This is a genomic window from Bacillus sp. 01N45, assembly GCF_056399205.1.
This window is the reverse complement of sequence record NZ_JBFTQW010000011.1, coordinates 1-112,899: the sequence shown is the minus strand read 5'-3', so window position 1 is coordinate 112,899 and position 112,899 is coordinate 1. Positions and strand designations below refer to the sequence as shown.

The window sequence follows — 112,899 nt, the reverse complement described above, 5'->3', positions numbered from 1 at the left end:
AACGAAAGTAGATGTAGCGGATGGGAATACGAAACTGCCAAATGCAGAGTTTACAATCTACAACGAACAAGGGAAAGAAGTAGTAAAAGGGAAAACGGATGAAAAAGGTGTAGCGAAATTTAAACTACTATACGGAAAGTACACGTATAAAGAAACAATAGCACCGAATGGATATGTAATAAATGAAGAGACATTTGCATTTGAAATAAAAGAGAATGGAGAAATTATTAAACATATTGTGAAAAATAAGAAAGAAGAAAAGGCATCACTTCCTTCTAAGCCAAATAAGCCAACACCGAGTGGAGAAGTGAAACCTTCCGCTGATGTGAAGCCGATGCAACAACATAATACTCATAATGAAGTGCGTTTACCAGCTACTGGCGGCGTCGGCAATGAATTTACGGCTTTATTCGTTTTAGGAATTGGTTTTATTATTGCTGGTGCTTATGTGTTAAGGATGAAAAATAGAAAAGAAATGTAGAAAAAAACGCCTTGTAATAGAGGCGTTTTTTTAGTATCTTAACTTCCTCAACAAACTCTTAATTTCCTCATCTTGCATGAAGAGATCCAGATGCTTTTCTGTAATTTTTGCAAGTGCAACGTCGTGATAGAAAAATTCTGTAAAGAACTTTACGAAAGGTTGCGACATTGTTTTCATCGCTTGCCATGACTCTTGCTCTACACCAGCAAATAAAATTTCGCGGTCGTCAACGATGAGTAGCAAGTAGCGTTCTAATGCGTTAGGTTCTTCAGTTGGGATTAGAAAATGCATGTTTTCTAAGTCTGTTTCTACTTTTCCAACTATAAGGGACTCGAGTTTGACGCCTTGTTTTGCTTTTTCTTCTAGTGAAGGAAGGTATTCTGAAAGAGTGTCATTCCAAGCTGAAATGCGAATTGATTCTTTTGCACTTTCGATGAGTTCTTTACTTTGAACTCGAATAGAAGATTGCATTTTTAAGCTCCACACACGGTCATCTGTAAATGATTTTTTTGATATATTCGTTTCTAATTCTTTAATGTTTGATTGAAATTCTGTCGTTAATTTTTCAATTGCGAGCTTTAGTGGTAATGCTGTATACAATTTTTTCTTTTCTGAAACAGAATCCATTACCATTCCTTTATCAATCAGGCGTGCTAGCACTTCATATATTTTTGCTTTTGGAACACCAGAATGCTTCACAATTGTTGTAGCATCTAATGGTTCATTGCTTGATACGACAACTTCATAAGCTTGGCTTTCATATTGTGAGAAACCGAATTTTTGTAACATAGTTCCCTCCGAACGAATGAGATGATATAGCTTAAGGATAATGAACTATTTGTTTTTGCACAAGTGGTAGTAGGTTTTCTACTCAGATTGAGATGAGAATTAATTTCAATTTTTTAATTTTATCCATTATACTTAATATAGTGATTAATATGATTACAATACAACGAGAAGGGGATGCTTGGGGGAAGATGTTGAGAAGTTTACGTTTAAAAATTGCGGTAGTATTTTCGGTGCTTATTTCTATGATGTTTGTAATATTAGGTACAGCTATGTATCAATTACAGAAAGAGAAGGAAGTGCGCTCCTTAGACCAGTATTCTCAAAATACGATGGATCTTGTGACAGAGCAACTTACGACATTTGTTCAAAGAACGGATGAAGATATGGGATATTATGCGAACAGTGAGATGGTTCGTAATATACTTCAAGACGGAGTTACTCCAGAAGAAGAAGCATTTTTGACGAAAGAGTTTTCAGAGTACAAAAAGAATCATCCTGGTATTTTAGACTTATATATTGGTACGAAAGATAAAAAAACATTAAGTGCCAATCTTGCTGAAGGTGGACAAGTGCCAGAAGGATATGATCCAACGACAAGACAATGGTATAAAGAATCAGAAGCTGATGTGAAAAAGGTTCACTGGGGACAACCTATGTATGAAATTGCAACAGGTAAGTTAAGTGTGGGAGTTTCTAAAGCAATTACAGCTCAAGATGGATCTGTGTTAGGTGTTGTTGCGATGGATGTATCGCTCGGAACAATTCAGAAGTTACTTCATAATATTCAATACAATAATGGCGGAGAAATGTTTATTATAAATGATAAAAGTATGGCTCTTGTTTACCCAGAGAAAATAGGGAAAGATGTTTCGAAAGAGCCACTTGTGAAGAGTTTAAATAAAGAGGTAACAAAATATGCTGTCACTACATTAAAAGGTGAAGATGTAGTTGTTTATAGCCAGTCATTTGATTTGATGAAATGGAAAATAGGAATTTTTTATCCGAAAGAAACGATTGATGGGCTATTAAATAGTATGAGAAATACAGTCCTTATAATGGCATGTATTAGTTTATTAGTTGGAATCGCAGCTTCATACTTGTTCTCAAGAAGATTAGCAAGACCATTGCAACTATTAACAAATCACGTTCAAAAAGTAGCAGAAGGTGACTTAACGTTGCAAATGAAAGTGACAAGTAAGGATGAAGTTGGAGAGCTGACGAATCATTTTAATCATATGGTTGAGCAAATGAATGAAATGGTAAGTAAAATTAAAAATAGTGTATCAACAGTGCAACAATCAACGAATAATCTACATTATTTAACGAATGAAACTGTAGCAGCTAGTAGAGAAGTATCAGGTGCAATGGATGATGTGAGCGGAGGAGCTTCTACTCTTGCTAATAGTGTAGATGAAGTTTCAGAGCAACTCGAGAATATGGCGCAGTCAGTGGAACAAATGAATAATTCGGTTGGTGAAATAAAAGGTGTGGCTGGCAAAGCTGAAGAGGCATCTAAGCAAGGATTAAATACGATGCGTAATTTAGTTCGTACAAGGGGCCAATCATCTTCGATTGTTGTTCATACAGAGGAAGCATCCGGAAAGTTAGAGCAAAGAGTTGGATCGATTCAAAATGTTGTAGAGCTTATAAAAGGTATTTCGGATCAAACGAATTTACTTGCTTTAAATGCTTCGATTGAGGCGGCGCGTGCAGGGGAACAAGGTAAAGGCTTTGCTGTTGTTGCCGAAGAAGTTCGAAAGTTAGCGGAACAATCGAAAGAGGCGACAGGAGAAATCGCAACGATGATTGGCGATGTACAAGTAGAGGTAAAACGAGTTGTAGAGGTTATAAGTAAATTAAAAGATATTGCAGATATACAAAATAAAGTTACGACAGAGGCAGAAACGGAATTCCGCACAATTATGTCAGTTGTAAATACAATTAGTACTTCAGTCGAACAAATTGTAGAAGAGGTACATAACATCGGTTACGAGCAAGGAGAAATTACAACGGTAATGCATACAATTGCTAGTACAAGTCAAGAAAGCGCAGCTGTTTCGGAAGAAGTAAATGCTGCAACTGAATCTCAAGTGAGTCATCTAGAAAAGGTAGCTCATACGATGGAAAGTTTGACGGAGCATATGAGAGAGTTAGAAAGATTGGTTGAGCAGTTTAAAATAGAGGAATAACAAATTAGTAAAATGATGAGTATTTCGGTAAAATAGACAATGGATATATAAGAAGCAATTATAGGAGGAAGACTACTATGGCAATTGTTGACGTATCGATTATTCCAGTAGGAACTGGTAATCCAAGTGTTAGTGAATATGTAGCAGAAGTACAAAAGGTGCTAGAGAAAAATGCAGATCGCGTGAAGTATCAATTAACACCAATGAATACAGTAATTGAAGGAGATCTTCCTGTCATTCTAGAAGTAATTCAACAAATGCATGAAGTTCCATATACGAAAGGTGCACAGCGCGTTGCAACAACAATTCGTATCGATGATCGTCGTGATAAAGTAAGCACGATGGAAAAGAAATTAAACTCTGTTCGATCAAAATTATAAGGAAAAGCAGCGATCTTCGCTGCTTTTTTCATATAGGAGGTAGATAAGATGAGTGAAAAGTTTAACGAACAATTTGACGGGTTACTAGAAAAATACACGGAACTATTACTTGGAGAGAGCAATGCAGAGAGAAAAGAACAGGTGCAGAAGTGGGCACTGTATTCTTACATAGCGAAGACGATGCCGGCTTTAGTGAAGCATTGGAATGAGACATATCCTGATGCGAAAGAAGAGATGGTACAGTTAATTACAGATATTAAAAAGTTGAATGAAGAGAAGAGAAATGAGCAATAAAAAACTTGAGGTAAATATAATCTCAAGTTTTCTGTATTAATATCCTTATATAATTTACATGGAATATAAAGGGTTTTATAAGCATGTCGAATATTTTCGACATGCTTATTTTGTGCCTAGTAAAGTCGTTTTTTCTAAATGTCGAAAAATATTCCCTGCATATTTATAAGCGAGAATATAGGTTTTTAAATGTTTTTATAGTATTTTATAAATTATCTAAATAATTATTTGTATCCAATAATTTTAAACAATGATATAATTTTGAAGAGGGGTAAAAAACAGATAAATTACAGTCATAGGGGTGAATTACATGGAACAATTAATGCGAAATTCGTTTCTTTTCTTGTCAAAAAATAAAGCGCTAACAAAACTGGCTAAAAAGTACGGTTTACGCTTTGGTGCAGGTCGCTTTGTCGCAGGGGAGACAATTGAATTAGCGACAGCAGCTATTAAACAATTGAACAAGCAAGGACTTTGTGTAACAATCGATTATTTAGGGGAATTCGTTGATAATGAAGCGGAAGCAAATGAAATGGCTAACCAATCGATTGAAGCAATCCGTGCAATTGGAAGAGAAGGTCTTGATTCGCAGCTTTCTTTAAAAATGACTTCTATGGGATTAGATATCTCTGATGAAATCGTAATGAACAACATGCGCCGTATTTTAGAAGCTGCAAAAGAAAATGGTGTGTTTGTTACCATTGATATGGAAGACTATACACGCTGCGGAAAGACAATTGATATCTTTAAACAGTTAAAATCTGAGTACGATAATATTGGTACAGTTATTCAAGCTTACTTATATCGTACAGAAAAAGATATGGAAGAATTAAATGCTTATAGTCCTAATTTACGTCTTGTAAAAGGAGCTTATAAAGAACCTGAAGAGGTAGCGTTCCCGGAGAAGAAAGATGTAGATGATAACTATAAAAAAATTATTAAAATGCACTTATTAAATGGAAATTATACTGCGATTGCTTCACATGACGAAGCGATTATTGAATATACAAAAAAACTTGCCGAAGAACACAACATTCCAAGAGACCAATTTGAATTCCAGATGTTATATGGTATTCGTAATGAGCGTCAACTTGAGCTAGTAAAAGAAGGTTACAAAATGCGTGTTTATGTGCCTTATGGAAATGACTGGTATGGCTACTTCATGCGTCGTCTAGCAGAGCGTCCAGCAAACGTTGCGTTCGTGTTAAAAGGTATGGTTAAAAAATAACCAAGGAGAAAATACTCCTTGGTTATTTTAATTGCTGAAATGCGTAATGTGCCATTTTCTTCGTATCAGGATATAGCTGCGTGCGAGTAGAAGATAAAACAACATTAATGACGCGTTTACCGTCTTTTTCATCCACTGTTACGACCGTATATTTTCCGAGTGCTGATAGACCGCTTTTACTTCCAATTGCATATGGATCGTCATATAGTTCTTCTCGTCCATAGTTTGCGATGTTTGGAGAGCGTTCTGAAGTATGTAGAGTTGTACGTGTTGAATTCATATATTCTAAAACAACTGGGTACTTTAATGCTTCTTTCGTAATCATAGCAATGTCATATGGCGATACTTTATTTCCAAGTGCATCAGCACCACTTGCGTTTTTGAAAGTCGCATGCTTTGTACCAAGTTCCTTCGCTCTTGCATTCATCATTTTTACAAATTCATTTTTTGATCCTGCGATATGTTCTGCGATGGATTCAGCTATCGGGTCTGCACTAATGATAAGCATAAGCTTTAATGCCTCATCCCGCTTTAACTTTTCCCCGGCACGAAGTTTAATTTTCTTACTTTGACTTTCTGTTTTAATTGCGTTCTCTGTAACTGTAATTTCTTCATTTTCTTTTACATTCTCTAGTAAGAGTAAGGTAGTCATCATTTTCCCTATACTAGCCGGATAAGAGCGTTCATCTTCCCGTTTCCCATACAAAATTTCACCTGTGTCTGCATCGATTGTAATGCCATATTGCCCAGTAATGTTAGGTTGATCCGCTCTTACAGCTTGTTGCCTTTGTGCATAAGAGAAGAAAATCATCCCTGTAAATAGTGTAGCAATCATTACAATCATAACTATTGTTCGTTTCATCATCGTTCCCTCTTTTGTTTTCCATATGTACAAATAAATTGGGCAGAAAAAGCAGCCATTACCCATTATGCCACGTTTTCTGCCCAAAAATATACCGTTATTTTTCGCCCATATTATGCTTCTTATATTGTTGGTTATTACCTTGACGGCCCTTTTCCACACCGTGATTATGAGGACCTGCATTTCCAGTTACGCTTGCTGCGCTAATTCCAGCCTTTGAAGGGTTCTTCTTAAGTTTTGCCATATATATTCCTCCAGTTTCGTCAGATTATAAAAAGGAAAAGTGCATTTTAATGAAGAAAATACACATGTATAGCATAGCCAAATGAAAGAAATATATTTATTTCAGAAAATTTTATCAATAAATATATTGCGAAAATTCAAACTGTATCATATATTTATTAGTAGAGGCTCACTCATTGATTGCGACTTATGTCGAAAAATTGAATGAGCATTCATTCAAGAATAGGGGGAGAAATGGATGTTCCAAATTAAAAAGGCTGCTGTTCTAGGTTCAGGCGTAATGGGTTCAGGGATTGCGGCACACTTAGCTAATATTGGTATTCCGACATTATTGCTTGATATTGTACCACCTGCGCTAACAAAAGAAGAGGAAGCGAAGGGACTTACATTAGAACATAAAAGTGTGAGAAATCGTTTTAGTAATACGGCTGTGCAAAAACTATTAAAGCAAAAACCAGCTCCTCTGACAGTGAAAGGAAATCTAGCACTGATTGAAGCAGGTAACTTAGAAGATGATCTTGAGCGTCTAGCTGATGTAGATTGGATTATTGAAGTAGTAGTTGAAAACTTAGATATTAAAAAGAAACTATTTGAAAAAGTAGATGCTGTTCGTAAACCGGGTTCTATTGTAAGCTCGAATACGTCAGGCATTTCAGTAGAAAAAATGGCAGAAGGTCGTTCAGACGACTTCCAGAAGCACTTCTTAGGCACACACTTTTTTAACCCACCACGATATTTAAAACTTCTAGAGGTAATACCGACGAAAGAAACAGATCCACAAGTATTAAGCTTCATGAAACTATTTGGCGAAGATGTTCTTGGAAAAGGCGTTGTTATCGCAAAAGACACACCAAACTTTATTGGAAACCGCATCGGTACGTATGGTTTATTAGTAACTCTTCAAGAGATGATAAAACGCGGCTATAGCATTGGGGAAGTTGATTCTGTAACAGGCCCACTTATTGGTCGTCCGAAGAGTGCAACGTTCCGTACATTAGATGTTGTCGGTTTAGATACATTCGTACACGTTGCAAATAACGTATATGAAAACGTACAAGAAGAAGAGCGTGATGTATTTAAAGTACCAGCTTTCATGCATGACATGCTTGATAAAAAATGGCTTGGAAGCAAAACAGGTCAAGGCTTCTTCTTAAAACAAGGAAAAGAAATTTTAGAACTAAATCCTGAAACGATGGAATACGAAGCCCGCAAAAAATTAAAAGCGGCATCTATCGAGTTAAGTAAACAAGAAAAAGGTTTATCGAATAAATTGAAAGCGCTTGTATACGCGAAAGACCGCGCAGGAGAGTTATTATGGAACATCATCACACCAACTCTTTTATACTCTGCAAAACTTCATAAAGAAATTGCTGACGATATCGTTGCAATTGACCAAGCGATGAAGTGGGGCTTCGGCTGGGAGCAAGGACCGTTTGAAGTTTGGGATGCAATCGGCGTTGAAAAGTCCGTTCAAAAGATGGAAGAAAACGGCGTAGTTGTTCCGACTTGGGTGAAAGAAATGTTAGAGAAAGGTTTCACTACTTTCTACAAACATGATAACGGAGATAGCTACTATTACGATAATGGCGAATATAAGCTAATCGAACGTAATAAAAAGGCAATTTCTCTTAAGCAATTAAAAGCGAAAAATGGCGTATTAAAGAAAAATAGCGGAGCAAGCTTAATTGATTTAGGTGACGGCATCCTTTGCTTAGAATTCCATTCGAAGAGCAATGCAATCGGTATGGATATTACGCAAATGATTAACTACGCTGTTGATGAAGTAGAAAAGAATTATAAAGGTCTTGTTATCGGTAACCAATCGAAGAACTTCTGCGTTGGTGCGAACTTAGCAATGATCTTAATGGAAGCGCAAGATGACAACTACTTTGAAATTGAGTTGGTTGTGAAGAACTTCCAAGATGCAATGACGAAAATTAAATACTCTTCTAAGCCAGTTGTAGCAGCACCATACGGTATGACGCTTGGTGGAGGTACAGAAGTTTGTTTACCAGCAGCGAGCATTCAAGCTTCTAGTGAAACGTATATGGGCTTAGTAGAAGTTGGTGTTGGCTTAATCCCTGGCGGAGGCGGTAATAAAGAGCTATACATTAAACACTTAAATAAAATGCCAAACGGTGTAGAGTTTGATCTGCAAAAAGTTGCGAATAAAGTATTCGAATCTGTAGCGATGGCGAAAGTTTCTACATCAGCACAAGAAGCTGTATCGAACAACTTCTTAGGCGATAAAGACGGTATTAGTGTGAATGGTGATCACTTACTATATGATGCGAAACAAAAAGCACTTTCTTTATATGAAGCTGGCTATAAAGCGCCGATTCGTAAAAAGATACCAGTTGTTGGTGAAACAGGATATGCAACTCTTGTACTTGGTGCAGAAGCAATGCACTTATCAGGTTACATTTCTGAACATGATCTTCACATTGCGAAGAAACTTGCATATGTCATCGCGGGCGGAAAAGTGCCGTACGGAACAGAAGTTGATGAGCAGTATTTATTAGATGTAGAACGTGAAGCATTTATTAGCTTAGTAAGTGAGATGAAATCACAAGCAAGAATGCAGCACATGCTTGTAAAAGGAAAGCCATTACGTAACTAATAACGAGGGGAGATATCGTTCATGAGAGAAGCTGTCATTGTTGCGGGAGCAAGAACACCAATTGGAAAAGCAAAGAGGGGTTCATTAAAAACAGTTCGTCCTGACGATCTAGGGGCGTTAGTAGTAAAGGAAACATTAAAGCGTGCGAATTATGAAGGACCAATCGATGATTTAATTTTCGGTTGTGCGATGCCAGAAGCAGAGCAAGGGTTAAATATGGCTCGTAATATCGGCGGACTAGCAGGACTTTCTTACGATGTTCCAGCTATTACAATTAACCGTTACTGTTCTTCAGGGTTACAAAGTATTGCTTACGGAGCGGAGCGTATTATGCTTGGTCACTCGGAAGCTGTATTATCAGGCGGAGCGGAATCAATGAGTTTAGTTCCGATGATGGGACACGTTGTTCGTCCAAATAGTCGCCTTGTTGAAGCAGCTCCAGAATATTATATGGGTATGGGACATACAGCAGAGCAAGTTGCTGTGAAATATGGAATTTCTCGTGAAGAACAAGATGCATTTGCAGTAAGAAGTCATCAACGTGCTGCGAAAGCATTAGCTGCAGGGAACTTTGCTGATGAAACAGTATCTGTAGATGTAACGTTACGTACGGTTGGATCAAACAATAAACTGCAAGAAGAAACAATCATTTTCGCACAAGACGAAGGTGTAAGAGCAGAAACGTCGCTAGACATTTTAGGTAAATTACGTCCAGCATTTAACGTTCGCGGTTCTGTAACAGCTGGTAACTCTTCACAAATGAGTGACGGTGCAGCATCTGTACTATTAATGGATCGTGAAAAAGCAGTGAGTGATGGCATGAAACCACTTGCGAAATTCCGTTCATTTGCAGTAGCTGGCGTACCACCAGAAGTAATGGGAATTGGCCCAATCGCTGCAATTCCAAAGGCATTAAAATTAGCTGGTTTAGAGCTATCTGATATTGGCCTATTCGAACTAAATGAAGCATTCGCTTCTCAATCGATCCAAGTTATTCGTGAGCTTGGTTTAGATGAAGAAAAAGTAAACGTAAATGGCGGTGCAATAGCACTTGGACATCCACTTGGCTGTACAGGAGCAAAACTAACACTATCTCTTATTCACGAAATGAAACGCCGCAACCAACAATTCGGTATCGTAACAATGTGTATCGGCGGCGGAATGGGAGCAGCAGGAGTGTTTGAATTACTATAAAAAAAGTGGAAGTGGCTTGCTCAGAACGAGACGCCGCCAATACAAAGAATGGAAGCAACAAAGGTTTATAAAAAATAAAATTGAGAGCCAGCTTCTTTCAAAAAGAAAGAAGCGGCTTATGAAAATATGAAGGAGGAAATTTTCATGGAAAAAACAGTAGGAAATGCGGTTAAAGGCGGTAGCTTTTTAGTTGATGAGATTACGATTGATCAAGTGTTTACGCCAGAGGATTTTTCATCTGAGCATAAAATGATTGCAAAAACGACAGAGGACTTTATCGTAAATGAAGTTCTTCCAGAGCTTGAATATTTAGAGCAACACGAGTTTGATCGTTCTGTTCGTCTTTTAAAAGAAGCTGGTGAACTTGGTTTATTAGGCGCTGACGTACCAGAAGAGTACGGCGGAATTGGCCTTGATAAAGTAAGCTCAGCGTTAATCGCAGAGAAATTCTCTCGCGCTGGTGGTTTTGCAATTACTCACGGTGCTCACGTAGGTATCGGATCATTACCAATCGTGTTATTCGGTAATGAAGAGCAAAAGAAAAAGTATTTACCATTACTTGCAACTGGTGAAAAATTAGCGGCATACGCATTAACAGAGCCAGGTTCAGGGTCTGATGCATTAGGTGCGAAAACAACTGCACGTTTAAATGCAGAAGGTACACATTACGTATTAAATGGTGAAAAGCAATGGATTACAAACTCTGCATTCGCTGACGTATTTATCGTATACGCAAAAATTGATGGAGAGCACTTCTCAGCATTTATCGTAGAGAAAGAATATGCTGGCGTATCTACAAGCCCAGAAGAAAAGAAAATGGGTATTAAATGTTCTTCAACTCGTACGTTAATTTTAGAAGATGCATTAGTACCGAAAGAAAACTTACTTGGTGAAATCGGTAAAGGTCATATTATCGCGTTCAACATTTTAAATATCGGCCGTTATAAATTAGGTGTTGGTACAGTCGGATCTGCGAAACGTGCAGTAGAAATTTCAGCACAATATGCAAACCAACGTCAACAGTTCAAACAACCAATCGCTCGCTTCCCATTAATTCAAGAGAAACTTGCGAATATGGCAGCGAAAACATATGCAGCTGAAAGCTCTGTATACCGTACAGTAGGTTTATTCGAAAGCCGCATGAGCACATTATCTGAAGAGGAAGTAAAGGACGGTAAAGCAGTAGCAGCTTCTATCGCTGAATATGCAATCGAGTGTTCTTTAAATAAAGTATTCGGTTCTGAAGTACTAGATTATACAGTTGATGAAGGTGTTCAAATTCACGGTGGTTACGGATTTATGGCAGAGTATGAGATTGAAAGAATGTACCGCGATTCTCGTATTAACCGTATTTTCGAAGGAACGAACGAAATTAACCGCCTAATCGTACCAGGTACGTTCTTACGTAAAGCGATGAAAGGTGAATTACCACTTCTTCAAAAAGCACAAAAATTACAAGAAGAGTTAATGATGATGATGCCAGAAGAAGTAGGCGATGAGCCATTAGCACTTCAAAAATATTTAGTAACTAACGCGAAGAAAATCGGCTTAATGGTAGCTGGATTAGCTGCTCAAAAATACGGTAAAGCATTAGATAAAGAGCAAGAAATTCTTGTGAATATCGCTGACATCGTAAGCAACCTTTACGCAATGGAGTCAGCTGTTCTTCGTACAGAGAAAGCAATTAAAACAACTGGTCTTGAAAAGAATAAACAAAAAGTGTTATACACTGAAGTATTCTGTCAAGAAGCATTCAACGAAATCGAAGCAGATGCGAAAGAAACACTTATCGCAGTTGAAAACGGCGACATGCTGCGCATGATGTTATCATCATTACGTAAATTAACTCGCCACACACCACTTAACGTAATTCCGAAGAAACGTGAAATCGCTGCGAAAATTTTAGAAGATGAGCGTTACACAGTTTAATAGCTGTAAAGAAAAGTAGTCGTATAAACGGCTACTTTTCTTTTTTTTTTTTGCAAAAATGAAAATTTTAGTGACAAAAAACTAATACCATTAGTATAATGAAACTAATGGTATTAGTTTTCGTGAAAAGGGAGCTGGAAATATGAGAGTGATACATGAAAAAACGGTATATCAATTGTCATTTTTGCCAAGAGTGTTTCCTGTAAATTGTTACTTTGTCGAGGAAGAAGATGGTTTAACTTTAATTGATGCGGCTTTGCCATATAGCGCAAAAGGAATTTTACAGGCGGCTGAGAAAATAGGGAAACCAATTACTAAGATTGTATTAACACATGCGCATGATGATCACATCGGTGCATTAGACGCATTAAAGGAAGTGCTTCCTAATGTTCCAGTCTATATTTCTAAGCGGGACGCAAAGCTTTTAGAAGGAGATACGACGTTACAAAAGGATGAACCGAATATACCGATAAAAGGCGGTGTACCTAAAAAGGTAAAAACGGTACCTGATGTTTTATTGGAAGATGGCGACCAAGTTGGATCGCTTCTTGCGATTATGACACCGGGACATACGCCAGGCTCCATGTCGCTTCTTGATGTACGAAATAAAGCTCTTATTGTCGGGGATGCCTTCCAAACAAGAGGAGGTATGGCTGTTTCGGGACAAATGAAATTTTGGTTTCCGTTTCCTGCGATGGCAACGTGGAGCAAAGAAATATCATTACAAAGTGCAGAGAAGCTAAGCGAATATGAGCCTTCCTTACTTGCGGCAGGACATGGAAAAATGATAAAGAATCCAGGCACTGTCATAAAACTTGCTATTAAGGAAGCTAAGCGGAATATAGAAAGTAGAAAAGAGGGCTAATTTATGTCACCGAGAATCGGACTTACATTACAGAAAATTGTAGAAACAGCAGCAGAAATTGCAGATACAAATGGAATACAAGAAGTAACGTTAGCTTCATTAGCGCAAACATTAGGGGTACGTTCACCCTCGCTATACAATCATGTGAAAGGTTTACAAGATGTACGGAAAAATCTTGGCATTTACGGAATCAAACAGCTGTATAACAGACTGGAAGAAGCGGCCGAGGGTAAACGGATGGATGAAGCAATTCATGCTTTGGGAGAAGCGTATGTAGCATTCGTACGCAAACATCCTGGACTGTATGAAGCAACTTTTTTACGAGATGAAGAAGTAAGAAAAGCAGGTGACGGAATTGTAAAGCTTTGTCTTCATGTTTTACAACAATACGGCTTAGAAGGAGAGAATGCACTTCATGCGACACGTGGATTCAGAAGTATTTGTCACGGGTTTGCGTCGATTGAACAGCAAGGTGGATTTGGTCTGCCATTAGATTTAGATACAAGTTTACATGTATTATTGGAAACGTTTATTAAAGGATTGCATGTAATAAAAGATTGAATAAGAAGCGAGACAGTCAGCAACCTTAGGAGAAATTCTAAGGTTTTTTAGTGTATATGATTTCAAAAGAACAGAATACTAAAGGAGAATGTATGAAGAAAGGTAGGAGTATTCTATGCAAAATTTAACAGAGCTTGAAGTAGAAAACTTACGCCATTTAATTGGTGGACATGCAACAATTATTAACAAGTTGGAGCAGTATGCACAGACGTGTACAGATCCACAACTGAAACAAATGTTACAAAAGGATGCGCAAGATGCACGAAATACGAAACAGCAATTAATGACTTTTCTAGGATAGGAGGAAGCGGAAAATGAATGAAAAAGATATGGTAAATGATTATTTAGCAGGATTAAATGCAAGTTTAACAAGTTATGCAAATTATATTGCTCAGTCTGATAATGAACAGTTACATCAAACGTTAATCCAAATTCGTAATCAAGATGAGATGCGTCAACGTAATATGTATGAGTACGCAAAGCAAAAGAGTTATTATAAGCCAGCTGCACCTGCTAACCCAATGATTGTACAGCAGTTAAAAGGTCAATTAAGTGCGGAATAATGGGATGAAAAAACGAGCGAATGAAGTCGCTCGTTTTTTTATTTTTGGCATGTCAATAAATATATAATAAATATTTTTTCAGTTGTAACAAATATGAAGAAAATGGAATATAACAATTCACAAAAAGGACAAAATTTTGCTCAATATTTCACAAAGTATCCATGGTTTCTATCGTGGGAATCTATATAATTAGGGGTGTAAAGAACAAAAGAGATAGATTATATGATCAATTAGGAGAGATTGCCATGAAACGAAATACAAGAAAAATTGCAATTATCGGTACTGGATTAGTTGGATCAAGTTGTGCATATTCCATTGTAAATCAAGGCATTTGCGAAGAACTATTATTAATTGATATAAATCATGAACGTGCAGTTGGGGAAGCAATGGATTTATCACACTGCATTAACTTTACAAATACAAGAACAAAAGTATATGCAGGAAGCTATGAAGACTGCAAAGATATGGACATCGTTATTATTACAGCAGGACCAGCACCAAAACCTGGACAAAGTCGCTTAGATACTTTAGGAGCGAGTGCAAAGATTATGGAAAGCGTTGTTGGCGGCGTAATGGAAAGTGGATTTGATGGTATTTTCTTAATCGCATCGAACCCAGTTGATATTATTACATATGAAGTGTGGAAATTATCTGGATTACCTAGAAATCGTGTGATCGGTACTGGTACATCACTAGATTCTTCTCGCTTAAGAACAATTTTATCTGAAATGTTACATGTAGATCCTCGTAGTATTCATGGGTATTCTCTAGGAGAACATGGTGATTCTCAAATGGTTGCTTGGTCACATGTAACTGTTGGAGGAAAACCAATTCTACAAATTTTAGAAGAGAAAAAAGAACAATTTGGTGAAATAGATTTAGATGAAATTGTTGAGAAGACTGCAAAGGCTGGATGGGAAATTTATAAACGAAAAGGTACTACTTATTACGGAATCGGAAACTCTTTAGCGTATATTGCGAGTTCAATCTTTAACGATGATCACCGTGTAATTGCTGTATCAGCCATTTTAGATGGGGAGTACGGTGAATATGATATTTGTACAGGAGTGCCAGCTATTATTACTAGAGATGGTATGAAAGAAGTTGTAGAACTAAACTTAACAGAGGATGAAGAATCTCGATTCGCAAAATCAAACGATATTTTACGTGATTATATGAAAACAATTGGTTACTAACTTATAGGAGAAGGTGAAACAAATGAAGGAATATATAATGTCTCGTGTATTTAAAGCATCTGCTGGAATCGCACAAGGTATTTTCGTATCCCTTGGAATTGGTTTACTAATCGAAAATATAGGAAGAATTGTTGATATTCCATTGCTTATTACAATCGGAGTTGTTGCAAAATCGCTTATGGCACCAGCCATTGGTGCCGGAATTGCCTTTATGCTCGGTGCAAATGGTCTTGTAATCTTCTCGGCTATGGTAGCTGGAGCGATTGGTGCTGGATCCATTTCAATTACTGAAGCAGGTCTAATTATTAAAACAGGTGAGCCAATCGGTGCATTATTAACAGCGACTTTAGCTGTATATATTGGTAAACGTTTAAGCGGAAAAACTGCGTTAGATATGATGCTCGTTCCATTTGCAGCAATATTAGGTTCTGGTTTAGTTGGTATTTGGTTATCTCATAATATTACTCCTGTGTTAAATACAATTGGAGCATTCATTAAAGATAGCTCAGCTGGTAGCCCGTTCATCGCTTCTATTGTTATTGCAGTCGTTTGGGGACTATTACTTATCTCTCCAGCTTCATCAGCTGCGTTAGCGATCGCACTTAGCTTAGACGGTGTTGCAGGTGGTGCTGCTCTTGCAGGCTGCGTTGCTCAGTTTATCGGATTCTCTGTAATCTCAGCGAAAGAAAATAATTTAGGCGGCATATTAGCTCAAGCGCTTTGTACTCCGAAAGTACAGTTGCCAAATATCACTAAAAATCCAATGATTCTCGTCCCAACTGTCGTCGCCAGTGCTATAGTTGGTCCAGTATCCGCATTAATTTTCCAACTAGAAGCAGGAAAAGAAATTGCAGGTCTTGGATTAAGTTCTCTTATCGCACCAATTAATTTAATTTCTAGCGAAGGATGGGAAGTTGTCCCAGCGATGGTAATCACTTATATCATCATTCCAGTAGCTGTTTCTTATATACTTTACATTGCTCTTAAAAAAGCAGGTCGTATTCACTCTGGTGATATGACTGTACCGCAATCTTAAATTGAAAATCTCCTTTTATATAGAGAAAAGCAGACTGGAACCCACAGTCTGCTTTTTACATTTTGTGATTTTGTTTTACTGGAACACGTACAGTTTCTTTTGCTAATAAAAGCTGAACGCCGAAGTAAAGTATGCTTGCAAGCGTCATTCCAGAAATGGCGTCTACAAATGCGTGTTGCTTCGTAAATAGCGTTGATAAAATAATAAGCGTACCGAAGAAGGTAAGAATATAATATTCAAAAGCATGTTGTTCTCTACGTTTAAAGGCAGCTAGCATAATCACAAAGGTAGTAAGAACGTGAATGCTAGGGAAACAGTTTACCGGTTGGTCGATACTATAAATATAGCGGACTAGTTCGGAAAATACGTCGGATCCAACGACTGTTGGACGTGGTACAGTTGTCTGCCAAAAATAATAAATAGAAAAACAAGCAAGTTTTCCAAGAATTATACTACTTAAAGTGACATAATATTGTTTTCGATTCGCAAAGCAATAATAAATAAGTGCGCCGTATAAGTAAGGAAACCAAAGTAAATAAGGAATAATAAATGCTTTCACAAATGGAATCCAATCATCTACTACAGTTGTGACATCTACTGCGTGTACAGTAGATTTATTTAATACATCGTAAAGGGGACTTACGAGTACGAGTAGAAGTATATAACTTAACGGAAGAAAAGATGAAAGTTTAAATTTCTTCATGATAATCTCCTATGTTTAGTAATGTAAATAAATTCAATTGATTATAATATAGAAACGTCATTTGAGCTATCGATTTTACTTACATTTTCTTGAATTCACCTTACGTTTTTGTCACTTGACTTAAAAGAAGGGGAGGGTGCTAAATGAAGCGTTTATCGTATTTCTTATTTTTTATATTGATATGCCTAGTCAGTGCGGGGTGTGCAAAGGATAAAGAAGGAGAGAAATTAGAATATAACGGAAGAGCACTCGTAATTGGAGTTATTGGAGAAAAGCCGAAAGATACGTTTAGGAATATAAAGTTTGAGGAAATGAAGTTAGAGGAACTGGAAAAGAAATCTAAGGAAGTGGATGGTTTTTTAATAATGAAAGATCACTTTCAAGAAGCCTCAACAGAGCAGTATAAAAATGTATTTTCATCGCTAAAGAAACCAGTATTTTTTATCGGTTTGCAAGATAAATCATATTCAACGTTTATTACAAAGGGGATAGAGTATAACAGTGCACGAAAAGATGTAAATGCTATGTATACGCAAGGCTTTGCAAATATCGGAAGTGGTGAAGGACAACAATGGGCAGTCGGTTTGTCCAATGGTGGAAATACTGAAGAAAGTATTCATAATATGTATATCGTCGTATTTCAAACAATTGCAGATTATTTGAATAGATGATGAAGGAGCCTGTAAACGAGGCTTCTTATTTTTTTATGTAGAAGCATATAACAATGTGATTGAGAAGCTCACGAAAGCTTTACAATGTATGCCAGATGCATTCGCTGCTGTAATGATACCGATTTATAATTTTATATCAGCTATTGCAGATTTAATTATAAAGTTTTAATGAAGCGCATCCAGTATTAGCTCGTTTTATCAAGGGGTAATAATGTTAGTTCCACATCTCCCTTTGCGATTGGTATTGGTTTGTGGGCATGCAAGCAGTTTTAGCTTCAGTATGGCCAATAATCGTTCCTGTTGAGACTGGACTTGCGGTTATGAGTGGCTACGGTATGGTTAGTGATGTCTGCTTGAGCAGGAATTGCAGTAGGATATTCATAGGCATATAAACATGTTTATTTATATAATCGTTTACTCTTTCTATATCTCACTACATCATAACGACTATGCCATAGTTATGTAATGGGTTTCTGTTAAAAATTAGTATTAAATATCTTAATTGAAGTGCACTGCATTTCTACCCATTCATTTGCTATATCTTGCTCGATTCCTTCTACATCAATTAGTATTATACTATCGTAGATATTTAGTGTTGCTAAGCTATCCTCACTGTTATAATCTAGCTTAGCAATTACTTTAAAGCCTTTACTATTCTGAATTATTGCATTTGCATTTTTATCTGAAAAGGTTATATTTGTATTCCATATAAATTCATTATCTATATGTATTTCTACATTATAGTTTTTGTGTTTTTCTGGCTTATCGCCATCCCACTCAGCGATAAATTGATTGCTATCTACTTGAACTAAAACTTTATATCCATCTAATAATTTGTCTGATATATCCACTATTTTAATATTCATTGCTTATTACTCCTTTTTATTTTTTATATGATACTCTAACAAGGGGATTGTCAACATTCATCATGTTATTTACTGGGTCATAGGTCCATTTTTCTTTATGAAAGAAAAAATGTAAATAAGAGGATATTTATTGTGAGGATAAGGGGGAATGATGTTGAAAACTATTAAAAACACACTATTATTTGTTCTATGTTTGGTGGTTCTTAGTGGTTGTTTTACAAGAGAGGGAACGATTGTTGGTGGTAAAGTTTATGGAGGTTCAAATAGTATAGATGGGAAGTATAAAAAATTCACTGGTTTTGCAACTCAAGATATGAATGTAAAAAAAGGTGAAAGTTGGGCATTCTCTTTTGATGATAAAACTAAGCAAGGAACCATAAAGGCTTATGTTTTAGATTCAAATGATAATACAATACTGGAAGTTACTAGTGGAAACAGTAAAAATAATATTAAAGTATCTAAAGATGATACATATAAAGTTAAAATTATAACAGAAGAACATGGTGGAGAATTTGAAATATCATGGAAAAAAGAAAAGTAGTTAAGTTAATAAGTAGAGGAATAGTATTATGTTCTTAGGATTTGAATGGCTTCCAAAGAGATGGGGGAAAAGAAAAGTTTCAGCAAGCAAAATTTGCTGATGAAGGAAAAGGGAGTTTGATTATTACTTATGCTATAGATTTATATGTAATATCTATTCCTTTAAAAGTAAAGAAATATAATTCACTTTAATTTGTATTGAATATAGAAGTGATTATGCTATGAAAGTCATGTGTATACATGGCTTTTTCTTTGCAGTAATTTCTTACCTGTTGGTTCTATCGCATCCGCTGTAGCGTTATGCGGCGGGCTATTCATTATGGTAGGTAGCCAGGAACAGGGATTTCCCCTTATTTCAAGGGCTGGGATTGTCTATATAGTGGTTCAAATGATTTCGTTATTTATGCGATTATTTGTTGGGATTGCTAAAGCTATTTTGCCCTACACTAGTAGGACTTTTTTATTAACAGTAATTCCTCAATATGCAAGAAATATGCAAATATGCATATTGTATTTATTTGGATATTTTGTTAGATGCCCCTGAAAGTATATTGGTTATTTTAGGCGCAATTGCTTTATATGATTTCACAAAAGAAACATCACCAAAAGACGCATCCATTTAAATGCGTCTTTTTTATTTGCAGTAATTTCTTCAACATCATGGCATACTCTCACTATTACGGTCAAAATCGTTAGTTCCTTTTATCTGTACATCTTTGTCATGTAAAGTGTTTCCAGATTTTGTGACTATAGGATGAAATGGTTAAATAAATGTTTGTTTGAGATGTATGTTCGGTAGGAAGAAACCGATGCAGCCCAAGGGTTAGAAAAGAAAAATAGGGAGCTAATCAAACGTTTGTTTAAGATGTATGTTCGGTAGGAAGAAACCGATGCAATTCAAGGGTTAACAAAGAAAAATGTGGAATTAATCAAACGTTTGTTTAAGATGTATGTTCGGTAGGAAGAAACCGATGTAGCCCAAGAGTTAGCAAAGAAAAATAGGGAGTTAATCAAACGTTTGTTTAAGATATATGTTCGGCGAGTGATGAGAGAAGAATCTAAAAAAATATATATTTATTTTTTCTTAACAAATGGCGGGAAAATAAGGAAAATTCGCAGGATTATTAAAATTTATCACGAAATAAGTAAAAGTTTAGCGAATAATCGTTTGAAATAATAAAACGTTTTCTATATGATAAAGGTAAAGGTTAGTAAAAAAGTAGGTGAATTTATGACAGTAACATTTTATTCATATCCAAAGTGTGGCACATGTCAAAAAGCAAAGAAATGGTTTGAGGCAAACGATGTAGCATATGAGATGATTCATATTGTTGAAAATCCACCATCAAAAGAAGATTTACGTAATTTACATGAAAAAAGTGAATTACCATTAAAAAAATTCTTTAATACAAGTGGAATGCGTTACCGCGAACTTGGTCTGAAAGATAAGTTAAAGGATGCAAGTGAAGATGAAATGTACGAACTTTTAGCATCTGATGGCATGTTGATTAAACGTCCAATCGTAACAAATGGAACGAATGTAACACTTGGTTTTAACGAAGAGCAGTTTGAAAGTGTGTGGAAAAAGTACCAATAAGGTATTTTTACATAATTAATACATTCACTGGAGGTACAGTCATGAGCATTCCAAATAATTTACGTTACTCTGAAGAACACGAATGGGTAAAAACTGAAGGTAATGAAGTTGTTATCGGTATTACTCACTTTGCACAAGGTGAGCTAGGCGATATCGTATTCGTTGAACTTCCTGAAGTAGGTGCAACAATCGAAGCTGACGAGCCATTCGGAAGCGTAGAATCTGTTAAAACAGTTTCTGAGTTATACGCACCTGTAAGTGGTAAAGTTGTAGCAGTAAACGAAGAATTAAGTGACCAACCAGAACTTGTTAACGAATCTCCATACGAGGGTGCATGGATGGTTAAAGTTGAACTTTCTGATGCAAGCCAAGTTGAGAAGTTATTAACTGCAGAAAAATATGCAGAAATGACAAACCAAGACTAATTATAGTCGACTAAAGGACAGCCTTTGTGCTGTCCTTTTTTATTTTGTGTAAAATAATGAACGTAGAATCATATACTAATTATCGTGTAGGAGAACGTTTTTTGAAAAAACGATTTCGTTTAATTTTTTATTGTCCAGCTCCACCTCCTAGCCCTTCATGTCTAAGAACCTTCCGCACGAGAAGACAAAAAGCGTCTTCTGTGCGAAAGAACCTTAGCCAACAGGGTTAAACAGTCGGTTCCGCTTTTCTTTATTGTCCAGCTTCAGCGGCTAGATTGTTCGGTGGCTTCGCTTCTTCCTACAAGGCAAAAAGTGCCTTTACGTCAGAAGCTCCATCCCCCTCACAATCTGAACGAGCCGCTTCCGCTTTTCTTTGTGATCCAGCTTCAGCGGCTAGAACAGTCGGTCATTTCATTCCTTCACTTGAGGCAAAAAGCGCCTCTAGTTCAGGAGTTCCAATGTCCTCTTGTTCTGAGCAAGCCGCTTCCGCTTTTCTTTTGCAAAAATAAACAGGAAACAACATGAAAATAACGAATATACTATATACTAAGTTAAAGGTTGTATAGTATATGGTGATCGGGTGATGACATATGATTTATGTAGAAAAAGTCATTATTGTAGAAGGTAAATCAGATAGAAGAAAGATTGAATCTATTATTCGTGAACCGGTGGAAATTGTTTGTACAAATGGTACAATTGGTTTATCGAAAATGGATGAGCTCATTGATCAGTTTTTTGATAAGGAAGTGTATGTACTAGTGGATGCTGATGATGCTGGAGAAAAGTTAAGGAAGCAATTTCGAAAAGAATTTCCGCAAGCAGAGCATATTTACATTGATCGCTCGTACCGAGAAGTGGCAACTGCGCCATCTTCACACTTAGCAAATGTATTATGGGGAGCTGACATTGACGTTTATACAGAATATTTACGGTAAGGAATGATAGAAGTGATTGATTGGACAGGAGCCGAAGCTACAGCCCTAATAGAGAACGAAGAAAAAACAGTGTTATATGTATATACTCCAATGTGTGGAACATGCCAATTAGCAAAAAAGATGTTAACAGTTGTTGAGCTGACAATTGAAGACCTCCAAATTGGAATGTTAGATTTAAATTATGCTCCGCATTTAGCGAAAGAGTATGGAATCGAAAGTGTACCGTGTTTACTTGTTTTTGAAAATGGGACACTCATGAAGAAGATATATGCATTTCATTCGGTTGAATATTTATATACGGAATTAAAGTAGGCGGCAAAGTTTTTGCCGCCTCGACATATTTCTCGGGAAATATGTCGAGATGCAGGGTGGTTACAGTATTTGTCGAGCGAAAGTAACAGGATTGCTCTTTAGTGAGAGGGAATGGTATGTGTAATAGAAAGTGATATGAAGGATGTGATTTAGGGTGAAATTATATTCTTTGCTGCAATCATTTGTAAATTACGCTAATGGTCAATATCATTTAGAGCCGCTTTTAAGACAAGGAGAAAAAACTGTTAATTTCCGCTTTGGAGATGAAAGTTGTTCGTTACAAATTTCAAGAGATTATATAGAGCTGCTACATGAGGAAAGAGGAACGGAGCAAATCGTTTGTGTAGATGAGGAAGATGTAAAACAATTGGTGAATGGAAATGTACGATTGCAAATGCTAATGAACGATGGACGTGTACAATATTCGGGAACGTATCGAACGATGCTATTAGTTGAATCGATGTTCCATATATGTAAACCGATGTCAGTAGGCGCTTAAAATTCTGAAGTTTCATTTTTTACGAAAATTTCTGTTGACATGGTGTGTGGATATTGATACAATTCAATTCATAAAATATAGACAATTTCATAAATTACAAATCAGACGAAAATGTAATCTGATTTCTCTTATCAAGAGAGGTGGAGGGACTGTGCCCTGTGAAGCCCGGCAACCGTCAACTTATGTTGAAATGGTGCCAATTCCTGCAAAGCAAATGCTTTGAGAGATGAGAGAGAGGGATAATGTTGTTATATACGCATATAAACCTTTCTGCTTCTCTAAAGCGGAAAGGTTTTTTTATTGTTTGAATGTGGAGGACATTCAAACAATAAAAGTAGTGATAATGGTGGACTACACGCATTAAAAATAAAAAATTGCGGAGTCGACCAAAAATCTAGCTTCAGCGGCTAGAACAGTCGGTCGTTTCATCCCTTCCTATGAGGCAAAAAGCACCTCTACGTCAGGGATTCGGGCGTCCTCTTGTTCTAAACGAGCCGCTTACGCTTTTTAAACAAAAAAAGGGGTGAACATCATGATCTTGTTAGAAAATGTAAAGAAAATATATAAAGCAAAAAGCGGTGATGTCACTGCTGTAGATAATGCCAATTTAAAAATAGACAAAGGTGAAATATTTGGTGTGATCGGATATAGTGGCGCTGGGAAAAGTTCTTTAATCAGATTATTCAATCAGTTAGAGAAACCAACTTCTGGCCAAATTACAATTGCAAATCGTGTGATTTCAGCAATTACAGGGAGTGAACTTCGTAAGGCAAGGCAAGAAATCGGAATGATTTTTCAGCACTTCAACTTACTTTGGTCACGAACTGTACGCGAAAATATCGAGTTCCCACTTGAAATTGCAGGTGTTGATAAGGCGAAGAGAAGAAAACGAGTGGATGAGTTAATTCATCTTGTTGGATTAGAAGGAAGAGGGGACGCGTATCCATCTCAGCTGAGCGGAGGACAAAAGCAACGCGTTGGTATTGCAAGAGCATTAGCTAACAATCCACAAGTGCTTTTATGTGATGAAGCGACATCAGCTCTTGATCCAGAAACGACAGATCAAATTTTAGATTTATTATTAGATATTAATAAGCGTCTCGGTTTAACAATTGTACTCATTACACACGAGATGCACGTGATTCGAAAGATTTGTAATCGAGTGGCGGTAATGGAGAAAGGGAAGATTGTAGAAACGGGTCCAGTACTTGATGTATTCCGCAATCCGCAGAAAGACATTACAAAGCGATTTGTACAGCAGTTAACGGATTCTGAAGATACAAATGAAACGATTGAAAGTTTAATTGAAAAGTATCCAGATGGTAAAGTAGTTCGTTTGCAGTTTATCGGTGAAGCTGTAGAAAGACCAGTACTTCAAAGATTAATGCAACGCAGTGATATAGAAGTTAGCATTTTGCAAGGAAACATCGCCCAAACAAATAACGGCTCTTACGGTAGTTTAGTTATTCATTTAAATGGTGAGGAAACAGCGATTCAGCAAGCAATAGAGGGAATACATCAAGATCAAGTAGAGCTGGAGGTGATTGCACATGGATAAGTTACTCACAAATATTGATTGGAATCAAATGTTAGAAGCAACTGGTGAAACGTTATATATGACGGCAATCGCAGCTCTTGCCACATTTGTTTTAGGACTAATTTTAGGATTGTTACTCTTTATGACAGCGAAAGATAATTTATGGGAAAACAAATCGGTTAACACGGCAATTGGAGCGTTCGTAAACATTTTCCGCTCGATACCGTTCATCATTTTAATCATTTTATTAATCCCATTCACAAAGATTCTGCTTGGAACAATTCTTGGAGCGAGTGCAGCACTGCCAGCTTTAATTATTGGAGCGGCACCGTTTTACGCGAGAATGGTTGAAATTGCACTTCGCGAAATTGATAAAGGTGTAATTGAAGCTTCAAAAGCAATGGGAGCAAAAACAAGCACTATTATTTTGAAAGTATTAATTCCAGAATCGTTACCAGCATTAGTATCTGGTATTACGGTTACAACAATCGCTTTAGTAGGCTATACAGCAATGGCGGGGGTTGTTGGTGCTGGTGGCCTTGGAACACTTGCTTATTTAGAAGGATTCCAGCGAGGAAATAACGATGTAACAATCGTTGCGACAATTTGTGTATTACTAGTGGTATTTTTCATTCAGTGGATTGGTGATAGTGTAACGACTCGAATAGATAAACGATAATAAAAAAACAGGAGGATGTTTCAAATGAAAAAATTATTACTTACAGCACTTATTTCAACTTCTATTTTTGGGTTAGCTGCTTGTGGCGGGAAAGATAAAGATGAAAAGAAACTAGTTGTGGGGGCTTCTAACGTGCCGCACGCTGAAATTTTAGAAAAGGCAAAACCGTTACTTGAGAAAAAAGGAATTGAATTAGAAGTGAAAAAGTTCCAAGATTACGTGTTACCAAATAAATCGTTAGCGGATAAGGATTTAGATGCAAACTACTTCCAGCATATTCCGTATTTAGAAAAAGAAATGAAAGATAAAAAATATGATTTTGAAATAGCAGGGAAAATTCACTTGGAACCAATTGGTGTATATTCTCAAAAGTATAAGAGCTTAAAAGAACTTCCAGACGGGGCGACAATTATTATGAGTAATTCCGTTACTGACCATGGACGTGGTTTAGCAATTTTACAAAAAGAAGGCATTTTAAAAATTAAAGACGGAGTAGATCCAGTTAGTGCAACTCCAAAAGATATTGCAGATAATCCGAAAAACTTAAAGTTCAAAACGGATATCGAGCCTGGTTTGTTACCACAAGTGTATAACAATAAAGAAGGCGACGCTGTTTTAATTAACTCGAACTATGCAATTGATGCGAAATTAAATCCAGAAAAAGATGCAATTGCAATTGAAGGTGATGATTCTCCATACGCAAACGTATTAGTGGTTCGTAAAGGTGATAAAGATAAAAAAGGGATTAAAGAGCTTGTAGAAGTATTGCATTCTAAAGAAATCGAAGACTTTATTAATAAAGAATATAAAGGAGCGGTTGTTCCTGTAAAAGAATAATTGCTGAAAAGAGCTGGTGTATGCCAGCCTTTTTTATAACTACATAACTATAGGGGAGAAGGGGACATCATATGAAAAAGATTCTATTGTCAGTTGTTACAGCGCTGTCTGTATTTACATTAGCTGCTTGCGGAGGGAAAGAAGAGAATAAGCTTGTGGTGGGAGCTTCTAACGTGCCGCATGCTGTTATTTTAGAAAAGGCACAGCCGATACTAGAGAAAAAGGGCATTAAATTAGAGATTAAAAAGTTCCAGGATTATGTTTTGCCGAATAAAGCGTTAGCGGATAAGGAAATTGATGCGAACTACTTCCAACACATTCCTTACTTAGATAAAGAAATTCAAGAAAAGGGATATAAAATTGTAAACGCAGGAAAAATCCATTTAGAGCCAATGGGCATTTATTCTAAGAAGTATAAAAGTTTAAAAGAATTGCCAGATGGCGGAACAGTTATTATGAGTAATAACGTAGCGGAGCGTGGCCGTATGCTCGCATTGTTACAAAAAGGTGGCGTTATTAAATTAAAAGACGGTGTAGATGTTGTTAAAGCAACAGTAAAAGATGTTGTAGAAAATCCGAAAAACTTAAAGTTTAAAACAGATGTAGAACCGGGACTTTCACCGAAGTTATATGAAAATAATGAAGGTGATGCTTTATTCATTAATTCAAACTACGCAATTGATGCGAAATTAAATCCAACAAAGGATGCAATTGCGATTGAAGGATCAGACTCTCCGTATGCAAATATTATTGCAGTTCGTAAAGGTGACGAGAAGAAAAAAGAAATTAAAGAACTAGTAGAAGTACTGCATTCAAAAGAAATTCAAGATTTTATTAATAAAGAATATAAAGGTGCTGTACTTCCGGTAAGTGAATAAATATAAGGGAAGGACTGGAAAATTACCAGTCCTTTTTTCTTTATATAAATAAGAAGAAAGGTGTATCATATAAAGATGCAAGGGAAATACTTATATACATTTGTGAAAAAATTGTTACTTTTTTTCGTCGTTTGCGATATCATTTTATTTGATATAAAATTAGAATGAGAATAAAATGAGAATATGAACGTTTTAGGAATTTTTAAAATGTATATAGAGGATTAATGGAGGTATTGAGATGGCTGGTTCTACATTAACGGTTAAAGACTTACACGTATCAATCGACGGTAAAGAAATTTTAAAAGGTGTAAACCTTGAAGTAAAAGGTGGAGAAATCCACGCAATTATGGGACCTAACGGAACAGGTAAATCAACTTTATCTTCTGCAATTATGGGTCACCCAAAATATGAAGTAACAGAAGGTAGCATCATCATCGACGATGAAGATGTATTAGAAATGGAAGTAGATGAGCGCGCACAAGCAGGTCTATTTCTAGCAATGCAATATCCAAGTGAAATTAGCGGAGTAACAAACGCTGACTTCTTACGTTCTGCAATTAACGCACGTCGTGAAGAAGGCGATGAAATTTCTCTTATGAAATTTATCCGTACTTTAGATAAAAACATGGAATTCCTAGAAATGGATCCAGAAATGGCACAACGTTACTTAAACGAAGGTTTCTCTGGTGGAGAGAAAAAACGTAACGAAATTCTTCAATTAATGATGATTGAGCCAAAAATCGCAATCTTAGATGAAATCGACTCAGGTCTTGATATCGATGCATTAAAAGTTGTATCTAAAGGTATTAACCAAATGCGTGGCGAAGAGTTCGGTTGCCTAATGATTACGCATTACCAACGTTTATTAAACTACATCACTCCAGACTTCGTTCACGTTATGATGAACGGTCGTATCGTTAAATCTGGTGGCCCTGAGCTTGCACAACGTCTAGAAGCTGAAGGTTACGACTGGATTAAAAAAGAATTAGGTATTGAAGACGAAACAGCAGAGCAAGAAGCGTAAGAGAGGAGCATAAACATGACAATCGGTACATTACCTTTCGATCAAGAAACAATCCGTCAGCGCGCAAGCGAAGTAAACGAAGCTGCTTGGTTGACTGAGTTCCGCTTACAAGCTCTTGCACAAGCAACTGAACTTCCAATGCCAACGCCTGATAAAACGAAAATTGAAAAATGGGACTTTATCGGAAAAGGCGACGCTGCTAAGCAAGAGCCTGTAAGTTCTTTAACAGAGCTTCCAGAAGCAGTGAAAAACTTAATCGATGAAAATAACAGCGTATTAGTACAACGTACTGGTACAACTGCATTCGTTTCTTTAGCAGACGAAGCAAAAGAAAAAGGTGTTATTTTTACAGACATCCTAACAGCTGCAACAGAGCATGCTGAACTATTACAAAAGTATTTAATGAAAGACGGCGTGAAGGTAGACGAGCATCGTTTAACTGCACTTCATGCTGCATTAATCAACGGCGGTGCATTTGTATATGTTCCGAAAAACGTTGTTCTTGAAACTCCACTTCAAGCTGTATTCTTAGTAGACGGCGAAGAAGCTAACGTATATAACCACGTATTATTCGTAGCTGATGCGAACAGTACTGCAACTTATGTAGAAAACTACGTTGCAAATGAAAATGCTAAAGGTATTGCAAATATCGTAGCAGAAGTAATCGTGGAACAAGGCGCACAAGTGAAATTTGGTGCGGTTGATCTATTAGCAAAAGACGTAACAACTTACGTTAACCGCCGCGGTGTTGTTGGACGCGACGGCCGCATTGATTGGGCTCTAGGCCTTATGAATGACGGAAACACAATTTCAGAGAACGTTACGAATTTAATGGGCGACGGATCATATGCTGATACAAAAACAGTAACAATTGGTCGTGGTAACCAAACACAAAACTTTACAACTAAAGTTGTTCACTTCGGTAAACACTCTGAAGGTTGGATTTTAAAACACGGTGTACAAAAAGATAGTGCAACATCTATCTTTAACGGAATTGGTAAGATTGAACATGGTGCATCTAAATCAAATGCACAACAATCTTCTCGCGTTCTTATGTTAGATGAAAAAGCTCGCGGTGATGCAAACCCAATTCTTTTAATCGACGAAGATGATGTAATGGCAGGTCACGCAGCTTCAGTAGGCCGCGTAGATCCGTACCAATTATACTACTTGATGAGCCGTGGTATTCCAAAACGCGAAGCAGAACGTTTAGTCATCCATGGATTCTTAGCACCTGTAGTAAATGAGCTTCCAATTGAAGGAGTAAAGGCACAGCTTGTTGAGGTAATTGAAAGGAAAGTTCGCTAATGAATATTCATGAAATACGCAAACAGTTTCCAATTCTTGATCAAAAAGTGAACGGCAAACAACTTGTATATTTCGATAGTGCAGCAACTTCTCAAAAACCAATTCAAGTCATTGAAACGTTAGAACGTTACTATAAAGAATATAATTCTAACGTGCATCGCGGTGTTCATACGCTCGGTACGAAAGCTACCGACGCGTATGAAGGTGCACGCGAGAAAGTTCGCAAGTTTATTAACGCGAAATCAATGGAAGAGATTATTTTCACGCGCGGAACGACAACTGCATTAAATACAGTAGCGGCTAGCTATGGTCTTGAAAATGTAAAAGAAGGCGATGAAATCGTTATTTCTTACATGGAACACCATAGTAACATCATTCCGTGGCAACAAGTTGCGAAGAAAACTGGTGCAACTTTAAAATACCTTCCGCTTCAACCAGACGGTACAATTTCTTTAGAAGATGTTCGTCAAACAGTTACACCGAATACAAAAATCGTTTCTATTATGCAAGTATCAAACGTACTTGGAACGATTAACCCTGTAAAAGAAATCGGAGCAATTGCACATGAAAACGGTGCAATCATGATCGTTGATGGAGCACAAAGTGCACCTCATATGAAAGTGGATGTACAAGATTTAAACTGTGATTTCTACGCATTATCTGCTCATAAGATGTGCGGACCTACAGGTATCGGCGTATTATATGGTAAAAAAGAATTGCTGAACAATATGGAGCCAATTGAATTTGGCGGTGAAATGATTGATTTCGTAGATTTACAAGAATCTACTTGGAAAGAGCTTCCGTGGAAGTTTGAAGCAGGTACACCGATTATCGGTAATGCAATCGGACTTGGTGCGGCAATTGATTTCCTAGAAGAAATCGGTCTTCATAATATTGAAAAGCATGAACATGAATTAGCGCAATATGCTTTAGAAAGACTATCAGAAGTAGATGGCGTTACAATTTATGGTCCAAAGCATCGCGCTGGTCTTGTTACATTTAATATTGAAGACGTACATCCTCATGATGTAGCAACTGTATTAGATGTAGAAGGCATTGCGGTTCGCGCAGGACACCACTGTGCACAACCGCTTATGAAGTGGCTGAAAGCTTCTTCTACAGCACGTGCGAGCTTCTATTTATATAATACAAAAGAAGAAATTGATACATTTGTTGAATCACTAATCAAGACAAAGGAGTATTTCACAAATGTCATTTAATAATTTAGATACGTTATACCGTCAAGTTATTATGGATCATTATAAGAATCCTCGTAACAATGGCGTGTTAGAAGATAGTGTTACTGTTAACTTGAACAATCCAACTTGCGGCGATCGTATTCAACTTACGATGAAAGTAGAAGAAGGTATTGTACAAGAGGCGAAGTTTGAAGGAGAAGGGTGTTCTATCTCAATGTCTTCAGCTTCGATGATGACACAAGCAGTAAAAGGTAAGAAAATTGAAGAGGCACTTCAGCTTTCTAAAATTTTCTCTGACATGATGCTAGGAAAAGAGTACGATGACAGCATTGATTTAGGAGATATTGAAGCATTACAAGGCGTATGCAAGTTCCCTGCACGTATTAAATGTGCAACATTAGCGTGGAAAGCGTTAGAAAAGGGCTTAAACGAAGATAAGTAATGTTAAAGGTTCCTAAAAACGAGGTTATCTAAGGAGGGACACACCAACATGGCGAAGCAACTGCCAGATATCGGCGATTATAAATATGGTTTCAAAGACAAAGACGTTTCGATTTTCCGTGCTGGACGCGGTTTAACAAAAGAAATCGTTGAAGAGATTTCACGTATGAAAGAAGAACCACAGTGGATGTTAGACTTCCGTTTAAAATCACTGGATAAGTTCTATGAAATGCCAATGCCACAATGGGGCGGCGACTTAAACGACTTAGATTTCGATGAAATTACGTACTACGTAAAACCATCTGAGAAATCTGAGAAGTCTTGGGATGAAGTACCTGAGGAAATTAAAGCGACATTTGATAAATTAGGTATTCCTGAAGCTGAGCAAAAATATTTAGCTGGTGTATCTGCACAGTACGAATCTGAAGTTGTATACCACAACATGAAAGAAGACCTAGAAGCTCTAGGAATCGTCTTCAAAGATACAGATAGCGCATTAAAAGAGAACGAAGATATTTTCCGTGAGCATTTCGGAAAAGTAATCCCACCAACAGACAACAAATTCTCTGCATTAAACTCTGCAGTTTGGTCTGGTGGATCATTCATCTACGTTCCAAAAGGTATTAAAGTGGATACACCACTTCAAGCGTACTTCCGTATTAACTCTGAAAATATGGGACAATTCGAGCGTACGCTTATCATCGTAGACGAAGGCGCACACGTACACTATGTAGAAGGTTGTACAGCACCTGTTTACACGACTAACTCACTTCACAGTGCGGTAGTAGAGATCATCATTAAGAAAGATGCATATTGCCGTTATACAACAATCCAAAACTGGGCGAACAACGTATACAACCTAGTTACAAAACGTGCGGTTTGTGAAGAAAACGCAACGATGGAATGGATTGACGGTAACATCGGATCTAAATTAACGATGAAATACCCAGCGGTTATCTTAAAAGGCGAAGGCGCTCGTGGTTTAACATTATCTATCGCGATTGCTGGTAAAGGCCAACACCAAGATGCTGGTGCGAAAATGATTCACTTAGCACCAAACACGTCTTCAACAATCGTTTCTAAATCGATTGCGAAGCATGGTGGTAAAGTAACTTACCGTGGTATCGTGCAATTCGGACCAAAAGCGAAAAACTCTCGCTCTAACATCGAGTGTGACACGTTAATCATGGATAACCAATCTACATCTGATACAATTCCTTACAACGAAATCAAAAACGATTACGTTTCACTTGAACACGAAGCGAAAGTATCGAAAGTATCAGAAGAACAATTATTCTACCTAATGAGCCGCGGTATTTCTGAGCAAGAAGCTACAGAAATGATCGTAATGGGCTTCATCGAGCCATTCACTCGCGAACTTCCAATGGAATACGCAGTTGAAATGAACCGCCTGATCAAGTTTGAGATGGAAGGTTCTATTGGTTAATATATGTATGAAGAAAGCGCCCTGCACAGCAGGGCGCTTTCTTATGTTGTGCTGGGGTCGATTCAGTTTAGGTCAGTCTGGTATACCCAGGTTGGTATTCAGCTGAATATATCAGCGATTATTGCAATATATCGACTTATCGACAAAGTAAGACAAAAGTAATTCTTCATATACCCCGCAACATTTTATATGAAAAAAGAACGATTGGAAGTAAGGCAAAGATACTGACAAATCCACTGACAATCTATTGGGGAATCCAATCAAACCCCAACCAAATCCCCCGTTCAATCATCTAAAACCCTTCCACACACTAGAAAAAGTTTTCTTATCAAAAAGGACAATCTTTTGCTTTTTCTTATAATGCGAGTACAATGTAAAATAGCAAGAAAAGACGAAAAGTATTTACAGGATTATTGCGTACGTGTAGCGTAAATGGCAGTAAGGAACTGAGAGGAGGTTTTTTCTCTGAATATAAATAAAGAAACAATCATCCACCTTTATCATACAAACGATATACATAGTCATTTTGAAAATTGGCCGCAAATTTCTCGGTTTGTACAAGGGGAGAAAAAGCGAAGACAGGAAGCGGGAGAGACCGTTTTGACGGTTGATATCGGCGATCATGTGGATCGTTTTCATAGTATTTCGGAAGCGACGAATGGACTTGGCAATACGAAGCTTTTGAATGAGGCGTTATATGATTATGTAACGATCGGAAATAATGAAGGAATTACGTTAGCGAAGGAGCATTTGAATCGTCTATATGATGCTGCTGGATTTGAGGTGCTCGTCGCGAATTTATTTGAAAAAGAAGGGGTACGTCCAGCGTGGGCAAAGCCTTATAAATTACATACAACGACAGATGGAATTACGATTGCCTTTATCGGATTAACAGTAGCGTATCCAGAGTTTTATCATATGCTCGATTGGCATATTGAAGATCCGCTTATCCATTTAGAGTCTATTTTAGAAGAAGTGCGAGATGAGGCTCATATTACGGTTGTCCTTTCTCATCTTGGAAAAAGCATGGATGAGTATATGGCAGAGCATTATGATATAGATGTTATTTTAGGTGCACATACGCACCATTTATTTGAGCGTGGCATTCTTATGAATAATACTTTACTTTGTTGTTGTGAAAAGTGGGGACGTTACGTTGGGCACGTTCAGCTTACTGTGGATAAAGAGACGAAGAAGCTGTTGAAAAAGGACGGTAGAGCGATTAAGACAGAACGTTTAGGTGCTTATAGCAAACCGTTATCCACAATTGAATTGCTGCAGGAAGAAAGTAAACAGATTATGGCAGAGCCTGTCGTTCATTTAAAGGAATCTTTACCAGTCGATTGGTTTCATGAGACAGCATTTTCGCACATGTTAGCAAATGCGCTGAAAACGTGGTGCGGTGCAGAGATTGGCATGGTGAACGCTGGTGTACTTCTTGAAGGATTAGAAGAAGGTGTTGTGACGCGCGGAGATATTCACAGAATTTGTCCACATCCAATTAATCCATGTTTATTAAAAGTGCCGGGGAAAACGTTAAGAGAAGTTATTTTGAAAGCACGTCGTCCAAATATGGAGAACCTTGAGGTAAAAGGATTCGGATTTCGTGGAAAAGTGATGGGGAAAATGATTTACGCTGGTGTCGAAGTCATTCCAGATATGATTCCTGGGAATAAAATTTTACTGGAAGATGTATTGATTAACGGGGAATCGCTGGAATTAGATCGTATATATACGGTAGGAACGATTGATATGTTTACATTCGGATACTTATACCCAGAGCTATCCACACTTTCTGACAAACAATATTATATGCCAGAGTTACTCAGAGATGTGTTAACAGACGTGTTGATAACTCATACATCTTCCGTCAAACTATAGGCTAGTTAACTTGTAACACTCATTTTTCTCTTGTCATACAGATAAGAAAGAGAGGAGTGTGGACTATGGTTAATGTGGAGCCAATTATAATCGATAATTATACGTTTATTGCGGTTAGCGTCAAACTTCCAAAGACAAATTTGCTAGCTGTAATGAGCGATAAAGGATATATTATGTGCGGTGCATTAGATGTAGGTCTTTTAAATGAGAAGTTAGGTGATCGAGGAATTATTGCTGGCCGTGCGGTTGGTGTAAGAACGATTGAACAACTTCTTGAAGCGCCGCTAGAATCAGTCACGATTGAAGCCGAAGCATTAGGTATTACGGCAGGCACAATCGGAAAAGAAGCATTATTAAAAATGAGATAAGCATATATCGTCCCTCCTTCTTGCATAGAAATGATATAAGAAGGAGGTTTTTTTATGAGTATATTTCGTTCGAAAAATTCGCGGTTTCGAAGGGGACCAATTTCCTTTCGGCACATACTGCTTATGTCGTTTATTCTTTTTGTCATATTACTCGTGCAAGGATTATGGATTGTGAATAAAAGCATTCAGCCGACATTACTTAAATATGGGGAAGTAGAGACGCATAAAATGGCGACAGCGGTTATGACGAAGGCGGTAAAAGATAGAATTAATGAAGGGTTTGATGTCGATTCATTAATGAAAGTACAAAATGATAAAAACGGGAAAGTATCCACAATTAATTTAAATACAAAGCAAGTAAATGAAATCGTAACGTCAACGACCACATACATAGAAAAATATTTACAGCAAGTAGAACAAGGTGATTTGAAGGGGCTAGGTATTTCTGAAAAAAATGGAGCAACGATGGCAGTTCCTTTTGGTCGTGTAACGGATAATGCGCTTCTTGGAAATATAGGTCCCGATATTCCAATTGATTTCACGACGATTGGTCATGTGAATACGGATATTAAACAAAAAATTGAACCGCACGGGATCAATACGACAGCGATTCAAATTATTATGGAGATGGAAGTCACGTTGCAAGTGATTATTCCATTTCATACGAAAGAAATAAAGGTAAAACAAGATGTTCCGATTGCAACGCGTATTGTTCAAGGGGAAGTGCCTACTTATTATGGAAGTGGGAGTGTTGTTGTACCTGATAAAAAGAAAACGGATAGTTAGCCGAATTAAAAAAATAACCGTAGCAATATGCTACGGTTATCGTTTTGTATTCGTGCGTTCTTTTCGCTCCCAAAGACTTAAATGCATGTATGGATCGAAAGCCCATTCTGTATAACCATTGTCTTTATACATACCGAAATGTAGGTGGGGCGGGAATTTTCCAGCTGTGCCGGGAGGGCCGTAACCGGTGCTACCGACAAATCCGATTACTTTTCCTGGTTCGACAATTTGTCCAAGCTGTATTTCTTTTGAGAATCCGCCTAAATGAGCGTAATAATGGTAATTATTATGAAGGTCGCGAATACCGATGCGCCATCCGCCAAGACGGTTCCAGCCTTTTGTTTCAATAATGCCATAGCAAGTAGATCTTACTGGTACACCATAGCCTGCAAAAATATCAGTTCCTTCATGAACTCTCCTTCCCCCAAAACTTCTTCCAGCACCGAAAGTACTACGGTAGCTATGGTCACTACGAATCGGAAGAGGGAAAGCATTTCCTTCTAAATTAATACGTCCGTAATGTTTATAAATTTGGGCGTATTCGGTAATTAATTCAACTGTTTTCGCACGTCTATAATATTCCCAAAGCATAATGTGAACACGGTCTTCGGACGTTCCTTGTTTCTTTAAAATTGTCGCTGCTGTATGCAGAAGATCACGGTCGTTATTTGCGTTTGCAAATCCATCTTTGTCACCATCTAAACCCAATCCGCCAAATAGAGAAATTGTATGGGGGAGAGTGTCGTTACCATTAACGGGACCAGCCCATATTTCTGGTTTGAAATAAAGGGAGATAATGGCATCTGGTTTTTTCGGAATATCTTTTCTTACGCTCCGTATATTTCTTTCGTATTGATCCATTGCAGCTAAGTAATACCACGGAATGCCTGAAGATTGCTCGGTTTCTTTATATAGTGCCATGCGCTTTTCGTATATGCTTTGCTGATTATCTTCACCGTAAGCGATATTTTGGTGGAGAAGAAAGCAAATCGAAAGCAAAAGAGAAATTTTTCGAAGCATGAAATAGACTCCTTTCACAACATCACTCTTTTTAGTGTGGGATATACGGAGTATTTCATTATAGGGAACGATTGGAAAAAATCTTAGAATCTTCATTTGAGCAAATCGCTTTCATACGTTAGAATAGATATGTTACATTGAAAGAAGCGAACACGGTAAATTATTTCATATTGTGCGGAGTTGATAACCATGACAAAACAAACAGAATATAAGCGCAAGCCCGAATGGTTGAAAATTAAGTTAAACACGAATGAAAACTATACAGGCTTAAAGAAAATGATGCGTTCTAAGAATCTTCATACAGTTTGTGAGGAAGCAAAATGTCCGAATATTCATGAATGCTGGGCTGTAAGAAAAACAGCAACATTTATGATTTTAGGTGCGGTTTGTACACGTGCTTGTCGTTTTTGTGCGGTTAAAACAGGCTTACCAACTGAGCTTGATTTACAAGAGCCAGAACGCGTAGCAGATTCTGTAGTACAAATGGGCTTAAAGCACGTTGTTATAACAGCGGTTGCACGTGATGATTTAAAGGACGGGGGAGCAGCTGTTTTTGCTGAAACAGTACGCGCTGTACGTCGTAAAAATCCATTTACGTCAATCGAAGTATTACCATCTGATATGGGTGGAGTAGAAGAAAACTTAAAAATGTTAATGGATGCAAAACCAGATATTTTAAACCATAACATTGAAACAGTACGTCGATTATCTGACCGAGTTCGCGCTAGAGCAAAATATGATCGTTCATTAGAGTTTTTACGTCGAGCAAAAGAAATGCAGCCTGATATTCCAACTAAATCGAGCATTATGGTGGGCTTAGGTGAAACGAGAGAAGATTTAATTGAAGCGATGGATGACTTACGTGCAAACAATGTGGATATTTTAACTCTTGGACAATACCTACAGCCATCTAAGAAGCATTTACCAGTTCTTAAATATTACCCACCAGCAGAATTTGCAGAGCTTAAAGAAATTGCACTTAGCAAAGGCTTTAGCCACTGTGAAGCTGGCCCACTTGTGCGTTCTTCTTACCATGCGGACGAGCAGGTTCGTTCTGCAAAAGAAAAAACAGCAGAAGCAAAATAATGAAAAAAGAGAGCTAATCATTAGCTCTCTTTTTGTTTATATTCTAAAACAGTATTTGGGCATGTTAATAAGATTTTCTTTAATTCCTCTGTGGATAATTCAATTGTAAATTCAGGTACACCAGGTGTAATTAAAATTTTATCGTAAGCATAAATAGCACTATCCACAATAATCGTTACATTTTGTGAATAACCGAAAGGAGCTACACATCCTGGAGTACAGCCTGTTTCTTCTCTTAGCTCATCAGGAGAACAGAGAGATAAGCTTTCTCCTGTTATTTCTTTCATCTCTCCTCGGTTGAGCCTTGTACCCTCTAACGTAAAAAATACGTAATAATCTCCAGACTTTGATTTTAAAAATAAGCTTTTACTTGGAGTGCCGTGTAAGCCAAGCCTTTCACGTACGATACGATCTGTTTCATAATCGAGTACTGGTTCGTGTTCAAACTTTTCGTAAGAAGCATTTGTTTTATGTAGTAAAGCAAGTACATCTTCGTACATATGGAGTGATACCCCTTTCTATTGTTAGTACAGTTTCTTCTCGTGGCGTCAACTGAATGTGTTGGAAAGAGATATTACTTGGACGGTGCTTCCCATAATCGTTTTAGGATACATTGTTTATCGAGTGTAATTTCGTAAATATCAGGATTCGTTAAAGCTCTCCATTCAATAAAGCCGATCGTATGATCAAAGTGCTTTAAAATGAGCGTCAGTAAGTTGCCATGTGTAACAAGTAGTGTTGTAGTATGGTTTAACTTTAAAACGTCTTGGATAAGTGATATAGCACGATCCGTCGCTTGTTTTGTTGACTCTCCGCCTGAAAAGGCGATATCTATATTTGTAAAAGTAGATTCTAGTTTTTGCAACCAATCATCCATTGGAACGTCGCTTAATATGCGTTCAGCTAATCGTTCATCTTCTTGGATAGACAAGTTAGCTTGAAGCGCATAGGGCCGAATAGAATCGATAGCTCGCACAAATGGGCTTGAAATAATATGATCTATTTGTGATTGGTTTTCTAAGAGGAATGTAGCAAGAATGTTTGCTTGATTTTTTCCTGCAATCGTTAATTCGGCATCACGTTCTTGTCCAGTTGCTGAACAATGTCGTATTACAATCAATTTCTTCATAATTCATCCCCATCTTTCAAGTTGACGCTATATACTTCGACAAATGTGGGGGAAATTCCTTTTTATTGGAAATGGCATATTGATTTAAATATGTGGAAAAGTAATGTGGATAAATGAACATTTGAGGTGTAATGATGAAAAAAATGATATGTATTATATTCGGTCTTTGTTTTTTTATACACTTGTCCACAACATATGCAGAATCCAATCAAAAATTAAATTATCCAAGCAATCGAAATAAATCATTTGTGAGTGAAGATGTGTTTTACGAACAGTTAGATAAGAAAATCTATAAAGAATACAACAATGCAGCATATAGCGTTCGAAAAAAGATTTTATTTAAAGAAGTGCCGGATAAAGAATTTTCTTTCAGAAAAAAAGCAGCCGTGGGTTGTCGTAGTAGCGTGGTACTTCAAGATTTTTTTGTTCACCCTGATCGCCAAGTTTATTTTTTTGCTTCCTTTTCTCAAAATGAAGCAGAAGAGTTTCATAAGTACATTGTTATAGATGCAGAAACAAAGAGGGAGCTGCAAGAGGGCAAGAGTTATCATCATTGCGAAAATCGTGGTAAAAAATAACCCACCAGCTGGTGGATTATTTTTTATTCCGGTACACTCATTAATTTCTCTTTCATTTTACGAATAAGAATGACAGCACCAATTGTGAAGAGAAGGGTAATTCCTTCTGCAACAAAGATGTTAATTGTTTTTGTTTGATAAAGTGCCGCGAAAAAGTCTACAAATGCGTGGAATAATATAGCGTAAACAAGGAAGATATATTTCTTTTGTTTTACTGCGTATAAGACAAGCATTGTAAAGGCAATTTGCAATACAAGAGCCATAATTCTTTCCAAGCTGCCAAGGAAGTATAAATAAGCAGGTTGTTCTATTAACATATCCTTTACAAGATTTAATTGTGGTAGTTTTTCTGCCATTTGAGCGAAGCTACCATTGTTAATAGCATTAGCGAATATAAGTGTCTGCAATGCAGAGAATCCGCCAACTAAAATGGATTCAATCCCGCCGTGACCAATTCCATAAGCGAAGCCATCTTTATATTCTAGATATTTTTTTAGTAGGAAGAAGAAGGCAACGAAGCGTCCTAATTCTTCAAAAATACCAGCAGTTAGTCCGCCATAAATTGCAAAGACAAACGGATTTTCTAAAAATGGAGCGATTGCTGGATTACCACGCATAAATAGGTGGAACGGTGTTTCGAGAATTTGGGTAAATCCAATAAAGATAAGAACACCAACGCCGACCACTTTCCAATTAATATTATATTTTTTACGGAAATAAACAAACGCAATAATAGGTACCAGAATCGAAATCACAAGTTGAATTGTGATACTGGCAATTACCGTACTTGAAACCATACTTTCACCGCTTTCTAATATATGTACATATCTATTATGCATGAAATATAGTGGAGATGAAACTTTTAACAAAAAATGAATTTACTTATTGACTCTAACGTTGCGTCATACTTTATCGTATGTATTAAGGGGGAGATACACATGACAATGAAGGTAAAAGAAGTAGCTAATTTAGTTGGAATTAGTGTGCGCACACTGCATCATTACGATGAAATTGGGTTGTTAACCCCAGACGAGACGACAGAGTCTGGATATCGTCTGTATTCCAATAAAAATTTAGAGACATTGCAGCAAATTTTATTTTTTAAAGAGCTAGGCTTCCCTTTGAAGAAAATTAAAGAAATTATCATGAGTCCATCATTTGACCACGAAGAAGCACTACAGCTTCATAAGAAAATGCTTCTTGAAAAACGTGCCAGATTAGATAAGGTGATTGCGACAATTGATAAAACAATTCAGCATACAAAAGGAGAGATTGAAATGACGAATAAAGAGAAATTTGAAGGCTTCGATTTCAGCCATAATCCGTACGAAGAAGAAGCGCGTGAACGATGGGGAGACGCAGCTGTAGATAAAGCGAATGAATACGCGAAAGATATGTCAAAAGATAATCAAGAAGAGTTTAATACTATTTACAGAAATTTAGCGGCGCTTAGACACGGCGCACCAGATTCTAAAGAGGCACAGGAAGCAATCGGGGTATGGTACGATTACTTGCAAAACTTTGGAGAATATTCACTAGATGCTTTTAAAGGACTCGGTCAAATGTACGTCGCTGATGAGCGCTTCACGAAAAATATCGATAAGTTTGGTGAAGGTTTAGCACAGTTTATGTGTGATGCGATGGAGGTTTATGCGGATCGTAAGAAATAGTAAAAAAGGTGGAGGTTTTCTCCACCTTCTTTATTTTTTAATCATATCATTCAAAGTCTGATCCCCCGTATTGTTTAAATGAGGATTTTTGCTCATTTCTCGCTTTAGCATGTCGAGGCTCTGTGTATATTCTGTATCATTTAAGCTACCTGATTGAAGGCCTTGAATTTGAGAAATCAACTTTTGGTCTGTTGATACATATGCTTTATAATAGCGAGGGACGATGGACAAAGCAGCTTTATATATTTGATCTGCTACGAGTTTTGGATCCGTTGTGTTTGCACGGTATACAACAAATACTTCATCATCGGTAACGAGCGTAGCAGCGTTTGTAACGTCAGGAAGTTTGACTGTCATGCTTGTAATCATTTCAGCGACTTTCTCACGGTTAATGGCTCCTACTTGTTTGTTAGATACTTCATGTTTTTGTTTAGATGAATAACCGACTCTCGTTAATCGTGTATTTGTATTTTCCGTATGATACATGTCGTTTTTATTGGAAACAAGAACACGACTTCCTTCCTCACGTTCCATTTCGGCTTTATTCGTTGATTGACAGCCTGCGAATAAGGAAAGAGTGAGGAGAGAGAGTATAATTTGTTTTTTCACGATGTATCACCTCCTTCTCCATAGCATGCACTAATTTTCAATTTTTTGTATTTGAAATTGTTGGTTGGTATGCTTTGTGATACGATAAAAAGAAGAATGCTTAGAGAGGAAGTTAATGATGGAGCAAAAGCAAGAGCAAGAGATGCATGCTACGGTGAGCATTAATAATGTTCAGTACGAAGTAATTAAAAACTTTCGTGACGGTTTTAATGAAGAAGCATTTAAAGAGCGTTATGCAGAAATCTTAAATAAATATGATTACATCGTAGGGGATTGGGGTTATGAGCAACTTAGATTGCGCGGTTTCTTTGATGATAGTAATCAACGTTCGACATATGATACGAAAATTAGTACGTTAACGGAGTATTTATACGAGTACTGTAATTTCGGTTGTGCACACTTCGTATTACGAAAAGTGAAGAAATAAAAAAATCCTCTTACGATTGTAAGAGGATTTTTTGCATATTTTCGCTTATAAACAAATCGAGATATGATCGCCTTCAGAAAGTATTGTATTTGGTTTCATTTGTTGTCCGTTCAATTGAATATCCCCATTTTTAATTTTATCCACAATGCGTGTACGGCTCCAGTCGGAAATATATGTGGATAAGGCTTTATCCATTCGGTGGGAACCGAAAACGATATCTAATACGATCGTGATTTCGGCTATGCCGTTTTCTTTATGTTGCGTAATGGAAATGGTAGTAGTTGTTTCTATTTGATCTTGCTGCGTCATGTCGAATGTTTCAACGTGATCAGTGAATGCTTTATAAATACGAAGCTTTTGATTCCACGTATGATCTTTCGGACATTTATAAATGGCAAAGCGGTATATATTTTTTCCGTTGGCGTTATGCCTACGAATATTCGTGTCAGTAAATAAGGTAGTGCGTCTGCAATTTTTACAATACTTTTCGATTGTGTTTTGCTCATTTTCATATAAACTCCAAGAAAGTTGTACTTTCTGCATTTTCCTTCACCTCTTATAGTAGTGGTAAAGGAACGTAATACAGCTATTTGGATGTCTTGTAGTATGAAGACATGATAAAAAGACAAAAATAAAAGGAGATTCCCTTAGGAACCTCCGTAAACATCATACTACAGATGCGTTACGTTCCTTTGTAATGGGAATGGGCAGACTACTCCCTTGAAAAAGCACGGTGCTTTTTTGAGAGTAATGCAATCCAATTGCTGGTCCATTACAAAGTAAATGTTGGCATACGTAGATAACGTCCTTTCTATCCAAATAGATTTATTCTTAATTATAACACATAAGATTGAAAATTCGAAATACTTAAAGCGAAAAAACACCAGCTAAAATAGCTGGTGCCTAAGATAAATTATATAAGTTCAAATAAAAATGAGCGTAATTCTTCTGCAATTTCTTCAGTCATAGAAAATGCATGCTCTAAGTAGCCTGGTTCGTTTAAATCGTCAGGACCGATGATTGCAAATCTATTGCGCTGTATATCAAGGACAATTGTTTTACCGTAATGACGATCGGAGTATAAAAGCGCTAAATCATGACGCTCATTTTCTCCCATAAAGCTAACGAAACGAGTTCTTGTAGCGACTGTATCGTCGTACAGAAAGAAACGTTCTTCCATACACATGGCTCCTTTATTAAATATCTAAGTTTAAGTGTGGTTTATGATCTAAATGGTGATGCGTTTTAATGAATCGTACCGTTCTTGTTTTGTAACGCATAACGATAGAATATGTTTCAGCTAGATCTCCGCCAAGGAATTTAACACCGTCTAATAACTCACCAGCAGATACACCAGTTGCTGAGAAGATTGCATCATCCCCAGATACTAAGTCATCTAACATAAGAAGTTGACGAGGATCTTCTAATCCCATTTCACGACAACGAGCTTCTTCTTCTTCGTTCATTGGAACTAAGCGAGCTTGCATTTCACCTTCAAGGCATTTTAATGCTGCTGCAGAAATAACACCTTCTGGAGCTCCGCCAATACCTACGAATAAATCAATACCCGTTCCAGGTAGTGCTGTTGCGATTGACGCACCAACATCACCATCACCAAATAATTTTACGCGTGCACCTTTTGCACGAACACGGTCAATAATATCTTGATGACGTTCACGTTCTTGCACGATAACTGTTAGATCGCGAATCTTTTTATTGTTAGCTTCTGCTACAATTTCAATTGTTTTTTCAATTGGATCATCTAAGCTAATTTTACCAGCTGCTTTTGGACCAACCGCGATTTTTTCCATGTACATATCAGGAGCATGAAGAAGGTTTCCTTTATCTGCGATTGCGATAACTGCCATTGCATTTGCAAGACCTTTTGCAACGATGTTTGTACCTTCTAATGGATCAACGGCAATGTCTACTTCTGGACCGTTACCTGTTCCTAGTTCTTCACCAATATACAACATCGGTGCTTCATCAAGTTCTCCTTCACCAATTACAACTGTACCTGCCATGTTTACTGAATCAAACATATCACGCATTGCTGTAGTTGCTGCATCATCTGCTTCGTTTTTCTTTCCGCGGCCCATCCACTGTGCGGATGCTAATGCTGCTGCTTCTGTTACACGGACAATTTCTAGTGCGAGTTCACGTTCCAAGATTCCATTCCTCCAATTTCAAAAATCATACAAATATAACTATAACAAATAACGGAGAAAAGGTGAATTCGAAAAATTGTCGATTTTTTCAGAAGAAAGCGTTACAATTAAAATGTAAATGCTTTAATTTCCAGGTAGGTGACATTCATGTATTTTGTAGACAGAAAGAAAATAGAACAAATGCTAGTATGTTTAGAACGAGCAACAAGTACATTTCAAGAGAAAAAGATATATGAAACCCAGTTTGAATTTTACGCATTAGAACGTATAGCTCATCTAATTATTGATTGTGTATTAGATGTAGGGAATGCGATGATTGATGGATTTATTATGCGCGATCCAGGAAGTTATGAAGATATTATCGATATTTTGATGGACGAGCGAGTGATAAGTGCAGAAGAAGGACAAGGAATGAAAGAAATTATCCTTCTTCGAAAAATGCTTACGCAAGATTATATTCAAATGAATCATGATGAATTATATAAGACGATTCAAAAACATATTGCAGTGGTAGAGAAATACCCAGCAAATATTCGCAGTTATTTAGAGAAGGAATTAGGACCTGTATCTGCATTTGTACCAGAATAATTATGCTTATAAGATCCCCGGGACTGCCTTTTGGGGATCTTATATTGTATGTGAGAAAGTAAAGGGAAAAGGGAGAAGGGTTAAGCATGGGGGAAGCACGTACGACGAAAGATGAAATTGTACAATTGTTGAAAGTTAAGGGAGAGCACACAGTAGCGGAACTAGCTGACGTTTTAGAGATTACAGAAATGGCGATTCGAAGACATTTAAGTAATCTTGAGAAAGATGGTTTCATTTATTCTAAGATGGTAAGACAACATGTCGGAAGACCAACTTATTTATATGGATTAAGTGAAAAGGGAGAAGATACATTCCCGAAGGAGTATAAGCAATTTGCGATTGATATGCTAGAAGATTTAGCTCGAATGGGTGATGAAAAAATACTTCGTTACGTTTTAACAGAGAGAACGAAGCGAATGGAAGAACAGTTGCAAAAGCGAGTGAGTAATCAAAAGAATTTAGCATATAAAGTGCAAGAGATAGCAGCTATGCAAGAGAAAAATGGTTATATGGTTCAAATAAAGAGAGATGGAGAGAACTCTTTCGTAATTGAAAAACAAAACTGTCCGTTAAAAGAAATTGCAGAGAGATTCCCGCAAGTATGCGAAGATGAAAAAGAGATGTATAATCGTTTATTTGCAGGAGCAGATGTAAAGACGTTAGCAAACATGTGTGAGGGCGATTGTAGTTGTTCTTACCAAGTAAAAGAGAAAAAATGAACGTTATGGGGCGCTTTTAGGTAAAGCGTTTTTTTCTTTGGAAAAAGCGGGTAATATAAGAGTGGTATGATAAGGTGAGAACGTTAGCATAGAAGGAGAGACATAATGATGTATAAAGGTTACTTAATTGACTTAGACGGTACGATGTATCGCGGAGAAGAACAAATTGAAGAAGCGAGCGACTTCGTAAAAGCATTAGGAGAGCGCGGCATTCCTTATTTATTCGTTACGAATAATTCAACGCGTAAACCAGAACAAGTGGCAGAAAAACTTGTTCGTTTCGATATTCCAGCGGAAGCAGAGCAAGTATTCACAACGAGTATGGCGACAGCGAACTTCATTTATGAACGTAAACAAGACGCAACTGTATATATGATTGGTGAAGAAGGCTTACATGATGCACTTGTGGAAAAAGGATTTGAACTTGTGGATGAAAATCCTGATTTCGTTGTTGTTGGTTTAGATCGTGACATCACATATGAAAAATTAGCAAAAGCTTGTCTTGCTGTGCGTAACGGCGCAACGTTTATTTCTACAAATGGAGATATCGCCATTCCGACTGAGCGCGGATTATTACCAGGTAACGGTTCATTAACATCAGTTGTAACAGTATCAACAGGCGTGGATCCAATCTTTATTGGAAAACCAGAATCAATCATTATGGAACAAGCGTTAAAAGTGCTTGGTATAGGAAAAGATGAAGCATTAATGGTTGGGGATAACTACGATACAGACATTTTAGCGGGAGTAAATGCTGGCATGCATACCCTTCTTGTCCACACTGGAGTCACAACTGTGGAGAAGTTAACAGAATATGAAGTACAACCAACGCAAGTTGTGCATAACTTGACGGAGTGGATTGAGAAGATGTAATGAAATGCAGGTAACCGGAATAGGTTACCTGTTTTTTTATGCATAATTGCATATTCGCCGTTGTTATATAAAATGTAAAATTTATATGTAATGATACAAGGGGGAATCAGAGTGTACTGGATGTCATGTATTATGTTTGTTTTTACATTATGTGTTTTGTTTTTTGTTCTATGGAAGATATATAAAATAAATGAAATGAAAAAAAGCTCAGGAAAACTCATTGCAATGTATCCTCGGGTGAAAAGACGTTGGATTGCATTACTTGGACCAGCATATTTCATTGGGCAATGTATGTATATATATGCTCAGTACGTAAGTGGCGATATTGATACAGTTGAACAGTTTCTCATTCAGCTAGGTATTCATGCTGTAGCAAGTTGTTTTATGACTTTAATAGCTATCCATCTTATTAAAAGTGTACAAATATATGAAAAAGGTGTAGTAGACGGATTAAACTTTTATTCATACGAAGAATTAAAAGGCTATAAAACATCAACATGGGAAAATCCAAAAGAAAATATATTTTTATATCGCGGGCGAGAAAAAATGAATGACAATGTAAATTTACTTATTAGACAGGAAGATATGAATGAATTAGAAAGCATTCTTCAAAGATATATTCCGAAATTAATGATGAAATAAAAAAACTCCGGTTTTAACAACCGGAGTTTTTTATTAGAATGCACGATTCACAACATCTTTAACTTCTTCAAGATATTGCTTACGCACACTGTTATCCACAGAAGGAACACTCGTATAGAATGTATGCTCAATTGTTTCAATACCTGTAAATTCAAAAATACCAACATCTGCTGTTTTCTTCATTGCTTCAAACATACCGCCTGCTGTGTATGCTTCTTTCGTATTTCCCATTGTAGATAATAGTAAGCCTTTTTTACCGCTTAATAACTTTTCAATACCATTTTCACCGTAAGCATAAGCGAAGCCGTGGCTAAATACACGGTCAACGTATCCTTTTAAAATAGCAGGAAGTCCCGCCCACCAAACTGGATAAATGAATGTAATGCTATCCGCCCAAGAGATATGCTCTTGCTCTTCTTTAATATCTTCTGGTGTGTTTCCTTGAGAAAATGAGATGAAATCGGAAGCGCCTAATACTGGATTGAAGTTTAATTCGTATAGATCGCGAACGCGTACTTCATGACCTTTTTCTTCTAATTCACTTTTTACCGTTTCTAAAATCGCATGGTTGAAGCTTTCTGTATTTGGGTGTGCATAAACGATTACATGTTTCATTGCTCTTCCTCCTATTTGTGGATAGTTTTTTATTTATGTAACTATTATGGTTACTGCTTTTATAGAAGTCAAGTAATACATATGTATGTATAAAAAGACGCTCGAAAATCGCCTTTTTATACCCCGCTCATACAAAGTACAAAGAAGACAAATAAAATAATGACAAGACCAATGCCGAAGTTAAATACGAGAGTGCTATCCATATATGTAGCCTCCTTGTTTGAAAGTAAAAAGCACTCTAGTTAAGAGTGCCTTTTTTATTTTGAATCTACTTTATAACTTTTAGAAAGTGATTCATGCGTGTAATGATTTACATTATTTTATGTATTTATACTTTGAAATGAGTAAGTCCTTGTTGGATATAGAAAAAAAGACACTCGTTCGAGTGTCTTTTAAGATGACAAAATGTGCCAATTGCTTGAGGTTGATAAGACGCTAATTTCCGTGTTAACGCCTTTTCTCTAATCAAGAAGTGTAGCAACAGCGATTCAAATAAATTGTACCATCTGTTTAATCGCGGTGCGTATGCAATTGTGCATATTATGATCATGAGGTAGGTAATGAACTGTGAATAATTTGAAGTGATTTATTTACGATTTCTTCTGCGGCATATATGCCGATTGCGTCTGTTTTTAAAATATGGGGTTGTAAGTTATCATGCATTGCCTCTAACTCACCATGAAGTGGTGCGAAGGCATGGTTCGCCTTTTCAAGCATGCATAAATCAAGTAAAGAATCCCCAGCTGTAATAATCGTATCTATTTGCAAAATTTCTTTTATATATTGCACGGCGTCCCATTTATTAATTGGTTTTGGGACAAAGTATAGCTTTCTACCTTGAAGTGAATGATTCCAGCCTTGTTTGTCTAACCAGGAAGTGAAGGATGATAATTCATCATAAGGAATGTTCTCCCGTTTAATAATGCAATAATGGAATAGATCATCAGCTGTTTTTTGTGATATAACCCAATCTTTATGAGCTATTTGTCCAAATTCCTTTAGTATGTCGTTTCTCTCTATACATTCAACCGATAGTCTTTCTTTTACTGTCCTGTTCCAAGTACCATCTTGTTTACCGTTATGAAGGATATTGCCGCCGTTACTTGTAATGGCGTATTCGGGAATGATTTCGTTTTGGAATAAAGCAATACGCTGAAACTGCTCAATAGTTCTTGTTGTAACTGGGATGAAATGTGAGTGCAGTTGTAATTTTTTTAGTAGTGAAATGGTTTTATGTGATATGAAAGAAATTTCTTTTCCATCTAAAGTTTCAATGAGTTGAATTGATTCATCTTCTATAGGGGCACGAAACGATTTCCGGGAATAAATAAGCGTTTGATCAAGATCACTGGCGAAAATCATATTGTTTCCTTCCTAAGAGGCTTAATGAGCCCGCAACATGAATAAGCCATATTCTCATAGGTTTCAATTGGGACATTCTTTTCTTTAGCGAGAAGTAAAATATGCTTTAAACCGGGATTGTTTTGCTTACGTATTAAAATTTTCCACGGTATTCTCCGGAGTAATACACGAGTTGTTTCACCGACTCCTGGTTTAATTAAGTTAATATCGTCAATTTCAAAGTGATTTTGGATAGACTGTATATCTTTTAATCCTTGCCAAGATGGATCAGTGTAAGTTGAAGCAATATAACGTAATTGATTATCTATATGAGAATGAACAGAAGGGAATAAATCTGTTACCTCATCAATGAAGAAATTTGATAAATCTTCGTGTTCTAGCTCTTTATAATATTTAACACCATGAAAATCATTTGGACCGATATAGGTGTCATTTAGTACAGTGCGGCTAATTAGTCCAGAGACTGTTGCATTTAAGCAAGCGCTAGGAATAAGAAAATCTTCACGTGTACCGTAAATTGAAGTACAGTAACCGGGATCAGCAAGCACAGCCATACAATGAGAAATGTGTGTATTATTTCGTTCGTTAAATGTGTGTACTGCATATTCTAATTCTTTTTTTATTGCACCTTTTCCAGTCCACCCATCAATGAATTGAATTGTTTCTTTAGGGTGATGTTCCAAAATATAATGGAGTGCATTTTCATCAATACCGCGTCCGCGAACAATAGAAATACAATAGTGAGGTACATCAAGGTTGTATTGATAGCGTATGTAGCGTTTGATAAGAATGCCAATAGGTGTACCAGCACGAGCTAATGAAACGAGGACAAGGTTAGTTCCTTTAGTTTGTATAATCTGTTCGGCGACAACTCCAACAGCGATGGCTAGCTTGTGTTTATATTGTTGCAGGGAAGAAAAGAATAAATCCATATACGCTTTAGATGGTTTATATTCCATTGGTAACATTTCAGAATAATGTGTGCCAGCTTGAATTGCTTGTTCTCTAGTTTCTGTGGAACTTTCTTTCATTAAATCACTAATATCTTTTAATAGAAAAATAGCATCATTTGGATTGTAACTACTAATATGAGAATTTACTTTTACCATAATTATCAACCTTCCTTTTCTATGCCATTTGAAAATGAGACGATATGAATAAAAGGAATAACTGTTTGTAACTGCTGTAGAAGAGGAAACAGGGCTTCTTCTCCTAAATCACGCTCAATAAAAACAAATACTTCATCGTAATCATGAGGTGAAATATTATAAAAGTAATTTGTAATAGTAGAATCTTCAGGACTTGGATATGAGAAATGATTATGAATGGCATAGTTCACATCATTTGAAACAGGATGGATAGGGCTTCTTGTTGTAGATTGATATAAAATATTTTCACCCATTTCAGCAGCAATTTTCATTGGGATATACATAAATTCACACGTTCCGAGACAGAGTGTTCGTTTTCCAATTCTTTCTCTTTTTAAAGCTTTTCCTGCTTCTTGAGCGAAAGAATGAATGTGCTTTTGTTCATATGCTAAAGTGCCAAATCGCCCAGTATATTTTATATAATTTGATGTATAGGGTGATTTTGGGCAGGTAAGGGTATGCTTTTTGAAATCAGGTTTTGTTTCTTTAATTTGAATATCTGTTTTTGCAATATTTAATGGTTGACCAGTTGTATGAATACTGCCTTCTAATAAAGAAATAACATGAATCTTAATTTGAAGTTCTTCTTCTAATTGTTTAAATTGTTTTCTATTAGTATGAGAACGCCAGTCTAATAAAGAAGCAATTATATATTCTTCTCGTGGGAATTTATTTTGAATAGATCTAATAATATTTAATGCTGTTTTTCCTGTTGTCATCTCATCATCTACGAGAACAATTGGATTGTTGTTTTGAAAAAAGCTTTCATCTACATAACAACGGTGCGATGTTGCGTGAGAATGTTCTTCCTCAAATGTAATGACAGATTCTAGGTGGGGTATCGATTCCCTAGTTGTATGTACATACTTTGCATTTTGAAAGCATTGAAACATAGAATGACCAAGTGATGTCGCTGTTTCAGCGAATCCGATGAACAAAACTTCTTCTTGCAGAGGATATTGATAACGAAATACTTCCTCTGGGATTTCATCAATTTCTAATGAAATGAGATTTAAAATTTCTTTTTGAAATGGATGAGAAATATTATGTAGTATTTCCATATATCTTGCAGCGAGAGCAACTCCACTTGATAGGGAGACTGCAGGTTTAATAGGAAGATGCTTTCCAAGGATTGTACTCACAAATAAAAAACTACGTTTCTTATTTATTCTCGCAGCCATTTGAAAAAGACTGTCTAGCGCTAAATTATATGGATTATCACGTACTTCTACATGAACTTGTATATTATTTAAAACGTTATACGTGTTGCTTTGCGTTTGTAATAAGGAGATCGGTGAATTGTTTGTTTTCATGTAGCACCCCGTAAATATTAGATTTTAAAATGGTTTTGCGAGCCCAGCCATAATGAGGTTTTACTTCATTCATTTTGTTAGAAAAACTGCTTTTTAGCACTCCATTATACGTATCTGCATTTTGTAAAATTGATCTCGCATCTAAATAATCTTCCATTGTGACAATGTGCATTGCCTGTACAACTTTAATATGAGATGGGTGAATAACTGTCTTTCCGATTAAGCCATTTGCATGGTCAAGTGATACCTCTTGAATAAGCCCTTCTTCATGATCATTAGAAAAATATTCCCATACACATCCTGAAATAATATATTCATTTGTTGCCCTTGAGAAAACGTTAATAATGTCTGAAATACAATCACGGACAACGGTAATATGATAGATAGGTGTGTATTTATTGCGTCGAATACTAAATATACTTGAAAAATCAGTAGCACCAATACGTACATTTAAGATGTAATCGTGATAAGAATCTAGTAAATCCTTTATTTGTAATAATGATTCTGACCGTGTTTCCTTATACATAATTTCGGGGGATTCTAAAATCGGCATGCCATATAGCGATAATGAGTATACCTCGTTTATATATGCAAGCTGATTGATATAAGTCTTTCCGTTAATCGGTGTGAATTTTGGAAAGACAAAACCACATAAACAATGAACAGCACTACCTAATTCAGTAACAATTGTCTTCAGTTGACTTGGCTGTCGAACTCTAATAAAAAGAAGCGGGATGTCTGCTTGATTTAGTATGTTGGCACTGACTAAGTTAGCGATTTGCTGTATTTGAACGACGATGTTTTGCTCTGCAAGTTTTACTTCCTCATCGCTGATAGCGTCCTCTAGACAAAGAATAATTGAGGTAGCATCCACATGTTTCTTTCTAATTATATCTTCCGCAATCGTTTCTTTCGTGCCAGGAGTATATAGTGTGGCGCCTAGTGCGTAAGCTAGTTGTTCTTTCCCTATATTTTTTGAAAAACTAAGAGGTTCTTTATAGAAAAAATTTTGCCGTTCTTCCGAGGAGAGATAAGAAAAGTAATTCAAATTGTCACCACCTTATTTGTAATGATTCTGTTTAATCGTAACATAATAAGAAAAATCTTCCATAAAAATGAAGCGATAAATTAAAAAAATATATTGAGAAAGATGAATTATAAGATGAATATCGAATATTGTTAATAGAAATATAATAGGGGGAAAGAGAAAGTGGATATACATAAGTTAACGATAGAAGAAGCAAAGGAGATAAATACGTGGACGTACGAGGAACCATATAGTTTATATAGTTTTTCAGGCGAGAAAGAAGTAATAGAAGAACTATTAGATGGAACGTATTATGGCTGTTGTGACGATCAAGGAGAGTTCATCGGCTATTTTTGTTTTGGAGAAAATGCACAAGTACCAGGTGGAAGAGATGCTAATTTATATGGTGGAGAAGATGTGATTGATATCGGACTTGGTATGAAGCCGGCGTTAACTGGGAATGGAATGGGGAAAGAATTTTTCCAAGCTGGAATAGCGTTTGCTACGAAAGAGTTTAATGCAAAAATGTTTCGATTAAGCGTAGCGACATTTAATACAAGAGCAATTACGTTATATAAAAATATCGGATTTAAACAAGGACCTACTTTTTTGAGCCGCGGGAGAGAATTTATGCTCATGGAATACAAAAGACCGTCAGTATGAAACTGACGGTCTTTCATATTTTATTCCGAATGCTCAGCTCTATGCGCTAAACGACTTGAAGCAGCGGCAGCAATTCCGCCAACGATATCATCAAGGAATGTGTGCACCTGTCCAGTTGATTTATCATTTAAGTATTCTAAAATACCAGGTTTTAATTTATCGATATATCCAAAGTTCGTGAAACCGATAGAGCCGTACACATTAACGATAGAAAGTGCGATCACTTCATCAATTCCGTATAAGCCTTCATCACGTTTTACGATATCTTGTAACGGCTCACTTAACATTCCTTTTTCAGCAAGGACATCGAGTTCGATACCAGTAATTAGTGCGTTTTGTACTTCACGTTTTGATAATACACGTTCAACGTTATAACGGCATTCTGACATCTCTAAATTTGGATGATATTTTTTTTGAAGAAAATGAACAAGCTCAGCAATATCGTCAATTGTTACACCACGTTCTTGTAATAGTTGTAATGCTCTTTCTTGTAGTTGATTTGATTCTTTCATGTTTATCACCTTTTTTTCTTTTTAGTATTTGTATACGTTTCGTTGCTTTATCATGTGCATAGGAATGAAAGGCGAGCACAAGCTCATATATATAAAGAAAAACCATAGGTGGCGACTGCGATGATTCATCATATTTATGAGCATTATCATATGCATGTTAAAGAATTAATCCCCCTTGGCCCCTATAAAAGCTTTTGGATTCGCAACAAAATTTATGTACTTGTTCCAATTGGAGAAATGGAGGAAGAAGTACTTGTAGAGATGAAAAAGCTCAGTGATTATATGAACCAGCAAGGGGATATAACTGTAGCGACTTTCGTTCCGACTATACACGGCTACTATGTAAGTGAGATAGAAGAACAAAATTACTGCTTATTAAAAGGTATGCGTGCGTTAGAACGACATGCTACATCATTAGGAAGTGAGCTTTCTATATTCCATAAACGAGGTGCATTCTTTCCAGAAGAAATCGAGCAATTAAGCCGCATAGGCGAATGGAAAGCGTTATGGGAAAAAAGGCTCGATCAATTAGAAAAGTTTTGGCAATCACAAGTGATGAACCACCCTACAGACGTATTCGATCAATTGTTTATTGAATCCTTCCCGTATTACTTAGGAGTTGCAGAAAATGCAATTCAGTATGTTGTCGATACAGAGATGGATGATACGCCGCAAATGACTGATGCAGCAACAATTTGCCAAGAACGATTCACACCTTTATTATGGCATCAAACGAAGCGTCTCAAACTTCCTTTCGATTGGGTGTATGATCACCCAACTCGAGATATGGCAGAATTAATCCGCTATATGATGATAGAAAAAAAGAAAGACTGGGAGCAAACAATCGTTCAATTTGTTACAGATTATGAACGGAATTATTCGCTATCCTCATTTGGTTGGCGCCTATTATTTGCAAGGCTCCTGTTCCCACTTCACTACTTTGAAACAGTCGAACGATATTACCAAACAGGAAATGAAGAACAAAAGAGCATATATAGAGATCGCTTAGAAGCCATTTTACACGATGTGAACCGCTCTGAGCAATTTATGAAGCACTTTTATGGCTCACTTCGTTTACCAGTCGATAAGTTAGGGATTAGGAAATTAGATTGGCTATCTTAAAATATAAAAAAGAGACCGATTGAGGTCTCTTTTTTATATATCACAATTGTATGTAATACATTATGCCCCTATCTGTTGATCTGCACATATATTTAAAATGAATTGATGTCTTTCGATTTTTTCATTTACTTTACTCAATAATTCTTGCTGAATTTCTTTAAATAAAAATTGATAGCTCGCATTCCATGTTGGTATAACGGATGAAAGATCTAATAAATACTCTTTTTTCTTTTCTAGTTCTTGAATTGTTAAGAAAGTGTTCCCCATTTTTGGCATGTGTCGTCCCCCTATGTTTTTTACTTTTATATGTGTGAACGATTCTATAGTATTAATTATCTCACTTTTTGAGAAGGATTTCCAATTTTGTTTTATGATGTTAAAGGAGAAGTGTTTTTTGAATAAAAAAAGAGACCCATATGGGTCTCTTTCTAGGAAGCGATTCTGAACGAGCCGCTTCCGCTTTTAATTAATATCTAGCTCCAGCGGCTAAAATGTTCGGTGGCTTCGCTTCTTCCGCCGAGGCAAAAAGCGCCTCTATGTCAGAAGCTCCATCCTCCTCACATTTTGAACAAGCCGCTTCCGCTTTTAGATTAATATCCAGCTCCAGCGGCTAGAACAGGAGGTCATTTCGCGCCTTCCTGTGAGGCAAAAAGCGCCTCTTCGTCAGGAGCTCCAATGACCTCCTGTTCTGAACGAGCCGCTTCCGCTTTTAGATTAAAATACTTGTTCTACTTCAATAACGCCTGGTACTTCTTCTAGTAATGCGCGTTCGATACCAGCTTTTAGTGTGATTGTAGAACTTGGGCAGCTTCCGCAAGCACCCATAAGGCGTAATTTTACGATACCTTCTTCAATGTCTACTAATTCAACGTCTCCGCCATCGCGAAGTAAGAATGGACGTAATTTATCTAATACTTCTAGTACTTGTTCTTCCATATGTGGGTTTTCCATTTTTATCGACTCCTTTCATCAGTTTTATTATAATCAAGATAGAGGGGAAAATCTATTTTTTCTGTTCTTGTTTTAATGTCGAAATTTTTTATCATGTTTACAACGTGTTTTTTCAGTATAGGGGTATGGAATAAGTTTGTAAAATGATGTGCTTATGTACTAAGACATCTGAATATACTGTTGAAACAAGAAGCGGGGGAGAAGAAATGGTTAATGTGCAAGTGTATGGGACGAAAGTAATTTGTGCGAGCTGCGTTGGAATGCCATCTTCAACAGAAACATTTGAGTGGCTACAAGCGGCGATTGGTCGTAAATATGAAGGACAAGAAAATAAATTTAATTTCGAGTATATTGATTTTCAAGAAGAACAAGAAGATGAAGATAAAAAAGCATTCGCAGAGCGCGTAGTGGAAGAAGATCTATTTTATCCGGTCGTTCTTGTAAATGGAGAAATTGTTGGAGAAGGAAATCCTCGTTTGAAGGATGTTTACGAAGAAATCGAGAAATATTTATAAAACAGGAAGCCTTTGCGAATTTGCGAAGGCTTTTTTAATGGAGGGATAGATGTGAAAAATGGAGTGAAGCATGCGTTACCAACAGAAGTACGACAGTTAATGGAGCGGTACACAGTAGAATTAAAAGAAATTTTTTTAGATGAAAAAATAGTCGGGGTATATATTTACGGCTCCATTGCACTCGGTGCATTTCATGCAGAAACGAGCGATGTTGATTTTATTATAGTAATAAGTGATTCCGTGAATGAAGCTGAAAAACAGCAACTTGTCGAACTTCATAAGAAAATTAGTGGTAGTACGTTAGGTAAGAGAATGGATGGTATGTATATTCCGCTTGCTGATTTAGGGAAATACAATGATGAAATGAATGAGTACGTGTATTGTGCAGATGGTAAAGCGAATGTAGGTCATTGGGATATTAATGCGGTCACATGGTGGACATTGAAAAATCAAGGTATTACAGTTACCGGGAAAGAAGCGGAAGATCTTCCGTTTCAAATAAGGTGGGACGATGTAGTCAATACGATGAAATACAACGTAGAACAGTACTGGAGTGAAAAAGCGAAGCAGCCGTATTTATTTTTCATAGAAGAGTGGGTAGAATCAGCTGTCGTTACGATGGGCCGTATTTTATATACACTAGATCATAAAACAATCGTTTCAAAAGATAGTGGATTGCAATACTTGTTAGAACGTTCAGGGGAAGAATGGGAGCTTTTATTAAAAGAAGTAGCGAGAATACGGCAGAATCCAAAAGAAAAGCGAATGCTCTCAAGGTGGAGAAGGGCAGATATGACGAGGAAGTACTTATTGCATTTAATTGAAACATGTAGAGAGAAATGGTAGGGGAAAAACCGACGATACAGTAAATTGTATCGTCGGTTTTTGTGTTGAGAATGGTATATGATGGATTAAAAGGTTTAATTATACTGGAGGGGATAGGATGAATACAGAATTAGCTACTTATGAAGAAAAGAATGTAGCAATAAGTATGCGCGAAGTAATTAGCATTATAATAATTATTTTTGGGGTAATGTATGGAATTGGTTTTTTGAACATTATATATGACTCTTCCTTATATCCATGGTATGTAGATCATCTTATTCCACCTTTAACATTTCTTACTATTATTTTAATATATGCACCAGCAAGAAATTGCTGTGTGCAGTTAGTAAAATCAATGCAGTTTAATAATTTCAAACATTATGTAACAATAGTAATGATGATGATTGTACTACTTATATATCTTGCAGTATTAAATTTAGTTTTACCACATGGGCTTCGTGTGAATGAATCTAATATAGTAATAAAGCCTACTAAAAGTGAAATCATTTTATACGTAGTTGTACTCACCACTTTTGCACCGATTTGGGAAGAACTTTTATTTCGGGGGATGTTTTTCACGAAATTATCTCAGCGCTTTTCTACACTTAGTAGTGCCGTTATAAGTGCTGTTATCTTTACTTTAGGTCATCCCCTTACAGTAGGGAGTGTTTTATATATTTTTGGTGGTGGTATATGTTTAGCTTATACGTATAAGAAAACAAATAACTTACTCGTCCCATGGGGGATTCATTTATTAAATAATGCATTTTTTATATTAGTAAATTTTCAACTGTAAAAAGACGCCTTTTGAAAAGGGCGTCTTTCGTATTTTGTAGAAATGGATTTACATGTACTGTGTAGAGGAAAGGTAATACGAAATATAGATAGTTTCATGTGAAACATTTTTATTATCAAATATACAAAATGATTAACTTAGTGTATTAAACGTATCATTCATAAGTATTCTAATATATTTAAAAGTAAAATGAAATAATAAACGGATAATTGTCGGAATATATTCGATTTCCGTTCATTTTTATGAAATATATGTACTTTTTGTTAGATTCCTTCTTTTTATTTCTATAAAATACACGTATGTAGAAATGAGAAAAGGATGATGTACGTGAGGGACACTGTTTTACAAGAAACAATTTTTCCGCAACAGTTACATACAGTCGTTCAAAAGAATACGGCGTATTATGACTTTAAGTGGGGGAAAGTAGAAAATCCAGCGCAAGGGAATACGTGGAATTGGGTAGCCTTTTTCTTCCCACCTTTTTGGCTAGTTTACCGTAAAATGTATAAGTTGTTTAGTATACTTATGTTATTATCGGTTCCTAGTATACTTATACCCCCTTTTATAGACATTCCAGATGGGATTTTTTTATCAATTGGTCTAGTTTTTCAATTAGGAATGATGATATTTACTGGATGGCAAGGAAACTGTTTATATTATAAGCATGCTGTCCGTATTTTACATAAGGAAGAAAATATGCCAGATCATGAGAAGGCGTATTATTTACAATCAAAGGGTGGCGCTAGTTTTGCTAGTATGGTTGGTTTACACATCATAGTAGGGTTAGTATTTGGCGGAGCCACGTTCGGACTCTCCTTTTTACCAACTGAACCAAATATAAAAAACGTTGTTCGTGCAAGTGATGAAGGATTTACTTTAGAGATTATGACGGATAATCCAACGTGGAAGCTTGTGAAGAAAGAAAAAGATTATGACGTAGTAGAATTTACTGGGTATGATTACGAAGAGAAGAAAAATATAAAAATTAAATTTGCTGTTTATTTCAGTGAAGACTATTTTGAATGGCAAGAAGTATATGAGAATAATAAGAAATTAAGTGAAGAAGAGTTAGAAGAGTATCAATTTTACATTGAAGAAAATAGTTGGAGTTTCTAGTGAGAGCTCGTTCATTTTGAGAAGAAGAATCTTGTGAAGGTTCTTCTTTTTTATTGGAAACACCATACGAATTGAAAATTTGTAAAATACAATAAAAAATGAGAATTTGAGGTAGGCTTGTCAATAACGTAAGACTATGGCACTATAAAGAAATGCTATACAAATTTTATTTATCGAGATGTAAACATCAATTTTGATTTTTACGTATAAATAATGAACGGAGGAAATGAATTTATGGCTACTTTACCTAATTGTCCAAAATGTAATTCAGAATATACGTATGAGGATGGCGTTCTTTTCGTATGTCCAGAATGTGCTCATGAGTGGGGCCAAGAAGCAGAAACTGAAAATAATGATGGTGCAAAAGTTGTAAAAGATGCGAACGGAAACGTTCTTCAAGACGGCGATGCTGTTACTGTTATTAAAGATTTAAAAGTAAAAGGAACTTCTTCAGTTGTGAAGATCGGTACGAAAGTAAAGAGTATTCGTCTAGTTGATGGCGATCACGATATTGATTGCAAAATCGACGGTTTCGGAGCTATGAAATTAAAATCACAGTTCGTTAAGAAGGCGTAAATAAAAAGAGGAGGCGATTAGCCTCCTCTTTTTTATTGTCATTTTTTATCGGTAAGTCGATATAATTTTATTTACCATGAACAGTGCAACATTTACTGTGCACCATAGTCAATCTCTTTCAACTGACACCGCTTATTAAAGAATGTTTTATATCCAAGCTGTAAGAAGATAATAACAGCAAAGGCAGCGCTTCCTGAAATACCAAGTATAATGGCGATTTGATATTGAATGGCTGTAAATGGTGATACACCAGATAAGATTTGACCAGTCATCATGCCTGGTAAGCTTATAATCCCCATTCCGACCATAGAATTGATCGTTGGTAAAATAGCAGAGTCAAAAGCGTCTCGTATGAGCGGCGCAGCGGCTTCTTTCGGTGTTGCGCCGAGCATAAGTGCGCCTTCAATTTGACCTCTTTGCGATTTCATATTATTTAAGAACGTATTTGCACCAAGGGAAACACCTGTCATCGCATTCCCAACTAACATTCCCGTAATCGGAACGATATATTGCGGTGCATACCAAGGGTCGTGCCCGATAATAACAAAGATAAATAGTAGAAGTGGGCCAATTGATCCGGCAACCATGGAAAGCGCGGCTACTCGTTTTAATTCTTTAGACATCGGGATATTGACTCGTTTATAAATATTAAAAATTGCAAAGGTAGTAATAGAAGTAATAAGAGCAATTGTATAAAATGGATTACTATTTTCAAATACGTATGTAAGGACATATGCAACAAGTACGAGCTGAATCGTCATACGGAATGTTGCGAGCGCAATTTGTTTTTCACGCGGAATCCCTTTTAATTTTACAAGTCCAATTAAAATAAGAATAAAAATATATGCAGCGGCAAGTTGCCAAATTTGGAGTTCAATAACGCCCTTCAACTGAGAGCACTTCCTTTCTAGTTGCACCGTTTGTTTTACTAATTTCAATAATATCGTCTGCAATTTCTTCTGGAAGTTGTTGTGAGTGTGTAATGAAGATAACTGTTTTTTTCTTTTCTCTTGCTAGCATAGTAAATTGTTTCATAACGCGGCGTTCTGTATCGCTATCTAGTGCCGAGGTTGGTTCATCTAATAAATAAACAGGTGGATCCATAAGTACGATACGTGCAAAAGCAAGTCGTTGTTTTTCTCCGCCTGATAATGAATCAGCGTTGTCTTCTAAATTTTTTTCTAAGCTAACAGTCGTTAATGCGCTTCGCAAGGCATCATCATTTGGAAATGGTTTTTCAGAAAAACGAAGTCCCATTAATAGATTGTCTTTAATCGTTCCATCAAAAATAGGTGGCGTTTGCCCAAGCATGACTACGTCACGTCGTAATTGAATTGGAGGATAATCGGAAATTTGTTTTCCGTTATATTCAATTGTACCGGATGTTGGAGATTGCAAATCATTTAGCATGCGGAGCAATGTACTTTTTCCGCTCCCACTCTCACCGATAATACATGTGATTTTTTCTTTTTGAATCTGTAAATAAGGAATGTGTAGTATATCTTTATATGTAACGTCTTTTAATATAAACATAGATGGCTCCTTTCTGATTCTAGTTCTATCGTATCAAAAAAGAGAGGATAACGGTTATAAAGAACAACGTTTTTTCTTCGTCTTGAGTTCTATTAATAAGTTAAGTAAACGATCTAATTCTTGGCTGAAAGAAATCACTTTATCATGAGTGAATCCGTACTTTTCAACGAGATAGATCAATTCTATCTTCTTCGCTTCTATTCGATCGTTTAGTTTCGTTAAGTTCATAAGTGAAATGGAATACCTCCTGTAAAAGTATTTACAACATAAAAAATAAGACCGAATGACTTCGGTCTTAAAGGAAATAATAAAACAACTTATAAATAGCATACACTGTTTATCAATAGTTTTTAATATAAAAATGAAAAATAAATCATCATCTATATTGAGAAAGATGTGTCTGATAATTATATTTTAACTCATAAAAGAGACTGCCTATTTAGTAGACAGCCTGTAAAGTATTAACCTTTATGATATTTGTACATCCAAAGAAGACCGGATTTTAATAATCTCGGTACACGTCCCATTAATGGTTGGTTTGCTAGTAAACCGAAGCCGTGCTTCTTACCAAGAGAGCCGAGAACACCTTTTAATTTAATTACAGGTAGTTCGTCAGGAAGTGGTTCATTATTCCAACGTTTTAATAATATTTGGACAATTTGTTCTCCTTGACCTTCAGCAAGTTGTGCAGATGGAGCGTGTGGAAGTGCTGCGCAATCTCCTACAACATACACGTGCTCGTTATTTGGAATATTGTGATATTTTGTTAAAACAACCCGTCCGCTACCATCTTGTTCAACTGGAAGGTTTCGAACAACTTCATTTGCTTGAATACCAGCTGTCCAGACGATTGCATCACATTCAAGTGGTTCATCGTGGTTGTACACAATATTTGGTTCTACTTTTGTAATGTTAGAGTTTCGTATAATAGTAACCTTATGTTTTACGAACCATTCTTCTACGTATCTACTTAATTTCTCTGGATATGGGAATAGAATTCTATCTTTTCGATCAAATAAGTGAATTTTTAAATCAGAACGGCTTTCGCGAAGTTCACTTGCAACTTCAACGCCACTTAATCCAGCACCAACGACAGCTACTGTTGCGTTTGGTTCTAGACTATTTAATTGTTCATATGTCTTACGTGTTTGTTCAATCGATTGTAGGCTATGTGTATATTCTTTCGCCCCAGGAACGTTATGATATTTATCCTCACAGCCAAGACCGATAATTAAATCATCATATGGGATTGCTTCGCCGCCATCGAGATGAACAGCTTTTTCTTCGAGATCAATATTTGTTATTGTGCCGTATTGAATATTGAGGCGTGGGTGCTCGGGAAACGGTATACGAATATGTGTTTCTGAAATAGTACCCGCAACTAATGCATAATATTCAGTTTTGAAGCAATGGTATGGTACTTTGTCGATTAATGTCACTTGTACATCATCTGGAAGTTGGTTGCTTGGAAGTAGCCGCTGCAGAATTCTCATTCCACCGTAGCCGCCACCTAGTATCACGAGGTGTTTCATGATGGATTACCCCTTTTCTGTTGAAATATCCCCTAATCATACAATTTTATATTAATAAAATATTTTGACTTTACTCAATCAAATTATATCGAATTTGTGAACAAATAACAATGCATGAATGAATACTCTGTTGTACAATAAGAAGAAAAGTAAAGTAAACTGTTTTTCCTTTTTAATTACTATTTCATTGCGAGTAGCATGTTATATAAAATAAGTCCATCTACTTTGAAGTGAAATAGTGAAGTAACTAAATAGTTTAGAATGTATAACGAAAACAACAAGAGACAGCTTAGTTTTCTTCTTATAGATAGTCAGAAGGTAATTTGTTTTGTAGTACAGGGGGGAGAATTTTGATTAAACCATTAATTGAATTTTGTGTAGGTAACCTTGCGAGTGGTTCACAAGCAGCTTTAGAGAAATTAGAAAAAGATCCGAATTTAGATGTAATGGAATATGGTTGTTTAGGATATTGTGGTATTTGTTTTGAAGGGCCGTTTGCACTTGTAAATGGTGAAGTCGTACAAGGTGCTACAGTAGAAGAACTTGTCCATAATGTATATGAGTATTTGGATGAAAATCCAATGTTTTAAGGTGTTGCAATCAGCAGCACCTTTTTCTATTAGATAAAATCTTCTTTCGCGGGGGAGGATAATATTGTATATAAATAAAAAAGGCCCTTGTAGAAGGGCTTTTTTTCTTACACAATTTGTGCAAGAATGGCTCATCGCCAAATGTTGTCAAATATGAGAAACGGGGGACATTCATATTGTGTTCTAAAAGCGTGCATTTTATACTTAAAATAACAAACTATTTTTGGAGTGAATACAAATGAGCCAATTTTCTTTTACAAAAATGCATGGTCTTGGCAATAGTTATATATATGTAAATATGTTTGAAGAACAAATTCCTGAAGAAGATTTAGTTCTTGTGGCGGAAAAGGTTTCAAATATTAATACTGGTATTGGAGCAGATGGAATGATTTTAATTTGTCCATCTGACGTAGCTCCGGTGAAAATGCGCATGTTTAATAATGATGGTTCAGAAGGAAAGAGCTGTGGTAACGGTTTACGCTGCGTAGCGAAATATGCGTATGAGCATAAACTAGTAGAAGAAACAGTTTTCAAAATTGAAACGTTAGCTGGTATTGTAACAGCGGAAGTAACGGTAGAAGAAGGGAAAGTTACATTAGCGAAAATCGATATGGGAGCACCGCGTTTAACACGTGCAGAAATACCGATGCTTGGTGAAGGTGAAACACCATTTATTCGTGAAAACTTCTTATACAATAATCATCGTTATGCATTTACAGCTGTTTCAATGGGGAATCCGCATGCGGTTATTTTTGTTGATGATGTAGAGCAAGCACCTCTTACAACACTTGGTCCAGTCCTGGAGACACATGAAATGTTCCCAGAGCGAGTAAATGTTGAATTCGTCGAAATTTTGAATGATGCAGAGATGAACTTCCGTGTTTGGGAACGTGGATCTGGTGTAACACAAGCTTGCGGAACAGGGGCGTGTGCTGCAGTTGTAGCCTCTATTTTAAATGGGAAAATGGAACGTGGTAAGGAAATTATAGTTCATTTAGCTGGTGGCGATTTAATGATTGCATGGACAGAAGAAGGTAATGTGTTAATGAAAGGACCAGCGGAAGTAATTTGCCGCGGAGTGTATGAGTACAAGATAGAAGCGTAAAGATGTATAATAGAATGAGAACAGAAAGGATGGTGTATTTCATGATTGAAGTAACAGAACAAGCAGCTTTTCAAATTAAAGATATGTTAAAAGATGCTGAAGATGGAGAGAAGTACGTGCGCCTTGCTGTACATGGCGGCGGATGTACTGGCCTTTCTTACGGCTTAGGATTTGAAGTAGAACCAAAAGAAGACGACACAGTTCTTGAATTTTTCGGTGTTGAATTTGTTATCGATACAGAAAGTGCTCCAATTGTTAAAGGAGTAAAAATTGATTATAAACAATCTATGCTTGGCGGTGGATTCACAATTGATAATCCAAACGCAATCGCATCATGCGGATGTGGATCATCTTTCCGTACAGCGACGAATGCTGGTAAGCCAGAAGAGTGCTAAGGTTTTAGCTTTGTTAGTCTAAGCGGAAACTGAGTCGAAGGGTTGCGGATTATACGGTTTAGACCGCAGGAATTTAAGTATCTTTGGGTAGATAAACGACCCGAAAACGTTCAATATACGGTTGTGGAAGACGGCCTTCTTAGCGATGAAATCGAATCGTTAAGGAGGTCTTTTATTTTGCCGTTAAAAAGGAAGAAGCGTATTACAAAAATAGTGAACGCAGGGAAAAAGTATCCGCAATTAACTTTAGAGCAAGCGCTGGATATTGTTATTTCAGGAAAGCGTGCGGAAGGTTGTCGAGATAGAACATTAAGGGACTATATGAAGATGTGGGGATATTTTACCGATTGGTTGCACGATAATTATGAGGTTAAATATATCGACGAATTAACGACAGAAACGTTTCGTAACTATATTAACTACATGAAATACGATAAGAAGCGTTATGAAGGGCATAAATTTATTGACTCTGACAAACAAGGGATTGGTTTATGCGATACGACGATAAACATTAATATTCGTACATTACGTGCATTACTTAATCATTTATATAGAGAAGAATTAATCGAAGTCAATCCGATAGAAAAGATTAAGCTACTGCGACAGGATATCGATTTAACAAATTCATTTACCGATGAAGAAGTAAAGGGAATATTGCGGCAGCCTAACTTGCGAGATTTCGTAGGGTTTCGAGATTTTGTAGGAATAAATGTTTTACTAGATTCGGGGCTACGCATACAGGAGTTAATGGGGTTACGTGCAGCGGATATTGATTTTCAAACCCGCTTTATTACGATTCAATCCGATAAAAGTAAAAATAGAAAGCCTCGTTTAGTACCTGTTTCTACTCATGTGACTAAATTATTATTGCAGCTTATAAACGAGAATCGAGCGCATTTTAAAACAGATAGGATATTTTTATCCAGTTATGGCGAGCCATTAGGTGCAAATCACTTTAATAAGCGCCTAAAGTATTACGCAGAGAAAGCGGGTATTAAAGATAAGAAAGTGACCGCGCATGTCTATCGTCATACGTGGGCTAAGAATATGATTTTAAATGGTTGTGATGCGTTCACATTACAAAAGATTGGTGGCTGGTCAGATATTCGTACAATGCGTCGTTATATCCAAATGGACGTTGAAGAGATGCGAAAAAGTCATGATGAGTATTCACCACTAACAAAATTAAGAAGAACAAGATAATGAAAAAAGCCCTCAACCGCCATTGAGGACTAAAAACTACAAACATCGAAACTAAATAACGGACAAGCCGTATCAGTCCGACCATCTACTTTGCATTCTATCGAAAAAATTCGAAGATTGCAAGGCGTCTTTAGTAATGTCTTTTTTAGGTACTGATGCGGTAAGTCAAAAAGCGGAAGCCGTACCGCTATAAAAACGTAAAAGGGTAGCTAGACCGCCGCAACCACTAGCGCTATACAATTAACGTAATTCCGTTCCCTTACGTGTATAGGTCTAGTGGGTAGCGCACATAATCGGCTAGGGTGGTGTTTGTTGCGATTACGATCGCAGGAATCAACGAAAGATATCGCATACAGGGGCAAACTTGTATGTAGAAAGTCGTTGAGTACGAAAGTACACGGACAGGAACGGCAAGTACTAGAAACCTCGTTATGCGTGACATGACGCTAGTTTGATCCGATTCTCTATTCGCTTTTACTGCGAGTAGGGAACGAACTCCGCGCCTATTTCCTGTTATCGTTCCATTCTGCTAGTAAGTGCGTCACCAATTGTCAATAGTATAGATTCGGTATTAAACGCCACTAACAGAGTGGATTGAATATCGGAGGATGACAAGGGCGCGGCAAGAGGTGGAGGACTTACGCATGGAAAGACGACTTAATATAAGACAATACGCCAATAAAGGCGAAGACATAAACGCAACATTAAACAGAATAGCGTTATTAGCGGAAAAAGAAGTGAGGAATTGTTACACTGGAATATGCAATAATAATAAATATGTAGCGATGATTAACGCACATTACATAACGATCATTGAAAGGTTGGTCAAAGATAACTGGTACAAAATGAACAACGAGGTACATTTCATAGAGGACTGTTTTCGAAAGATCAGGTATGCGATCCGAACGTTTGATATAAATAAGGGGAATTTCGATAAGAGGGTTCAGGCACTACTGAATCAAAGTGTTCGTCAATACTGCGGTAATAGGGGAAAGAAACGGGACGCTTTAAGGCTGGTCGGAGATATTAACGCATTGGAAACGTTAGAGGGTTGTATAGATAATACAGAAGGAAAAGCGATCTATAACGTAATAACTAACAAAGAGACTAACGCAAGTTTATACAAAAATATATGCGTGAAGGAAATAGATTTTATTGTGTTAGATGCGATGATACATACGGCGGAGAATTACGATAAGGCCACGGAGGCTGAAATCTCTAGGGCACTATCGAAAAAGACGGGTCGATCATTTGATTCCGCTAGAAATACGATAAGAAGCTTTAAGGAGAGACTGCGTAAAAGGAGCGTCAGAAGGGAGGATATAGCGTGAGAAACAAACGTAAAGAGATGTATTTAATTATATTCGCATTCGTCTTTATGACGGCAGCAAAGGCGTTCGGTAATTTATACGTAGCAGCTATCGGCGTGGCGTTTGGACTTTCGGTAGGCTTGGCGTGTTTAACCGACATCATATCGAGAAGAAGAGGTAAAGATACTCGCGATTGATCGGGTTAACGAATTTAATATGCGAATGAAAGTGGGGTAATTATGAACGAAGATAAAGTAACTCTAATCATGATAGCGGTTTTGACGGTAGCTTTAATTTTCGTAGGAATCTCGTATAAATTTAATAGTCTAGTTGTTGACATTATCGCCGTACTATTCTTATTGATATCTACTGCGATAGGTGCAGCGATTCTAACAGAACGTAGGCGACGTAAGAAGAGTGAAAGATAAGTGAGGCAACCTAAATTGGCGGCCTCTACTCATCTTCCTTATGTTTTTCGGAAAATTAATCAGAGCAAGCTACTCTTTTTTAATACACTAGTTCCTGTTTTAACTCACTTAAAGTGTTATAAGTCTCTTTAAGGTAGTCTTCTAGATTTTCAACTTTAGAATATAGTGAACTTTTTCCTTTATCTAACTCGTTTAACTGTGGGTTGAAAATCGAATCTAACTCTGCTTCACTAAATAGGCCTTTGTCTCGTAATGCTTTTGATAAGTTAGATAAGATTAAATCATGACGAATAGTATTTTTAATTAAATTAATATATTCTACTTGGTGTTTTACTACAGCCATACTTGTAAATGATTTCTTATCAAATTTATTATTTTCATCAAGTGATGATTCGACAAATACAAGACGGAGATTATAAGTGTCCGCAGCTTGTTCATAAACCAACTGGCCGAAACGACCATCAAATGATTTACCAGCGAATTCAATCGAGAAATAGTTATCAAGATGATCATTGTAAAAGGATAGGAAATTTGTAAAATCATCTTTATTTACTTTTGAATCTGTAATATAAAGGCTACCTAAATCATCTCTCTCTTCTACATAGTCTATTACGTCGATAGTAAAGTTTTTAAATTCTAATAACATTTAATACACTCCTCCACATGTTTTTATTATATAATCCTACCACATAAGGTATATATAGGAAAAGTAATAATTGCAAACGCATGTTCTTTTTTGTGTATAAGGGTGTATGGCATGCCGACATGTCCATCGATAGAGGAAAGACGCTAAGTACATCTTATATCTGACGTCCGAACGTTCCTCACATTTTGGGAGAATTAAAACGGACACTGATAGCTGATACAGTGCGACCTTATTCGGACAGATCAACGATACAATATACAAACGGTACTAAGACGTGCACTCATACTTAACAAAATTGAACAAATAAGCGTACTCTCATCGTTATACACTATGTTACATATCACCAGCCGCATAAGATTGACGAACGAAGGGGGCAGAGTTCGCTTGAAGCGAATTTTTTAGCTTAACTCGCTTGTAACTTGACTCTGAGTTAAGTTATAATATTGCTATAAGGATACTAAAAGTATCCACTATGATAAAAAAGTTAGCATAATGATCCTGATGGCGGGGGATGAAAGTCGCTTTCGGGGATACATGAGTTCACTTAAAGTTAACCTGTTAGATTATTTTTTTTATCTGTATGTTGCCTAAGGGGCAACAATGAGCTAAATGTTCTCAAAATGAAGACTTTGCATACCTAATTAGCAAACTACAGGTTCATAAGTAATATTCTACATTAGATGTGGAATACTATATAAAGAAAAAAGTCTCTCAAGTGCTACCAACACTGAAAGACTTTAGATAAAAATATTACTTCTTTCCTTTGCTCATGTTAATCATTCCCATAACAACCATGAGTAAAGAGCAAACCGCAGTAACGGTGATTGCATCCATATGTATTCACCACCTTACGAAGCTTGTCGTACTACCAATACGACGGGCTTTTTTCGTATATTTGTATTATAACCTATCTTGGTTATAGATTCCAAAAGTTATTTTCTATACATATATCTTGTGTTTTATTTTGAAACTATTAGGGATAAATCTAAAGCGATCATGACTTACTATGCTTTAAAGCGTGTGAAATGATATAATAGTCTTCTAACACTTCTAATAGCGTTTGTACGTCTAACGGAAGCGGTCTATGTGGTTGTGGAAATTCTGCATAGGCTATGGAGTTGTGTTCCAGCGCTCTCATACGTTGGATATATCGCAACTCCTTTTTTATTTACAAACTATATCGTATAAATGGAATGTAAGTATTGATGTAAACTCATGTAATTTTATCGATGAAACGACGAATCCCTTGCGGCTCTAAGTGTTAGACATACGCGAATTGGCGTAAATTTGTTTACCCTCGTTTACAATTTAGAGAATAATTTTCGCATGGATTACGTTAGATTAACGTTGAGTTTTCGCCTTTATATTAGCTGGAAAGGGCGAGAGAAAGACCGATCTCAAAAACCAGGGGGTGCAGCAGCTATAATCAAAATAAATAAAATTAAATTATGCGGAATGCGCAAAAACTATGGCCTTTAGAAGTCTAAGAGAAACGAAAAAAGACAACGTCACTTACTGCGCTGCCTCTCTTTTCTTCTTATAACGTTGTATTGTCGATACTGACAAGCCTGTCATCTGTGCCACTTTCCGAATAGAGTTATCTTTCAATAACATCATAGCCGTATCAATTTGCGCCTTTGCTATTGTCGGACGTCCTTCGCGGAAATCTGGCCTTTGTCTAGCTGCGGCCTTTCCTTCTTGTGTACGCTCTACAATCATATCCCGTTCGAATTCCGCAAACGCAGCGAATACGTTAAACATTAATTTACCTGCTGCGGTACTTCTATCGATAATGCCTAGATTTAACACGTTAACGATCACACCACGTTCATATAGTTCCGTTACAAGTTCGATCGCATCTTTTGTCGATCTTGCAAAACGATCCAGCTTCGTTATTACAAGCGTATCACCTTCGCCTATTTTCTCCATTAATTCGATAAACTGCGGTCTTTCCTTCGTTGTCCCTGTGAATTTCTCGGAATAAATATACTCGCATCCTGCATTATGTAACGCCTCTTCTTGAACTTCTAACTTCTGGCCTACTGTGCTAACACGTGCGTATCCATAAACTGTCATAATGCTATCTTCCTTTTCTATTTATTGTATTCATTGCGCACTCATTAAAGAATACATGTTTTGAATACGTCTCGTACGCTTATCTTATCACGTTGTAAAAGTGTGTTCAATACTTGAAAGAAAAGAATACATATTTATTTTCTCACAGATCACATTGATATATGAATAGGCCGTACCATATCCGTACATATTTGAATACCAAGTAGTTATATGCCTACGCAACCAGGGCGGCACTACCTAGCGATATATCTCGTTTTATCATAGGTCATTACATAAGCACGTAGGAGGCCACCACACATTCGTATATACTGCGGTAATTAATTTATATATAAACGTTTCTAACAGATCACATTGAGTCTGCTGCGCTTTCTTATGATAACGTACTACGACAGACTACACGCATACATCGCAGCACTATACGATATGGTACGACATGATAAGCTGCTGCAATAAGTCCTGGCGTTTGTTGGCGTGAGGTGTTGCGCATCTTTCTTTGTCCGTTCTTCTTTCTTCTTATTAATTTATATTATCGAATTGAATTGTAATTGAATCGTTCTTCTTTTGTTCGTGAAGTCATTCGAGATCGAAGTTTGTTGCGATTTCTTTCTATTAATAGAAACATTAATCAAATCGTAATTAAATCTTTTATTCGTTTGTTTAATCGTAAATGATTTCGTTTGACTTATTTCGTTGTTAATTTCAGCGTTAAAAGTTCGAAGTGCAAAAGAGAATCGTTATTTTTGCGTTGCCGTTCTCGCAGCCAATCGAATTAATCGTACGAAATCAAGTCACCACGAAACCCAAATCGAAAATTCGGCCGTTCCCCCCAGGCCACCAGGCAAACCCGCCGCAGCAAGCGTATAAAAATAGCGCACATCATTTTTGAACTCAAGGTGTAATTACTTCGCAAAAAAATTCGCATTACATTCTATAAACCAGACGGTAAAGCTACGAACCCGATTTCGTAAAGCGAGGCGCCTATGTTTTTGTGGAATATATCGTCGCTGGCGCTTCCGAGTGATCGCCACGGCTATCACCATCAACTATTTCTGCGTTTAATCCTTTAAAGAGATAACGCATAGATGGAATAATGACGCCGACCAATAGGGCGGTTGGTAAGCATTGTAGTTCATGCGTCCAAAAGAAAAAGAACCCACACAGAATACAGAAGACTTTAGGCTTGAAATTAAGGTTTATCCTTAGAGCCACAAGGGATGTAAACAAAAAATAGTGTAGTCAATTAAGGGACATTTTCGCGCTTAGTGTAGTCAATTAAGGGACAAGTTTACATCCGCATCCATTGAGGAGAGAACGAATATGCCGAATACATTCAACGAAATCAGCCACCAACTAAGAAATGCAACGATAGAAGAAAGAAAGCGGATCATGTTAGAGCATCCCGATGCAATAATGAGCGCTATGGACATAGCAAGTACACAACGGATCAGAAGCGAAGAGGAAACGGAAACAATGCGAAGAAAGATCGCTGAAAAAGACGCAAGAAGAGAAGATCGCCGCCAGTTTTGTATGAGCAATGCGGACGACGGCGGGCGTTATGATGCGATATCCCTGGCGGATATTGGTGCCTTGTTTAATTTAACGCAATTTCTTGTCACGAATAAAGGCGGCCTACTTATCGCAAAGCGTGAACATACATCAGAAGATGAAAGCGGGAATAAACGCTATGCGCCAGAAATGCCTTTATCCGTAAAGGACATACAAAAAGCGCTAGGCAATAACGGAAAGTTGCGAAGCCGAAAAGCAACGTATAAAACAATCACGGAACTAGAAAAGATCGGTGCCTTATGTCGAGACAGTACGGCGCGACCGACACTATTTTATATAGAAGAATCAATAATAAAGGCGGGCGAAGGTGCGTTTAAGAACTTCGTAAAGATATATAGGGTCGAAGCTAAGAAACTATTAAACCGATTAAGCCATCGAGAAGCGGGCGCCGTATTCAAGTTAATGAAATATGCTCATAAAGATACATTCGTATTATGTGAAAATCCGCAAGAATTCGATCCGAAAAAAGTGAAGCCGCTAAACGGACGGGAACTAGCGGAAAAACTAGGCGTCGCATATAAGACATTTAGAAACATCATGACAAAGTTAATGAATGCAGGCGCAATATTATCGGTGAGTAGCGTCTACACGGACGTAGCTGGCCGAAACTATATTATCAACCCACGCGTTTGCAATCGCGGTGTACTAAATAATCCGTATGAGTGTGGAATTACGAAACTATTCGACCAGATCACGGCGAATCTAGAAAAAACAGGCGTCAAATAAGCGGTAAATCGTGAAAAACTAAAAAATTTAGGAAACGCGGAAATTGCATAGGTGCTAGCCGTACATATGTAATGAGGAAGATAAGTTATATAGCTTTCCTATATACATTATCTTTGATCAGATCCCTTCATAATTTGCATAATCTAGCACAACGCTTGTGATGTCTTCATATCTACATATCTAGGCGGTACTACCAGCCGCCTAACCGATCTTTTTATTTGATCAAACGGGATGAAATATCCCGACAAGAAAGGAAGTAATACATGTGATCACATCAAGCATTCTATCATTGATGCTAAAACTTTCAGCATTAACGCAATATGATTTTGCTGAAAAAATCGGGATTTCGCAAGCAGCGTTATCAAGATATATCAGCGGCGAGCGGGAAATACCGTACGAAGTGGCGACAAGAATCACGGAAACTATCGGAAAGCACAACTTGTTTTTACTGCAAACTTTCAATAGTGGCCTGGAAACTGTCGGCGAATCTATCAAACAACGAATAAGAAAAGACTATAAATTGAGGGAGGGTGTGCGCAATGAATAAAGTCGAAATATCGAAGCCGTTGGTAGTTGCAAATATCCATCGAATAGAAAATAAGTACGATTATCTTGTAACTCTTCTATATGAAAATGGACAGTTATTGGCGCAGACAATCACACCAATCTATCAACCCGAAGATATCGCGCATAAGTTACGTGAGGTAGTGTACGTTAACTGCGATCGTGAAACTACATTTGACGTATGGACTAGCGGAGATCTTGTTTATACACAAATGCTAGCTAAGCCAGACATACTATGCGAATTACGACCAGAAGGCGACACCGTGGAGACCACGCAAGCCATTACAGATCCGATCGTATTATCTGCGCTTAGTGATCTTTATCACGTAGAAGGCGATAAAGTGTACGTTAAAAGCCAAGCCAGGTGGGAAGTTATCTTGATAAAGATTTTAAATAAGGTAACAGATTTCTTAAATGGAATCAAAAATAAACTAACGGGGGAATTTTAAAATGGAAAACACAACAGTAGAAAATCAAAAAACAATCGACGAGTTATTCGCGGAGGCAATGGAAATCAAGGGCGGAACATCTAGTTTTATGGTGGAAATGTTGCGAGGAGACGGCGGACTATACGAAGTAACAAGCAAAATCGACCGTGATGCAAATCTAACGTTTCAGGGCAAGTTAGCGAAGAAAGAGCGCGTGAAGAAAGTCGCTGAATATACGTTAATGATTGAAATGAAAGATCGCCGTGAGAAGTACGATGCATTATTAAACGAGGCTGAAAAGCAAGTACGCGCGAAGTTAACGCCAGAATTCGAAGATCTAGCGGAAAGCGATCGTATTTTATATGATGCGGAAATTAAAGATTTAAAAACAAAGGTGTTATTATCAGCCGATGCAAAATTATCTATGCAATACCTAGATAAAATGGTAAACATAGCGAGCAAGAACGGAAAGACGTCGCTAGAATTACAAGACTATTTAACGGGCCAGCTAGCAGAATTAGTAGGCAAGGGCCATAACCTTGAACACATTCGCCCACAACTGCTAGCAATGTCTAATAAACTAGCGAAGGCATCACAAGTTGAGAACTTTGACGAGATCAAAGCGCAGTTAAATCGAATTGATGACATGCGAAAAGGTTCGTTCGCAGTAGGTCAAACACAAACGGCGATTACTGATAATATTGGCCATGTAGCGGGGCAATACGTAAACCAACCCGCAAAATACTTCGAAGAACAAATGGAAACAGTCGAATTCGTAGAAAAGAAAATCGAACATCATAGACGATTCGGTCACGACATATTCAGTGAGTAAGACGAAGTAACAAGCGTAACGGAGCGGGATGAAACCGCCATGCCTATTCTGTTTATTGGAGGGAGACGAAATGACATACAATATCGATCAACTAACGAAATCAGATAAAGCATAACTAAATAATGAAATAAGTAACGGCGCTATCCAACTACGGGTAGCGTCTTTTTGTGTTGTACATAAATCAAAAGGGAGAGGATCGGAAATGTCAGCAAATGCGGGTGAAGTAAGAGCACGGCTAACGCTAGATAATACGCAGTTCCGACAGGGAATGCAGCAAGCACAACAACAAATGAAGCAAATGGACAAAGGGGCACAAAGCGCAGCGAAAGGTATGTCGATGTTGAACATAGCATCGGCAGCAGCAGGAGTCGCCGTAGTAGCTTCCGTAGGTGCTTCCGTTAAAGCTGCGGCCAATTTCGAACAATCAATGGCGAAGGTAAAGGCGATTTCTGGTGCGACAGATTCGGAATTCAAACAACTGGAAGCAACGGCGAAGGACTTAGGTGCGACAACACAATTCAGCGCCTCACAAGCTGCGGACGGTTTGGCCTTCCTGTCGTTAGCAGGATTCAAGGCGCAAGATAGTATGGACGCAATTCCATCCGTTTTAAACCTGGCGGCCGCTGGCGCGTTAGATTTAGGAACCGCAGCCGATATCGCATCGAACATCATGACAGGGTTCGGACTATCAGCGAAGGACACAGGATTCGCAACGGATGTATTAGCGAAAACATTCACGACTGCGAATACAGACATGAATCAACTGGGAATGGCGATGAAATATGTTGCGCCAGTAGCAAACGCGTTGGGCTGGGATATCACCGATGCAGCAACGGCCGTGGCGAAGATGTCCGACGCAGGTATTCAAGGATCGCAAGCAGGTACGTCACTACGTGCGGCACTGTTATCGCTGGCGAATCCGACAGGACAAACGGAAAAGGCGTTCGAAAAGTTAGGAATTTCAGTAACAGACGCAAACGGACAGTTCAAGCCATTACCAGAATTGATCGGTCATATCAGTTCGAAAATGGAAGGAATGACAGAAACACAAAAGACCGTAACTGCGGCCCAGCTAGTCGGGACCGAAGCGTCAGCAGGTTTCCTGGCATTACTAGCGCAAGGACAACCAGCACTGGACGCATATAAAAAATCACTGGAAGAATCGGGCGGAACTGCGCAGCGAGTAGCGGAAACAATGCAAAATACGTTACTGGGCGCATGGAATCAGGTCACGTCAGCGGCTGAAGGTTTAGCGATTAATCTGGGACAAGCGTTGCTACCTGCGTTCACTTCGGTAGCACATGGAGCGGCAACATTAATCGGAAGTTTAGCACAATTAGATCCTGCGTTCTTAGCTGGTGGACTTGCGGCAGCGGCCTTTGCATCGGGCGCAATATTAGTTGCTAACAACATGTCAAAGGTTATTGGAGCAGTCAGATTACTAAGTGCTACGTTATTAACAAATCCTGCTACGGCATGGATTGCGGGCGTATCGTTAGCAGTCGGAGCATTGACAACAGTGTTAATGAAGGCGTCTGGATCTACACGTGAGTACAAAGAGGTATCGCTGGACACCTATAAATCATTGGGAGAACAAGCGGATACGATGAATAATCTTGCTAATAGATACGATGAGTTAAAAGGCAAGATTAAACTAAGTACCGATGAATTATTGCGATATAAAGACTTACAAAACGAGATCGCAAAAGCCGAAGAGGGCGACAGTAAACAAAAAATGATTGAAGAGTACGAGCAGTTAGGGCAAAAAGCGGGCGTAACTAAAGAGGAAATGAACGAGTATTTATCCGTAAATTCCGAGATTATCGCAAAAGCACCTGCAACGGCGACTGCATTCGATAGTAAAGGAAATGCTATCGTCAAAACTGCGGATGAAGCACGAAAACTATCTGAATCATACAAGGAAATGCAACGTATCGAATTAGAGTTGCAACAAACGCAACTTATGATTAATCAGAAAAAAGATCTAGAAGACATGGTCGAGGCATCGAAGAACTATCAAGAGTCGCTGAAAGAGCGTGGGAATCTAGAAAAGGCACAAGCCGAAGCACAATCTCGTTACGATAGTATGCGCAAGCAGCATCAAGACGCTATCAATCGCGGAGATGAAAAAGGGATCGAGAACACGGCGAAACTTTTAGACAATCGCAGAAATACGTTAATGAATGCTAATGCTGAATTGGCCGCAAACAAGGCAGCAGGTACAGAATTAAGAGGTCATTTAAATTCTGCGCAACAAAAGTTACAAATGAGCGAAAGAACTACGGATCTAATTGTACAAGAGCAACTAGCATCGGTTGGTTTACAAGCTGCGACAAAAGATGCAGTATCGGCGATTCAAGAGAAATTAAATGCGGAACAGAACGTCGTAAAAGAACTCGAAGCACAAAAAGAGGCGGCGGGCGGATTAACTGACGAGCAACAAAAGACATTAGACGCAGCTTCGAAAAACGTTGATAAGTTAAACGAAGCAAAAGACGCAATAAACAACGCTAAATCTAATCAAGACATGTACAAGCAAGGCTTCGAAGATACGCTAGAAGTTATCGAGGATATGAACGACGGTTTAGAAAAACCTGCCGATAAGAAAGTAAAGACGAATCTAGACGAAGAGAAGAAAAAGGCGGACGAACTTCACGAAAAGTCCGAAAAACCTGCGACAAAGAAGACAAACGGCGATAACAGTCATGTAAATGCTGAAATTGATAAGACAGACGCAAAAGCAAAGAAAGAAAATACGAAGAAAACAAAAGGTGATAACTCGCATGTTAACGGGGAAATCGATAAAACCGACAAGAAAGCGCAGAAGGAAAACACAAAGAAGACGAAGGGTGATAACAGTCATGTGAATTCCGAAATCGATAAAACCGACAACAAGGCGAAGAAAGAAAACACGAAGAAGACAAAGGGCGATAACAGTCATGCGAATTCTGAAATCGATAAAACTGATCAAAAAGGTAAAAAAGAAGTAACGAAGCCGTTACAAATGGACGCATCGCAAGCAAAGGAAGAACTCGACAAAGTTAAACGAGAGGCACAGAAATCGGAAACAAAGAGCGTATTCGTTAACATCTATGAGTCGGTTAAACGTACAGTGACGAGCGCCTTCGGTGGTGGTTCCGAGAAGCGGCACAACGGCGGAACGCTGGGGAATATCGTGGGTAGGCCGAAATATCATAACGGCGGAACACCGAGGGGCCAGCGACAACCAAACCAGGCGAAGTTTGACGAAGTTGATGTTCGACTGCGTGATGATGAAATGGTGTTAACGCAAGCGCAACAAAAGAACCTATTTAATATGGTTCGGACGTTCAATACTGCTACTGCTGCGCAATTGGCGAAGGTTAATGAAGGCGGCGGATCTGGTGGAAGACAAATCGTCAATAACTTTAACATTGCCGAATTACATGTCAGAGAAGAAGCAGACGTCGAGAAGGTTGCGAAAGAGTTAAAGACAATGGAGCGTACGAAAGATCGCGCACGCGGTATATAGTAACGAAGATTGGCGGGAGGATTCTCGCCTTTCTTTTTTTATATGTAAATATGCATTTATATTTATTTCGCAATTTGCGAAACATTATAATAGAAAGAGAGGCATAGAAGGGGGAAGCAACTATGAATATAAAAGAGTTATTAGAGATGTTGAAAGAAAATAGAATATCAATAGTAGCAAAAGAAATTGGAATAAGTCAAAAGAAGTTATCCAAAGCCATGAAAGCGGCTGGTTACCAATATAATCGTAGGGTAGGTTGGCACTATATATCTAAGGGCGAGCCACCTTTGGAAGCGGATATCAAAGACTTTATAGGAGATACTGATAATGCGCGATCGGAAACTACGAACGATGCCTTGACGGAAAATGAAGTGAACGTGCTACGGGAGATAATTAACGGATGGGATATGACTCAAAATGTCGTTAATACAATCTTGCAACAAAAAGAAAAGGTTTCGAAATCTAGTGATCCGCAGAAGAATACAAATCCAATTCATTCGTTGTATATGCTTATTAGGGAAAGTGGATCGAAAGAAAAGGTTAGCAGGACGGTGAATCTCGATAAGGAGACATGTTCGCAATTAGGTACCTTCGAAGATGTGCTTCGAATCAATCGTGATGATATTATAGAGATTGCGCTTCGTGAGTTCTTTGAGAAATATAAGGCGTAGTAGTGGCGAGAGGGACGTGGATTTTGTATCTACGTCTTTTTTTCGGTTATAAACGCGGGAAGGTGCGCTGAGATCGCGATTTTAAGACGATTATCTTTTATTTCGTAGGTAGTAGGGTGGCTAATTGCGGAATGTAACCGAATATATAATGGAAAATAATGCTTGTATCTACGGAAAAGTTTGGGTAGAATGTAGGTAACGATGTACATCGTTAAGAATGTGTGATGTACACAACCTTATTGAACGAAAACAACCGTGGTAAAACGGTTTGAATGCTGATATTACTGCGTTTTAGTCTAGCGCAAACTGACCGTATAATTCACAATTGATAATCCAAACGCAATCGCATCATGCGGATGTGGATCATCTTTCCGTACGGCGACGAATGCTGGTAAGCCAGAAGAGTGCTAAGCTTTTAGCAGAAATAGAAAAAGACCTTTTTAGCGATGGAGGAAAATCGTTAAGGAGGTCTTTTCTTTTGTCGCAAAAAATCAAAAACGTCGCCTTCCCAATTTAGAAACCGATCTTAAGATATGTTGCACAACGAATTTTACAATCTAATTTATCTTTGCATAGATGCAAGTATCAATTAGTTGTTTACCGTCAGCTGAAAGATCTTCATTACGTAATATCCCTTCAAGTTCAAAACCTAGTTTTTCAGGGATTGTACGACTTTTCGTGTTATTACGTTCGCATCGTATTTCAATCCTTCTAAATTTGAATAACTGAAATCCAAGGTTTATTAACGCACTTACTACTTCTGTCATATATCCATTGCCACCAAATTGCGTATTAATCCAGTATCCAATTGCACATTTAGAAACCTTCCAATCAATTGCGTGAAGGCTAGCCGTTCCAATAAAATCATTCGTCTCCTTATGGTAGATAAGATAGCGAAAGCTTTCTCTTTTCAAAAAATCTAAATGCGCATTTCTCAGGAGAATTTCCGTTTCTTCAACAGTAGGAATTGACTGGAATAAAAGCAGCCATTGCTTTAATTCACTAATGGAATCTTTAATAGCTTCGTGTACTATATCCCCTTCACCAGCTTGAAGTGGAGCTCGAAGAATGAGTCTGTCTGTTTCTATTTGTAACGGAACATCCAATAAAATAGGATTCATATTATTTCTCCCCTCAAAAGCTAGAAAACAATAAATATATATTCAATTCATCATTTAGAAATCCCTTTTCACATATTGAAAACGAAACTGCTAGTTGGTTGAGTAAGGAATTATTATTTTTCATCTATTTTCTTACGATTGTTGTCTTTTGCATAATTAGAGGTTGGTTTATGTGTATGAAGAATTTTAATGAAGTAATAGCAACTCATCCAAGTTTAGAATCCGTACTCATTCCAATTGGTGATGGGATGACGGTTTCTAAAGTGAAGAAATAATTATTATCTTACAAAAGTGTAATGTTCATGTCATGTTTTTGAATTTCTTCTTTAAAGCTTAGGCTTTAAGATAACAATATAAGAAAAACACATGAGGTGAAGGAAATGAAAAGATATATTGCACTTTTTAGCATTTTAGTTGTATTTGCAAGCCTATTAGTTGGTTGTGATTTAAATCGTATGGGTAAAGATGAGTATTATGTTCAAATTACAGTAGATGGAAAAGAGTATAATGGTAAATCTGATAATGGTGAGCCGTATAAAAATTACGAATATAAGTTAACTGGATTTGATAAAGAAGGTAAAGAGAAAGAATTAGAATTTACTGCACAAAAAAACTTACGTAAAGATGCATTCTTACGTGTATATCACTCAGATAAAAAAGGTGTAACAGCTTGGGAAGAAGTAAAGAAAGATGAGCTTCCTGCGAAAGTGAAAGAAAAACTAGGCGTGAAATAAGACAGAAAAAAGGAATTGACGAATAGGGTCAATTCCTTTTTATATTCTCAAAATCCTCTTCTGAAATGACTTTAAATCCATGTCTTTTGAATAAAGCAGTTGTTACCCCGTAACCAGTTTGTTTATTCCCGTTAAATTCTCCAGTGTAAATCGTAGAACTACCACAAGATGGACTGCGTTCTTTCAAAATAATATATTCTGGGTGTAAACCTTTCATTTGTTCTAGAGCTTTATAAGCACCGCTCACGAAAGCTGCTGTGACATCTTCACCGTCTTTTGTCACCACTTTTGCTTTTCCATCTAAAACGTCATCGCCATTCCCCCCAATAATTTCAGCTGAAGGACGAGGCGTTGGTAATCCTCCTAATACTTCAGGACAAATGAGGACTGTATCTTCTTGTTGCAGTAGCTCCTCTATTTTTGAAACGAGATTGTCATTTCCATCATACCGACAAGCGATACCACCTAAACAAGCGCTAATTACGATCATATTGTCACCTCCAAAAAAATTTAAAATATCCCGCCAATTTTTCTTCCTGACTCTTACCTATAAATGAGGTGATAAAAATGGGAAGCTTATATAATTTAATGAAACCATATAGTGAATTTCGAAGTAAAGAAGAGTTTAATACATATCAAAAACAAGTTTTGAAGTGCTATCGATTTGAATTAAATAAAACGGATACAACCATCATTCATTTTTTAGGGAAGTATGCGGTGAATGAGAAACAAAAAACAGTGGGAGTTGCTTGTCCGTTAATGGAGACGATTGCTACGAAAGTTGGAAAGAGCATTCGTACAGTACGCCGTTCAATTGCAAAGTTAGAGGAACTAGGAATTATAAAGCGTGTTGCGACAAAAGAAAGACATAAGCGCGGCGGATATAGTGCGAACTTATATGTATTTCTTACATCTGCAATTGACCGCATGGATGACCGTATGAAACTGTCCGCATGTGAAAGTGAGGATCGTGTAGATGGCTGTAGTAAAAATGAGCAAAAAAGTGAAGGGGAAACAATTTTTTCTAAAAACATTCCACAAATAAAAGAGAATAGAAAAGAAACGTACGAACTTGATGAGACGTATTGCCGTCATGATATACCGAAGCCTTTTATATACGCACTTGTGCCAATGACGCGTAATCCGAAAAAGATTAATATATTTTGGAGTAAGGTGGAACTTGCATATAAAAAGAGCGGGTTACTAGAGCAAGGTGTTTTACTGGAGCAAATATTAGCTGATGAAGAAGTGTATGGAAATTTCATTTGGCGAGTAAAGAGTGTTGTGAGAGCGTATAAATACGGGGAAATCCGTAAAAATGTGAAGGCTCTTTTATATAGTACAGTGCGGGATTTATTTTTAGAAATTGGATTAGAATGGGGAGCAGCCGTGAGAAGAAGTAAGGGGATACCGTTATTTGATCCGTTTAAAAAAGAGCCATGCGTATAACACATGACTCCAAGTAGTTAATCAAACTTTCTTACAACTGGAACACGAATCGCTACAAATAGTACGAAGACGATAACGGCGATTGCACCGCTTTTCATAACGGTTACGATTGGAATTCCTATTGCAAGTGCGATTGATGTGAATGCATAAGAAAGCGGGATAAAGCCCATTGATGAGAGCATAAGTAAACTCATTACGCGTCCCATCATTTCTTCTTTTACTGTCGATTGAATCATCGCCATAAGCGGAACGATAGCCATTGCAATTGTAATACCGTAAAACATGCCAGCTAATAATGCTTGCCACAGTACGGTGCTAAAGTTGATGGATAAGAAGAATACACCAGATAGTAGCATCATGATAATGCAAAATAGACCGCGTCTACGATTAATATTTTTTAAACCGACAATGACAGCGCCTATCGCCATTCCGCCTCCTACAGATGCTTCTAAGTAACTAAACTGAAGCGAGTCACCGTGCAGAACATTTTTAACGAAAAGCGGGAAACCGACTTGCATTGGACCGATTAAAAATAAGTTTAAAAAGGCACTACAAATAAGGAAGGTTGAAAGGAATGGTGATTCCTTTACATATAAGATTCCTTCTTTAATAGAAGTGAACATGCCTTTGTCTGTATTTTGCTGTTCTGGCATCGTAAATTGTATTTTTTGAACGAGTATGGCTGCAACGATTAGTAATAAAATCGTGATCGAAAAGATCGTTTCATAGTTCGTAAATTTGATAAGAATTCCGCCAAGTACAGGGCCTAAGATGACCGATGCTTGATTTGACATTTGTGTAAGTGAGTTTGCTTGTGTTAAACGGCTTTTTTCTACAAGTTCAGGCAAGATAGATCCATCAGCTGACCAGAAAAAAGCATCAGCAAGCCCAAAGAATAAAGCGAATAAAGCAAATGTATATAGTGTTACATCACCTACGATGAACCATGTAAGGATGGTTGCGACGAGAATAGCACGAATAATATTAGAATAAAACATAATGTTTTTTTTCGGGAATTTATCAGCTACAGCACCGCCGATAATCATAAAAATAAGCCTTGGAACACTAAGAGCTACGAAAACAACACCGAGTGAAGCCTCAAGGTTTAATGTTTTTGCTATGTACCACGTTTGTGAAAAAGTAAAAAAGGCTAAAGCAAAACTTGAAAAAAGAGTAGCTGCCCAAAGAAAAAGGAAATTCGTATTTTTTAATAACGGTTTCGCATTTTCTTTTAAAGCAGATTTATTTTGTTGTAGTTCCTCCATATTGCTTCCTTTCTATGTGACAAATTTAAACTGAAAAACCTATTAACAATCGTTTTATACAGTTTCTAATATTTCTATACTGCACTTTCTCATTGTAGACAATAATGTTGGGTTTGCACAGTGGCTATTTAACGACAAAAAAGAAGATACCAAATGGTATCTTCTTTTTTGTCGTTCAGGCTAATGCAATATAAATATCCAATTGTACGTTGGTTGGATCTGTTGCTTTTTCATCATAAAGCTCAAAGTCTGTTGTAAAAGCACGTTTGTTTTCTTTTGACCATTGCCAAATATATTCCCAAGCCTCACAAACGACTTCAGCAACTGGCCCCTTTCTCGTTGTAAATACCGCATACGTAGCAGCAGGTATTGTTAAAGTTGTCATATTTTCAGGTGCGTCTTCTAATGAAGAAACGGGCATACCGATCGTAAATTGATATGTACCAGTTTCATCTGATTCATAATTTGAGTAGAACGCGAATGTTTCTTTCGTTTGTTGATTTGGGATGTGATGCATCATTTGTTCTTGGAAGTATTGGTTCCAAAGCCCTGGAATTTTTCCTTCAGTAGATGCCTCTATTTCATTTGTCGTCGTAATCGAAATACCGATTGCTTGGAAAGCTTCTTTTTTTACGATAATAGGTTCTTTCATTTTAAAATATCCCCCTTATTGATAAGAACGTTTGTTCTTATTGATTGTAACATATTTTGGAAGGATACGGTAGCACAATAACAAAAGAACTCCTTCGCATAAAAGGAGCTCTTTTCATTTCTATATTAAAACATACTAGAGCTGTGCATCGGTTGAAGTTTTGCGTTTGGATCGAAGTAAGCTTTTGCATTGTTTACTGCTGTTGGTGCTTCACCGAAGCCGCAAGCAATGAGTTTTACTTTTCCTTCATATGTACAAATGTCACCAGCAGCGTAAATGCCAGGAATATTTGTTTCCATTTTCGAATTCACGAGAATGCTGTTTTTTTGTATATCTAAGCCCCAATTTTTAATTGGGCCAAGAGAGGAAACGAAGCCGTAGTTTACGATGACATCATCCACATCGATGATAATTTTTTCTTCCGTTTTTATATGCTGAAGAACGACTTGTTCAATGTTGTCATCACCAATGAGTTCTACTGGTATGTACGGTGTGCTTACTTCTGCACGAGAATTCATTAAGCTTTCTACGCTATGTTCATGTGCACGGAACTTATCACGGCGATGAACGATTGTAACTTTTTCAGCGATCGGCTCTAACATCATTGTCCAATCAACAGCTGAGTCGCCGCCGCCAAATACTACGACGCGCTTACCAGCAAATTTATTCATATCATCAACGAAATAATGTAAGTTTTTCTTTTCATACTTTGCTGTACCTTCTAATTCTAAGCGGCGTGGTTGGAAAGCACCATTGCCAGCAGTAATAATAACTGATTTAGAATAGTGAGTTTGCTTATTCGTAACAAGTTTAAATATACCGTCAGCTTGTTTCTCAAGCGTATCAACAGCTTCTTCTAAACAAACGGTTGGATCAAATTTCTTCATTTGCTCTTTTAAGTTATCAACTAGTTCTTGTGCGCGCACTTTTGGAAATCCAGCTACATCATAAATGTATTTTTCAGGGTAGAGTGCGGATAATTGTCCTCCAAGTTGAGGTAAGCTTTCAATGATTTTTACACTTGCTTGTCTCATACCGCCATAAAATGCTGTGAACAGCCCTGTTGGACCACCACCAATAATCGTTATGTCGTAAACTTTTTGATTTTCTGCCACTTTCATTCCCCCTATAGATGGAATTTTGATATTGATTTCATATATTGTTCATATGTACACGAAAATCCTGCAAATGATGACACTTTCAAATAAATGATAGCATATTTGAGTTCATAATACTTCTGAAAACGACTGAATTGTGTGTAAGTTTTCGCATAGATGCTTTTTTAATTGTATAAAATATGGTGAAAGGAAAATACATGAAAAAAAGGCTGAAAAACCCTTGAAAACGCTATGTTATTTTAAAATATTGATAATTCTCCAGACGCTTGAATTCTGGAATAAAACCGACTAATATAGGGAAGTATTATGTTAAATTTCTATGACAAAATTCGTACGATTTTTTGACTGCGTTTTGTTATGATATAGAATGTGATAAATTCCACATTCTTGACAAATATAGTTTTTAGTACTTGGTATTATTTTTCATTACTATTATATAAAGAAAAGGGTTGTGATTTGGTGAAGACTCCAAAAATCGTAGTTTTAGGTGCAGGTTATGGCGGGATGATTACGACTGTTCGTCTGCAAAAAGCATTATCTGTAAATGAAGCTGAAATTACGTTAGTAAACAACAACAGCTATCACTACCAAGCGACTTGGTTACATGAGAGCGCAGCTGGTACATTACAAGATGAAAAAATCTGTCTAGATATTCAAGACGTTATTGATACAAATAAAGTGAACTTTGTACAAGACACAGTAGTAGAAATTAAAGCTGCTGAAAAACGCATCATCTTAAAAGACGGCGAGCTAGAGTATGACTATTTAGTAATCGGTCTTGGTTTCGAATCAGAAACATTCGGAATTACAGGATTAAAAGAGCATGCATTCTCAATTGCTAACATTAATGCAACTCGTGAAATTCGTGAGCATATGGAAGCTAGTTTCGCTAAATATGCAACTGAAAAGCGCGATGAGTTAGTAACAATCGTTGTTGGTGGTGCTGGATTTACTGGTATCGAGTACGTAGGTGAGCTTGCAAACCGTGTTCCTGAACTTTGCAAAGAGTACAATGTACCACGTGAAAAAGCACGTATTATCTGTGTAGAAGCTGCTCCGACAGCACTTCCAGGTTTCGATCCGGCATTAGTAGAATACGCTGTAAAACAACTTGAGAAAAAAGGTGTAGAATTCCGCATCGGTACAGCAATTAAAGAAGCAACTGAAGAAGGTATTATCGTTGCAAACGGCGATGATACTGAATTAATTAAGTCTGAAACAGTAGTTTGGGCTGCGGGTGTTCGTGGTAACGGTATTGTAGAAGAGTCTGGCTTTGAAGCAATGCGCGGACGTGTAAAAGTTGATGAGTACATGCACGCTCCAGGATACGAAGATGTATTTATGGTTGGTGACGCAGCGTTAATCATTAACGAAGAAATTAATCGTCCATACCCACCAACGGCACAAATCGCAATTCAAGAAGGTTACAACATTGCACACAACTTAACTGTGTTAGTTCGTGGTAAAGGCGAAATGAAAAAATTCGCATTCGACAATAAAGGATCTGTATGTTCTTTAGGTCATGACGATGCAATGGGCGTTGTTATGGGCAAAAAGTTAACAGGTTGGAAAGCTTCCTTCATGAAGAAAGTTATCGATAACCGTTACCTATTCTTATTAGGTGGACCTTTATTAGTTCTTAAAAAAGGTAAATTAAAGTTCTTTTAATATATAGTAGAAAAAGCAGAAACGGCTAAGAGCTGTTTCTGCTTTTTTCATTTAAAAAATATAGTATAATATATAAAAAAGAAAGAATATTCTGTCCGTTCTGATAGAGGAGGGTATTACATCATGGAGAAGCGAGGGAAAGTATGGCTAGCTGTTGGTGGCTTAGTAGCTACAAAAGATGGCAGGTGGCTGTTCGTTAAGAAAAAATATAGTGGATTAAAGGGGAAATGGTCTTTGCCGGCTGGTTTTGTAAATGAAGGTGAGACGGTTGATGAAGCTGTGAAACGTGAAGTGTTAGAAGAGACAGGTATCGTCGCTCATGTGAAGGGGATCATTGGTGTTCGATCGGGCGTGATTCGCAATGAGATTAGTGATAATATGATTATTTTCCTTTTGGAGCCTGAAGGAGAAAACATTATTGTACAGGAGAAGGAATTGTCTGAAGTAGCATTTTTACATCCAGATACGATTGCGGACGATCCAAATACGTCTCTACTTATCAAATATTTGTTTGAAGGAAGATCAGAACTACATCTTGAGATGAACAAAACATTAGATCCAGGAGAGCAATTTGGTTATACAGCCTATCATGTATTTACGGCGCATGCGAAGGAGAGGGAGAAAGAGTGAGTATACCAGTACTACTTATTTCAATGATGTTATTTTTTATTTTGTTTTTTGGAATTGGATTTTTACTCAACATGATATTGCGAGCGACATGGGTAATGGTTATTGTGTATCCGATTGTTTGTATACTTATTATTAATAAGGCGAGTGTGTGGGATTATTTTTCAAAGCCGAAAGAAACATTCTCTTCATTTGGGACAAGTGTATCGCATTTAGGGCAGGCAGATGTGTTTATTCTATCTACTGGATTAGTAGGTGCTGCTTTAGCCGGAATTGTCATTAAGAAACTTCGGAAAAGCGGATATCAAATGTTTTAATCTCCAATTCATTTGGGGATTATTTTTTTGCATATTCCTTCATCGTATAGGGAATGATTAACGATGAAGGAGTGTGGAATATAAAAATGTTAAAACGATATTGTATTCGCATTATGATGACTTGTTTACTTGTATCCGCATTATGCGTAACATGGAATGCTTTCACAGGAGTTTCTTTATTAGAGATTGTAAAGAAATATGAGGGAACGAGTGCAAAAGAAGTACATGCAGCAGAAGTTAAGAGAAATGTTGCTCCGAGTAAAGAAGTGATAAATGCTTTAGAGCAGGCAAACGACTGGTCTAAATATCGTTCAATTGAAATGACTGCAACAGGTTATACGTCGGGAATTGAGTCAACTGGTAAGAGACCGGGACATCCGGAGTATGGTATTACATATTCAGGAGTTAAGGTGAAAAGGGATTTATATTCCACAATCGCTGCGGACTTACGCGTATTCCCAATTGGAACGATTCTATTCGTACCAGGTTATGGGTACGGTGTAGTAGCTGATAAGGGCGGTGCAATAAAAGGAAACCGTCTTGATCTGTATTATGATACGGTGAAAGATGTTTATAGCCAATGGGGTAAGAAAAAAGTGAATGTGTATGTAGTGAAAGTTGGAAATGGTAAGTTTTCAGAAGAAGAGTTAACGATGTTAAATCAAGACGAAACGATGCAAGTGTTTCGTGGTCAATATTTAAAACAAAGATAGTCTAGTGGTAATTACGCTAGACTTTTTTATTTTATAAATAGAAGAAATATGGATTATATAGGATGTAACAGAAGTTAGAATTGTCGCATTTTATCGAAAATAAAGTTATAATAAAGGCAGAGTAGAGAAATTTAGGGGGTCTGAACATGTTTCAAGTACAAAAAGAATTAGCAAGCCATGAAGCGGTAATCGTTGCCTTATTTGAAGAAGAGAAAACGAGTAGTTTTGTACAAGAACTGGACAAAGCGTTTGAAGGACAACTACAAGTTTTATTAGAAGAGAAAGAACTTTCTACGAAGAAGAAAGCTATTTCAAAAGTACATAGTTTAGGAAAAACAAATGTGAAACGTTATTATTTCGTTGGTTTAGGTAAGAAAGAGTCTTACACGACAGAAACGTTGCGTGCTGCTCTTGGTAAGGCATTTAAAACGTTACAAGCAGCAAAAGTACAAGATGCAGCAATCTTACTTGATTCTTTCGTAACAGAGAAATTAGATGCAATTGATGTAGCTCATATTGCAGCAGAAGTACAAGGTCTTGGTACATATGAGTTACAAACGTATAAATCAGATAAAAAGGATCGTGTGGAACTAGAGAAGTTCACGGCTATTACAGCAGAAGATGCACAAGAAATTGAAGCTGCATTAACAGTTGGCTACGTACATGGACGTGCAACAAATTCAGCTCGTACACTTGTAAATATGCCGCCAAACGTATTAACAGCAACAAAGCTTGCTGAGTATGCTGTTGAGTTAGCGGAAAAGTATGATATGGATTATAAAGTTCTTGAGAAAGAAGAGATGGAAGATCTTGGTATGGGTGCGTTACTTGCAGTAAACCAAGGTAGTACAGAGCCACCAAAAATGATTGCTCTTATTTATAAAGGAAAAGAAGAGTGGACAGATGTCATTGGATTCGTTGGAAAAGGGATTACATACGATACAGGTGGTTATTCTTTAAAACCACGTGAAGGCATGGTCGGTATGAAAGGTGATATGGGCGGTGCTGCGTCTGTATTAGGTGCGATGGAAATTATCGGTGAACTTCGCCCAGAGCAAAATGTGATCGCTGTTATTCCATCAACTGATAACGTTGTAAGTGGTACAGCATTTAAGCCAGACGATGTAATCACATCTATGAGCGGAAAAACAATTGAAGTATTAAATACAGATGCAGAAGGTCGCCTAGCGTTAGCTGACGGTATTACGTATGCGAAAAAACTAGGTGCAAACTATCTTATTGATGTTGCGACATTAACAGGTGGTGTAATTGTTGCACTTGGAAATCAGACGACAGGCGCAATGACAAACAATGAAGAGTTGTTTGAGCAAGTGCTAGAGGCGTCTATGGAAACAGATGAATCAATTTGGCAATTACCGATTTTTGATCGTGATAAAGAACGCGTTCGAAACAGTAAGTTTGCCGATTTAAATAACTCACCAGGCCGCGAAGGACATGCGGTTATGGCAGGTACATTCTTAGGTGAATTTGCTGAAGATACACCTTGGGTACACTTAGACATCGCTGGAACATCTGAAACGTCAGGAGCGCATGATTTAGGGCCAGCTGGAGCAACAGGTGCAATGGTACGTACACTTGCAACACTTGTTGAACGTTTCGGAGAAGAGTAAGATCCATAAGAGAAGGCTGTTCCGATATTTTGGAACAGCCTTTTTTATTGGTATGATTATTGTCATTTTTTGTCGTTAAGTCGATATAATTTCATTTCCTATTGTACTGTTCTATAGGAAAAGATGGATCCTATAAAGAAATCGTATATAACGTTCCATTTAAAGCGAATGAAGTGCGACCTGTTTCTTCAGAGACAACTAAAATAAGTGCGTCGCTTTTTTCTGATAAGCCAATCGCAGCTCTGTGACGTGTTCCTAGTTCAGGATCAACTTCTGTGCTTTTCGTTAACGGAAGAATATTGGCAGCTGAAACAATATGATCATTTTTAACGAGAACGGCTCCGTCATGAAGAGGGTTACCTGGATAGAAAATGGATTCAAGTAACGGTGAGGTTAAATGAGCATGTAATGTTGTTCCAGTTTGAATGAGAGAGTCAAGTGGTTCGTTTCTTTCCACAACAATAAGAGCCCCGTGTTTTCGGGCGCTTAAATGTTGGACAGTTGCTGTAATAGAATGTGAGCTTTCAGTATAAGGTGATAAATACGCTTGAATATAGTATGTAGCTGCCAATGTTTGTACGTTTGCTAACATATGATGAATATCTTCCATTTTGCACAAAATACATTCATCTTCTTTATCAATTGCTTGTCTCATAATTGATAATTCTTTCTCAGCAATTTCAATCATTTGCTTTGTTTGTATTTTGAGCTCTTCTGACAAGCCCCATTCTTGCATAATCCTCATTCCCTTTAGTGGAGTATTTAACCATAGTGTATACAAATATTCCTAGTAAAATCCTGTTAGATTGTAAAAAATATTGAGATACAGGTTGTTTTTTTCATATAATAAAGGTATGACAAGCGAGAGGAGATAGAAATATGAGCTGGAAACAAGAATTTAGTCGCTGGCTTTCCTATGCAGAGTTAGACGCAGAACTAAAAGAACAGTTAGAAAACATGAAGCAAGATGAGAAGAAAATTGAGGACAGCTTTTATAAAAATCTAGAATTCGGCACAGGTGGTATGCGTGGTGAACTTGGTGCTGGTACGAACCGTTTGAACGTATATACAGTTCGTAAAGCAACACAAGGATTAGCGAAGTTTATTGAAAAATTAGGTGAAGAAGCGAAAAAACGCGGTGTTGTTGTAGCGTACGATTCTCGTCATAAATCACCTGAATTTGCAATGGAAGTAGCTGCTACACTTGGTGCACACGGTATCACAACATATGTGTTTGAAAGCTTACGTCCAACGCCAGTGCTTTCTTTCGCAGTTCGTCATTTACATACAGTAAGTGGAATCGTTCTTACGGCAAGCCATAATCCGCCGGAATATAACGGTTATAAAGTATATGGTGAAGATGGTGGGCAGTTGCCTCCAAAAGAAGCTGATGAGTTAATTAGCTATGTAAATGCAGTAGAGGATGAGTTAACAGTTGAGGTTGCTAATGTGGAGCAATTAAAAGCTGACGGTTTATTACATATTGTTGGACAAGAAGTAGATGATGCATATGCAACAGAATTGAACAATGTCATCATTAATAAAGAAATGGTACAAAATGTTGGAAAAGACTTAAAAATCGTCTTTACACCATTACATGGAACATCAAATATTTCTGTGCGCCGTGGTTTAGAAGAAGTTGGATTTACAGATGTAACAGTTGTAAAAGAGCAAGAGTTACCAGATCCGAACTTCTCTACAGTAAAATCACCGAACCCAGAAGAGCATGCAGCGTTTGAGTATGCAATTCGTGACGGTGAGAAGGTAGGAGCAGATGTGTTAATCGCAACGGATCCTGACGCAGACCGTCTAGGCGTTGCAGTTCGTAATCACGATGGTGAGTTCCAAGTATTAACGGGTAACCAAACAGGTGCATTAATGCTTGATTACTTATTATCTCAAAAGAAAGAAAACGGAACGCTTCCAGAGAACGGTGTTGTATTAAAAACAATCGTAACGTCTGAAATTGGCCGTACAATCGCGAAAGCATACGGTTTAGATACAGTTGATACGTTAACTGGATTTAAATTTATCGGTGAGAAAATTAAACAGTATGAAGAAAGCGGACAATACGAATTCCAATTCGGTTATGAGGAAAGCTATGGTTATTTAATCCGTCCATTCTGTCGTGATAAAGATGCAGTACAATCTGTTCTATTTGCATGTGAAGTAGCTGCATACTACAAATCACAAGGTAAAACGTTATACGATGGTTTATTAGAAGTATTTGAGAAGTACGGTTTCTTCCGTGAAGATCTTGTATCGTTAACGTTAAAAGGAAAAGATGGAGCGGAACAAATTCAAGAAATGATGGCAACATTCCGTGAAAATCCTCCGAAAGAATTAGCGGGCTTAACAGTTGTAGCTGTTGAAGACTATAAAGCGAGCATCGTTACATCTTTACAAGATGGACATAAAGAAGAGATTCACTTACCGAAATCAAATGTGTTAAAATATCAATTAGAAGATGGTTCTTGGTTCTGCCTACGCCCATCTGGAACTGAACCGAAGATTAAGTTCTACTTCGGTGTTCAAGATAATTCTTTACAAAATAGTGAACAAAAGTTACTTACTATTAAAGAAGATATTATGAATCGTTTATAATATAAAGTAATTTTAAGTAGTAAGGAACGAAAGGGAGTGAAACCTCCCTTTTGTTTTATGTAAGGAAATAATCGTTATTGATTCTGACAGAAGAGAGGGTATTTTGTGATGAAAAAAGTAAGAAAAGCCATAATCCCAGCAGCTGGATTAGGAACACGTTTTTTACCAGCTACAAAAGCAATGCCAAAAGAAATGTTACCGATAGTAGATAAACCAACTATCCAATACATTGTAGAAGAAGCAATAAAATCAGGAATCGAAGATATTATTATCGTTACTGGTAAAACGAAGCGCTCTATTGAAGATCATTTTGATAATGCATTTGAGTTAGAGCAAAACTTATTAGAAAAGAAAAAGTATGAGTTACTTGAAAAAGTACAGGCTTCTTCAAAAATGGTAGATATTCACTATATCCGTCAAAAAGAACCAAAAGGATTAGGACACGCTGTTTGGTGTGCACGTAAATTCATTGGTGATGAGCCATTCGCTGTTTTATTAGGTGATGATATCGTTCAAGCTGAAAAACCATGTTTACGTCAATTAATTGAAGAATATGATAAAACGCTTTCTTCTGTTATTGGTGTACAAACGGTTCCAGAAGATGAAACACACCGTTATGGAATTATCGACCCATTAGAGCAGGAAGGACGTCGTTACCAAGTTCGCAATTTCGTTGAGAAACCAGCAGCAGGTACAGCACCTTCAAACTTAGCAATTATGGGACGTTACGTTTTAACACCTGAAATCTTCATGTTCTTAGAACAGCAACATGTTGGTGCTGGTGGTGAAATTCAGTTAACAGATGCAATCCAAAACTTAAACGAAATTCAACGTGTATTTGCTTACGATTTCGAAGGAAAGCGCTACGACGTAGGTGAAAAGTTAGGATTCGTTCAAACGACAATCGAAATGGCTCTGCGACACCCAGAATTACGTGATGACATGGTTCCAATGATGCAGAAAATTTTAGAAGAACACACGAAGCAACAGTCTTAATATAAAAAAAGAGTTATTTCAGTGTACTGAAATAACTCTTTTTTATTATGAAATCGTCGAATGAGAATGCTGATAAGCGGAACGACGTACAGCATAGTATATGCGAGGTGCGATAATAGCACCGATAATGGTAAATGCAATATCTTTTACTGCGAACCACATCATAATCATCCAAGCCGCTTTATAACTCATATTACCACCCATGAAGAAATTGACTGCCCCGTACATATAAGTAGTACCGATAATATACGTTAAAATGATTCCTGTGAAAGAGGCAATTGCAAATGTACTGAATGTTGGTCGTTCTTTTTGTTCTACTAGTTTTCCGGATACGTAAGCAACGATAATAAATGCAATAATAAAACCACCAGTAGGATCTAAAAGCGCTCCGAATCCAGCTTTGAAGTTAGCGAAGATTGGTGCACCAGCTAAGCCAACGAGCATATACACAGTCATTGATAATGCGCCAAGTCTACTTCCAAGAAGAAGCCCTGCTAAAATTGCGAAAAATGGTTGCATAGATAATGGGATACCCGCTACTTGCAGGAATGGTGCCCAAGATACAATATTTGCACCAATGGCCATAAGAGCGACGAACATGGCAGCTAATGCTAAATCTAAAACATGAAATCTCCTCATAATGTTAACCTCCTGTTGTTTTTAGGTTAACATTATCGTAGCGAAAATATTTACTTGTTGTCAATCAAAATATTTTGATAAGAAGGCTTCAAATACTCTCTTAGCAACGTATACGGAATACGAAATTGAGGGATTCCGCTTGAATAAGGAGCAATCTCATATAAAGGGAAATAAATGACGAGATTGTCCGGTTCTAAAAAGAAGTGGAACTTTTTCGTGCTCATGACCTTTTCAGTTGCATCGGGAAAATAAATACTTTCATTTTGTTTAATTTGTCTTACAATCTCAGCACGGATTATTTCTTTATATTTATCTTCTGGTTGAAATAGATCGTCTAAGTGTAGTAACTTTTTTTCTTTTAAATCAAATGTGTTTGCCTTCCACTTATAAAGACCGTGTGCTCCGCCTGTATATTGATAGTAATTCACATATAGGCTGAGCAACGGTGGTTTATTTAGGGAGACTTTATAATCAACATTCGCCACGTACGGATGAAAAGGTGTACTAGATCCTTCTGTTTCTTTATAATATTTTTTTGCGTCTTTTTCTAATTTTGTTTTAAATTTGTCAGTAGATTTTTTGTAATAGAAATTGAGCTTATTTTGAAATTTAGAATCGGGAAAATTGTGAAACGAAGGTCTGTTAATTTGATATTCTATATAAGGTTTCTTACCTTTTTGTGTTACAGTCTGAACATCGATTGTCAGGTTGGATGCTTTGGCTGCTAGTGCACAATTTGGTACAATAGTCAGCAAGGAGAACATAAGCAGTAATATACAAAATTTCTGTTTCATTTAGGTGAAACCTCCTTATATAAGTGTTATAAGTAGTTTGAAAATAAATAGGTAAAATTATACATTCAATTAAAGTAAGAGAAGGAGGAAACGATATGGGAAAAACTTTAATGGATTCACTTGGAATTGAGTTGTTAGAGATGACAGAAGATAAGGTGGTTGCTACGATGCCTGTTGATGAGCGTACGCATCAGCCGTTTGGTTTTTTACACGGCGGTGCATCTCTTGCATTAGCGGAAACAGTAGCAAGTGTTGGTTCATACAATTTAATTGATCAAGAGAAATGTATTTGTTTCGGTCTAGAAATTAATGCAAATCACATTCGCTCAAAGAAAGATGGGATTGTAACAGCGATCGGAACACCGATACATAGAGGACATTCAACGATGGTTTGGGATGTACGTATTATTGATGAGAATGATGATTTACTATGTATATCAAGATGTACAGTAGCAATTAAAGAAAAACGTGAAAAGTAAAAAGAGGCGGCTCAATAGAGCGCCTCTTTTTTATAATTAGAACTGGATTTTCTTCTCTAAGAAGCCTTTTAGCTCGCTAATTGGCATACGAACTTGTTCCATTGTGTCACGGTCACGTACTGTAACAGCTTTGTCTTCAACTGAGTCGAAGTCGTAAGTGATACAGAATGGTGTACCGATTTCGTCTTGACGACGGTAACGTTTACCGATAGAACCAGTTTCGTCAAAGTCTACCATGAAGTCTTTAGCTAGTTCTGCGAATACTTCAGTAGCACCTTCAGATAGCTTTTTAGATAATGGTAAGATAGCTGCTTTGTATGGTGCTAAAGCAGGGTGGAAACGAAGAACTGTACGAGAATCGTTTTCCAATTGCTCTTCTTCATATGCATCACATAAGAATGCTAATGTTACACGGTCAGCACCTAAAGATGGCTCGATGCAGTACGGTACGTAACGCTCATTCGTTTGTGGATCGATATAGTTAAAGTCTTCGTTAGAGTGTTCCATGTGACGTTTTAAATCGAAGTCTGTACGAGATGCTACGCCCCAAAGTTCGCCCCAACCGAATGGGAATCTGAATTCAATATCAGTTGTTGCGTTACTGTAATGAGATAATTCCTCTTCACCGTGGTCACGAAGACGCATGCTTTCTTCAGTCATACCAAGTGAAAGTAACCAGTTCTTACAAGTTTCACGCCAGAATGCAAACCACTCTAAATCTTCACCAGGCTTACAGAAGAATTCAAGTTCCATTTGTTCGAATTCACGTGTACGGAATGTGAAGTTACCAGGCGTGATTTCGTTACGGAAGCTCTTACCGATTTGGCCAATACCAAATGGAAGTTTTTTACGCATAGAGCGTTGTACGTTTTTAAAGTTTACGAAAATACCTTGTGCTGTTTCAGGACGAAGGAAGATTTCGTTCGTGCTAGACTCTGTAACACCTTGGAATGTTTTGAACATTAAGTTGAACTGACGGATTTCAGTGAACTCTTCACTACCGCAATCAGGACATTTTACTTCATGTTCTTTCATTAAGTCAGCCATTTGGTCGAAAGTAAGACCATCAACAACCATTTCGATGCCTTTTGCATCTAATGCATCTTCAATTAATTTGTCAGCACGGTGACGCGCTTTACATTTTTTACAGTCGATCATTGGATCGTTGAAGTTACCAACGTGACCAGAAGCGATCCAAGTTTTTGGGTTCATTAAAATAGCTGCGTCTAAACCAACGTTGTATGGAGATTCTTGAATGAATTTTTTCCACCAAGCTTTTTTAACGTTATTTTTTAATTCGATTCCAAGTGGACCGTAATCCCAAGTGTTTGCAAGACCACCGTAAATTTCAGAACCAGGGAAAACAAAACCGCGATGTTTCGCTAAGTTTACAACTTGTTCCATTGAATACATAATAAAATCCTCCTTTTGAAAGTTAACGTATTGGCGATGACGTGCTCTGGTACTTGTGAAACGAGCGGTATATGCTTTGAAAAACATAAAAAAAACGCTCATCCCAAGGCTTAATTGCCTAGGGACGAGCGTTTGCCCGCGGTTCCACCCTAGTTGATACACAACAGGTGCATCCACTTTATCACGTATTGCTCGGGACTGCCGTTTCCTTGCGGCATCAGGCTTTCACTATCCCTGAATCGCTTTTTGTGCAAGTACTTATAAGTCCGTCATCGCTACTTATATTAATAATAATGAACATATTCTAACACGTTCTTTTTTAAATCTCAATAGAGGAACGCGTCTATCTATGATAGAGTCTCGCCTATTTTTTCGTTATTTATTCCGTAATTTTGTTTAATGTGCTTAATTGCTTCACGTTTACTAAGGGGAGCAAGCTCGTTATTTTGCACGTATTCCCAAACGACATCGGGCTTCGTTTTTGCATACTCGCGAAGGACCCAGCCAATCGCTTTTTGAATGAAAAATTCTTTTGAAGAATGTAGTTGTCCAATAATCCAGAAAAGAAGTTCTTCGTCCATCTTTTGTTTATATTTTAGCTGGAATAAAATAGCGGCGCGTTGTAACCATATGTTGTCTGATGCAATCCATTTTGGAATATAGGCAGAAATTAATTCCGGATGTTTTAAAAAGATATTTCCTAAAAATGTAGGGACGATGCTATCAACAGAATCCCACCAAGATTTTGTTACAATAAGTTCTTCTAAAAACGGGATATGCGTTTCGTTTATATGCTTTTTATATTTTTGCATAATATCGAGTGCGGCCGCTTGAAATTCACGTTCTGGTAAATCCCAAAGCTCACGTACGATAATTTGAAAGTCTTTTTGATCTGGAAGAGTGTGTATTTGGATAACGTCTTTTAATAACTGTCTTCTTTCAGGTGTTTGAATACCGAGAAATGGGAAGTGGTTTTTCATATAACATGCCATCGGTTCTGCTTTTTCAGGATTTTTATGGGCTGTGAAATGCTCTTGTAATGCTTGTACAAATGGATGCATAAGTGCGTTCTCCTCTCTTATTATCTCGCTCCTATTATTATACAGAAAGTTTGGATAAATTTTAAAACATAACTTGTAAAGTAATGAAATATGTTGAGAGTAGAGAGGAGAGGATAAGATGGAAGATCAAGGCGTACTAGCAGGTTTCTTTGCTCTTAGTTTTGCGTTTATTCTTGTTGTATTGATTTGGGCAATTATTGCGTATTTATTAACGGCTTTTGCACTGTATACGATGGCGAAAAATGATGGTGCAACGGATGGTGCTCTTGCGTTTATTCCTTTTTTAAATAGTAAGATATGGGGTGATTTAGCAAAAGACAAATTACCGGATTTCTTAAAAGAAGAAGCAGGATGGAAAGTATTCGGCATATATGTCGCGTGTTTCATTTTTAACTTCGTACCAATTCTATATTTATTAGCAACAGCTGTATCGATTGTGCTGTCTATTTATCTTATCTACGCAATTTTAGATAGATACGGAACGAATTCTATATTGTTTACGATTATTCATACAATCACATTTTCGGTTTTCTTACCGATTCACTTATTCATTATTCGGAATGAGCCGGTAAGGTATAACGAGTAGGGATATTTGAAAAATCATTCATATAATTGTATTGAACAAGAAAAAGGGCTGTCACATGTGACAACCCTTTTTCTACTACATAAGGTAGCGTAAATAAATATAAATATGAGAAATGATTAATGAAACGATCATAATTGGGAAGCCGACTTTAAGGAATTCCATGTAGCTAAATTTATGGCCCTCACGACTTGCGATACCTGCAACAATTACGTTAGCAGAAGCTCCGATTAATGTTCCGTTTCCACCTAGACAAGCACCTAATGCTAATGCCCACCATAATACGTCGATTTGTGCGTCAGAAGGTGATAAACCTAGCCCAACTGCCATATCGTTAATAAGTGGGATCATTGTTGCAACGAATGGAATGTTATCAATTGTTGCAGAGGCGATACCAGATACCCATAAAATAAGGATAGATGCGTAAGAAACATCTCCACCTGTTATTCCAATTACTTTTTGAGCTAACATTTTGATAAGGCCGATATCAATAAGTCCTCCAACAAGTACGAATAGTCCTGCGAAGAAGAAGATTGTTACCCACTCTACACTTGCGAATACCTCTTCAATTTCATGTTCTTTCACACCGATTAGCATAAGTACAGTAGCACCAGTTAAAGCGATGATAGCTGCATCAACATGGAAGATCGAATGAGTCATGAAACCTACGATTGTAAGTCCAAGTACGGTTAAAGATTTTTTCATTAATACTGGATCTTTAATGTATTGTTTTTCATCTAAACTCATTAATTTTTTAATTTGTACAGGATCAGCAATTAATTGTTTACGATACATGAAGTAAAGTATTGTCGCTGTAACAGCAATAATAATGATTACGATAGGTGCTAAGTTGAATAAGAACGCATTGAAATCTAAATGCTTATTTGCAGAACCAATCATAATGTTAGGTGGATCACCAATTAATGTTGCTGTTCCTCCAATGTTTGAAAAAATAATTTCAGAAAGTAAATAAGGAACAGGATTTACTTTCAGTATGCGCGTAATAGATAAAGTAACTGGAACAACAAGAAGTACAGTTGTAACGTTATCTAAAAATGCGGAACCAAGCGCAGTAAGTAAGGAAAGTGAAATTAAAATTTTAATTGGATTTCCTTGCGCCCCTTTTGCTGCTTTAATGGCAACGTATTGGAAGACACCCGATTTACTTGTAATGTTCACCAGAATCATCATACCGATGAGTAGCGTAATCGTCCCCCATTCAATATGTTTCGTAAAGGCGTTGTGTAAATCAACGACCCCCATAATTACCATGAGTGCTGCACCAAGAAGTGCGATGACAGCGCGATTAATTTTTTCTGAAATAATAATGGCATATGTAATTAAAAAGACTGCGATAGCAAAATAATACTGCCAGTTTGCGAGCTCTTGCGTTGTTTCGTGCAAAACTCTCATCTCCTTTCATTCACTTTTCTTAGTGTGTCAAAAAATTAACTAGATGAAACACACATAACGTCATTATAAAGTAGAAAAAAGGGGGATGTAAATGAAAGGGCTTATTTTGTCATATTTTCTGCATCGGTCATTTTTTCTTATTTTTAAAAATATTTGTGGGCATTTGACATATATATAAGATACATCCAATCTGAATATTTAAAATGGAATTAGCATTCGAGCTTGTTCGTGTAGGAGTGTCAAATAGAAAGGAATGACAAAGATGATAAGGAAGGGATCGTATGGATGAACAACGATTTTTATTTTTGGATTTTGAGTTTACGATGCCCCAGCACAGAAAAAAACCAAAAGGATTTTTCCCGGAAATCATTGAAGTAGGACTCGTTTCGGTTGTTGGCTGTAAGGTAGAAGACACGTATTCAGCTCATGTTAGGCCGAAAACTTTTCCTTCTTTAACGGATCGATGTAAGAAATTTTTAGGAATTAAACAAGAAGTCGTAGATAAAGGAATTGCGTTTCCAGAACTCGTTGAAAAACTTGCAGAATATGAAAGGAGATGTAAACCAACCATTGTTACGTGGGGAAATATGGATATGAAAGTGTTGAAGCATAATTGTGAAATGGCAAGAGTAGACTTTCCGTTCTTAGGACAGTGTCGTGATTTATCACTTGAGTATAAGAAGTTTTTTGGGGAGAGAAATCAAACAGGATTGTGGAAAGCAATTGAGGCATATGGAAAAGCAGGGACGGGTAAGCATCATTGTGCGCTAGATGATGCGATGACGACGTATAATATTTTTAAATTAGTAGAAAAAGATAAAGAGTATTTAGTGAAACCAGCACCTCCAACATTGGGAGAACTCGTTGATTTTTCAAAAGTGTTAAAGAAAGTGAGTACACAGTAACGACCAAATTGCATAGTATGTAATTTGGTCGTTTTGTTTTTTTAAAGTTTGTAGTCTTTTTTTAACTGCTCTAATGTTTCTAGACTACGAACCGCAAAAGGTGAATCATCTTCAGAAAATGAATCCATTTGAGTTTCCAATGCTAATTTGAGTGACTCTGTATACTCTGGAATTTCTCCTTCATATTTCTTCACCATTTGCTCTGGAATGTTCGTCTGTTCACGGAAAGCTAAAGCACGTCTTTCATGGAAAAATGGTACGTCAGCTTGTTTTACATTATGTAAGTCACCTTGCACCGGATGTTTTAAAACAGCTAACACTTTTACGACGTAACTGCCAGGACGGCTATTTGTAACTTCGCCGATGTATTTGCCAGTTTTATAAATACCAGTAACGATTTCACCAATTTCAAATGTTTCTCTCATATTTTTCACCTCAAGTTTATAGTAAGGAAAGTGTGCGAAGGAGTCAAAGAAATCATTCGCTTTCGGAATGCCCCCTTGAGAATATGGATAGGTTCCACTATAATTTTATATTATATAACAGAAAATTCTGATGTTTTTTGAATCCTATAATAAGGAGTGTTCCGTATGATGCCTTTATATTTTCCGGAAGATAAAACAGAATATATTATTCCAGGGATTGTTTGCGTTCTATTTATCATTGGTGCCGTTGCTACGTGGCGTATGTTCATTCGTGTATCAAAACGCGAAGCGGAGCGATTACAGAAAGTTGAAGAAAAACTTTTAGCGGAAAAGAAACAGTAACTCATTTTTGTATGTTTCCCTCTATGCTCGGACAATCTAAGGGCAGAATATATTTTGGAGGGAATAGAATGAAAAAACGGCTTTTTTTAAGTTGTTGTTTATTATTTCTGATGGCAGGTTGTGACCAAGGGAAGCCGAAAGAAATTGACGTGAAATTACATAATGCTTCAGGCGATGAAGTGGGGACTGCGAAAGTAGTGCAGCAAACAAGCGGAGTGAAAATTACGATTAAAGGGGAAGGTTTCGCACCAGGCGCGCACGGACTGCATGTACACGAAATTGGTGAGTGTAAAGCACCACGTTTTGAATCATCTGGTAATCATTTTAATCCTGATAATAAAAAGCATGGACTTCTTAATCCGAAGGGTGCAGAAAACGGTGATTTACCGAACGTAATTGCAGACGGTTCTGGAAAGATTAAAGCAGAAATCGATGCGCCGCACATAACGCTTGAAGAAGGGAAAACAACGATTCATAGAAAAGATGGAGCGTCTATTATTATTACAGAAAACGCTGATGATGGTATGACACAACCAACAGGTAAATCCGGTGATCGAATTGCTTGTGGTGTCATTGTAAAAAAAGCGTCGGATATGAAGAAAAAGTAAAAGCTACCGTGCATGGTAGCTTTTTTTGTGAAACGTATTTGAAAAGATATTGATAAAGGAGGTTTTCCCGAATTACCTCCTTTCTTATTCTGAAAACGTATGGCGCAGTCTATTTAAAATTTCTTCTAAAACAGATCTTGGACAGCCGATGTTAATTCGAATATGTTCTTCGCCGCCTAATCCGTATTTCTCACCAGGTTCAACGATGATTTTCCCTTTTTCCTCAAGTAATGCAGTGCGTTCATTTTGAGAAAGCTGTAGGCGGGAGCAATCGATCCATAATAAAAAGCTACCTTCTGGTTTCGTTACAGAAAGAGCGGGTATGTGATTTTTAATATATTTACAAGCGAATTGAGCGTTATCTTCTATATATAATCGAATTTCATGTAGCCAATCATTACATTCTGTATAGGCACTTTGCATCGCTGTATAGGCAAATGTATTTAATCCGTGGAAACCTTGTCTATATTGGATAGATATAAAGGTTTGACGGAGTTTTTCGTTTGGAATGATAATAATCGATGCCTGTAATCCAGCGATATTAAATGTTTTACTCGGAGCCATACAAGTAATCGTGCGCGCTGCTAATTCTTCAGATAAGGAAGCGAACGGTGTATGCGTATGATCTCCGTAAATAATATCGGAATGAATTTCATCCGCGACAACGATTACATTATATTTTGTACATAACGTGCCAAGTTGTGTAAGTTCCTCTTTTGACCAAACACGCCCGATTGGATTGTGAGGACTACAAAGAAGCATGAGTTTGACGCCTTGTTGAAATTGCTTTTCTAAATGATCGAAGTCTATCGAATATGTATCATTTTGTTTCTGTAAAGGACTCACGCATAATCGTCTGTTGTTTGTTGTGACCATTTCGAAAAATGGGGGATAAATAGGTGGTTGTACGAGAACGGATTCGTTTTCCTTTGTGAAGGCCTGTATGCTCGCACTAAGAGCTGGAACGATTCCCGCGCTAAAGACAATCCAATCTTTTTGAATATCCCAGTTGTACTGTTTTTTTGTCCAGTTACAAATAATATCTCCAATATTTTCGGGAGGAAGTGTATAGCCGAAAATAGGATGCTCGATACGTTTCTTTAAAGCAGTCTGAATTGGTTGTGGTACTTCAAAATCCATATCAGCAATCCAAGCATGGAGAAGTTCTTCGTTTTTATACGTATCCCATTTCGTACTATGGGTTCCACGTCGATTGACTGTTTTATGAAATAGTTGCATAAGTTTGCCCCCTTCTTCTGTAAACCGTTAAGTTATGAAAGTTCTCTCTCTTCTTATAGAATAGCTGATGTGATAGGATAAAGAAAAGCATTAAAAAGTGAAAAGGCGGGAAGCGAATGGGTACATATGAAAAGATGATAGAGGTTGTGAAGAATTGGGATCCGTTTCAAATGGGACCGGAGTTTTATGAAACAGAAGCGAGCGATGTTGTGAACGTCGTAAGTGTGTTCGACGATCCAAAATACATCGCAAAAAAGATTCAACATATATACTTTATGTCTTTTGAGGAAGTACCTGCGCTTGGAAAATGTGAGAAGTTAGCTGTGGAATTACTTGTAATAAAAGAAGGCGGAAGTTGTTCATTGTAGGCTGTCGGAATTTCCGACAGCCTTTTGTATTATTGTGCAGAAAAAGCGATAATTTCTTCATAAACAAGTTCAGGCTTTTCTTCAGGTAGTAAATGTCCTGTGTTTTCGTAAGAAATAAATTTAGAATTTGGTAAATCTTTGTGTAGCCGATGACCTACATGTACAGGGACGACACGATCTTTTTCACCCCAAATGAGTAGTGTAGGTGTTTCGATTTTTTGTAATTCATTTGAAGATAAATCACCTTCACGGTCTCTTATCATACGAGTTAAAGCAGGGAATATACGGTTGTCATAAAAAGGAGCGGAGTAACCTTCCTTCATTTCATCGTCAATTAATGAGTGATCATGAACGACATTCATTAAGTTATGAACAATCCCGCGCCGTATAATCCAGTTCTTTACGTATAAATGAAAGAACGGTAAATAAGAAGAGTACAGTAAAGGTAAGGTTGCGCGTGCTAAATAGCTAGAGCTGCATAGTAAAATTGTCTTTGAGATTAATTCAGGGCGTATACGGTTTACATAGAGAGAAATTTGTCCACCCATAGAATGCCCAACTAACACAATATTTGAGAGAGATAAATGTTCAATTAAATCGATAATAACCGTTGCTAAATTATGATAAGAATACTTAAAGAGATGAGACTTATCACTTTTTCCGAACGGTGGCAAATCAAGAGCTAGTACTGTTCCTGCTTTCGATAATAAAGGAATGAGGCGGCGGTAACTGAATGAGGAAGATAAAAAGCCGTGAACGAGTACGAAAGTAGGACGTTCCGTTTTGTTGTCATGTTCATACAATTCGTAATGAATAGTAGTGCCGCGAGTGGAAAAAGTGAAATAAGGACAAGTATATTCGTGATTCATTTTTTGTCACTCCATTGATTTTTGTTCATATCATCTCCAAGGCAGAAAAAAATATGTTAACAAAAAAAGGCAAGATGACGATGTCATCTTGCCTTTTGCTTATTCATCATTATCCACGAACAATATTAGGCGGTGTTTTTCCTTGTAACCCTGCAACTAAATTTTCAGCGGCTGTCATAGCCATTTGCTGCCTAGTTTTTAATGTTGCAGATCCGATGTGTGGTAAAGTCACAACATTTTGTAATGATAAGAGCGGATTATCTTTTTGAATCGGCTCTTGTGTAAAAGTGTCAATGCCTGCTGCAAAGATTTTCTTTTCTGTTAACGCATGTATTAACGCTTCTTCATCTACTGTTTTTCCGCGAGAGGCATTAATGAAGATTGCTGTTTCTTTCATTAATGAAAATTCCTTTTCTCCGATAAGATGATACGTTTCATCTGTTAATGGAGTAAGAAGAACAATAAAATCAGATTGTTTGAGTAACGTCTGTAAATCACAATATGTAGCATCGAATTTTTGTTCAGCTTCTTCTTTACGGCGACGGTTATAATACAGAACATTCATATCAAATCCGAATTTCGCCCGTTTTGCAACGGCTTCTCCAATTCGTCCCATTCCGATAATACCGATTGTACTATGGTGTACATCCAGCCCGAAGTGCTCTTTTCCGATTTCGGCGTTCCATTCACCATTTTTCACGTAGGAGTCGAGTTCGCAGACGCGGCGACCAGCAGATAACATAAGAGCGAAAACAAGGTCCGCTACTGTATCATCTAATACATATGGTGTATTCGTTCCAATGACATTGCGCTTTTCCATCGCTTGTAAATCAAAATTATCGTAACCGACAGAAATGTTGCTCACTACTTTTAAGTTAGGAGCTACATTTAATAATTCTTCATTAATAGCAGATCCGAAATTTAATAAGCCATCTTTATTTTGTATTTTCTCCAATAGGACATCACGAGGTACCTTCTCATTTTGCTCCCATTTTTCATAATCACAGTGTTCTGATAAATAGTTTTCTACAAATGTTGGAACTGGTTCAGCAATATAAACTTTTGGTTTCACGGTTCCATCCCCTTTCGCTTTATCACGCATTTTCCCGCTGATTAAAGTTTCACTTTACCCCGCTTTAACGAGCAGTAAGACTCCCACCTAAAAAGACGGCTGAGGCAAAGAAGTGAGGTGGGAGATCAACTGCTCGTAAAAGCCCGATTGGTTCAACTAATAATCAGCGGGGTGAAGCATTCCGATGATTAAAGTTTCACTTTATTTTGACATAATTCACTAAAAAAATCTTCTTTTCAAACTGGAAGGGGTATTTGTATAATTTAGACACAAACGAAAAGGAAGGATGATTTATATGGTGACAGAAAAAGAATTAGAATTATTAGCTTGTCTTGAAAAAAGTAGTCGATTATCTGTAGATACATTAGCGAAGCTGTTAAATATAGAAGTAGAAGAAGTAAAGAAGATGGTTGAAAAATTAGAAGCGGAAAAGATTATTGTTGATTATGTAACACATATCGATTGGACGAAGGTAAAAGAACATACAGGTTTAACGGCGATGATCGATGTGAAAGTTACGCCAAAGCGCGGCGTTGGGTTCGATGCGGTTGCTGAACAAATTTATCGTTATTCAGAAGTGAAATCTGTGTATTTAATGTCAGGGACATACGATCTTTCTATTACATTAGAAGGAAAGACAATGGGAGAAGTCGCGATGTTTGTTTCTGAGAAATTAGCAACAATTGAATCTGTCGTTTCTACAACAACGCATTTCATTTTGAAAAAGTATAAACATGAGGGAATTATTTACGAAAAAAACGATGATGATAAGCGCATTGTGGTGACACCATGAAGCAATTTGAACTATCTAGAACGGCAGAATCTTTACAACCATCTGGTATTCGAAAGTTTTTCGATTTAGCAGCAAATATGAAAGGTGTTATTTCTCTTGGAGTAGGAGAGCCTGACTTTGTTACACCTTGGAATGTAAGGCAAGCATGCATCCGTTCTTTAGAACAAGGATATACGTCATATACAGCAAATGCAGGATTATTGGAACTGCGCCAAGAAATAGCAAAGTATCTAAAAAAACAATTTGCAGTATCTTATGATCCGAACGATGAAATCATTGTTACAGTTGGAGCGAGTCAGGCGTTAGATGTAGCGATGCGCGCCATTATAAATCCTGATGATGAAGTACTCATTATTGAACCAAGCTTCGTTTCTTATGCACCGCTTGTGACATTAGCTGGAGGAGTTCCGGTTCCTGTGGCAACGACTTTAGAAAACGAGTTTAAAGTACAACCAGAACAAATTGAAGCAGCTATTACAGCGAAAACAAAGGCAATTTTGCTTTGTTCACCAAATAACCCAACAGGTGCAATGTTAAATAAATCCGAGCTTGAAGAAATAGCAGTGATTGTTGAGAAGTACAATTTAATCGTATTATCTGATGAAATTTATGCAGAGCTTGTATACGACGAAGTATATACAAGTTTCGCGAGTATTAAAAATATGCGCGAGCATACAATTTTAATTTCGGGATTTTCAAAAGGGTTTGCGATGACAGGATGGCGCCTCGGTATGATTGCAGCTCCTGTTCAATTTTCGGAATTAATGCTTAAAATTCATCAATATTCCATGATGTGTGCACCGACAATGTCTCAGTTCGCAGCACTCGAAGCGTTACGCGCGGGGAATGATGAAGTAATTCGGATGAGAGATAGTTATAAGAAACGCCGTAATTTTATGACGACATCGTTTAATGAAATGGGTTTAACGTGTCATGTGCCGGGCGGAGCATTTTATGTCTTTCCTTCTATTTCTTCAACTGGACTATCTTCGGCAGAATTTGCAGAACAGTTATTATTAGAAGAAAAGGTGGCTGTTGTACCTGGAAGTGTATTTGGCGAAAGTGGTGAAGGATTTATTCGTTGCTCGTATGCAACATCGCTTGAACAACTTATGGAAGCAATGAAGAGAATGGAACGGTTGATAGAAAATAAAAAAAGGACAAAACATAATACGTTTTGTCCATAAAAGGGGGGGAATACTAGAAAGCCATGTGTTAGTATTCTATCCCAATATTAGAAAATTATACGTACTCTAGGAAATTTTTCGTTAATTTTGAATGAGTTCTGTCATAGTGGTATAATTTACTAATATAAGGTATGCATATCCTGAGTAGCTTTACTTAGGGTACGTACTAACTAATCGGATATTTAACAATAAATCATCTGCTTTACTATCTACAATTGTAGAGAAAATGGTAACGTATGGGAGTGTTTCATATGTCAGAACAATATACAACTGGAGTGGTTGTAACAGGGAAAGTGACTGGGATTCAAGATTACGGAGCATTTGTAGCGTTAGATGCAGAAACACAAGGGCTTGTGCATATATCTGAAATTACAAATGGATATGTAAAGGATATTCATGACTTTTTAAAAGTCGGCGATACAGTAGAAGTAAAAGTACTTTCAATTGATGAAGAACACAGAAAAATGAGTTTATCGTTAAAAGCGGCGAGAAGAAAACAAGGGCGGATCCTTATACCGAATCCATCTGAGAACGGATTTAATACGCTGCGAGAAAAGCTAACCGAATGGATTGAAGAGTCCGAGTTAACAAAGTAAAAGAGGAGCGCATATGAGCGTTCCTCTTTTACTTTGTCTTATGATATATATTTGCAAATATGATTGCATGCAATCATATTCGTATGTCGGAGGTGAAATAAAGACATACTGACTAGTGGATTTCGTTCGTTTCTGGGTGAGTGCCAAGATTTTCTGATGGTTTAAAGAGTAAACCAAGATTGATAAGCCCAGAAATACCGACGATGCCGTAAATAATACGGGAAAGAGCTGAATTTTGTCCACCGAAAATGGCTGCCACTAAGTCAAACTGGAAGAACCCGATTAGTCCCCAGTTCACGGCGCCAATTACAGTAAAGACTAATGCGATACGTTGCAGAGTACTCATGAAAAAGCCCCCCTTAATTGTGAAGCGTGAACAAGCGATGAGTTAATTAACTCCTTTATAGAATGGTGTAGTTATGTTGTTTTTATACATAAAAAATATAAGAAAAAGGATGTATATACATCTATACCGAAAAATGCGAATTTTTATGCAAAAAATGAACTTTTTCTAAAAAATATATATTGGTTACGTTTACAATGGTTGAATCGCTTGATTTACAACTTCAGTTTCGCTAAAGTGAATACAGAAATACATATACATTATTGGAGGGAAAAAGATGAGTACACATGTAACGTTCGACTATTCTAAAGCGTTATCCTTCATCGGTGAACATGAAATCACTTATTTACGTGATGCAGTGAAAGTAACACATCATGCAATCCACGAAAAAACTGGAGCTGGGAACGATTTCCTTGGGTGGGTAGACCTTCCGCTTCAATATGACAAAGAAGAATTTGCTCGCATTCAAAAATGCGCAGAAAAAATTAAAAATGACTCTGACATTTTACTTGTTGTAGGTATCGGTGGTTCTTACCTAGGAGCACGTGCAGCAATCGAAATGTTAAACCATTCTTTCTACAACACGCTATCTAAAGAACAACGTAAAACTCCACAAGTGCTATTTGTTGGACAAAACATTAGCTCCACTTACATGAAAGATTTAATGGACGTATTAGAAGGTAAAGACTTCTCTATTAACGTTATTTCCAAATCAGGTACAACAACAGAGCCGGCACTAGCATTCCGTATTTTCCGTAAGTTATTAGAAGAAAAGTATGGAAAAGCAGAAGCTCGCAAACGTATTTATGCAACGACAGATAAAGCACGTGGTGCATTAAAAACATTAGCTGATAACGAAGGTTACGAAACATTCGTTATTCCAGATGATGTTGGAGGACGTTTCTCTGTATTAACGCCAGTTGGTTTATTACCAATCGCAGTAAGTGGCTTAAATATTGAAGAGATGATGAAAGGTGCAGCTGCTGGTCATGATGACTTCGGTGCATCAGAACTAGAAGAAAACCCAGCTTACCAATACGCAGTAGTTCGTAACGCTTTATACAATAAAGGAAAAACAATTGAAATGCTTGTTAACTATGAGCCGGCACTTCAATACTTCTCTGAATGGTGGAAACAGTTATTTGGTGAAAGTGAAGGGAAAGATCAAAAAGGTATTTTCCCATCTTCAGCAAACTTCTCAACTGACTTACACTCATTAGGTCAATACGTTCAAGAAGGTCGTCGTGACTTATTCGAAACAGTTCTGAAAGTAGGTAAATCTACACATGAACTAACAATTGAATCAGAAGAAAACGATTTAGATGGATTAAACTACCTTGCTGGTGAAACTGTAGACTTCGTAAACACGAAAGCATACGAAGGTACATTACTTGCACATAGCGATGGTGGCGTACCAAACTTAATCGTAAATATCCCTGAATTAAATGAGTACACATTCGGTTACCTTGTATACTTCTTCGAAAAAGCATGTGCGATGAGCGGCTACTTATTAGGCGTAAATCCATTCGACCAACCAGGAGTAGAAGCATACAAGAAAAACATGTTTGCTTTACTTGGTAAACCAGGATTTGAAAAGTTAAAAGCAGAATTAGAAGAGCGTTTAAAATAATAAAAAGCGACCGGAATCCGGTCGCTTTTTATTATTTTATCGAAAAGTCCATCGGTATATTCAAACTAGAGTGGGTATGCTAAAGAAAAAGTCTAGGAGGGATGGGCTTGATTCCGATTCAATCAAATTTAGAAGGACGTACATATGCGTTATATAAGTTAGAAGAGATAATGAAGCCACTTGGGTATAACATTGGTGGCAATTGGGATTACGATAAAGGATGCTTTGATTACAAAATCGATGAAGAAGATGGCTATCAATTTTTACGAGTGCCATTTACAGCAGTGAATGGCGAATTAGATGTGCCTGGTGTAATAGTCCGTCTGGAAACGCCGTATATTCTTTCGCACGTATATCAAGACGAACTAGATGATCACGTAAATACTTTAACGGCTGGAACGAGTGGAATGGATCAATTTGCTGAGCCGAAAGATCCAGATGGAGATGTGAAAAGAAAATATATCAATATTGGGAAAGTGCTCATGCAGGAACTAGAAAAACATTTTCTTAATGGTGAATAACAATGAGTATGTCGCTTTCAATGAGAACAAAGGAATGGACTGGATTAATCATATATTGTTCGTCGCGTTTTATACCTAGTAAGAGAATATTTTGCTTTAAAAGAGTATAGCTACAATTTGCAAAAGTTTGTCCAGTGCAGGAAGGATAAAGCTCCATCAGTTGTAATTTGTTATCAGAGATTTCATCGTAAAGTGAGAATAGTACGCCTGAAATGGAAGGGAATAAAAGAGAAGCGGTAAATACGTAGCTCGTTAATTTATTTCCTTCTATAATTTCTGATACACCAGCTCTAGTTGCATTTTGTATTTGTTCAGAAGTAAGAAGTTCGGCGATGCAGTGAATGTTTGGATTGAGACCTTTCGCAGTTAAAATATTTAAAATGGACTGTGTATCTGCTAAGCTTTCATTTTTTTCTTTATCAGCTGTTATTAATATAGTGTGAGCCGTTGTAATGTTAGCTTTTAATAAAGTTTGATCGTGATGCGGGCAACCCTTTATAAATTCTAAATGATGAAATGGTTTTGGAAGTAAAGAAAGTGTTTCATCAATTAAAACGATATCAAGGTTCGGTTGTAAGATGTGCATTTGTTTTACAACATGTTTTGCCCGTTCATTCCAACCCACGATAATCATATGACCGTTAGAGGTAGCGGCTTCTTCTCCTTTAATTTTCATATATTGTTTATTAATCATATCAGTGGCGAACAGAACCATATAATAAGAACAAAAACCGGTTCCAAATAAAATAATACCCATACCGATAAGTTTGCCTATTAGTGTATGCGGGGCAAAGTCACCATAGCCAACGGTGAAAATGGTAACGATTGACCACCAAACTCCATCAAACCATGTGGTGAAGTGCGATGGCTCTAATCTATGTATAAGGAAGCCAGAAAAAGCAGTAAGTAAAACAATAAAGCAAACTAAACGAAAAATAATGGAATCACGAAATGTATCTACTAAATTTGGACGGGATTTCAAACTCTTATTCCTCCTTACTTTGCAGGACTACATTCATTGTTACCATTATAGAAAAAAGAAAAACTCTCTAATTTAAAAGAGAGTTTGTTTTACATTACATACTTTCTAATTCAGTTTGTTGGACACTTTCAAGATGCTGGAGGGCGTAGTAAACATCAGCGGTATGCCTTTTTTGATCGATAGATAATTTCAAATGTAAATAGTGAGAGCCATTCTCCAATGTTTTGAGCTTCATATTCTTAACTTTTATATCCATTTCTTTTATTTCTTCAATTACAATTGGGATATTGTCCATATTTCGCACGACAAGTTTTACTGCGATATCACGTTGACGAAATGATTTCGGTCCTACAAATTTCATTGCTAATGGTATAAGTTCAACGCTAATCATAAGGAAACACATTCCGAAAATTGCTTCGATATAGAATCCAGCCCCAACAGCAATACCAATACCAGAAGCACCCCAAATCATAGCAGCAGTCGTTAGTCCTGCAATGCTATCGTTTCCTCTTCGTAAAATAACACCGGCACCTAAAAAACCGATTCCTGATACAATTTGAGCGGCAAGTCGAAGTGGATCCATATTCATATGATCGGTATGTGGTAAATTGTAAGCCGCTTTAATAGAAACAATCGTCAGGAGGCAACTAATGATAGAAATAACTAAACAAGTTTTTAAACCAAGTGGTTTTCGTTTTAATTCGCGCTCTAAACCGATAGCGAACCCTAAAATAGCCGAGAGACCTAGTTTGATTAATAAATCGGCATAGTCCATATATATTCCTCCTTGTATGATATGGTATATGAATAAAACATTTATTATAGAAAGAAACGCTTTTGATAGAGTGACTTTATATAGAATATATGTAGGAATTATTTATACATGAAAGAGATATTTCGTTTAAGTATATGATATTAACAAAGAAATTAGGGTGATCTAAAAAAAAGTTTATAAAAGGTGTTGCATTTCGATTTTCACCATGATATATTAATAACCGTCGCTGATGGGGAAACGCAGAAAACGACAAAAAAGAAATTGAAAAACTTAGTTGACATCGAAAAACGAAGATGTTAACATAAGGAAGTCGCAAATGAGCGACCAAGTAGTTCTTTGAAAACTGAACGAAACAAACAACGTGAAACGTCAATTTTTATTTTTAGATGCTAGACAAACTAACTTTATTGGAGAGTTTGATCCTGGCTCAGGATGAAC

Annotated in this window: 128 protein-coding genes, 2 pseudogenes and 1 riboswitch (1 of these 131 only partly in view); of the genes and pseudogenes, 85 read left to right on the top strand and 45 right to left on the bottom strand. The window is 37.2% G+C overall.

The window, feature by feature from the left end:
- On the top strand, positions 1-481 hold the final stretch of the coding sequence (locus AC1DMU_RS22700; protein WP_098133965.1) for a SpaA isopeptide-forming pilin-related protein. The gene continues 1,676 nt to the left of window position 1, outside the view; 481 of the gene's 2,157 nt are visible here — the last part of the coding sequence; its start codon lies off the left edge, out of view; its stop codon occupies positions 479-481.
- Between the two features lie 30 nt (positions 482-511).
- On the opposite strand, the gene AC1DMU_RS22695 is transcribed toward AC1DMU_RS22700, so the two are convergent.
- The gene (locus AC1DMU_RS22695; protein ID WP_087986003.1) at positions 512-1,270 is read right to left on the bottom strand and encodes a TrmB family transcriptional regulator; all 759 of its coding nucleotides are present in this window, start codon (positions 1,268-1,270) and stop codon (positions 512-514) included.
- A gap of 188 nt (positions 1,271-1,458) precedes the next feature.
- Between AC1DMU_RS22695 and AC1DMU_RS22690 the strand changes: the two genes are divergently transcribed.
- From AC1DMU_RS22690 to AC1DMU_RS22675, 4 genes are all read left to right on the top strand, one after another.
- Positions 1,459-3,459: a methyl-accepting chemotaxis protein gene (locus AC1DMU_RS22690; RefSeq protein ID WP_088064743.1), complete on the top strand. Its 2,001-nt coding sequence runs from the start codon at positions 1,459-1,461 to the stop codon at positions 3,457-3,459.
- Positions 3,460-3,536: 77 nt separating this feature from the next.
- Entirely contained in the window at positions 3,537-3,839 is a 303-nt protein-coding gene (locus AC1DMU_RS22685; protein ID WP_001018862.1) for an MTH1187 family thiamine-binding protein, read from the top strand.
- Positions 3,840-3,887: 48 nt separating this feature from the next.
- A complete protein-coding gene (locus AC1DMU_RS22680) occupies positions 3,888-4,133 on the top strand; it encodes a YusU family protein (RefSeq protein WP_087986005.1) in 246 nt (81 codons plus the stop codon).
- A gap of 310 nt (positions 4,134-4,443) precedes the next feature.
- Complete coding sequence (locus AC1DMU_RS22675) at positions 4,444-5,361, top strand: proline dehydrogenase family protein (RefSeq protein ID WP_046955846.1); 918 nt, start codon at positions 4,444-4,446, stop codon at positions 5,359-5,361.
- A gap of 22 nt (positions 5,362-5,383) precedes the next feature.
- Here the strand turns inward: AC1DMU_RS22675 and AC1DMU_RS22670 are convergent, their stop codons facing one another.
- The gene (locus AC1DMU_RS22670; protein ID WP_000831460.1) at positions 5,384-6,223 is read right to left on the bottom strand and encodes a D-alanyl-D-alanine carboxypeptidase family protein; all 840 of its coding nucleotides are present in this window, start codon (positions 6,221-6,223) and stop codon (positions 5,384-5,386) included.
- Between the two features lie 97 nt (positions 6,224-6,320).
- The gene (locus tag AC1DMU_RS22665; protein WP_001096344.1) at positions 6,321-6,467 is read right to left on the bottom strand and encodes a YuzL family protein; all 147 of its coding nucleotides are present in this window, start codon (positions 6,465-6,467) and stop codon (positions 6,321-6,323) included.
- A gap of 237 nt (positions 6,468-6,704) precedes the next feature.
- Here AC1DMU_RS22665 and AC1DMU_RS22660 point away from each other — a divergent pair, with 237 nt between their 5' ends.
- From AC1DMU_RS22660 to AC1DMU_RS22620, 9 genes are all read left to right on the top strand, one after another.
- Complete coding sequence (locus AC1DMU_RS22660; protein WP_000486366.1) at positions 6,705-9,086, top strand: 3-hydroxyacyl-CoA dehydrogenase/enoyl-CoA hydratase family protein; 2,382 nt, start codon at positions 6,705-6,707, stop codon at positions 9,084-9,086.
- 21 nt (positions 9,087-9,107) lie between these two features.
- Positions 9,108-10,280 (top strand): acetyl-CoA C-acetyltransferase, encoded by a 1,173-nt coding sequence (locus AC1DMU_RS22655; RefSeq protein WP_001206340.1) that lies wholly within the window; start codon positions 9,108-9,110, stop codon positions 10,278-10,280.
- A gap of 144 nt (positions 10,281-10,424) precedes the next feature.
- Positions 10,425-12,209, top strand: coding sequence for an acyl-CoA dehydrogenase family protein (locus tag AC1DMU_RS22650; RefSeq protein ID WP_000416287.1), 1,785 nt, complete (start codon positions 10,425-10,427; stop codon positions 12,207-12,209).
- 142 nt (positions 12,210-12,351) lie between these two features.
- Positions 12,352-13,074, top strand: coding sequence for an MBL fold metallo-hydrolase (locus AC1DMU_RS22645; RefSeq protein ID WP_088064742.1), 723 nt, complete (start codon positions 12,352-12,354; stop codon positions 13,072-13,074).
- A 3-nt stretch (positions 13,075-13,077) separates the two neighbouring features.
- On the top strand, positions 13,078-13,635 hold the full coding sequence (locus tag AC1DMU_RS22640) for a TetR/AcrR family transcriptional regulator (RefSeq protein ID WP_088064741.1): 558 nt from the start codon (positions 13,078-13,080) through the stop codon (positions 13,633-13,635).
- Between the two features lie 115 nt (positions 13,636-13,750).
- Positions 13,751-13,936 (top strand): hypothetical protein, encoded by a 186-nt coding sequence (locus AC1DMU_RS22635; RefSeq protein WP_001180555.1) that lies wholly within the window; start codon positions 13,751-13,753, stop codon positions 13,934-13,936.
- A 13-nt stretch (positions 13,937-13,949) separates the two neighbouring features.
- Positions 13,950-14,198 carry a spore coat protein gene (locus AC1DMU_RS22630; protein ID WP_001002985.1) on the top strand — a complete coding sequence of 83 codons (249 nt, stop codon included), beginning with the start codon at positions 13,950-13,952 and terminating at the stop codon, positions 14,196-14,198.
- A gap of 245 nt (positions 14,199-14,443) precedes the next feature.
- Positions 14,444-15,394 (top strand): L-lactate dehydrogenase, encoded by a 951-nt coding sequence (locus AC1DMU_RS22625; protein ID WP_088064740.1) that lies wholly within the window; start codon positions 14,444-14,446, stop codon positions 15,392-15,394.
- Positions 15,395-15,416: 22 nt separating this feature from the next.
- Entirely contained in the window at positions 15,417-16,430 is a 1,014-nt protein-coding gene (locus AC1DMU_RS22620) for a PTS sugar transporter subunit IIC (RefSeq protein ID WP_000666174.1), read from the top strand.
- Between the two features lie 55 nt (positions 16,431-16,485).
- Here the strand turns inward: AC1DMU_RS22620 and AC1DMU_RS22615 are convergent, their stop codons facing one another.
- Positions 16,486-17,133, bottom strand: coding sequence for a phosphatase PAP2 family protein (locus tag AC1DMU_RS22615; RefSeq protein ID WP_048542336.1), 648 nt, complete (start codon positions 17,131-17,133; stop codon positions 16,486-16,488).
- Between the two features lie 143 nt (positions 17,134-17,276).
- Between AC1DMU_RS22615 and AC1DMU_RS22610 the strand changes: the two genes are divergently transcribed.
- The gene (locus tag AC1DMU_RS22610; RefSeq protein ID WP_088064739.1) at positions 17,277-17,804 is read left to right on the top strand and encodes a hypothetical protein; all 528 of its coding nucleotides are present in this window, start codon (positions 17,277-17,279) and stop codon (positions 17,802-17,804) included.
- A gap of 55 nt (positions 17,805-17,859) precedes the next feature.
- Positions 17,860-17,973 (top strand): tail length tape measure protein, encoded by a 114-nt coding sequence (locus AC1DMU_RS22605; protein ID WP_088064738.1) that lies wholly within the window; start codon positions 17,860-17,862, stop codon positions 17,971-17,973.
- Positions 17,974-18,280: 307 nt separating this feature from the next.
- Here the strand turns inward: AC1DMU_RS22605 and AC1DMU_RS22600 are convergent, their stop codons facing one another.
- Positions 18,281-18,670 carry a hypothetical protein gene (locus tag AC1DMU_RS22600; RefSeq protein WP_088064737.1) on the bottom strand — a complete coding sequence of 130 codons (390 nt, stop codon included), beginning with the start codon at positions 18,668-18,670 and terminating at the stop codon, positions 18,281-18,283.
- Positions 18,671-18,821: 151 nt separating this feature from the next.
- On the opposite strand from AC1DMU_RS22600, the gene AC1DMU_RS22595 reads away from it, so the two are divergent.
- The 19 genes and pseudogenes from AC1DMU_RS22595 to yunB all read left to right on the top strand — a co-directional run bounded on the left by AC1DMU_RS22595 (position 18,822) and on the right by yunB (position 35,363).
- Positions 18,822-19,211 carry a hypothetical protein gene (locus tag AC1DMU_RS22595; protein WP_137012389.1) on the top strand — a complete coding sequence of 130 codons (390 nt, stop codon included), beginning with the start codon at positions 18,822-18,824 and terminating at the stop codon, positions 19,209-19,211.
- A gap of 523 nt (positions 19,212-19,734) precedes the next feature.
- Positions 19,735-19,833 (top strand): annotated as a pseudogene (locus tag AC1DMU_RS22590) (DUF3937 family protein); the annotation flags it as partial.
- Between the two features lie 608 nt (positions 19,834-20,441).
- Positions 20,442-20,807, top strand: coding sequence for an arsenate reductase family protein (locus tag AC1DMU_RS22585; RefSeq protein ID WP_000218969.1), 366 nt, complete (start codon positions 20,442-20,444; stop codon positions 20,805-20,807).
- Positions 20,808-20,848: 41 nt separating this feature from the next.
- Positions 20,849-21,232, top strand: coding sequence for a glycine cleavage system protein GcvH (gene gcvH / locus AC1DMU_RS22580; protein WP_000026896.1), 384 nt, complete (start codon positions 20,849-20,851; stop codon positions 21,230-21,232).
- 590 nt (positions 21,233-21,822) lie between these two features.
- Positions 21,823-22,167 (top strand): toprim domain-containing protein, encoded by a 345-nt coding sequence (locus AC1DMU_RS22575; protein WP_000640866.1) that lies wholly within the window; start codon positions 21,823-21,825, stop codon positions 22,165-22,167.
- Positions 22,168-22,170: 3 nt separating this feature from the next.
- Complete coding sequence (locus tag AC1DMU_RS22570) at positions 22,171-22,479, top strand: thioredoxin family protein (protein WP_088064734.1); 309 nt, start codon at positions 22,171-22,173, stop codon at positions 22,477-22,479.
- Positions 22,480-22,633: 154 nt separating this feature from the next.
- Positions 22,634-22,978: a hypothetical protein gene (locus AC1DMU_RS22565; protein ID WP_000781217.1), complete on the top strand. Its 345-nt coding sequence runs from the start codon at positions 22,634-22,636 to the stop codon at positions 22,976-22,978.
- 125 nt (positions 22,979-23,103) lie between these two features.
- Positions 23,104-23,211, top strand: a riboswitch (SAM riboswitch).
- Between the two features lie 299 nt (positions 23,212-23,510).
- Positions 23,511-24,536, top strand: coding sequence for a methionine ABC transporter ATP-binding protein (locus tag AC1DMU_RS22560; protein ID WP_088064733.1), 1,026 nt, complete (start codon positions 23,511-23,513; stop codon positions 24,534-24,536).
- Positions 24,529-25,194 carry a methionine ABC transporter permease gene (locus tag AC1DMU_RS22555; RefSeq protein ID WP_000359548.1) on the top strand — a complete coding sequence of 222 codons (666 nt, stop codon included), beginning with the start codon at positions 24,529-24,531 and terminating at the stop codon, positions 25,192-25,194. The genes AC1DMU_RS22560 and AC1DMU_RS22555 overlap by 8 nt, the downstream gene beginning before the upstream one ends.
- Before the next feature lie 24 nt (positions 25,195-25,218).
- Positions 25,219-26,031: a methionine ABC transporter substrate-binding lipoprotein MetQ gene (gene metQ / locus AC1DMU_RS22550; protein ID WP_000735093.1), complete on the top strand. Its 813-nt coding sequence runs from the start codon at positions 25,219-25,221 to the stop codon at positions 26,029-26,031.
- A 71-nt stretch (positions 26,032-26,102) separates the two neighbouring features.
- Positions 26,103-26,909 (top strand): methionine ABC transporter substrate-binding lipoprotein MetQ, encoded by an 807-nt coding sequence (gene metQ, locus AC1DMU_RS22545; RefSeq protein WP_000722406.1) that lies wholly within the window; start codon positions 26,103-26,105, stop codon positions 26,907-26,909.
- 238 nt (positions 26,910-27,147) lie between these two features.
- On the top strand, positions 27,148-27,933 hold the full coding sequence (sufC, locus tag AC1DMU_RS22540; RefSeq protein ID WP_088064732.1) for a Fe-S cluster assembly ATPase SufC: 786 nt from the start codon (positions 27,148-27,150) through the stop codon (positions 27,931-27,933).
- A gap of 15 nt (positions 27,934-27,948) precedes the next feature.
- Positions 27,949-29,241 carry a Fe-S cluster assembly protein SufD gene (gene sufD / locus AC1DMU_RS22535; protein WP_088064731.1) on the top strand — a complete coding sequence of 431 codons (1,293 nt, stop codon included), beginning with the start codon at positions 27,949-27,951 and terminating at the stop codon, positions 29,239-29,241.
- Positions 29,241-30,461, top strand: coding sequence for a cysteine desulfurase SufS (gene sufS / locus AC1DMU_RS22530; protein ID WP_001020765.1), 1,221 nt, complete (start codon positions 29,241-29,243; stop codon positions 30,459-30,461). The genes sufD and sufS overlap by 1 nt, the downstream gene beginning before the upstream one ends.
- Positions 30,451-30,882 carry a Fe-S cluster assembly sulfur transfer protein SufU gene (gene sufU, locus AC1DMU_RS22525; protein WP_000009525.1) on the top strand — a complete coding sequence of 144 codons (432 nt, stop codon included), beginning with the start codon at positions 30,451-30,453 and terminating at the stop codon, positions 30,880-30,882. The genes sufS and sufU overlap by 11 nt, the downstream gene beginning before the upstream one ends.
- A gap of 48 nt (positions 30,883-30,930) precedes the next feature.
- Positions 30,931-32,328, top strand: coding sequence for a Fe-S cluster assembly protein SufB (gene sufB / locus AC1DMU_RS22520; RefSeq protein ID WP_001118829.1), 1,398 nt, complete (start codon positions 30,931-30,933; stop codon positions 32,326-32,328).
- Positions 32,329-32,793: 465 nt separating this feature from the next.
- Entirely contained in the window at positions 32,794-34,209 is a 1,416-nt protein-coding gene (locus AC1DMU_RS22515) for a bifunctional metallophosphatase/5'-nucleotidase (protein WP_316245560.1), read from the top strand.
- Positions 34,210-34,274: 65 nt separating this feature from the next.
- Positions 34,275-34,577 carry a YunC family protein gene (locus AC1DMU_RS22510; protein WP_000248463.1) on the top strand — a complete coding sequence of 101 codons (303 nt, stop codon included), beginning with the start codon at positions 34,275-34,277 and terminating at the stop codon, positions 34,575-34,577.
- 54 nt (positions 34,578-34,631) lie between these two features.
- On the top strand, positions 34,632-35,363 hold the full coding sequence (yunB, locus tag AC1DMU_RS22505) for a sporulation protein YunB (protein WP_046954393.1): 732 nt from the start codon (positions 34,632-34,634) through the stop codon (positions 35,361-35,363).
- A 36-nt stretch (positions 35,364-35,399) separates the two neighbouring features.
- Here yunB and AC1DMU_RS22500 read toward each other — a convergent pair whose 3' ends face one another.
- Positions 35,400-36,383 (bottom strand): M23 family metallopeptidase, encoded by a 984-nt coding sequence (locus tag AC1DMU_RS22500; protein WP_000944677.1) that lies wholly within the window; start codon positions 36,381-36,383, stop codon positions 35,400-35,402.
- Positions 36,384-36,572: 189 nt separating this feature from the next.
- On the opposite strand from AC1DMU_RS22500, the gene lipA reads away from it, so the two are divergent.
- Positions 36,573-37,469: a lipoyl synthase gene (lipA, locus tag AC1DMU_RS22495; RefSeq protein WP_000166369.1), complete on the top strand. Its 897-nt coding sequence runs from the start codon at positions 36,573-36,575 to the stop codon at positions 37,467-37,469.
- A gap of 20 nt (positions 37,470-37,489) precedes the next feature.
- Here the strand turns inward: lipA and AC1DMU_RS22490 are convergent, their stop codons facing one another.
- Positions 37,490-37,969 carry a YbaK/EbsC family protein gene (locus AC1DMU_RS22490; RefSeq protein ID WP_048542306.1) on the bottom strand — a complete coding sequence of 160 codons (480 nt, stop codon included), beginning with the start codon at positions 37,967-37,969 and terminating at the stop codon, positions 37,490-37,492.
- A 74-nt stretch (positions 37,970-38,043) separates the two neighbouring features.
- On the bottom strand, positions 38,044-38,598 hold the full coding sequence (locus AC1DMU_RS22485) for a histidine phosphatase family protein (RefSeq protein WP_088064729.1): 555 nt from the start codon (positions 38,596-38,598) through the stop codon (positions 38,044-38,046).
- A 134-nt stretch (positions 38,599-38,732) separates the two neighbouring features.
- Here AC1DMU_RS22485 and AC1DMU_RS22480 point away from each other — a divergent pair, with 134 nt between their 5' ends.
- A complete protein-coding gene (locus tag AC1DMU_RS22480; RefSeq protein ID WP_088064728.1) occupies positions 38,733-39,176 on the top strand; it encodes a hypothetical protein in 444 nt (147 codons plus the stop codon).
- Between the two features lie 23 nt (positions 39,177-39,199).
- On the opposite strand, the gene AC1DMU_RS22475 is transcribed toward AC1DMU_RS22480, so the two are convergent.
- A complete protein-coding gene (locus AC1DMU_RS22475; RefSeq protein WP_116868002.1) occupies positions 39,200-40,015 on the bottom strand; it encodes a YhfC family intramembrane metalloprotease in 816 nt (271 codons plus the stop codon).
- Positions 40,016-40,114: 99 nt separating this feature from the next.
- Between AC1DMU_RS22475 and AC1DMU_RS22470 the strand changes: the two genes are divergently transcribed.
- A complete protein-coding gene (locus tag AC1DMU_RS22470) occupies positions 40,115-40,846 on the top strand; it encodes a MerR family transcriptional regulator (protein WP_088064727.1) in 732 nt (243 codons plus the stop codon).
- A gap of 30 nt (positions 40,847-40,876) precedes the next feature.
- Here AC1DMU_RS22470 and AC1DMU_RS22465 read toward each other — a convergent pair whose 3' ends face one another.
- The gene (locus AC1DMU_RS22465) at positions 40,877-41,455 is read right to left on the bottom strand and encodes a YhcN/YlaJ family sporulation lipoprotein (RefSeq protein WP_088064726.1); all 579 of its coding nucleotides are present in this window, start codon (positions 41,453-41,455) and stop codon (positions 40,877-40,879) included.
- Between the two features lie 142 nt (positions 41,456-41,597).
- On the opposite strand from AC1DMU_RS22465, the gene AC1DMU_RS22460 reads away from it, so the two are divergent.
- A complete protein-coding gene (locus AC1DMU_RS22460) occupies positions 41,598-41,882 on the top strand; it encodes a YutD family protein (protein WP_370512873.1) in 285 nt (94 codons plus the stop codon).
- 45 nt (positions 41,883-41,927) lie between these two features.
- Here the strand turns inward: AC1DMU_RS22460 and AC1DMU_RS22455 are convergent, their stop codons facing one another.
- The 3 genes from AC1DMU_RS22455 to glpX all read right to left on the bottom strand — a co-directional run bounded on the left by AC1DMU_RS22455 (position 41,928) and on the right by glpX (position 44,050).
- Positions 41,928-42,425, bottom strand: coding sequence for a cytoplasmic protein (locus AC1DMU_RS22455; RefSeq protein ID WP_088064724.1), 498 nt, complete (start codon positions 42,423-42,425; stop codon positions 41,928-41,930).
- A 370-nt stretch (positions 42,426-42,795) separates the two neighbouring features.
- The gene (locus AC1DMU_RS22450; protein WP_000392614.1) at positions 42,796-43,062 is read right to left on the bottom strand and encodes a DUF3055 domain-containing protein; all 267 of its coding nucleotides are present in this window, start codon (positions 43,060-43,062) and stop codon (positions 42,796-42,798) included.
- Between the two features lie 16 nt (positions 43,063-43,078).
- On the bottom strand, positions 43,079-44,050 hold the full coding sequence (gene glpX, locus AC1DMU_RS22445) for a class II fructose-bisphosphatase (protein ID WP_000439090.1): 972 nt from the start codon (positions 44,048-44,050) through the stop codon (positions 43,079-43,081).
- A 147-nt stretch (positions 44,051-44,197) separates the two neighbouring features.
- Here glpX and AC1DMU_RS22440 point away from each other — a divergent pair, with 147 nt between their 5' ends.
- The 4 genes from AC1DMU_RS22440 (at position 44,198) to AC1DMU_RS22425 (ending at position 46,872) form a co-directional block, all read left to right on the top strand.
- Positions 44,198-44,638 (top strand): DUF86 domain-containing protein, encoded by a 441-nt coding sequence (locus AC1DMU_RS22440; protein WP_088064722.1) that lies wholly within the window; start codon positions 44,198-44,200, stop codon positions 44,636-44,638.
- Positions 44,639-44,724: 86 nt separating this feature from the next.
- Positions 44,725-45,357, top strand: a complete 633-nt coding sequence (locus tag AC1DMU_RS22435; protein WP_000503338.1) for a helix-turn-helix transcriptional regulator — start codon at positions 44,725-44,727, stop codon at positions 45,355-45,357.
- A gap of 108 nt (positions 45,358-45,465) precedes the next feature.
- Positions 45,466-46,230 (top strand): TIGR01457 family HAD-type hydrolase, encoded by a 765-nt coding sequence (locus AC1DMU_RS22430; protein ID WP_002096233.1) that lies wholly within the window; start codon positions 45,466-45,468, stop codon positions 46,228-46,230.
- Positions 46,231-46,341: 111 nt separating this feature from the next.
- The gene (locus AC1DMU_RS22425; protein ID WP_087986025.1) at positions 46,342-46,872 is read left to right on the top strand and encodes an iron ABC transporter substrate-binding protein; all 531 of its coding nucleotides are present in this window, start codon (positions 46,342-46,344) and stop codon (positions 46,870-46,872) included.
- Positions 46,873-46,905: 33 nt separating this feature from the next.
- Here AC1DMU_RS22425 and AC1DMU_RS22420 read toward each other — a convergent pair whose 3' ends face one another.
- The 5 genes from AC1DMU_RS22420 to AC1DMU_RS22400 all read right to left on the bottom strand — a co-directional run bounded on the left by AC1DMU_RS22420 (position 46,906) and on the right by AC1DMU_RS22400 (position 52,358).
- Positions 46,906-47,487: an NAD(P)H-dependent oxidoreductase gene (locus AC1DMU_RS22420; protein WP_088064721.1), complete on the bottom strand. Its 582-nt coding sequence runs from the start codon at positions 47,485-47,487 to the stop codon at positions 46,906-46,908.
- Positions 47,488-48,033: 546 nt separating this feature from the next.
- Positions 48,034-48,849: an HAD family hydrolase gene (locus AC1DMU_RS22415; protein ID WP_142291824.1), complete on the bottom strand. Its 816-nt coding sequence runs from the start codon at positions 48,847-48,849 to the stop codon at positions 48,034-48,036.
- A complete protein-coding gene (locus tag AC1DMU_RS22410; protein WP_088064720.1) occupies positions 48,846-49,958 on the bottom strand; it encodes a cysteine protease StiP family protein in 1,113 nt (370 codons plus the stop codon). The genes AC1DMU_RS22415 and AC1DMU_RS22410 overlap by 4 nt, the downstream gene beginning before the upstream one ends.
- 5 nt (positions 49,959-49,963) lie before the next feature.
- Positions 49,964-51,310 carry a phosphoribosyltransferase family protein gene (locus AC1DMU_RS22405; RefSeq protein WP_088064719.1) on the bottom strand — a complete coding sequence of 449 codons (1,347 nt, stop codon included), beginning with the start codon at positions 51,308-51,310 and terminating at the stop codon, positions 49,964-49,966.
- Positions 51,255-52,358, bottom strand: coding sequence for an HpcH/HpaI aldolase/citrate lyase family protein (locus AC1DMU_RS22400; protein WP_088064718.1), 1,104 nt, complete (start codon positions 52,356-52,358; stop codon positions 51,255-51,257). Before AC1DMU_RS22400 ends, AC1DMU_RS22405 begins: the two co-directional genes overlap by 56 nt.
- 162 nt (positions 52,359-52,520) lie before the next feature.
- On the opposite strand from AC1DMU_RS22400, the gene AC1DMU_RS22395 reads away from it, so the two are divergent.
- Positions 52,521-53,000 carry a GNAT family N-acetyltransferase gene (locus AC1DMU_RS22395; protein ID WP_088064717.1) on the top strand — a complete coding sequence of 160 codons (480 nt, stop codon included), beginning with the start codon at positions 52,521-52,523 and terminating at the stop codon, positions 52,998-53,000.
- Between the two features lie 20 nt (positions 53,001-53,020).
- Here the strand turns inward: AC1DMU_RS22395 and AC1DMU_RS22390 are convergent, their stop codons facing one another.
- On the bottom strand, positions 53,021-53,512 hold the full coding sequence (locus AC1DMU_RS22390) for a phosphatidylglycerophosphatase A family protein (protein ID WP_046953585.1): 492 nt from the start codon (positions 53,510-53,512) through the stop codon (positions 53,021-53,023).
- A 120-nt stretch (positions 53,513-53,632) separates the two neighbouring features.
- On the opposite strand from AC1DMU_RS22390, the gene yutH reads away from it, so the two are divergent.
- Positions 53,633-54,634 (top strand): spore coat putative kinase YutH, encoded by a 1,002-nt coding sequence (yutH, locus tag AC1DMU_RS22385; RefSeq protein WP_000581274.1) that lies wholly within the window; start codon positions 53,633-53,635, stop codon positions 54,632-54,634.
- Between the two features lie 60 nt (positions 54,635-54,694).
- On the opposite strand, the gene AC1DMU_RS22380 is transcribed toward yutH, so the two are convergent.
- A complete protein-coding gene (locus AC1DMU_RS22380) occupies positions 54,695-54,910 on the bottom strand; it encodes a carbonic anhydrase (RefSeq protein WP_088064716.1) in 216 nt (71 codons plus the stop codon).
- Between the two features lie 438 nt (positions 54,911-55,348).
- The gene (locus tag AC1DMU_RS22375) at positions 55,349-55,585 is read right to left on the bottom strand and encodes a NifU family protein (RefSeq protein ID WP_000431158.1); all 237 of its coding nucleotides are present in this window, start codon (positions 55,583-55,585) and stop codon (positions 55,349-55,351) included.
- A 206-nt stretch (positions 55,586-55,791) separates the two neighbouring features.
- Between AC1DMU_RS22375 and AC1DMU_RS22370 the strand changes: the two genes are divergently transcribed.
- The 5 genes from AC1DMU_RS22370 to phnA all read left to right on the top strand — a co-directional run bounded on the left by AC1DMU_RS22370 (position 55,792) and on the right by phnA (position 59,413).
- Positions 55,792-56,100 (top strand): YuzD family protein, encoded by a 309-nt coding sequence (locus tag AC1DMU_RS22370; protein WP_000248590.1) that lies wholly within the window; start codon positions 55,792-55,794, stop codon positions 56,098-56,100.
- Between the two features lie 51 nt (positions 56,101-56,151).
- Positions 56,152-56,946 (top strand): nucleotidyltransferase domain-containing protein, encoded by a 795-nt coding sequence (locus AC1DMU_RS22365; protein WP_088064715.1) that lies wholly within the window; start codon positions 56,152-56,154, stop codon positions 56,944-56,946.
- A 97-nt stretch (positions 56,947-57,043) separates the two neighbouring features.
- A complete protein-coding gene (locus AC1DMU_RS22360) occupies positions 57,044-57,721 on the top strand; it encodes a CPBP family intramembrane glutamic endopeptidase (protein ID WP_088064714.1) in 678 nt (225 codons plus the stop codon).
- Positions 57,722-58,039: 318 nt separating this feature from the next.
- Entirely contained in the window at positions 58,040-58,837 is a 798-nt protein-coding gene (locus AC1DMU_RS22355; protein WP_476941578.1) for a DUF2628 domain-containing protein, read from the top strand.
- Between the two features lie 234 nt (positions 58,838-59,071).
- Positions 59,072-59,413, top strand: coding sequence for an alkylphosphonate utilization operon protein PhnA (gene phnA, locus AC1DMU_RS22350; RefSeq protein ID WP_048528370.1), 342 nt, complete (start codon positions 59,072-59,074; stop codon positions 59,411-59,413).
- A 92-nt stretch (positions 59,414-59,505) separates the two neighbouring features.
- On the opposite strand, the gene AC1DMU_RS22345 is transcribed toward phnA, so the two are convergent.
- From AC1DMU_RS22345 to AC1DMU_RS22330, 4 genes are all read right to left on the bottom strand, one after another.
- Positions 59,506-60,303 carry an ABC transporter permease gene (locus AC1DMU_RS22345; protein WP_088064712.1) on the bottom strand — a complete coding sequence of 266 codons (798 nt, stop codon included), beginning with the start codon at positions 60,301-60,303 and terminating at the stop codon, positions 59,506-59,508.
- A complete protein-coding gene (locus AC1DMU_RS22340; protein ID WP_088064711.1) occupies positions 60,287-60,946 on the bottom strand; it encodes an ABC transporter ATP-binding protein in 660 nt (219 codons plus the stop codon). The genes AC1DMU_RS22345 and AC1DMU_RS22340 overlap by 17 nt, the downstream gene beginning before the upstream one ends.
- Positions 60,947-61,000: 54 nt before the next feature.
- Positions 61,001-61,174, bottom strand: coding sequence for an aspartyl-phosphate phosphatase Spo0E family protein (locus AC1DMU_RS22335; protein ID WP_060488142.1), 174 nt, complete (start codon positions 61,172-61,174; stop codon positions 61,001-61,003).
- Positions 61,175-61,407: 233 nt separating this feature from the next.
- Positions 61,408-62,478 (bottom strand): NAD(P)/FAD-dependent oxidoreductase, encoded by a 1,071-nt coding sequence (locus AC1DMU_RS22330; RefSeq protein ID WP_000682062.1) that lies wholly within the window; start codon positions 62,476-62,478, stop codon positions 61,408-61,410.
- 350 nt (positions 62,479-62,828) lie between these two features.
- On the opposite strand from AC1DMU_RS22330, the gene AC1DMU_RS22325 reads away from it, so the two are divergent.
- The 7 genes from AC1DMU_RS22325 to AC1DMU_RS22295 all read left to right on the top strand — a co-directional run bounded on the left by AC1DMU_RS22325 (position 62,829) and on the right by AC1DMU_RS22295 (position 67,509).
- Complete coding sequence (locus AC1DMU_RS22325; RefSeq protein WP_000595024.1) at positions 62,829-63,068, top strand: YuzB family protein; 240 nt, start codon at positions 62,829-62,831, stop codon at positions 63,066-63,068.
- A gap of 238 nt (positions 63,069-63,306) precedes the next feature.
- Positions 63,307-64,173: a diaminopimelate epimerase gene (gene dapF, locus AC1DMU_RS22320; protein WP_000077407.1), complete on the top strand. Its 867-nt coding sequence runs from the start codon at positions 63,307-63,309 to the stop codon at positions 64,171-64,173.
- Between the two features lie 41 nt (positions 64,174-64,214).
- Positions 64,215-64,568, top strand: a complete 354-nt coding sequence (locus AC1DMU_RS22315) for a HesB/IscA family protein (protein WP_000573830.1) — start codon at positions 64,215-64,217, stop codon at positions 64,566-64,568.
- A gap of 177 nt (positions 64,569-64,745) precedes the next feature.
- Complete coding sequence (locus AC1DMU_RS22310; RefSeq protein ID WP_476941577.1) at positions 64,746-65,771, top strand: tyrosine-type recombinase/integrase; 1,026 nt, start codon at positions 64,746-64,748, stop codon at positions 65,769-65,771.
- A 644-nt stretch (positions 65,772-66,415) separates the two neighbouring features.
- On the top strand, positions 66,416-67,102 hold the full coding sequence (locus AC1DMU_RS22305) for a hypothetical protein (RefSeq protein ID WP_476941576.1): 687 nt from the start codon (positions 66,416-66,418) through the stop codon (positions 67,100-67,102).
- On the top strand, positions 67,099-67,278 hold the full coding sequence (locus tag AC1DMU_RS22300) for a hypothetical protein (RefSeq protein ID WP_476941575.1): 180 nt from the start codon (positions 67,099-67,101) through the stop codon (positions 67,276-67,278). Before AC1DMU_RS22305 ends, AC1DMU_RS22300 begins: the two co-directional genes overlap by 4 nt.
- A 39-nt stretch (positions 67,279-67,317) precedes the next feature.
- The gene (locus AC1DMU_RS22295; RefSeq protein WP_042514527.1) at positions 67,318-67,509 is read left to right on the top strand and encodes a hypothetical protein; all 192 of its coding nucleotides are present in this window, start codon (positions 67,318-67,320) and stop codon (positions 67,507-67,509) included.
- A 79-nt stretch (positions 67,510-67,588) separates the two neighbouring features.
- Here AC1DMU_RS22295 and AC1DMU_RS22290 read toward each other — a convergent pair whose 3' ends face one another.
- Positions 67,589-68,155 (bottom strand): hypothetical protein, encoded by a 567-nt coding sequence (locus AC1DMU_RS22290; protein WP_476941574.1) that lies wholly within the window; start codon positions 68,153-68,155, stop codon positions 67,589-67,591.
- A 1,512-nt stretch (positions 68,156-69,667) separates the two neighbouring features.
- On the bottom strand, positions 69,668-70,231 hold the full coding sequence (locus tag AC1DMU_RS22285; RefSeq protein ID WP_476941573.1) for a recombinase family protein: 564 nt from the start codon (positions 70,229-70,231) through the stop codon (positions 69,668-69,670).
- Positions 70,232-71,548: 1,317 nt separating this feature from the next.
- Here AC1DMU_RS22285 and AC1DMU_RS22280 point away from each other — a divergent pair.
- The 7 genes and pseudogenes from AC1DMU_RS22280 to AC1DMU_RS22250 form a co-directional block, all read left to right on the top strand.
- Positions 71,549-72,523: a hypothetical protein gene (locus AC1DMU_RS22280; RefSeq protein WP_476941572.1), complete on the top strand. Its 975-nt coding sequence runs from the start codon at positions 71,549-71,551 to the stop codon at positions 72,521-72,523.
- 265 nt (positions 72,524-72,788) lie between these two features.
- Positions 72,789-73,070, top strand: coding sequence for a helix-turn-helix domain-containing protein (locus AC1DMU_RS22275; RefSeq protein ID WP_476941571.1), 282 nt, complete (start codon positions 72,789-72,791; stop codon positions 73,068-73,070).
- A gap of 97 nt (positions 73,071-73,167) precedes the next feature.
- Positions 73,168-73,536 (top strand): hypothetical protein, encoded by a 369-nt coding sequence (locus tag AC1DMU_RS22270; RefSeq protein WP_476941570.1) that lies wholly within the window; start codon positions 73,168-73,170, stop codon positions 73,534-73,536.
- A gap of 1 nt (position 73,537) precedes the next feature.
- Complete coding sequence (locus AC1DMU_RS22265) at positions 73,538-74,347, top strand: hypothetical protein (RefSeq protein ID WP_476941569.1); 810 nt, start codon at positions 73,538-73,540, stop codon at positions 74,345-74,347.
- Positions 74,348-74,549: 202 nt separating this feature from the next.
- On the top strand, positions 74,550-77,858 hold the full coding sequence (locus AC1DMU_RS22260) for a phage tail tape measure protein (RefSeq protein ID WP_476941568.1): 3,309 nt from the start codon (positions 74,550-74,552) through the stop codon (positions 77,856-77,858).
- A gap of 122 nt (positions 77,859-77,980) precedes the next feature.
- Positions 77,981-78,529: a CopG family transcriptional regulator gene (locus tag AC1DMU_RS22255; protein WP_476941567.1), complete on the top strand. Its 549-nt coding sequence runs from the start codon at positions 77,981-77,983 to the stop codon at positions 78,527-78,529.
- Positions 78,530-78,847: 318 nt separating this feature from the next.
- A pseudogene (locus AC1DMU_RS22250) lies at positions 78,848-78,940 on the top strand (iron-sulfur cluster assembly accessory protein); the annotation flags it as partial.
- Positions 78,941-79,086: 146 nt separating this feature from the next.
- On the opposite strand, the gene AC1DMU_RS22245 reads toward AC1DMU_RS22250, so the two are convergent.
- Positions 79,087-79,650, bottom strand: a complete 564-nt coding sequence (locus tag AC1DMU_RS22245) for a GNAT family N-acetyltransferase (protein WP_088064710.1) — start codon at positions 79,648-79,650, stop codon at positions 79,087-79,089.
- Between the two features lie 170 nt (positions 79,651-79,820).
- Between AC1DMU_RS22245 and AC1DMU_RS22240 the strand changes: the two genes are divergently transcribed.
- Together AC1DMU_RS22240 and AC1DMU_RS22235 are read left to right on the top strand one after the other, a co-directional pair.
- Positions 79,821-79,925, top strand: coding sequence for a methyltransferase (locus AC1DMU_RS22240; RefSeq protein WP_088064709.1), 105 nt, complete (start codon positions 79,821-79,823; stop codon positions 79,923-79,925).
- A 105-nt stretch (positions 79,926-80,030) separates the two neighbouring features.
- The gene (locus AC1DMU_RS22235) at positions 80,031-80,384 is read left to right on the top strand and encodes a YxeA family protein (protein ID WP_088064708.1); all 354 of its coding nucleotides are present in this window, start codon (positions 80,031-80,033) and stop codon (positions 80,382-80,384) included.
- A gap of 28 nt (positions 80,385-80,412) precedes the next feature.
- Here the strand turns inward: AC1DMU_RS22235 and AC1DMU_RS22230 are convergent, their stop codons facing one another.
- Positions 80,413-80,874: a 2-thiouracil desulfurase family protein gene (locus AC1DMU_RS22230; RefSeq protein WP_088064707.1), complete on the bottom strand. Its 462-nt coding sequence runs from the start codon at positions 80,872-80,874 to the stop codon at positions 80,413-80,415.
- A 77-nt stretch (positions 80,875-80,951) separates the two neighbouring features.
- Between AC1DMU_RS22230 and AC1DMU_RS22225 the strand changes: the two genes are divergently transcribed.
- Positions 80,952-81,833, top strand: coding sequence for a helix-turn-helix domain-containing protein (locus AC1DMU_RS22225; protein WP_088064706.1), 882 nt, complete (start codon positions 80,952-80,954; stop codon positions 81,831-81,833).
- 17 nt (positions 81,834-81,850) lie between these two features.
- Here the strand turns inward: AC1DMU_RS22225 and AC1DMU_RS22220 are convergent, their stop codons facing one another.
- The 3 genes from AC1DMU_RS22220 to AC1DMU_RS22210 form a co-directional block, all read right to left on the bottom strand.
- The gene (locus AC1DMU_RS22220; RefSeq protein ID WP_046959971.1) at positions 81,851-83,098 is read right to left on the bottom strand and encodes an MFS transporter; all 1,248 of its coding nucleotides are present in this window, start codon (positions 83,096-83,098) and stop codon (positions 81,851-81,853) included.
- 175 nt (positions 83,099-83,273) lie between these two features.
- Entirely contained in the window at positions 83,274-83,750 is a 477-nt protein-coding gene (locus AC1DMU_RS22215; RefSeq protein ID WP_088064705.1) for a GyrI-like domain-containing protein, read from the bottom strand.
- Between the two features lie 125 nt (positions 83,751-83,875).
- Complete coding sequence (locus AC1DMU_RS22210) at positions 83,876-84,865, bottom strand: NAD(P)/FAD-dependent oxidoreductase (protein WP_048542263.1); 990 nt, start codon at positions 84,863-84,865, stop codon at positions 83,876-83,878.
- A 462-nt stretch (positions 84,866-85,327) separates the two neighbouring features.
- Here AC1DMU_RS22210 and AC1DMU_RS22205 point away from each other — a divergent pair, with 462 nt between their 5' ends.
- The 5 genes from AC1DMU_RS22205 (at position 85,328) to pepA (ending at position 89,824) form a co-directional block, all read left to right on the top strand.
- The gene (locus AC1DMU_RS22205) at positions 85,328-86,536 is read left to right on the top strand and encodes an NAD(P)/FAD-dependent oxidoreductase (RefSeq protein WP_000856605.1); all 1,209 of its coding nucleotides are present in this window, start codon (positions 85,328-85,330) and stop codon (positions 86,534-86,536) included.
- 123 nt (positions 86,537-86,659) lie between these two features.
- On the top strand, positions 86,660-87,166 hold the full coding sequence (locus AC1DMU_RS22200) for an NUDIX hydrolase (RefSeq protein WP_000415296.1): 507 nt from the start codon (positions 86,660-86,662) through the stop codon (positions 87,164-87,166).
- Positions 87,163-87,480, top strand: a complete 318-nt coding sequence (locus AC1DMU_RS22195) for a YuiB family protein (protein ID WP_000027007.1) — start codon at positions 87,163-87,165, stop codon at positions 87,478-87,480. The genes AC1DMU_RS22200 and AC1DMU_RS22195 overlap by 4 nt, the downstream gene beginning before the upstream one ends.
- An 86-nt stretch (positions 87,481-87,566) precedes the next feature.
- Positions 87,567-88,193: a 3D domain-containing protein gene (locus tag AC1DMU_RS22190; protein WP_000920109.1), complete on the top strand. Its 627-nt coding sequence runs from the start codon at positions 87,567-87,569 to the stop codon at positions 88,191-88,193.
- 146 nt (positions 88,194-88,339) lie between these two features.
- Positions 88,340-89,824, top strand: coding sequence for a cytosol aminopeptidase (gene pepA / locus AC1DMU_RS22185; protein WP_088064704.1), 1,485 nt, complete (start codon positions 88,340-88,342; stop codon positions 89,822-89,824).
- A gap of 130 nt (positions 89,825-89,954) precedes the next feature.
- Here the strand turns inward: pepA and cdaS are convergent, their stop codons facing one another.
- Entirely contained in the window at positions 89,955-90,560 is a 606-nt protein-coding gene (gene cdaS, locus AC1DMU_RS22180; protein ID WP_070169194.1) for a sporulation-specific diadenylate cyclase CdaS, read from the bottom strand.
- 143 nt (positions 90,561-90,703) lie between these two features.
- Between cdaS and AC1DMU_RS22175 the strand changes: the two genes are divergently transcribed.
- Complete coding sequence (locus AC1DMU_RS22175; protein WP_476941566.1) at positions 90,704-92,428, top strand: phospho-sugar mutase; 1,725 nt, start codon at positions 90,704-90,706, stop codon at positions 92,426-92,428.
- A 108-nt stretch (positions 92,429-92,536) separates the two neighbouring features.
- Positions 92,537-93,424, top strand: coding sequence for a UTP--glucose-1-phosphate uridylyltransferase GalU (galU, locus tag AC1DMU_RS22170; RefSeq protein ID WP_087986056.1), 888 nt, complete (start codon positions 92,537-92,539; stop codon positions 93,422-93,424).
- A gap of 45 nt (positions 93,425-93,469) precedes the next feature.
- Here galU and AC1DMU_RS22165 read toward each other — a convergent pair whose 3' ends face one another.
- Together AC1DMU_RS22165 and AC1DMU_RS22160 are read right to left on the bottom strand one after the other, a co-directional pair.
- Complete coding sequence (locus AC1DMU_RS22165; RefSeq protein WP_001252151.1) at positions 93,470-94,063, bottom strand: biotin transporter BioY; 594 nt, start codon at positions 94,061-94,063, stop codon at positions 93,470-93,472.
- 50 nt (positions 94,064-94,113) lie between these two features.
- Positions 94,114-94,857 (bottom strand): DUF3298 and DUF4163 domain-containing protein, encoded by a 744-nt coding sequence (locus tag AC1DMU_RS22160; RefSeq protein WP_088064702.1) that lies wholly within the window; start codon positions 94,855-94,857, stop codon positions 94,114-94,116.
- A 95-nt stretch (positions 94,858-94,952) separates the two neighbouring features.
- Here AC1DMU_RS22160 and AC1DMU_RS22155 point away from each other — a divergent pair, with 95 nt between their 5' ends.
- Positions 94,953-95,336, top strand: a complete 384-nt coding sequence (locus AC1DMU_RS22155; protein ID WP_000520763.1) for a hotdog fold thioesterase — start codon at positions 94,953-94,955, stop codon at positions 95,334-95,336.
- A gap of 36 nt (positions 95,337-95,372) precedes the next feature.
- Here AC1DMU_RS22155 and AC1DMU_RS22150 read toward each other — a convergent pair whose 3' ends face one another.
- Both AC1DMU_RS22150 and AC1DMU_RS22145 read right to left on the bottom strand, forming a co-directional pair.
- The gene (locus tag AC1DMU_RS22150) at positions 95,373-96,749 is read right to left on the bottom strand and encodes a glycine--tRNA ligase (protein ID WP_000287155.1); all 1,377 of its coding nucleotides are present in this window, start codon (positions 96,747-96,749) and stop codon (positions 95,373-95,375) included.
- A 347-nt stretch (positions 96,750-97,096) separates the two neighbouring features.
- Entirely contained in the window at positions 97,097-97,810 is a 714-nt protein-coding gene (locus AC1DMU_RS22145; protein ID WP_088064701.1) for a DNA alkylation repair protein, read from the bottom strand.
- A gap of 118 nt (positions 97,811-97,928) precedes the next feature.
- Between AC1DMU_RS22145 and AC1DMU_RS22140 the strand changes: the two genes are divergently transcribed.
- A complete protein-coding gene (locus AC1DMU_RS22140; RefSeq protein WP_000390066.1) occupies positions 97,929-98,396 on the top strand; it encodes a hypothetical protein in 468 nt (155 codons plus the stop codon).
- 75 nt (positions 98,397-98,471) lie between these two features.
- Here AC1DMU_RS22140 and AC1DMU_RS22135 read toward each other — a convergent pair whose 3' ends face one another.
- Positions 98,472-99,797 carry an ArsB/NhaD family transporter gene (locus tag AC1DMU_RS22135; protein WP_137011545.1) on the bottom strand — a complete coding sequence of 442 codons (1,326 nt, stop codon included), beginning with the start codon at positions 99,795-99,797 and terminating at the stop codon, positions 98,472-98,474.
- 290 nt (positions 99,798-100,087) lie between these two features.
- On the opposite strand from AC1DMU_RS22135, the gene kapD reads away from it, so the two are divergent.
- Positions 100,088-100,711, top strand: coding sequence for a 3'-5' exonuclease KapD (gene kapD, locus AC1DMU_RS22130; protein ID WP_088064700.1), 624 nt, complete (start codon positions 100,088-100,090; stop codon positions 100,709-100,711).
- A gap of 41 nt (positions 100,712-100,752) precedes the next feature.
- Here kapD and kapB read toward each other — a convergent pair whose 3' ends face one another.
- Positions 100,753-101,136, bottom strand: a complete 384-nt coding sequence (gene kapB / locus AC1DMU_RS22125; protein ID WP_088064699.1) for a kinase-associated lipoprotein KapB — start codon at positions 101,134-101,136, stop codon at positions 100,753-100,755.
- A gap of 165 nt (positions 101,137-101,301) precedes the next feature.
- Here kapB and AC1DMU_RS22120 point away from each other — a divergent pair, with 165 nt between their 5' ends.
- Positions 101,302-101,478 carry a hypothetical protein gene (locus tag AC1DMU_RS22120; protein ID WP_000982763.1) on the top strand — a complete coding sequence of 59 codons (177 nt, stop codon included), beginning with the start codon at positions 101,302-101,304 and terminating at the stop codon, positions 101,476-101,478.
- Between the two features lie 68 nt (positions 101,479-101,546).
- Entirely contained in the window at positions 101,547-102,086 is a 540-nt protein-coding gene (sodC, locus tag AC1DMU_RS22115) for a superoxide dismutase [Cu-Zn] (RefSeq protein WP_000746533.1), read from the top strand.
- An 84-nt stretch (positions 102,087-102,170) separates the two neighbouring features.
- On the opposite strand, the gene AC1DMU_RS22110 is transcribed toward sodC, so the two are convergent.
- A complete protein-coding gene (locus tag AC1DMU_RS22110; RefSeq protein WP_088064698.1) occupies positions 102,171-103,325 on the bottom strand; it encodes a MalY/PatB family protein in 1,155 nt (384 codons plus the stop codon).
- A 116-nt stretch (positions 103,326-103,441) separates the two neighbouring features.
- Between AC1DMU_RS22110 and AC1DMU_RS22105 the strand changes: the two genes are divergently transcribed.
- Positions 103,442-103,693, top strand: coding sequence for a YugE family protein (locus AC1DMU_RS22105; RefSeq protein ID WP_000537643.1), 252 nt, complete (start codon positions 103,442-103,444; stop codon positions 103,691-103,693).
- A 29-nt stretch (positions 103,694-103,722) separates the two neighbouring features.
- Here the strand turns inward: AC1DMU_RS22105 and AC1DMU_RS22100 are convergent, their stop codons facing one another.
- Together AC1DMU_RS22100 and AC1DMU_RS22095 are read right to left on the bottom strand one after the other, a co-directional pair.
- On the bottom strand, positions 103,723-104,562 hold the full coding sequence (locus tag AC1DMU_RS22100; protein WP_088064697.1) for an alpha/beta fold hydrolase: 840 nt from the start codon (positions 104,560-104,562) through the stop codon (positions 103,723-103,725).
- 109 nt (positions 104,563-104,671) lie between these two features.
- Entirely contained in the window at positions 104,672-105,664 is a 993-nt protein-coding gene (locus AC1DMU_RS22095; protein WP_087986052.1) for a 2-hydroxyacid dehydrogenase, read from the bottom strand.
- Between the two features lie 265 nt (positions 105,665-105,929).
- Between AC1DMU_RS22095 and AC1DMU_RS22090 the strand changes: the two genes are divergently transcribed.
- From AC1DMU_RS22090 to yugI, 3 genes are all read left to right on the top strand, one after another.
- Positions 105,930-106,427: an Lrp/AsnC family transcriptional regulator gene (locus AC1DMU_RS22090; protein ID WP_000255701.1), complete on the top strand. Its 498-nt coding sequence runs from the start codon at positions 105,930-105,932 to the stop codon at positions 106,425-106,427.
- On the top strand, positions 106,424-107,614 hold the full coding sequence (locus tag AC1DMU_RS22085; RefSeq protein WP_088064696.1) for an aminotransferase: 1,191 nt from the start codon (positions 106,424-106,426) through the stop codon (positions 107,612-107,614). Before AC1DMU_RS22090 ends, AC1DMU_RS22085 begins: the two co-directional genes overlap by 4 nt.
- Before the next feature lie 251 nt (positions 107,615-107,865).
- Entirely contained in the window at positions 107,866-108,210 is a 345-nt protein-coding gene (gene yugI, locus AC1DMU_RS22080; protein ID WP_000003769.1) for a S1 domain-containing post-transcriptional regulator GSP13, read from the top strand.
- 112 nt (positions 108,211-108,322) lie between these two features.
- Here the strand turns inward: yugI and AC1DMU_RS22075 are convergent, their stop codons facing one another.
- Complete coding sequence (locus AC1DMU_RS22075) at positions 108,323-108,556, bottom strand: DUF378 domain-containing protein (protein ID WP_048542215.1); 234 nt, start codon at positions 108,554-108,556, stop codon at positions 108,323-108,325.
- Positions 108,557-108,830: 274 nt separating this feature from the next.
- Here AC1DMU_RS22075 and AC1DMU_RS22070 point away from each other — a divergent pair, with 274 nt between their 5' ends.
- Positions 108,831-110,183, top strand: coding sequence for a glucose-6-phosphate isomerase (locus AC1DMU_RS22070; protein WP_048542213.1), 1,353 nt, complete (start codon positions 108,831-108,833; stop codon positions 110,181-110,183).
- A gap of 107 nt (positions 110,184-110,290) precedes the next feature.
- Positions 110,291-110,704, top strand: a complete 414-nt coding sequence (locus tag AC1DMU_RS22065) for a YugN-like family protein (protein WP_137014476.1) — start codon at positions 110,291-110,293, stop codon at positions 110,702-110,704.
- On the opposite strand, the gene AC1DMU_RS22060 is transcribed toward AC1DMU_RS22065, so the two are convergent.
- The gene (locus tag AC1DMU_RS22060) at positions 110,691-111,686 is read right to left on the bottom strand and encodes a potassium channel family protein (RefSeq protein WP_087986054.1); all 996 of its coding nucleotides are present in this window, start codon (positions 111,684-111,686) and stop codon (positions 110,691-110,693) included. The two genes, AC1DMU_RS22065 and AC1DMU_RS22060, sit on opposite strands and share 14 nt — an antisense overlap.
- A 94-nt stretch (positions 111,687-111,780) precedes the next feature.
- Complete coding sequence (locus AC1DMU_RS22055) at positions 111,781-112,461, bottom strand: MgtC/SapB family protein (RefSeq protein ID WP_088064695.1); 681 nt, start codon at positions 112,459-112,461, stop codon at positions 111,781-111,783.
- Positions 112,462-112,899: the final 438 nt, after the last annotated feature.

What these genes read in the sequence shown, in the direction of transcription:
- AC1DMU_RS22190 (WP_000920109.1), top strand. Translation starts at nt 87,567, where the DNA reads ATGTTAAAACGATATTGTATTCGCATTATGATGACTTGTTTACTTGTA.
- AC1DMU_RS22675 (WP_046955846.1), top strand. Translation starts at nt 4,444, where the DNA reads ATGGAACAATTAATGCGAAATTCGTTTCTTTTCTTGTCAAAAAATAAA.
- sufS (WP_001020765.1), top strand. Translation starts at nt 29,241, where the DNA reads ATGAATATTCATGAAATACGCAAACAGTTTCCAATTCTTGATCAAAAA.
- AC1DMU_RS22285 (WP_476941573.1), bottom strand. Translation starts at nt 70,231, where the DNA reads ATGACAGTTTATGGATACGCACGTGTTAGCACAGTAGGCCAGAAGTTA.
- AC1DMU_RS22090 (WP_000255701.1), top strand. Translation starts at nt 105,930, where the DNA reads ATGGTGACAGAAAAAGAATTAGAATTATTAGCTTGTCTTGAAAAAAGT.
- AC1DMU_RS22240 (WP_088064709.1), top strand. Translation starts at nt 79,821, where the DNA reads ATGTGTATGAAGAATTTTAATGAAGTAATAGCAACTCATCCAAGTTTA.
- AC1DMU_RS22635 (WP_001180555.1), top strand. Translation starts at nt 13,751, where the DNA reads ATGCAAAATTTAACAGAGCTTGAAGTAGAAAACTTACGCCATTTAATT.
- gcvH (WP_000026896.1), top strand. Translation starts at nt 20,849, where the DNA reads ATGAGCATTCCAAATAATTTACGTTACTCTGAAGAACACGAATGGGTA.
- AC1DMU_RS22160 (WP_088064702.1), bottom strand. Translation starts at nt 94,857, where the DNA reads ATGAAACAGAAATTTTGTATATTACTGCTTATGTTCTCCTTGCTGACT.
- AC1DMU_RS22375 (WP_000431158.1), bottom strand. Translation starts at nt 55,585, where the DNA reads ATGGAAAACCCACATATGGAAGAACAAGTACTAGAAGTATTAGATAAA.
- AC1DMU_RS22095 (WP_087986052.1), bottom strand. Translation starts at nt 105,664, where the DNA reads ATGCGTGATAAAGCGAAAGGGGATGGAACCGTGAAACCAAAAGTTTAT.
- AC1DMU_RS22100 (WP_088064697.1), bottom strand. Translation starts at nt 104,562, where the DNA reads ATGAATCACGAATATACTTGTCCTTATTTCACTTTTTCCACTCGCGGC.
- AC1DMU_RS22110 (WP_088064698.1), bottom strand. Translation starts at nt 103,325, where the DNA reads ATGCAACTATTTCATAAAACAGTCAATCGACGTGGAACCCATAGTACG.
- AC1DMU_RS22620 (WP_000666174.1), top strand. Translation starts at nt 15,417, where the DNA reads ATGAAGGAATATATAATGTCTCGTGTATTTAAAGCATCTGCTGGAATC.
- AC1DMU_RS22460 (WP_370512873.1), top strand. Translation starts at nt 41,598, where the DNA reads ATGCATGCTACGGTGAGCATTAATAATGTTCAGTACGAAGTAATTAAA.
- lipA (WP_000166369.1), top strand. Translation starts at nt 36,573, where the DNA reads ATGACAAAACAAACAGAATATAAGCGCAAGCCCGAATGGTTGAAAATT.
- AC1DMU_RS22380 (WP_088064716.1), bottom strand. Translation starts at nt 54,910, where the DNA reads ATGCCAAAAATGGGGAACACTTTCTTAACAATTCAAGAACTAGAAAAG.
- AC1DMU_RS22155 (WP_000520763.1), top strand. Translation starts at nt 94,953, where the DNA reads ATGGGAAAAACTTTAATGGATTCACTTGGAATTGAGTTGTTAGAGATG.
- phnA (WP_048528370.1), top strand. Translation starts at nt 59,072, where the DNA reads ATGGCTACTTTACCTAATTGTCCAAAATGTAATTCAGAATATACGTAT.
- metQ (WP_000735093.1), top strand. Translation starts at nt 25,219, where the DNA reads ATGAAAAAATTATTACTTACAGCACTTATTTCAACTTCTATTTTTGGG.
- cdaS (WP_070169194.1), bottom strand. Translation starts at nt 90,560, where the DNA reads ATGCAAGAATGGGGCTTGTCAGAAGAGCTCAAAATACAAACAAAGCAA.
- AC1DMU_RS22230 (WP_088064707.1), bottom strand. Translation starts at nt 80,874, where the DNA reads ATGATCGTAATTAGCGCTTGTTTAGGTGGTATCGCTTGTCGGTATGAT.
- sufB (WP_001118829.1), top strand. Translation starts at nt 30,931, where the DNA reads ATGGCGAAGCAACTGCCAGATATCGGCGATTATAAATATGGTTTCAAA.
- AC1DMU_RS22355 (WP_476941578.1), top strand. Translation starts at nt 58,040, where the DNA reads ATGATGTACGTGAGGGACACTGTTTTACAAGAAACAATTTTTCCGCAA.
- AC1DMU_RS22575 (WP_000640866.1), top strand. Translation starts at nt 21,823, where the DNA reads ATGATTTATGTAGAAAAAGTCATTATTGTAGAAGGTAAATCAGATAGA.
- AC1DMU_RS22150 (WP_000287155.1), bottom strand. Translation starts at nt 96,749, where the DNA reads ATGTATTCAATGGAACAAGTTGTAAACTTAGCGAAACATCGCGGTTTT.
- AC1DMU_RS22165 (WP_001252151.1), bottom strand. Translation starts at nt 94,063, where the DNA reads ATGAGGAGATTTCATGTTTTAGATTTAGCATTAGCTGCCATGTTCGTC.
- AC1DMU_RS22215 (WP_088064705.1), bottom strand. Translation starts at nt 83,750, where the DNA reads ATGAAAGAACCTATTATCGTAAAAAAAGAAGCTTTCCAAGCAATCGGT.
- yutH (WP_000581274.1), top strand. Translation starts at nt 53,633, where the DNA reads ATGATTCATCATATTTATGAGCATTATCATATGCATGTTAAAGAATTA.
- AC1DMU_RS22510 (WP_000248463.1), top strand. Translation starts at nt 34,275, where the DNA reads ATGGTTAATGTGGAGCCAATTATAATCGATAATTATACGTTTATTGCG.
- AC1DMU_RS22235 (WP_088064708.1), top strand. Translation starts at nt 80,031, where the DNA reads ATGAAAAGATATATTGCACTTTTTAGCATTTTAGTTGTATTTGCAAGC.
- AC1DMU_RS22360 (WP_088064714.1), top strand. Translation starts at nt 57,044, where the DNA reads ATGAATACAGAATTAGCTACTTATGAAGAAAAGAATGTAGCAATAAGT.
- AC1DMU_RS22120 (WP_000982763.1), top strand. Translation starts at nt 101,302, where the DNA reads ATGATGCCTTTATATTTTCCGGAAGATAAAACAGAATATATTATTCCA.
- AC1DMU_RS22415 (WP_142291824.1), bottom strand. Translation starts at nt 48,849, where the DNA reads ATGATTTTCGCCAGTGATCTTGATCAAACGCTTATTTATTCCCGGAAA.
- AC1DMU_RS22405 (WP_088064719.1), bottom strand. Translation starts at nt 51,310, where the DNA reads ATGAAAACAAACAATTCACCGATCTCCTTATTACAAACGCAAAGCAAC.
- AC1DMU_RS22560 (WP_088064733.1), top strand. Translation starts at nt 23,511, where the DNA reads ATGATCTTGTTAGAAAATGTAAAGAAAATATATAAAGCAAAAAGCGGT.
- AC1DMU_RS22280 (WP_476941572.1), top strand. Translation starts at nt 71,549, where the DNA reads ATGCCGAATACATTCAACGAAATCAGCCACCAACTAAGAAATGCAACG.
- AC1DMU_RS22670 (WP_000831460.1), bottom strand. Translation starts at nt 6,223, where the DNA reads ATGAAACGAACAATAGTTATGATTGTAATGATTGCTACACTATTTACA.
- AC1DMU_RS22305 (WP_476941576.1), top strand. Translation starts at nt 66,416, where the DNA reads ATGGAAAGACGACTTAATATAAGACAATACGCCAATAAAGGCGAAGAC.
- AC1DMU_RS22410 (WP_088064720.1), bottom strand. Translation starts at nt 49,958, where the DNA reads ATGGTAAAAGTAAATTCTCATATTAGTAGTTACAATCCAAATGATGCT.
- AC1DMU_RS22330 (WP_000682062.1), bottom strand. Translation starts at nt 62,478, where the DNA reads ATGAAACACCTCGTGATACTAGGTGGCGGCTACGGTGGAATGAGAATT.
- AC1DMU_RS22660 (WP_000486366.1), top strand. Translation starts at nt 6,705, where the DNA reads ATGTTCCAAATTAAAAAGGCTGCTGTTCTAGGTTCAGGCGTAATGGGT.
- AC1DMU_RS22340 (WP_088064711.1), bottom strand. Translation starts at nt 60,946, where the DNA reads ATGTTTATATTAAAAGACGTTACATATAAAGATATACTACACATTCCT.
- sufC (WP_088064732.1), top strand. Translation starts at nt 27,148, where the DNA reads ATGGCTGGTTCTACATTAACGGTTAAAGACTTACACGTATCAATCGAC.
- AC1DMU_RS22600 (WP_088064737.1), bottom strand. Translation starts at nt 18,670, where the DNA reads ATGAATATTAAAATAGTGGATATATCAGACAAATTATTAGATGGATAT.
- AC1DMU_RS22470 (WP_088064727.1), top strand. Translation starts at nt 40,115, where the DNA reads ATGACAATGAAGGTAAAAGAAGTAGCTAATTTAGTTGGAATTAGTGTG.
- AC1DMU_RS22490 (WP_048542306.1), bottom strand. Translation starts at nt 37,969, where the DNA reads ATGTACGAAGATGTACTTGCTTTACTACATAAAACAAATGCTTCTTAC.
- AC1DMU_RS22500 (WP_000944677.1), bottom strand. Translation starts at nt 36,383, where the DNA reads ATGCTTCGAAAAATTTCTCTTTTGCTTTCGATTTGCTTTCTTCTCCAC.
- AC1DMU_RS22650 (WP_000416287.1), top strand. Translation starts at nt 10,425, where the DNA reads ATGGAAAAAACAGTAGGAAATGCGGTTAAAGGCGGTAGCTTTTTAGTT.
- AC1DMU_RS22570 (WP_088064734.1), top strand. Translation starts at nt 22,171, where the DNA reads ATGATAGAAGTGATTGATTGGACAGGAGCCGAAGCTACAGCCCTAATA.
- AC1DMU_RS22595 (WP_137012389.1), top strand. Translation starts at nt 18,822, where the DNA reads ATGTTGAAAACTATTAAAAACACACTATTATTTGTTCTATGTTTGGTG.
- sufU (WP_000009525.1), top strand. Translation starts at nt 30,451, where the DNA reads ATGTCATTTAATAATTTAGATACGTTATACCGTCAAGTTATTATGGAT.
- AC1DMU_RS22440 (WP_088064722.1), top strand. Translation starts at nt 44,198, where the DNA reads ATGTATTTTGTAGACAGAAAGAAAATAGAACAAATGCTAGTATGTTTA.
- yugI (WP_000003769.1), top strand. Translation starts at nt 107,866, where the DNA reads ATGTCAGAACAATATACAACTGGAGTGGTTGTAACAGGGAAAGTGACT.
- AC1DMU_RS22290 (WP_476941574.1), bottom strand. Translation starts at nt 68,155, where the DNA reads ATGTTATTAGAATTTAAAAACTTTACTATCGACGTAATAGACTATGTA.
- AC1DMU_RS22075 (WP_048542215.1), bottom strand. Translation starts at nt 108,556, where the DNA reads ATGAGTACTCTGCAACGTATCGCATTAGTCTTTACTGTAATTGGCGCC.
- kapB (WP_088064699.1), bottom strand. Translation starts at nt 101,136, where the DNA reads ATGAGAGAAACATTTGAAATTGGTGAAATCGTTACTGGTATTTATAAA.
- AC1DMU_RS22225 (WP_088064706.1), top strand. Translation starts at nt 80,952, where the DNA reads ATGGGAAGCTTATATAATTTAATGAAACCATATAGTGAATTTCGAAGT.
- AC1DMU_RS22430 (WP_002096233.1), top strand. Translation starts at nt 45,466, where the DNA reads ATGTATAAAGGTTACTTAATTGACTTAGACGGTACGATGTATCGCGGA.
- AC1DMU_RS22455 (WP_088064724.1), bottom strand. Translation starts at nt 42,425, where the DNA reads ATGCAGAAAGTACAACTTTCTTGGAGTTTATATGAAAATGAGCAAAAC.
- AC1DMU_RS22070 (WP_048542213.1), top strand. Translation starts at nt 108,831, where the DNA reads ATGAGTACACATGTAACGTTCGACTATTCTAAAGCGTTATCCTTCATC.
- AC1DMU_RS22175 (WP_476941566.1), top strand. Translation starts at nt 90,704, where the DNA reads ATGAGCTGGAAACAAGAATTTAGTCGCTGGCTTTCCTATGCAGAGTTA.
- AC1DMU_RS22685 (WP_001018862.1), top strand. Translation starts at nt 3,537, where the DNA reads ATGGCAATTGTTGACGTATCGATTATTCCAGTAGGAACTGGTAATCCA.
- dapF (WP_000077407.1), top strand. Translation starts at nt 63,307, where the DNA reads ATGAGCCAATTTTCTTTTACAAAAATGCATGGTCTTGGCAATAGTTAT.
- AC1DMU_RS22630 (WP_001002985.1), top strand. Translation starts at nt 13,950, where the DNA reads ATGAATGAAAAAGATATGGTAAATGATTATTTAGCAGGATTAAATGCA.
- AC1DMU_RS22480 (WP_088064728.1), top strand. Translation starts at nt 38,733, where the DNA reads ATGAAAAAAATGATATGTATTATATTCGGTCTTTGTTTTTTTATACAC.
- AC1DMU_RS22625 (WP_088064740.1), top strand. Translation starts at nt 14,444, where the DNA reads ATGAAACGAAATACAAGAAAAATTGCAATTATCGGTACTGGATTAGTT.
- AC1DMU_RS22145 (WP_088064701.1), bottom strand. Translation starts at nt 97,810, where the DNA reads ATGCATCCATTTGTACAAGCATTACAAGAGCATTTCACAGCCCATAAA.
- AC1DMU_RS22260 (WP_476941568.1), top strand. Translation starts at nt 74,550, where the DNA reads ATGTCAGCAAATGCGGGTGAAGTAAGAGCACGGCTAACGCTAGATAAT.
- AC1DMU_RS22475 (WP_116868002.1), bottom strand. Translation starts at nt 40,015, where the DNA reads ATGCATAATAGATATGTACATATATTAGAAAGCGGTGAAAGTATGGTT.
- AC1DMU_RS22370 (WP_000248590.1), top strand. Translation starts at nt 55,792, where the DNA reads ATGGTTAATGTGCAAGTGTATGGGACGAAAGTAATTTGTGCGAGCTGC.
- AC1DMU_RS22245 (WP_088064710.1), bottom strand. Translation starts at nt 79,650, where the DNA reads ATGAATCCTATTTTATTGGATGTTCCGTTACAAATAGAAACAGACAGA.
- AC1DMU_RS22435 (WP_000503338.1), top strand. Translation starts at nt 44,725, where the DNA reads ATGGGGGAAGCACGTACGACGAAAGATGAAATTGTACAATTGTTGAAA.
- AC1DMU_RS22055 (WP_088064695.1), bottom strand. Translation starts at nt 112,461, where the DNA reads ATGGACTATGCCGATTTATTAATCAAACTAGGTCTCTCGGCTATTTTA.
- sufD (WP_088064731.1), top strand. Translation starts at nt 27,949, where the DNA reads ATGACAATCGGTACATTACCTTTCGATCAAGAAACAATCCGTCAGCGC.
- AC1DMU_RS22485 (WP_088064729.1), bottom strand. Translation starts at nt 38,598, where the DNA reads ATGAAGAAATTGATTGTAATACGACATTGTTCAGCAACTGGACAAGAA.
- AC1DMU_RS22655 (WP_001206340.1), top strand. Translation starts at nt 9,108, where the DNA reads ATGAGAGAAGCTGTCATTGTTGCGGGAGCAAGAACACCAATTGGAAAA.
- AC1DMU_RS22585 (WP_000218969.1), top strand. Translation starts at nt 20,442, where the DNA reads ATGACAGTAACATTTTATTCATATCCAAAGTGTGGCACATGTCAAAAA.
- metQ (WP_000722406.1), top strand. Translation starts at nt 26,103, where the DNA reads ATGAAAAAGATTCTATTGTCAGTTGTTACAGCGCTGTCTGTATTTACA.
- AC1DMU_RS22390 (WP_046953585.1), bottom strand. Translation starts at nt 53,512, where the DNA reads ATGAAAGAATCAAATCAACTACAAGAAAGAGCATTACAACTATTACAA.
- AC1DMU_RS22085 (WP_088064696.1), top strand. Translation starts at nt 106,424, where the DNA reads ATGAAGCAATTTGAACTATCTAGAACGGCAGAATCTTTACAACCATCT.
- AC1DMU_RS22105 (WP_000537643.1), top strand. Translation starts at nt 103,442, where the DNA reads ATGGGTACATATGAAAAGATGATAGAGGTTGTGAAGAATTGGGATCCG.
- pepA (WP_088064704.1), top strand. Translation starts at nt 88,340, where the DNA reads ATGTTTCAAGTACAAAAAGAATTAGCAAGCCATGAAGCGGTAATCGTT.
- AC1DMU_RS22610 (WP_088064739.1), top strand. Translation starts at nt 17,277, where the DNA reads ATGAAGCGTTTATCGTATTTCTTATTTTTTATATTGATATGCCTAGTC.
- AC1DMU_RS22665 (WP_001096344.1), bottom strand. Translation starts at nt 6,467, where the DNA reads ATGGCAAAACTTAAGAAGAACCCTTCAAAGGCTGGAATTAGCGCAGCA.
- AC1DMU_RS22555 (WP_000359548.1), top strand. Translation starts at nt 24,529, where the DNA reads ATGGATAAGTTACTCACAAATATTGATTGGAATCAAATGTTAGAAGCA.
- AC1DMU_RS22255 (WP_476941567.1), top strand. Translation starts at nt 77,981, where the DNA reads ATGAATATAAAAGAGTTATTAGAGATGTTGAAAGAAAATAGAATATCA.
- AC1DMU_RS22265 (WP_476941569.1), top strand. Translation starts at nt 73,538, where the DNA reads ATGGAAAACACAACAGTAGAAAATCAAAAAACAATCGACGAGTTATTC.
- AC1DMU_RS22690 (WP_088064743.1), top strand. Translation starts at nt 1,459, where the DNA reads ATGTTGAGAAGTTTACGTTTAAAAATTGCGGTAGTATTTTCGGTGCTT.
- AC1DMU_RS22220 (WP_046959971.1), bottom strand. Translation starts at nt 83,098, where the DNA reads ATGGAGGAACTACAACAAAATAAATCTGCTTTAAAAGAAAATGCGAAA.
- AC1DMU_RS22335 (WP_060488142.1), bottom strand. Translation starts at nt 61,174, where the DNA reads ATGAACTTAACGAAACTAAACGATCGAATAGAAGCGAAGAAGATAGAA.
- AC1DMU_RS22315 (WP_000573830.1), top strand. Translation starts at nt 64,215, where the DNA reads ATGATTGAAGTAACAGAACAAGCAGCTTTTCAAATTAAAGATATGTTA.
- AC1DMU_RS22200 (WP_000415296.1), top strand. Translation starts at nt 86,660, where the DNA reads ATGGAGAAGCGAGGGAAAGTATGGCTAGCTGTTGGTGGCTTAGTAGCT.
- AC1DMU_RS22420 (WP_088064721.1), bottom strand. Translation starts at nt 47,487, where the DNA reads ATGAAACATGTAATCGTTTATGCACACCCAAATACAGAAAGCTTCAAC.
- AC1DMU_RS22140 (WP_000390066.1), top strand. Translation starts at nt 97,929, where the DNA reads ATGGAAGATCAAGGCGTACTAGCAGGTTTCTTTGCTCTTAGTTTTGCG.
- kapD (WP_088064700.1), top strand. Translation starts at nt 100,088, where the DNA reads ATGGATGAACAACGATTTTTATTTTTGGATTTTGAGTTTACGATGCCC.
- sodC (WP_000746533.1), top strand. Translation starts at nt 101,547, where the DNA reads ATGAAAAAACGGCTTTTTTTAAGTTGTTGTTTATTATTTCTGATGGCA.
- AC1DMU_RS22695 (WP_087986003.1), bottom strand. Translation starts at nt 1,270, where the DNA reads ATGTTACAAAAATTCGGTTTCTCACAATATGAAAGCCAAGCTTATGAA.
- AC1DMU_RS22615 (WP_048542336.1), bottom strand. Translation starts at nt 17,133, where the DNA reads ATGAAGAAATTTAAACTTTCATCTTTTCTTCCGTTAAGTTATATACTT.
- AC1DMU_RS22680 (WP_087986005.1), top strand. Translation starts at nt 3,888, where the DNA reads ATGAGTGAAAAGTTTAACGAACAATTTGACGGGTTACTAGAAAAATAC.
- AC1DMU_RS22640 (WP_088064741.1), top strand. Translation starts at nt 13,078, where the DNA reads ATGTCACCGAGAATCGGACTTACATTACAGAAAATTGTAGAAACAGCA.
- AC1DMU_RS22450 (WP_000392614.1), bottom strand. Translation starts at nt 43,062, where the DNA reads ATGGAAGAACGTTTCTTTCTGTACGACGATACAGTCGCTACAAGAACT.
- galU (WP_087986056.1), top strand. Translation starts at nt 92,537, where the DNA reads ATGAAAAAAGTAAGAAAAGCCATAATCCCAGCAGCTGGATTAGGAACA.
- yunB (WP_046954393.1), top strand. Translation starts at nt 34,632, where the DNA reads ATGAGTATATTTCGTTCGAAAAATTCGCGGTTTCGAAGGGGACCAATT.
- AC1DMU_RS22645 (WP_088064742.1), top strand. Translation starts at nt 12,352, where the DNA reads ATGAGAGTGATACATGAAAAAACGGTATATCAATTGTCATTTTTGCCA.